The organism is Streptomyces sp. BYX5S (assembly GCF_054724165.1).
This window is the reverse complement of the sequence record NZ_CM138829.1, coordinates 5,143,883-5,254,611: the sequence shown is the minus strand read 5'-3', so window position 1 is coordinate 5,254,611 and position 110,729 is coordinate 5,143,883. Positions and strand designations below refer to the sequence as shown.

Below are 110,729 nucleotides of genomic sequence, written 5' to 3'. Positions count from 1 at the left end.
AGGCTCGAGCGCAGGGCACCACGTCTCAAGCCCCAGCTCTACACCTCCCAGGCAACGCAGGGGCGTTACCGCGCTCTTGACCTCGCCCGCCCCGGAATCGTGATCCTCCACCGGGCGAGTGCGAAAGGGCTCGGTTTCGACACGGTCGTCGTCCCCGACACTCACACGGACGCCGCACTCGACCCCACATCCGCTGCCCTCCGGATGACGTACTACGTCCTCGCCACCCGTGCCAGGAAGGAGCTCCACCTTGGCTACGAAGGCGACCGCGAGCCGCCGCTGCTCGCCGCGGTTGACGTAGGGGTGCTGGTCCGCGCCTGACCGGCCGGTCCGTCCAGCCTGCGGCTGAACCCGACCGGAGCCCCCGGATACGGGGCCGATCGCTAACAACGGCTAACACAAAGAGGTGGATCGGCGCTGAGGACTATGTCCGGGGCGGAAGTTGAACGTTCGGACCTGCGTGGGGACATCGCCGTGGAACGTGTCGGATGACCTGTGGGACCGCCTGGAGCCCTTGCTTCCGCAGCGTGAGCGCAGGTTCCGGTATCCCGGGCGCAGGCCGTTGCCGGACCAGGATCGGCACCGGGCGGCCGCTGTTGGATGCCGTGCCGTACTCCTTGCGGAAGCAGCATCACACGAGCATGTCCGGGGTCAGGCTCCCTGTATGAGCAGTGTGGTGGAATGCGGCTGGCAACGGCGGCGAACGTCCGGGTGCGGCGCCATGGGGCTGGACAGCTCCCGCAGGGGCGTTGTGCGCCGCGCGACGTTCGCCAAGATCTCGGGACGGAATCCTGCGCATTGCTGGGGGTTAAGGGGGCGCAGGTTCAAATCCTGTCGTCCCGACAAGTTCGAAGGATCGAACGTCGCAGGTGAAGGGCCGTTCTCGAACGGCCCTTTTCTGTTGCTCTCACGCTCTCGGTGGGAGCGACGGGAGTGGGGGGCGTGCTCCCACTGTCCTTTTGCCTGTTCACTCCCACTTGGACCAATGCGCACATATTCGATTCCACGCGCTCACGTTCACATCCGTGCCCGCTTTGTTACCCACTGGCTCCCGTCAATATGGGCGGCTTTCCGGATATGTGCTTGTGCTCGCTCTTCGCGCTGGTGGGGGCCACTCCCGGTGGGGGCGGTGCCCTCTCGGCTGCCGGGTGGGTTATGGAGGCGTGCGAAATGTTGATCCCAGTTCCGACTTCAGGTGGATGGTGTGCGGCTTTTCGGCGGCGGCCGTTGGGGGATGCGTCGAGATGAACGCGGGTGGGGCGTCGTCGGCACCTGGTATCCAGCTGGTTCTGGGCGGAGTGATGCGCACAACGGATCCATCTGGACGCAACGCGCAAACCTGCATTACTCATCCAATAGACTATTGGATGTGTTGATAGCTACGCAGTTGCGATGGTTCGCGAGGGGTCGGGGGCCCGGTGGCCAGTCGGGAGCAGGACGCAGTGCGTCTGCTGTTGCTGATCGACGGGGTATGCGAGCCGCTGAGCATAGCGGACAGGTCCGTACCGCCGCTTGAGCATGCGGTCGGCGTGGTGCGGACGCGGGTGAAGCTGCAGAAGCTGGATTCTTGGTTACGCAGTCCGGAGTATCTGGCGAATGTGCGCCTGGACGCGTACGAATCCGAACGCGAAGAGGTAGTGCTAAGAGCTCGTAACGCGATCATGCTCCGGCCTTCTTGAGGCGGCGCCAGCAGATCAGGCCGCAGGCCAACGAGATGAAGGCGTCGTGGAGATCGAGGCGTCGTTCCCAACGGACGGCGAGGCGTTTGAACTGATGGAGCAGGGCGAAGGTCTGCTCGACGACGTAGCGGAGCTTGCCCAGACCCTTGATATTCGGGGCGCCCTTGCGGGAGATGACGGGCATGATCCGGCGTTTGCGCAGTTCACGGCGGACGGCTTTCGAGTCGTACGCCTTGTCGCCGAGCAGAGCCTCGGGGCGTCGGCGGGGACGGCCGGGCCGTCCCGCGACCGGTGGGATGCCGTCGATCAGGTTGAGGGTCTGGGTGATGTCGTTGACGTTCGCCGCGGTGGTGAGGGCATGGAGTGGGGTGCCCTTCCCGTCGCAGATCAGGTGGTGCTTGCTGCCCGTTTTCCGGCGGTCGACCGGCGACGGACCGGTCGCGGCTCCCCCCTTTTTGCGCGGACGTGGGAGCCGTCCACGCACGCGCGAGTCCAGTCGAGTTCGCCGGCCGCGTTCAGCTTCGCGAGCAGGATCTTGTGCAGCTGCTCGAAGACCCCCGCCTGCTGCCAGCGGTCCAGGCGCCGCCAGCAGGTCTGCCCGGAGCCGAACCCCAGCTCCAGAGGCAGGAGTTGCCAGGCGATGTCCTGGTGCAGGACGTACAGGATGCCCTGCAGGCACAGCCGGTCCGGCACCGGTTTCGGGCCCGGCGACCGCTTCGGCCAGGGCGGCAGCAGCGGCGCGATCAGCGCCCACAAGTCGTCGTCCACGATCCACGGCCGAGTCGTCACACCCACCCGAACGGTCGGATCGTCACATCAGTCACGCCCGACCAGGGCACTACAGCAAGATCCTGTTATGAGCTCTAAGAGGTCGTTTCATCCTTTTGTTTCATCGCGATATGTGGCTTTGATGGTCTGATGTCGGGTCGCCCCAGGAGATGGTGCTCTCGCCGGTGAGGCGGCGGGCCATCAGATCGGTCATGGCGAGGTGAATCATGGCTTCGGAGCGGGTGGGCAGGGTTTCGTAGTCGTGGGCCAGGCGGCGGTGCAGCATCAGCCAGCCGTAGGTGCGCTCGACCGCCCAGCGTTTCGGGATCGGAGTGAACCCCCTGGCCTCGGGCGCGCGTTGAACGATTTCGAGGTCAATGCCGAGAGTGGCGGCATGCTCGACGAAGTGCTTGCGGTAGCCGCCGTCGACCCACACCTTGCGCAGACCGGGGTGGTCGGTGGCGGCCTGTTCGAGCAGGGTGCGGCCGGCGGCGGAATCCTGCACGCCGGCCGCGGTGACCAGCACGGCCAGGAGCAGTCCGAGGGTGTCGGTGATGATGCTGCGCTTGCGCCCGGCGATCTTCTTGCCCGCGTCGATGCCCTGGCTCGTGGCGGGCACCGAGGTGGAGGTCTTCACGCTCTGCGCGTCGACGATGCAGGCCGAAGGATGCCGGTCTTTGCCCTCCTGGGCTCGCACCAACTCCCGCAGCAGCCCGTTCAGCCGGGCGAAGATGCCGTCCTTCTGCCAGTGAGCGAAGTAGCCGTAGACCGACTGCCAGGGCGGGAAGTCGTGCGGGAGATAGGTCCACTGGCAGCCGGTGCGATCCACATAGAGGATCGCGTTCATGATCTCGTGCAGGTCATGGCGGGGCGGGCGCCCGAAGTCCAGGGCCCGGCCGCGGCGCTCGAAGCGCAGGCGGCCAGCACCGGCTCGATCAACTCCCAGCGGGCATCGGACAGATCACTCGGATACGCACGACGGTCGGCCATGACGTCGGCGTACCGCCGTATCGGGGTGTGCGCCCAGGCATGCAGCCGACCCGGTGGAAGCGCGGAACAGACCGGGGCGTCCCGGAATGAGACAGGCGCAAGATGTCTCCCGTCCCGGACGTCACATCACCTGTCCCGACCCTCACAAACGGCCCTTCTACCCCACCAGCACCAAGCCAGCGCCCTGCACAAAGTAGTCGGTATCGCAACACTCAAGATGAAAACGACCTCTTAGAGGCCGTTTTCACCTGTGAAGCCTTTTTCATCCCAACATGGACCTGTGGCAGGGCGTGACTTGACCGGCAACAGGTGCGGGTGCGCCCCCCCCCGAGCCACCCGGGAGGTCCGACTTGCCGGTCTCATCCCGCGAAGTTTGTCTCATCCCAAAGCGTGAGCCGAAGTCCTCTCTGTGAAGTGGAGGCGCACCTGGAATCGACACGCGTGAGGCCTGGGACAAGCAAAGAGACACGCGAGGTGGAGCAAATCAGGTGAAAACGGCCTCTTATGCGCCGCCGTGAGATCGTGCTTCGCGCCGGGCAGCGCGAGCGAGGCCCACAAGAGGCGTCCGAACGCATTGGTCAGGACCGCACGTTCATCCCGTGATGGCGTTTCTTGCCGGAGTAGTAGGGCCGGTCGGCGGCGGTCCGGTCGATCGGCAGCAGCGTGCCATCCAGGATGACGTATGCCTTCTTCCGGGCCCTGGCCATGGCCTCGTCCAACGTCGGCGCCAGCGCGGCCAGAACGTCGACGGCCTCGCGGATGTGGCGGTACGCGGTTGCGACGCCGATACCAAATCCGGCCGCGAGCTGAGCATATGTGCCGCCGCACCGCAGATGGGCCAGGGCGAGCAGGGCCTGGCGGCCGGGAGACAGCCGCCTCCACCGACTGCCGATCTCCCGGCGTCGAGCTGTCAGATGCCGGCTCAGATGACGCAGGTGGGTGGTGGACAGATCCACCGCGGACGGGTAGACAAGCACGCGGAGCTCCTGGCGCGACGGTTGATCTTGGTCGACAACTCATCTGCCAGGGGCTCCGCCATGTTGCAGGCACGTCCAACTGGCTCTCCTCGCCATCAAGTTGGAACTGGCTCAATGGGAGGAGATCAAGATGTTGAGCTCAAGAAGTGCCCAGGGGGTTTGGGCGCCGAGCCTCAGCGGTGGCCGACAGGTCGTGGCTATCGCAGCTCTGCTGTGCTGATGCGGCTCTTGAGGTGGCTGGTCAGGGTGTGGAGCTTTGTCCAGGCGTCGGCGCTGGTGCCGTCTCCCAGCGGGTAGTGGAGAGACGGTGATGCGGCGGTGCCCAGTTGTACCGGCCTGATCGCGAGCGGCGGGCGGCGAGCGTGGGTGAGGCCGATGGAGCGGACTTCGGAGGCGCCGAGGGTGAAGGTCATCGGGAGCGGTGGGGCAGTCAGGAGTGGGGGCAGGGTGAGGTCCGCGCTGGCCGCGCGGAGGGTGGTGAACATCGTGGCCAGGTGGTGGGCGTCGACGAGTTCGGCGGTCAGGGACTCGATGGCGTCCAGGGGAGCCGGCTCGCCGGCGCGGTAGCCGACCGTGAGGGTGATGTCCTCGGTGATGCCTGCTGCGGTGCGGGTGGTGCGGTGGGTGGCGACTGCTGGGCGGCCAGGGGCGCCGATCGCGAGGGCGTGGGTGGGTTCGGGAGCGCGGCCGCGGGCCAGGTCGGTCAACTGGCGCGTCGACCACGGGAGGTTGATGGGTTCGGCGGTGCCCCACCCCGTCGGCGGTGTGCCCATGAGGTGGCGCCAGGCGGCCTCCAGTGCGGTGCCGAGTGTCAGGTCCGCGTCCGGTGCGTGGAGGGTGCGGAAGGACACCGTGAACTGGTGATCTTGCGTGGTGAGGTCGGCGCCAGTCGTGAAGGCGGAGGCGGTCCTGCCGACGCCGGACGGTGTGAATGTGCCTTCCCGCCAGAGCAGTTCGGCGCCGGACAGGCCGTCGTAGTAGCCGTCTTCCGGGTGTTGGACGACCCAGCGGTTGGGGGCTCCGCCAAGCGCTGTTCGTAGCGGGAGCGTGAGGCGGCTGTGGGGCGGCGTCACGATGTGCAGGGCGCGGTCGGCCGCGGTCGTAATGCGCAGGACGTCGGCGAGCCAGGTGGTCAGACCCAGGACGGGCCGGTCCGCGATGACGACCGCTGTGGAGTCGGTCAGGACGTCGACGATGGGCAGTGCGCCCGCCGCAGCGGGCGTGGGGGTGATGCCGTCGGGTGCCGTATCGGCTGTCTCTACGACGGTCGTGGTGTTCGTGCCCCGTGGCCAGGTGGTGCCGCCCAGGAGCATCGTCAGGCGGGCGGCCACCGTTGTGGCGAGGGACTCGGCCTCCGTGGCGGCGGTGGACGCGCGCAACTCCGTCCACCAGAAAGGCGGTTCGGGGGCGCCGACGTCGGACCCGAGCAGTCGCTCTGCCTCGCCGGCCGTGTGGACGAGAACCGGCGCCTCGACGGAGACCAGCGGCCGGCCCGATGCCGTGCACAGGTGGATGACCGCGTCGTCGTCGGTGGTCGTCAGGGTGAGATCGGGTCCGCCGGCGTGCAGGGCCGCGAGGAGGGCCGCGGGGTCGGGCATCTTCGGGGTGAGGGCGACGATGTCCTGGGTCACGCCGGTGTCTCCTCGGCTTCGGGCGCGAGAGCGGTCTGGATGAGCTGGTGACGGCGTCCTCGGCGGGCCAGTGTGCCGCGGCCGGGTGGCTGGGGCGAGGCGTGGAGGCCGGGCAGGAGTTGGCCTTCGCTGCGGTCACCTGTCATGACCAGGGCGGTGGCGCCGGTTTCACGCAGGGCCATCAGGAACGGGTCGTACAGGGCGCGGGAGGAGCCCGCGACGCGGCGCGTGACGACGAAGTGCAGGCCGATGTCCTGGGCCGAGGAGATGTACGGCAGGAACGGGTCCAGCGGGTGCTGCCCGGCTGCGGTGAGGATGTCGTAGTCGTCGACGAGGATCACGATGCGTGGGCCGGTGAAAGGCGGCTCGGTCTCCGTCGTGTCCGGGTCGGCCGCTTCAGGGAGGCGCTTTTCCAGTTCGGCGGCGATGCCGGTGGCGAGCGCGTTCGCCAGTTTGGCGTTGTGGGCGTAGCCGCCGCGGTACGGCTCGGGGATGACACCTCGCAGACCGCGGCGCGGGTCGAAGACGCCGAAGACCAGGTCCGTCTCGCCGTAGCGGTCGACCAGGGAGCGGGAGATCAAGGACAGGAGGTTGGTCTTGCCGCACTCGTTGTCGCCGAGGACCAACAGGTGCTGATCGGCGCCGAACAGGTCCAGGACGGCGGGGGAGAGGGTGTCCTGGTCGAGGCCGATCGGTACCGCGTACGGTTCCGCGGTGGTGGACGGCAGGCGTTGTGCGGGCAGACGCGTCGGCAACACTCTTACGGGCGCCGCGAGTTCGCCGTGCCAGGTGGCGCGGATGGTGCGGGCGGCCTCCTCCAGTGCGGGGCCGATGTCCGTGACGGTGGCGCCGGCGTCGATGCGTGGCAGGGCCACGTGCGCGAAGAGTCTGCCGTCGGTGAGGGCGCGGCCCGGGGTGTCCGCCGACAGTGTCTCGGAGAGTTTGCGGTCGATGGAGGAGTCGGCGGGGTCGTTGAGGCGCAGTTCGACGCGGCTGCCGAACATGGACTGGGCGGCGATGCGGACGTCGTTCCACCGGAGCATGCCGGCGACGATGTGGATGCCGTAGCCGCTGCCGCGCTTGAGCAGTTCCTCGACGGTCTCGTCGAGGTGCGCGAACTCGTCGCGCAGCGCGCCGTAGCCGTCGATGAGCAACACGATGTCCGTGGAACCGAGTTCGGGCAGGCGGCCCTGGGCGCGCAGGAGGCGCAGTTGGTCGACGGAGTCGATGCCGTGCTCGCGGAAGACGGTCTCGCGCAACTCGAGCATGGCGCGGACCTCGGCGACCGTGCGAGCGGCGCGTTCGTGGTCGGCGCGGCCCGCGATGCCGCCGACGTGCGGCAGGTCCGCCAGCGCGCCGAGTCCGCCACCGGCCAGGTCCAGACCGTAGAGGGCGACGTCGGCGGGCGTGTGGGCGAGGGCGAGCGACAGGGCGAGGGTGCGCAGCAGGGTCGTCTTGCCGGACTGTGGGCCGCCGATGACCGCGGTGTGTCCGCCGGCCGTGTTGAGGTCGTGGATCCACGGGCCCTGCCACTGGCGGGCCGGATCGTCGAGGACGCCGAGGGGAACGCACAATGCGCTGCCAACGGTAGCGAGTTGAAGGCCTTCGGACGTCGCGCGGACGGGGCCCGCGGCTGTGTCGAGGGCGGCTGCCCCCGGGAGCGGGGGCAGCCAGATGCGGCGTACCGCCGGTGCGGCCTCGGTGAGTTGGGCGACGGCGGTGGACAGGACCGTCGGCCCCGTCTCGCGTTCCCGAAACGGCGCCGACTCGTCCTCCCTCGGCGAACTCGCCGGCACCTGTGGGGTGTTGAAGGCTGGGTACGGCCGCACGCGGGGTGCGTCGTCGGCCACGGTCTCGCGCGACGCAGGGCCGCGGTAAGCGCCGGATACGTAGCCCGCCTTGAAGCGAATGTACGTCGATGTGTCGACCTTGAGGTAGCCGAAGCCGGGCAGGGGCGGCAGGTGGAAGGCGTCCGTGGTCTCCAGGACGGTACGGGACTCGTCGGCGGAGAAGGTGCGCAGGCCGAGGCGGTAGGACAGGTACGTTTCCAGGCCCTTGAGATTGCCGCCCTCGATGCGCTGACTGGACAGCAGCAGGTGGACGCCGATCGAGCGCCCGATGCGGCCGATGGACAGGAACAGGTCGATGAAGTCGGGCTTAGCGGTGAGGAGTTCGCCGAATTCGTCGATGACGACGAAGAGGTGGGGGAGCGGTTCCAGGTCGGGACGCTCGTTCGCGCGCAGGGCGCGGTAGTGGCCGATGTCGGCGACGTTGCCCGCGTCCTTCAGCACCTGCTGGCGGCGCTTGATCTCACCGGCGAGGGAGGTGTGGACGCGTTCGACGAGCCCTGCCTGGTTCTCCAGGTTGGTGATGACGCCGGCGACGTGCGGCAGCCCGGTGAACGGGGCGAAGGTGGCGCCGCCCTTGTAGTCGACCAGGACCATCGCCAGGTCGTCGGGCGCGTGCGTCGTGACGAGCGCGAGAACGAGGGTGCGCAGGAGCTCGCTCTTGCCGGATCCGGTGGCGCCGACGCACAACCCGTGCGGGCCCATGCCGAGTTCGGAGGACTCCTTGAGGTCGAGCAGGACCGGCTGGTGGTGGTCGTCGAGGCCGATCGGAACACGCAGGAAGTCGCGCTCGCCACGCGGAGCCCACCGCCGGGGCAGATCGAGGGCGGCCATGTCGTCGACGCCCAGCAGATGGGGGAAGTCGACCGGGCCGGCAACCGGGGCGCCCTCGGTCGCGGATTCGGCCGACAGGCGCAGCGGGGCCAGGACCCGCGCGAGTGCCTCGGTGGCGGCCGGGCCCGCCTCGTCGGCGAGCCCCGAGGTGCGTACGGGCTGCTGGGGGCGCAGGTCCTCGACGACGATCCGGTCCTCGTCGACGGTGACGCGCACCGAGACATGGTCGGGCTCGTGGCGCTGGTCGGCCAGCAGGTGGACCACGGTGACACCCATGGCGTGGAGCGGGACAGCGGCGTCGGGGCGCGGCAGCTCGGTGGCGTTCTCGCCGTAGGTGTCATGGACGACCAGGAGCCGGTCGGTGAGGTCGAGGGCTCGTTTGTCGGCGAGGCCCCGGCGTACCTCGGCGGCGTAGGTGGCACGCTGCTTGAGGTCCACCCCGATCACCTGGGCCAGTTGGGTCAGGTCGGGTGCGATGCGGCGCGCCGGGGTCGCCCCGTCCTGGACCTGGGGGTCGAGGGCGTGCGGGAGCCACTTGGCCCACTCCCACTCCTCGATGCGTTCCCCGGGCACGGCGAGCGCGAGTGCCGCGTCGTCCGGCGCATGGGTGGCCGCCACCTGCATGAGCAGGGCGCGGGCGACCCGCAGGACACCTGCGCGGTCGCCGATGACACTGACATTGCCCGCCCGGTCCAGCGGCACCGTCAGCGGATGGTCCGGTGTGGTGGCGTAGCGGGTCTGGAGGGCACGGGCCTCGTTCAGCATGAACGGATCGGGCGGGGCCATCGCGGTGCCGGACGTGTTCTGCCCGACTGCCAGATCCTGCACGGGGACGTCGCCGACGCCGATACGGGCCTGGAGGAAGTCGGCGTCGCAACGGCGGCGTTCCCACAGCCGGGCCGGATCGCGCACGATGTCGTGGAGGGCGGCCGGGGCGGGGTGCACGAAACGGGCCGCGAGGCGGCGCTCGCGCTCGGCGTCGGCCAACTCGGCCCGGAGCCCCTCCAGATACTCCAAGTAACGCTCGCGCTGGGTCCGCCGCTGACGCTGTGCCTTGCCCCGCTGCGACAGGAACAGGGCGACCGCGCCGAGCAGCGCGATGACCAGGACGACGGCGCCGAGCCCCGCGAACTGGCTGGAGCGGATCACGGTCATCATCACGACCGAGCCCATGACACCCGCCATGGGCAGCAGCGCGGTCGCGGCGCTGCCGGTCTTGCCCTCGGGCAGGTTCGGCGGCGGTTCGATGGTGCGGGTCTCCACGGGCGGCAGCGGCCGGTGCGAGCGGGCCGGACGGTGGACGAGGTGCTGGGTCACCGGGTGCGCACCGCCGTCCGGTTCAGGTGGTGGGTCATCGGACGCGCACCGCCCGCTGCATCGCCTCGGCGGACAGTTCGGTGGCCGCACGCCGGGTGGCCTCGCCGAGCCGGTCGGTGCGGAGCGGGCCGCCGCCCGCCAAGTGGCGGTCGTAGGGCAGGTGCACGACGGTGGCGCCCGTCTCGCGCAGATGGGCCACGGCGGCCTTCAACTCCAGGCTCGGATCGGTGCTGTTGGTGGTGAGTACCACGACGGTGGAGGCGAGCGCGTCCTGCGGCAGCCGGGCCAGCCAGTCCAGCACGATCCGGCTGCCGTTCACCCCCTCCGCGGTCTGCGGCGCGACCACCACGCGGGCGTGCGCGGTGGCCATCGCGGTGCGGGCGATCTCGCCGGGCAGCGACTCGCAGTCGACGACGGTCACGGCGAAGTAGCGGCGCAGTGAGAGCGTCACTTTGCGATACGTCGGAATGTCCAGCGGTGCGATACCGAGACGGCCCTGGCTGGCGGGCAGCAGCCAGCCGCCGTCGCCGGTGGGCGCCAAGTAGCCTGTGACATCAGTGAGTTGCATCGACGGCGTGAGGATCTGGGCCAGGTCGGTGGCCGACCAGCGCACCGTCTCCGCTCCCAGCCGCACCGGCAGCGTGCCCAGCGCGGAGTCCGCGTCGAGGGCCAGGATCGGGTCGTGCCGGTAGTGGCTGAGCGTGCGGGTGAGGAGCGCCGAGGTGGTGGTCTTGCCCGCGCCGCCACGGATCGACGTCACCGCGATGACCCGGCCCGTGGTCACCGGCTGCTGCACCAGCCCGGCCAGCCGGGTCTCCTCGGCGACGTCACGCGCCGCGGACGACGCCAGTTTGCGCAGACCGCGTCCGGTGCGGCGGGCGAGTGAGTCGCCGTGCTGCGGTGTACCCATCGCGAAGGCGAGACGGGGGTCGAGGGTGGGCACGGACTCGGGGGACGCGACGGGTTGGCTGGGCGGGCCGGGCGGGGGCGCGGTGGGGGAGGGACTAGCGGGGTGAGCCTGGGCGGGTGCGGGTGCGGGTGCGGGTGCGGGTGCGGGTGCGGGTGCGGGTGCGGGTGCCGGAGGGGCCGGCGGTGCCTGTTGAGGCGGGCCGACCGGAGCCGGCGGCGGCGCCGCTTGCGGCATCGGCTGTGGCATTGGCTGCGGCATCGGCTGTGCACCGGCCGGTGATGCCTCCGTCCGGGACGGGTTACGCGCCTGCCCCGGGTGGGGGCGCTGCTCGTCCGGGCGCCGCACGGGCAACGGCGAGCGGCCATCATCAGGTGTGGGCTGCTCGGCGGACGCGTTGAGCTCTCGCAGTACGTCGTTCTGCCACCGGCCGGATGCCGTCATCACCGCCCCCTTACGCGAACGTGCCGAGCAGCCGCCCGTACACCCCGAACACTCCGAGAACCAACGGGAACAGAGCGATCACCCCGACCGACTCCAGCACGTCCCCGACCTTGCGCAGCCGTACCCGCACGTGCTCGGCCGGCTCCATGGCGAGCACGCCGAGCGGCACCAGCGCCAGCACCACCAGCACCGCGAGCGGCCCTGCGGCGTCCTGCTGGTCCAGCCACAGCCACGCCAACCGCGCCACTACGACACTCGACGCCAGCAGCAGCGCGACGACCTCCGTCACCAGGGGGTACGCCCTGGCCCGCAGCGCGAGAACGAGGGCGACGGTCACCGCGAGCAGCACCGTCCACACCGTCACCGTCCGGATGACCAGCATCCCGGCGAGCGCTCCGGATGCCGCCATCACCACCGTAGCCAGGGCCAGCCCCCGGTGCGTGGCGGCCAGGGCGGTCCCCACCTGGAGCCTGCTCACCGAGGTGCCCGCCGAACGACGGTCGTCGAGACCGGAAAGCCCTGACGCCATCAATGCAAGTCGTGGCAGTACTCCCGAGGCCACCACGGAAACCACGGCGAGCAGCGCCGCCGCACGAGCCGAACCGACGGCCTGGTCGCCACCGGACTGCACGGCGAGTGCCAGCTCCCAGCACACCCCAGCCGCGGCCAGAGCGCCGGCACCGACCAGAGCGCCCCGTCCGAACGGCGAGAACCCGCCGAGCAAGAGCAACGCCACAGTGACCACCGCAAACACGGCGCCCCACCGACCCGCTGCGGACCACCCGTTGGCGTCCGCGAACGACCACGCCGCCACGATCCCGACCGCAGCACTCGCGCCGATCAGCGCCGTGGCGAGTCCCTGCCGTCCGGACCGCCCGAGCAGCACACCGGCCACCGCGGCGACGACCGCGGCGATGGCCAGCGCGCTTCCGACGGTTCGCGCCTCGTACCCGTCGCGGGCGATGAACGACGCGGCCACGGCCCAGACAACACAGGCCCCGGCACAGACGATCCGCCGCGCTCGCGCGCCCCACCGCCAGGCCCGCACATCCAGATCGCCGGCCGCTTCGTCGCTCACGTCGTGCACGACGGGGGCGGACGGCGCGTGCTCGATGCGTACCAGCCGCAGCACGGCGCCATCGGGCACGCCCGCGGACTCCAGCGTGGCGTCCTGTTCCAGGGCGCTGCCGTCGGCCGTCACCAGGTGGCGGGCCCGCGGCCGTTCACCGACCCGGTCGTCCAGCAACCGCATCACCTCAGGCAGAAGCAGCCCGATCGGCTCCTGCGAGGGCAGCACCAGATCAATACGGCGCCGCTCACCGACCAACGTGATACGGCTCAACGCCGTACGGCTCACAGCCCCCTGGGAAATCACGCGTTCGAACCTATCACCGGGCGGAATCCCCGCTCTGGGGTGATCCGGAGCCGGAAACAGAAGGGGCTGACGGCGTCGACGCGGGCGCCGACGTCCCGTATCCGGTCTTCCCGATCACTCGATGCGAAATGAACGACCAGCCCACGCACCCGGCACACAGAACAGCGGCGATCACGACTCCCGCGAACGCCTTCCCCAACCGCTCATCGACGGTGCGTCGTTGCCGCTGCGCACCGAACAGCACGGCATCGCGGAGCCGTCTGCGACGTACGGCTACCGACTCGAGGAGCTGACTGTCGTAATCCTGGGCTGGCATGACTCAAATCTGCTTCGTTACTGGGCGGGTGAGGTCGGACGGGCGTTCGGCAAGCCTCAGACCTCGAACTCGCCGACCCATTCGCGGTCGAGGAGATGCCTCGGAAGGTAGTCGGACTCCACATTGATCGGAAAGCCCGCGTCGTGTGCCAGGCATGTGACGGCCAGGAGAGCGAGGGCTACTGATCCACCGAGGTCGTTCGCCCGCTTTTCGTCCATTGTCCAATAGCTCTTGTGGAGCTGGAGGGCCTCGAGCAGGGCCGCGTTGAAGGCGTCGTGGTCCTTGCGCAGGAACTGGTAGAAGAGGTTGATGGGGGGATACAGGATGTTCTGAAGCAAGTCCCTGGGCGCGATTGTTGCGACTTCCGGGTATGAGTTGTCGATGGTGGTGGAGAGCTTGTCCACCAGCCCCGGTCGCTCCAGCCAATATGTCTGCAGCGTGTCGACCCAGTTGTAGATGTATTCGTCGCCCGCCGCGCTCGAGGCCCGTAGGGTCGCCAGCGGGATCTGGCAGAGCTCGGTCATACGCGCCTGATCCCGGCAAATGATCGCGAACCACAGGGCGGTGAGCCAGTTTCCCGCGTTCGCATAGAACTGTGATCCGGTCGCGGGGAGCGTGCGCACCTGGCCGATGATCCGGCACTCCACGCTACCGGAATTCTTCGTCGTCGTGGCGAAGGCGGCATGGCTGACCTGCATGGCTGCCACGGTGGCTTCCCATGTGGGGAGCTCTGATGCCTTCGGGTCGATGGTGAGGCGGGCCTGTACCTGCATCAGCGCTTCGTTGAAGGCGAGTCCGAAGACGGTGGGCGACGTCCCCAAGCTCTCGACGCTGTCGCCCAGTTCCTCGGCCAGGTCCTGGACGTCGGCCTCGTCCAGAGCGTTCGGCCTGACGTGCCGGGCCACTGTCTCGGTCACCGATGCCTCCCCTTAGCGGATGTCGAACGTCCATTTTTGGTAGCCAGCGTACTCGCCTGCTGAAGTGACCCTGCCCTTGACCAGGATGTAATCGACGTTCCCTTGCTTCAGGGCCCTGCTCAATTCTTTGTGCAGGTGCTTCTCGTCCAAGTTCCCATTGACTCCCCGCTGCTTCATTTCTCGGAGAATGTCGAGGAAGTACTCCCGGGATCCTTGCCTGGCGTCGAGTCCGCTGGGCAGGGACCTCTTGCCCAGGTCTGTGCCGACCGTGCTCTTGGACTCGATCACTACGAACTTCTTGGTGCCGTGCTCGCTCGTCCAGCTCCACACCTGGTCGAACTGGTCGTTGCCGTTCTTCGGGCCCGCCAGTTCCTCGATCCGCGCGCCGGGGTAGTGCTCCGGAATGACATGGTGTCGTGCGACCGCTTCGCCGAACGCCTCGCTGTCCTCACTCATGGCCCGATGGAATGGCGCGTGCTCGGCTTTGATTTCCTCGTACGCCTTGAGGTTGTCCGGGGTCGGGTCTGTCTTATAGGTATGCTTTGCGTCCTTCAGGGGTTCATGCCACGCGTTGTCCGCTGTCACTGAGTCGTGCCGCTGCAGCGCCTTCTTGCCTATGGCGTCAAGGTCTTCCTGCGTGCGGACCGTCTCGGGCCCTTGCTCCACCTTGGAACCGTGGACGTACTTCTCCGGTATGGGTGAAGCCTTGTCACTGGCCGCGATCCACATCCCGGGATGATGCGGGTCCTTGGCCAGCTGTGGCGGAGCGAAGCCACTCTCGTCGGCGATGGCCAGGCGCAGACGATGACCGTGCTTCTGGTAGTACGTCTCCCGATAGCCCGGCTCGTGATTGGCGCGGTAGACCTGTACGTCCTTGATCTGGTGTGGATTGAGGCCGTCGTACCAGGCCTTGCCCGTGGGATGTGGGGCATCATCGTGCACATGCGGAGGCAACTCTCCGCCCGAGCCGCGTCCGGACATACCGGTGGGCGGGGTGTCTGTTCCGTGCCCGGTGCCGATGTCCGAGTGGTCAGCTGAGGAACCCGGAGACGAGGTGTGCGCTGTCCCCGCACCGCCGTCGCCAGCGGCGTGGGGAGCAGCACGTGGCACCGAATTGGTGACCTCGTGCGCGCCGACGAGTTCGGGATTACGTGCTCGCCCGTCCTCGGCGTCCAGCCGTGCCCGATCCGCCGCCGACACCTCACCAGGTGCCTGATCGGCATGCTGCACCAACTGGCCGTCGGCGTTCAGCAAGTGGCCTTGGTCGGTGAGGTAGACGACCTTGCCGGTGGTGTTGTCGACGTACGGGATCGCCGTTTCGGGAATGCTGGGCGAACGGACTGCGTCGGCCTCCCGGAACAGGTCGACCGAAGCCCCAGCGCGGAGATTCCTCAGGGCGGTGAAGGTGTCGCCCACCTTCACGAAGGCGAACTTGCCCGCCTTCCCGACGTACGTCATCGGGTCGACGATCCGCGCGGCCTTGCCGGTGATGGAGAGCGCGCGGGCGACCGCTCCCGCTTTGCCCGCGCCGGAGGCGGCGCTGCCGGCGCCGCCGGTGAAGATGGCGGTGAGGCCGTTGAAGGTGACCGCTCCGGCCGCGCGGGAGGGGTTGGTCTTCCAGGTGTCCCAGGCGACCAGGGCCTTGCCGGTCTCCTTCATGGTGGTGCGCGATTCGCGCAGCCAGGTGGGGAGCTTGTCGTCGGGGGCCGTCCAGTAGGCGGCGGCGACCCCGGCGCCGCCGAACATGGCGGTGGAGGTGATGGCCAGGCCGGTGCCGAGTTGGGCGAGGTGCTTCCAGGCCTGTCCGGCGGCGGCCCAGCCGTCGGTGCCGACCAGGGTGCCCAGGCCCGTGATGGTGCCCCACACGCCGTCGACGACGAAGCCGTCCCACACGTAGCTCTTGATCTGGTGTCCGAGCCAGGCCAGGCCCTCGTATTCGCGCTCGGCCGACGAGCCCCACGGGGTCTCCTCGGCGTGATCGAGGTCGCCGGCCCTGAAGCCGTACATGTTCTTGCCGTGCGAGCCGTCGTCGGTGGTGAGCGGGGTGCCGCCGATCAACGCCATGATCTTGTTGTAGGCGGCGCGCTCGGCGGACTGGAACGCGGCGACCGTGTGGTTGACGTCGTGCCACAGGTCGTTGTTGTGGTCGACCTTGTCCTGGTCCTTGCGCCAGTCGTCGTCCCCCGAAACCGAGTTCACGAACGCGGTCGCGTCCGCCTTGAGCGTGTCCAGCTTCTTTACCAGGGGCTGGACCTCGGTGCTGTAGGCGGACAGCGCGGAGGAGACCTTCTGAAGGTCGTCGGCGAACGCGTCCGTCTTCGTCTTCACCGGCAGCGTGGTGGCGAACAACTGGTCCGCCTCCGGTGCCTGGTAGAACGCGGACAGGCCCTGGAACTCGGCGTGCACGTCCGCGCCCGCCGAACGGAACTCGCCCGCGTGCGTGTTCAGGTTCGTGACGTCGGTGTCCAGAGTGGCCAGGTCACCGATGAAGTGCGGGATCCCGGACGGGTCGATCAGCTGGTCGCTCAACGCTACTGCCCCTCCGTACGGCGCCCGGTCTCACCCGCGCCGGGCCCCTGGGACCGGCCCACCCCCGGCATGTCGATCCTCGGTTCCCTGGACGCGGCCTGCTGGGCGTTCGCCGCCTGCTCACGCGCTCCCTGTATGTAGGCGCCGGTCGCCTCGGCCGCACCGTTCAGTGACTTCTCGGTGCGCTTGGCGACGTAGACCAGATCCCGGTTCCAGTGCTGCGCGAACTGCGCAAGGGCTGCGCCCACCACACCAGCCGTACTGGTGTAGGGGCCGAACTGACTGGTCAGCGTGCCCGCGGCGGAGGACGCGGACTCCAGGTCCTTCTGCATCGCGCCACCGGCCCTGGACATGTCCTGCGCCGAGGCGCCCGCCTTGGACAGCACACCGGACACCCCGGCCGGGTCGATGTCCCAACCCGTCACGACACCATCCCCCTCATCCCCGTTGACGGCGCGCGCCGGAGCCCGCGCCGATCCTCACATCACGTAATTCGGCGTGCGTCAGCCGATGTTGTGCACGGCCGCGCGTGCCCTGGCGAGGGTGGACTGGGCCGTGGCGTCGTTCTTCTCCAGCGTCGTGCGGACCAGTTGGATGATGTCGCGCACCTCGTTCGCGGCACGGTTCCAGCGGACTTCCTTGCCGTGGTACTCGTCCGAGACCCCGTCCGCCTGGTAGTCGGCCATCGCCGTCTTCACCGCACGGTCGCGGTCGCCGAGCACGGCCTCCAGCCGGCCGATGATGCCGTGCAGGCTGCCCTGCACCTCGGCGGAGGCGCCGGTGTCGTACGAACGTCGGTCCTGCGTCGCCATGATGGTCGAACCCCCGTGTTGTCTCAGCCGCTGAAGCGGGCCGCGTCGAAGTTCGCGGCGCCCATGTTCTGCTGCGCGTTGTCGGACTGCTCCTGGTCGCCGGTCCCGAACGCGGTGTCCATGCCGGACTGGCCGCCCAGGATCGAGGAGAGCGAACCGTTCAACGCGGCCGTGATGTCGTCCGCGTTCGCCTTGAACGCGTCGAACATCGCCTTGCCCTCACCGTTGAACCTGCCTTCCAACGGCTGTGCCGCGGCGATGAGTTGCTGGATCAGTGCGCCGAGATCGTCACTTGAGCCGCTCGTGCTCTTGGCCAGCGTCGACAGCGTCGTCGACCCCATGTCGAACTTCATGTTCCCCGCTCCCCGTCGACCAGCGTCAGTTGCTGCGCCGTCCGTTGGACGACACCCCGTGACACTCACAGGCGTCACGGGAGCAACAAAATCAATTCGTACATGCTCACGCAGAGGGAGCCGCGACCGCAACGTCTCCACGCCGGAGTGGCCGGATTCACGGTGAACCAGGGCGCATCGCCCGCGGTTCTCGAATGCAGACAAGGACGGGGCCCTGCCGGGCCAGGGACACGAGAAGGTCTCGCCTGGAGGCGGCGGAGCACTGCCCGGTGGAGGCGACGGTGAGCCGTGGTTTCCTCCGGAGGAATCACGGAAGCGATCAGAATCGGCCGTTTGGCCAATTATGGATTGGTGGATTCCGCTTTCCCTCGGGCTCCTGGCTGTGCGAAACCGGTGTTCAGCCTGTTAAACATGCGCCCCTTCTCGCTGTTTTCGGCCAACCCTTTAATGCCTTCTGTGGATTCCCGAGACGTGTCGTTACGATCATTTTGGAGCGCGACGGGGGCGGCCTGGCGCGCCGTATTTTGAGGGAGGGAAAATGCGCGAGTCCAACGACGAGCAGAAGATCCTCGAAGAGATTGAGGACCTCGACTCTCTGGAGGTTCTGGAGGCGGAGGACCTCGACGACAGCGTCGCGTTCCACGCGTTCCGCTTCAGGAGCTAGCGGCAACGCCGGTCAGGCGTGATGCCGGTGGGCGGGCCGGGCGACCGGCCCGCCCACCGGTGCGGTGAGATGGTGCGTACAGCGCGCGGCGCGTTCTGCTAGAAAGGTTTCACGGCCCCGGTGGGAATCTATTTTCGGTTGTTCCGGCATCGTCGTTTCGCCGGACTCTGTTCAGGTCAGATTGTTTCGCTTATTGGCGACGCGTTTTTTCCCATCATTGTCGTGGTGGCCGCCGCGAAGGCGGGAACTCCCGCGGAGACCATCGGCGCGGTGTTCGCCGCGCGCTTTGTCGCACTGGGGGGTGTCGTCCTCTTCAGTGGCGCTCTCCTGGACCGGTTCGATCCGGTGCGGGCCGCAGTCGTCGCGGACTCGACGCGGGTCGTCGCCCTGGCCGTACTCGCCCTCGTGTGGGGCGGGCAGCTGGACGCCGTCGTCGTGACCGTCGCCGTGCTCGTCGGTCTGTGCGAGGCGGTGAGCGAACCCGCCCTGCTGGTCATCGCGCCCCGCGTCCTCGACGGGAAGGGCCCGACGGCCGCGGACGGTCCCGCCGAAGGCCCCGCGCCCGACGAGGACGCCGAAGTCACCGCCGCCTACGGACTCCTGGAAGGTCTGCGCAACGCCTCGGGGATGATCGGCCCGGCCCTGGCCGCCGCCGTGGTCGCCGGGCTCGGCTCGTCCGCCGGCGCCGTCCTCGCCGCGGTCGCCTTCGGGCTGTCCGCCGTCGCCACGCGCTGGGCGGGCGCGCACCTCGTCGCGGGTTCCCGGGCCGGCGCCCCGGCGGAGAAACCGGACCCCACCTGCGAGGAGCCGGAGACATCCCGACCCGACAGCGACGGCCCTGGCGAGCCCGAGCCGTCCCTCCTGCGCTCCGCCCTGCAAGGGCTGGCCGTACTGTGGCGCATCCCTTGGCTGCGCAATGTGCAGCTCCTTGCCGTCGTCCACGTGGTGTTCGCCGTCGGCCCCTGGATGGTCGCGCTGCCCGTCTTCCTGGTCGAGCGCGGACACAGCGCGACCCTCTACGGATTCGTCCTGGGTGCCTTCGCCGTCGGCAGCGCCGTCGGAGCGCTGGTCGGCGGCAGGATCGGCGGCCCCCGCCGAGGCCTGTACGCACTCGCCCTGCTCGCCCTGTACGGCCTGACCGTGCTGGCGCCCGTGGCGAGCGGCTCGATCGTGGTGCTGACCGCCGCCTTCGTCGCGGGCGGCATCGGGCAGCAGGCGTTCGACGTGGTCAAGATGACGGGACTGCGCAGGGACGTTCCGGAGGAACTGCACGGCCGCGCCTTCTCGGCGGACTTCTTCTTCTCCTTCGCCTCCCTGCCGCTCGGCCAGCTCCTCGGCGCTGCCCTGCTCCGCTTCACCGACCCTCGCACGATCATGCTGTGGGGCGGCGCCCTCGTCCTGGTCTCGACCGCCGCGGTGATGCTGCGCCCGGACGTCCGCCGCTTCTCCTCCGCGCCTGCGGCCGCATCCGTCCCCGCCGCGCCGACACTCCGCGTGGAACGGTGATCGGATGCCCGTGGACGTCGATCTCTTCGAGGAACACGGCGAGGTGGCGGCGCTCTGGCCCGACCGCCCCTACCACGGCCGTACGGTCGTGTGCTTCGACCGCCATCTCGACCTCAAACCCCTGGCGCCCGGCGGCGAGGAGGCGCTGCGTGCCACCGCCGACAGGGGCGCCTCCCCGGCCGAACTGGTGCGCAGGCTCCCGGTCCGCGGGGTGCCCGGTGCTTTCGGTCTGGACGATTTCTGGTCCGCCGCAGCAGTCGTCGCCGGCCTCACCGACCTGATCTGGGTGCCCAGTTGGCGGTCGTACCAGGGCTGGCATGCGCACGCGGTGGACGCCGTGTCCCTCATCGCGACCGGCGGCGTACCGACCGAGCCCAGGACGCAGGCGTGCTGCCTGACCGTCACCCTGTGCGGCGTCCGGCTGGCCGTCGTACCGCCTGATCTCCTCGCCCGGCACCTGGACCGGCATGTGCACACGGACGTCGTGACGGACATCGACCTGGACTGGCTGGTCGACGAACACGGCAGGTTCGAGCACACCGCGGAAGATCTGGCCGCACTCGTCGGCGCCTGCGGCGGCGAACTGGCCGCGATGACCTGGTCGACCCGGTCCGGGTTCCTGCCTCCCGAGTACCGGACCGTGGGAGCGGACGTCGCCGCCCGGCTCGGACTGCGCGCACGGGAATCGTCCTTCCTGCCCGCCACACCCTGGCCGGAGGACCTGATGCTGCGCGTCCACCGGGGCGCCGCGGCCCCCGGACCCGGCCCGGCGGACGACGACGGAGGGCCGGAGCAGGGCATCGCTGTCGCCCTGCACGGCCTGGCCTTGGCCGGCCCCAGTCCCGACCGGGCACAGGAGTGCTTCGAGCGGGCGGCCGCGTACGGCTACCGCTCCAGCTGGCTCGCCTACAAGATCGGCGCCGCCCATTACGCCAGGGCCGACCATCGCACGGCACGCGAGTACCTGCGGGAGGCCGTCCGTCTCGACCCGCAGGACACCCTCGGCGCACATGCCCGCATCATGGGCGCCCGAGCCACCCTGCGCCTGGAGGGGCCGGCCGCCGCCCTGTCCGAATTCCGTTCTCTCGGCGCCGAATTGCCGCTGCGCAGAGGGGTCTGGAAGACGGTACGGGTCCTCGCCCGCACCGAGGGCGACGCGGACGCGGCACGGACCGCCGAGGGACGACTGCGGCTGCTGGACCGGCTGACCGGGCCCGGCGCCGCCGAACCGGACGCGGAGGGCGCGTGACCGACGTACTGCTCGTCATGCCGCCCGTCAGCGAAGCCGTGCAGTTCCCCTACCTGGCCCTGCCCCAGCTGACCGCGGCCTGGACCGCCCGCGGCCACACGGTGCGCGCCCTCGACCTCAACCTGGAGTACCGCGACGAGGTGCTGGGCCGCCGCAGGCCTGCCCGGGAGCGGCCGGACGACGCCCCCGCGCGGACCGCCGGGGACATCTACCGCGGCGTCAGCGAGCGCTACCGATCGGATCACGGTGCCCTGCTGCTGAGCACCGCCCGGGACCGCTCCGCGGGTTTCGCCCAGGAGACCGCCATCCAGGCGACCGGTCGCTATGTGGCCCAGCAAGCCGCCCGGGACGGCTGGATCATCTCCGGGACGCCCCGGCTGGGACAGCTCGACAAACTGGTCGAGGCCGCCCGCGACACCTGGTCGGCACGCTGGTGCACCGGCCGGCTGGAGGCGGTGCTCGACGAGGAGCGGCCACGCGTACTGGCCTTCTCCGTCCCCTTCTTCAGCCAGGTCGTTCCCACCCTCGTCCTGACCAGCCTGCTCAAAGAGCGCCGACGCAACCTGAGGATCGCGCTCGGCGGGCCGACCGTACAGATGTGGGCGGCCCTCCTGCGGCGCCGGACCGAGGCGGCCCGCTCCGTGGACCACTGGTGTCTCGGCCACGGCGAGGACTTCCTCACGGACATCCTGCCGCCGGAGCCCGCACGCACGGCGGCCTCGGTCCGGGAACGGGAACCCCGGCCCGAACCGGCAACGGAAGGCCTGCGCGACGCCTTCGTGCTCAACGACCAGCCGATGCCGGACTTCGGCCAGTTCGACTTCGCCGACTACAGCAACCAGGCCCACCAGTTCCCCTACCGCCTCACCGTCGGCTGCTACTGGGGCAGATGCACGTTCTGCTCGTACGGCAACCGCTACCGCGACGCCCAGGCCTTCCAGCAGATCCACCCCGACACCGCGGCCGGCCACCTGATCTCGCTCTCCGAACGGCTCGGCATCACGGATGTCGCGGTGGCCGACGAGAACACCGGGCTGCGGCATCTGCTGCGGGTCATGGAGGCGGTACGCCGACGGGGCGCCGAGCTGACGTTCCGGGTCCGGGCGCGGCTGGAGCCGGAGCTCGCCGACCCCGGCTTCTGCCGTCGGCTGCGGGACTCGGGCTGTGTGCAGCTCTCGACGGGATTCGAGACCGCCCGTCAGGAGATCCTCGACTCCCTGGGCAAGGGACAGGACGCGGCCCACGCGGAACGAGCCGTGCTCAACCTCACCCGCGCGGGCATCGTCACCAACCTGTCCTTCATGGACGGCTACGACCATCCGCACGCCGTCGACGGCCACCACGACACCGTCGGCGTGATCCAGCGTCACCCGGCGGAACTGGGCCTGGACACCCTGCAGTTGATGGTCGCCGAACCCGGCAGTTACCTGTGGGCGGGCCGGGAGCGCCCCGACGACGAGCCCCTCGTCACCAACGACGGTCTGGCGTTCGCCGCGGGACGGGTCGGGGGAGCGGTGCTCGACGACACCGCGACCGAGGCCGCCCGACAGCGGTTGCTGCGGATGACCGTCGAGGCGGTACCGGACGCCGAGCGGGCCGGCCGCCCGGACCTGCCGCACCGTACCGGCGGGCCGCCCTCCGACGGCCCGACCGCCGACCGGCGGCTCGCCGCGGAGCCGGCGCCGCCCGCCCGCCCGCGCTTCGCGGTCGCCCTGGAGCAGGTGGGCAGCCGCTGGTACCTCGCCGACGTGGCCTGGCCGCGGATGGCGACCGTGCCCCCCGGCCTGGCCCCCGACCGGGACGGCCGGTTCACGGCCGACGACCCGGCCTCCCACCGCTGGCTGCACCGGATGCTCGACAAACGCCTGCTGGTGGCGGAGCCGCCGGTACCCGACGCCCTCGAAGGGGGGAGTGCGTGATGGAGAAACTCGGACTCGGGCTGGGGATGGACCTGGTCTGGGGGGAGCGGATCGGCTTCGACAAGACCGGCCCCGGCCGTCCGACCGACCACGTGGCCGCGTTCCTCGAACGCAACGCCCACGCCTACGACTACATGTTCGTCGCCTTCCAGCCCATCGACTACGGCCCGCTCGCCGCCGAGCGCTACATCCCGGCGTACGACCGGCTCTTCGAGCTGTTCGGCGCACGGCGCCCGCGCGCCTTCCACCACACCCTGCTCAACACCGGCAGCCCGGAGGAGTACGAGCGGGCCGCGATCGCGGACTTCACCAACGCGCTCATCGAGCGCTACGGATTCCGCTGGGTCATCGAGGACCTCGGCATCTGGTCCCTGGCCGGCCGCAGCCTGCCCTACCCCATGCCGCCGGTGCTCACCACGGAAGGACTGCGGCGGTGCGTGGAAGGCGTCGCCGACTGGGTGCGGCGGCTTCGCGCCCCGCTGTCCGTGGAGTTCCCCGGCTTCACCGAAGGAGGCAGCTTCCTCGTCGGCGAGCTGGACGCGTTCGCCTTCTACGACACCGTGATCCGCGAGACCGGTGCCCTGGCGACCATCGACATCGGCCACATCCTCGCCTACCAGTGGCTGAGAGGACACACCGGGGAGCGGATGTTCGACGGGCTGGAGGCGCTGCCCCTGGACCGCTGCCACGAGATCCATCTGTCGGGGTGTCAGATCGTCGACGGGCGCTTTCGCGACCTGCACCACGGCGTTCTGCTCGACGAGCAGCTCACCCTGCTCGAACACCTGCTGCCGCTGATGCCGAACCTGTCCGGAGTCACCTACGAGGACCCCAAGTTCACCGCCGAGGGGGAGCTGGTGCCCAAGTCGCGGCCCAACGCGGAACGGCTGTTCGCCCTCGTCCGCTCCTGGAAGGAGGACGACGCCCGTGCCGCATGAAGCCCTCAGGCACGACCGCATCCTGCGGGTACTGGACCGCCTGCTCTACGACAAGGACTTCCGCACCGCGTTCGCCGAGGAAGGACCCGCCGGTGCACGCGTCGCGCTCGACGAGGACCTCCTCGACGCGTTCGGCCGGGTGGACGTGCACGAACTGGCGCTCGTGGGACGCAACATCCGCTCCGAGGTGGTCTCCGGCGGCACCGGTACGGGACCCGGACTCAAGGGGTCCTTCCCCCGGACGCTGGACGCGCTGCGGCAGGGGCGCGGTGTCCCGGTCAACGAGGTGGCCGAGGCGTTCATCGCCTCACCGGCCTTCCAGGAGTTCCGGGACGTCCCCTTCTCGCCCCGGGGCAGGGGCACGACCCTGCCCGAGTGCTTCCACCGCTTCATGGCCGCACGGCCCGTCGCCCTCGACCCGTCCGGTGAACTGGAGCCGCTGGTCCACCACGAGGCCGCCGCCGCCGTCACCCGCGCGGTCGCCACCGGCGCCCACGCCACCTTCGATGTGGGGCTGCGGGACACGGCGTTCCACGGGGGCGTGCTGTGCGGGTTCCGGGAGTACGCCGAGGCGCCGGCCGAATGGCAGCTGAAACCGACGATGTTCCTGGCCGGAGCCGGGCGCTGCGTGATCGGCCCCGCCCGCCGTCCGCTGTTCGACGCGCTGACCATCCTCCTCGACGGCCGACCGGACGCGCTCACACCGTCCGTCCGGGCCTCGCTGGAGGACCGCCTGAGCTCATGGGGGCTGCGATGAACGAGCCGGCGCACATCGACGCCGTGACAAGCGCCGGACGGCCCGACGAGACCGACCGGTTCGACCCGGAGCGCTTCTACCGCGACCACTGGCGCCGCCGCCCCCTCGTACTGCGCGGCTGCGCCAAGGACTTCCTCGCCCCGGCCCTGGAGTGGTCCGACGTCACGGCGCTGGAGGCCCGGCTGGACGGCGACACCTCGGGAGCCGGTGTGAACCGGCGCCCCGACGGTACGGTGCTCTTCGTCAACCAGGCCCAGCACACCATGCCCGAACTCGCTGAAGCCTGCGCACGGTTGGCGGACCTCATGGGCTGGGACGAATGCACGGCCGACCTGTCCGTCACCCGCGGCAGCGGCGCGGGGATCGGCTGCCACTTCGACCACAGCGACAACTTCGTCGTCCAGCAGCAGGGCTCGAAGAGCTGGCTGGTCGGCCGTCCGGAACACACCGGCCGCGAGCGGCAGCGCAAACGCATGCTGGAGACCAAGGGGTTCGTCCCCTCCGGACGGTTCCCCGAGCCCCCGTGGCAGGTGGTGCTGCACCCCGGCGACGTCCTCTACCTCCCGCTGTTCGCCCCGCACGAGGGCGTCGAGGGTTCCGACGGCTCGGCTCAGGGCTCGATCAGCGTCTCCTTCTCGTACAACGCGCGCAGTGCGCTGGGCAGCCACCTCAAACCGCTGCTGCGCGCACTGGCCGCGGAAGACGCCTGGTGGGAACCGCTGCCCCTGGCCGGGGCCGACGTGGACCGACTCGAAGAGGCACTGCTGCGGGCACTGCGCGACGTGACCCGCGCCGCGAAAGGGGAGACATGAGACTGAAGGAACTCGCCGCGGACAGGTCCGCCCAAGGACTGCCCGACCTCTCGCTGATCGTCCTCGCCGGGGACGCCGAAGCCGTCGCCGCCAACGAGCAGCTGCACCGGGTCGTCGCCCGGCAGTACCTCGTACGGCTGCTGCGCGGAGTGAAGCGACTGCGCGAGGACCGGCCCGGCGCGGCCGAGCCCGCCCGGGTGCTGGAACTGGTGGACGGCTGGGACGTCGACGAGGCCCTGAGCTGGGCCGTCCGCCCCGATGTCACGGGCTGGACCTGGCGCAGCACCATGTCCGACGCGGACCCCGCGCAGCTTCTCGACCAACTCGGCAGGTGCCTGGCGGTGGAGCAGCCGGAGGCCTCCGTCCACCTCGGCCCCCGGCGCACCGCGGCTCCGGTGATCACCACCGGCGTCGGCCCCCGCTCCGCCCAGCTGTTCGCCTGGGCCTGCGAGGGCGACGAGGATCCGCTCGACCTCACCGCCGAGCGACTCCGGGCCTTCGCCGCGAGGGTGCAAGCCGGAGCGGACGCCCTGGCCGCCGTGTGGCCCGAGGGCCGGGACATGGCCGCCATCGACATCCAGGTGTTCGCGGCACTCGGCAACCACCGCGGGCTGCGGCCGCTGAACTTCAGCATTCACGGCCTGCGCGGTCTGGTGCTGACCAGTGAGCGGCCCGCCTACATGCTCGCCCAGACACTGGTCCACGAGGCCACCCACCAGCGCTTCAGCGGGATCCTCGACTGCGTGGCGGTGGTGCGCAATCCGCAGGCCACGCATCATTCGCCGTTCGTCGACGCGGAACGCCCGCTCGGGCACATCCTCCACGGCATCCTGTCCTTCATCAACGACGTCCATGCGGCCGACCGCCATCTGCGGACCGAGTCCGACCCGGTCGAGCGGGGGCGCCTGGAGCGCTACTGCGCCCTGAAGACCGATCAGTTGCGCGTCGCCGAGAAGAACCTCCTCGAAGTGGCGGAGCCGACCGAGCACGGGGCCCGGATCATCGCGGGGTGCCGGGAAGCGATCAGCCGGCTGACCCATGCCTGACGGCACCACCGGTCTGCCCGCCGCCCCGCACGATGCCGGGGGACAGGCCCTGTACGAGGCACTGGAGACGGCCCGCACCCGGCTCGGCCCGCAGGCACGCATCGTCCGCGACGAACCGGACGGGCTGTGCCGGGTGCGCATCACGCTCGGTCCCGCGCAGCACGGCCGAACACCGCAGTGGGGTGTCGCCGCGTACGACCGTGCCTATGTGGCCGGCGAAGTGGCCGCCGGCGTACGGCATTTGCTCGACGACCGCGCGCTGGTGGCTCGACGCCGCCCGCTGCCCGGACCGGTGTCCGGCCCGACGCTGCTCACGCCGTCGGCGGCCGGAGTGCTGGTGCACGAATGCTTCGGGCACACCAGTGAGGCCGACAACTACCTCGTCCACCGCGAGGCGCTCGGCCTGGGCCTCGGCGACATGTGGACCCGGGCGCCGCTGACCGTGTGGGACCGCCCGACGGCTCGTCCCTACGCGGGCAGCTACGTCCGTGACGACGAGGGAACCCCGCCCCGTACCGTCCCGCTGGTGCGGGAGGGCCGCTGGGCCGGGCTGCTCACCGACCGCGCCACCCGTGCGCTGAGTGCGGGACGCAGCACCGGGCACGGTCGGGGTGCGCCCGGAGCGGTGGCGCCCCGGTGCAGCGTGCTCGAGGTGGCCCCGGGCACGCGGTCCGAGACCGAACTGCTCGACGGGATCGACGACGGCTGGATCCTGGGGACCGCGATAGGCGGCTTCTCCGTGCGCGAACACCTGATCATCGAGGCGCTGTGGGCCCGCCGGGTACGGGGCGGCCGCCGGACGGCGGACGTCGTCGGGCCGGTGGCCGTCTGCGCACCCAAGGTGGCGCTGGCCCGGCAGATCACGGCGGTGGGGCGCGAGACACGGGTGCACAGCTCGCCGTACGCCTGCGTCAAGGACAGCCAGGAGGTCGGCTCCACCTTGATCAGCCCTTCCCTGCTGCTGGGCCGCTGCGTGCTCCGGCCACTCGGGCAGGTGGAGCGACTCCTCGCCCGGTCGTCGGCGCCGGTGCGCTGACACACATCCCGTGCGTCACCGGGCGCTTGAGTGCGGCCGATTCCGGCGCCTGGGCCTCTCACCGGGTGGGGGAGGCCCGCCTTCTCGTAGGTCTGCCGGAACGGCCGATATCGGACCCTGACAGCCGATGGCGCGTCCTCGTACGATCCCCCTGCTGTGTGCCGCAATAGGGCGACATGGGGGGCTTGCGTGCTCGACGCGAGGCAGCATCAGGGCAAGTTCGGCGAAGACTACGTCCGTGTGCTGGCCTCCGCGGCGGGGCTGATCGTCCTGCAAGGTGATCTCGACGCGGACGGGGTAGACCTCGGATTCCGTGCCACCGGCCGCTACGGACGGACGCTGTCACCCACGGTCGAGGCTCAGATCAAGACGTGGTCGAAGCCATCCGTGTCGAACGGCCACCTGCACTACCGCGGGCTCAACGAGCGGCAGTTCAACAAGCTCGCCGGTCCCGACTTCACCGTGCCCCGGTTTCTGTTCGTCATCTGCGTCCCCGCCGACAACCAGGCGTACGCGGCCATGAGTACCGACGGTGTGCTGCTCCGTCACCTCGGCTACTTCGTCTCGCTGCGCGCCGAGGAGCCGATCAAGGACCCCGACCGGGAGCGACATCGCCCGGTCAGAGTTCCGACTGCGAACGTGCTCACCGCCGCCTCACTGCGCCGGCTCACCGAGACACAGTCCGACTGGTAGGGGAACCGATGACGCTTCCGCTGAAGGTCGACGACATCGCCAGCTATCTGGCGGACACGGGTTGGGAGCGGGAGCCACAGGGCTGGCGAGGAGCGAGTGTCTGGCAACACCCGGGCGAATACGAGGTGTTGGTACCCGCTCGCGACGGCATGGGCGACAGCGACCGCCGAGTACGGGAGATCCTGCGCTGTCTGTGCGCGGTGGAGGACCGGCCCGCGGGCGACATCGCGCTGGAGATCGCGCGACCGCAGCTGGACAAGCAGTCCTTCCGCACGTTTCCCACCGACCACGACCCCGGCTACACCTCGCTGCTCCAGGGCACGCAGACGGTTCGGGGTGTCCTCAACGCTCTGACGGCCGCGGCGCGCACCGTCGTGCAGGGCCCGCACTTCGCCTTCGCCGGACGGCAACCGGGCGCGGTGGCAGACCTCCTGCGCGCAGCCGAACTCGGCCCCTCTCGCGCCGGGAGCTACATCGTCGAGATCCGGGTGGCGGCGGATGCGACGGCCCGAACGGCGAGCGGCGAGCAGGTCACCGGCCGGTCCGTGCTGGTCCAGATGCTCGAGGCGGTGAGCGCGGCCCGGACAGCCGTGAGGGCGGACGCGCCCGCGGCCTTCGACGAGACCGTCACCGCCGGCGTCTCCGCGGATCTGTGCAAGGCGCTCAGTGAGCTCTCCGGTGTCGACCGCAACGAGCCCTTCGAGATCGGCTTCCGGTGGGCGCGTTCGCAGCCACTCGATGGGGCACCACGCGTCGTCGCGTTCCCGGAGGCCTCGGGCCCGCTCCTGCACGCGGCGTCCCTGCGGCTCCGCGACCTCGATGCCACCGGTGCCGCGACGGTCATCGGGGCCGCGACGGTCACCGGTGTGGTCGAGGGGCTGCACGACGACTCCTCCGGCAACGACCGGTGGCGGATCAAGGTCCGCGGTGAGTTGAGCACCGAGCACGCCGAGCCGGTCCGGCGGGCCGTCTGGGTGCGGCTCCCGGACCAGGCCTTGTACGACCGGGCGATCACCGCGCATCGGGAACGGCAAGTAATCACCGTCACGGGCGAGTTGTCCAGCACGGCCGGCCGGGTGGAGCTGGTGCCCGGGCGGAGGTTCGACATCTGACCGGAGTTCGGCTCATCGAGGAGGGTCACTGTGCCGACGGAGTTGACTGTACGGGAGCATGCGTCGCTGTTCGCCCTGATGGTGGTCGCACGGCCGGTCACCAACCGTGAACTGCGCGAACTCGCTGGCCTTGAGATCACCGCGGTGGTACGACGGCGAGTGAACCAGGATGCCGAGCGGATCGTGACCAAGAAGTTCGGCGCCGTCAACACGCACCGGCTCTCGCCCGCGGGCCGGACCTGGTGCGAGTCCGCCCTGGTGGCCGGACGCCCGGACGGAGCGAAGTTCCCGGCCGGGGTGCTCTACGCGGTGCTGGACAACGTCGGACAGTACCTGGCCCGCTCCGGCACCAAGTTCGGCGACTTCTTCCAGCCCGACGCCGAGGCCTGGATCCGCGCCGTCTACACGGAACTCACCGTCCGCCGGAAACCGGGCAGTTGGGTCAGACTGTCGGCGCTGCGCCCATGGCTCGAGGACCTGCCGCGAGGGGCCGTCGACGCCGAACTCGACCGGATGATCGAGCAACCCGACGTAGAGCTGAAGGGCGAGCTCAACCGCCGCACGCTCAGTGACGAGGACCGCAGTGCCGCCGTCGACATCGGCGGCGAACCCCGCCACCTGCTGCGGATCGGGCCGGCGTGAACGGGGAACTCGCCGCCCTGGAGAAGCTGTACATCAACACCGCGCTGACCCAGGAAGAGATCTGGACACCGGTGACCTCCTACCATGTCGACGGACTTCACCCCGAGGTGTTCCGGCGGCTGGGGAGGGCGATGAGCGCCGTCGAGCGCGCCCACTCGCCGGTGGCGACCGTGGTGCGTGGCGAAACCGGCTCGGGCAAGACGCACCTGCTCGGCTGGACCCGCCACGAGATCCAGGAGCGCGGCGGCTCCTTCTTCTACATCAAACTCGTCACCGGCCGGAACTTCTGGGAGAGCGCCGCCGACAGCCTCGTCGACAGTCTCTACCGGGAGGACGAGGGTGGCCAGGAGCAACTGATCCGCCTGCTCGACAAGCTTGCGCGCCAGGCCCGCCTCGATCAGGACACCCACGACGCCGTCATCGGGCGGAACGAGTTGACGCGCGCCCATCTCGACGCGTTCGTCCGGGGGATCCGGACCATCGACCGGCAGGTGGGCAACGAGGCCGCGGACACGGCCCGCGCGCTGGCGCTCATCGCGTCCACCGGTGATTCCGTGGAGATCGGCAGGGCCTACTTCGCGCTCAACGACGACGACGAGGACAAGCGTGCCGCCTGGGGGATGTCGCCGGGTGGGCGACCGGCTCAACGCGTCCTGCGCGATCTGACGCGGCTGTTCGCCCTGGCCGGGCCGCTGGTGTTCGCCTTCGACCAGCTCGACACCCTGGTGTCCGCGGCGGAGACGTCGTCGCTGACGTCGCCCGCTTCCGGCGAGGGCCGGGCCGCGAAGCGGTTGAGCGGTGAGATCGCCGACGGCCTGATGGAACTGCGGGAGGAAGCCCGCCGGACCCTGATGGTCGTGGCGTGCCACGAGGACACCTGGGAGCAGATCTCCCGGGTGGCGGTCCGGTCCGCCCTGGACCGATTCGAGGTGCTGCCCACGCTCGGCGCGATTCCCGACGAGGCCACCGCCGCAGCCATCGTCAGCAGCCGTTTTCGGCCCTACTACGCGTCGGTGGGGTTCACCCCGCGGTATCCCACCTGGCCGGTCACCTCGGCGGCGCTGGCCGAAGCCCCACACCGCTACACGGCGCGGCGGCTGCTCATCCGGATCCAGAAGCACATCGAGGCGTGCCTCCAGGCCGGCACGGCGGCCGAACTGACCTCCCTGGCAGGGGAGGAGACGACGGCAGCCGCACCACCCGCACCGGCGAGGGCCGTCAACCTGAGCACCCTCACGGAGTCCTTCGACAAGCTCCGTGCCGAGGCGGACGACCTCGGGCCGATCGACCCCACCACCGAGGACGGGTTGATGCCCGCCCTGCTGGGCGCGGGGCTGCGAAGTCTGCTCAGGGAACTGGGCGCCGACGAGACGCGGTTCTCCATCGAGACCGACTTCGGCCGCAGGGCGGCCCTGCACGCCCGGTTGCGCTATGTCGTGGACGAGGCCAGCGAGAACGAATTCCACTGGTCCTTCCGGGCGATCGCCGCGAACAACGCCGTCGCCGCCCAGAGCCGGATCCGCAACGCGGCCGTGGAGGCGGGCCTGACGGCCGATCTGGCGAGCCGCCGGTTGATCCTGCTGCGGAACATGCCGTACCCGAGCGGCCCCAGGACCAAGGACATCAAGGACGACTTCGAGGCGCGGGGCGGGATGTCGCTACCGATCGGCGCCGCCGACCTACGGACCCTGGCCGCCCTCCGGGCCATGCTCGACGACCGTACGTCGGGCCTGGACGCATGGCTGCGACAGGAGCGCCCCGCGTCCCGTATCGAAGTGTTCGCGCCCGTGCTGGGAGACCTACGGCAGCGACTCGGCATCGCGGCCCCGGACGTCGGCTCCACGGCGGCGGTGGACGCGAAGGACACACCCGAGGACGCCGAGCCCGCTCGTGCCGACATCGTCGTCGGAACCACGGTCCGGGGTGGTCGTTCGTTCGCGGTACCCATGGAACAACTGCGGATGCACACCGCGGTGTTGGGCGCGTCGGGGTCGGGCAAGACGGTTCTGATCAAGCGACTCGTGGAGCAGTGCGCTCTGCGCGGTGTCTCGGCGATCGTGCTGGATCCGAACGGCGACCTCGCACGGCTGGGCGACCCCTGGTCGCGCGCGCCGAAGGACTGGACGGACGACCATGAGCGCGATGCCCGGCGCTACTTCGCGGACGTCGAAGTGGTGGTGTGGACACCGGGTCTGAACCGCGGGCGTCCGATCTCCTTCCACCCGCTTCCCGACTTCGCTCCCGTCCTCGATGACGAGGACGACTTCCCGCGTCTGGTCAGATCGACCGTGGCCGTACTCGCGCCCCATGCCGGTGTACGCGGCAGCAGTGCGCGCGCGATCCAGCAGCTGGGGGTCCTCAAACGTGCCCTCGAACGGTATGCGCGTGACGGGGGCAAGAACCTGGCCGGATTCGTCGAGCTGCTCGCCGAGCCCTCGGGCGACATCGTGAACAGCAGGACCAGTCGCTTCGCGGTGCAGATGGCGGACACGCTGGACGCCGCGATGGAGACCGACCCGCTGTTCGGGGAGTCCGGCGCACCCGCCGATCCCGGCATGCTCCTGATCCCGTCGCCGGGAAAGGCCGCCCGTATCTCGGTGATCAGCTTCGTCGGCCTGTCCGGGGACGGACCGGCCCAGTTCGTCAGCCGCCTCCAGGCGACCTTGTTCTCGTGGTTCAGGGCGCACCCGGTCGGTGACCGGCCGCTGGGCGGACTCCTTGTGATGGACGAGGCGCAGAACTTCGTGCCCTCCGGTGCGTCGAATCCGAGTACGGAGAGCACGGTCGAACTCATCCGCCAGATACGCAAGTACGGACTCGGGATGGTCCTTGCCTCGCAGGCCCCCAGGGGGATCCACAACCAGGCGCTGGGCAACACCGTGAATCAGTTCATCGGCCGACTCACAGGAAACGCCCACATCGAGGCGGCCACGGCCATGGCTCAGGCGCGGAACGCGGTCCTCGACAACGTCGGTGGTCTCGACGTCGGCATGTTCAACGCCGCAAGCGAGGGCACCGGATTCAGCAAGATCCAAGTGCCGATCTGCCTCAGCCACCACGACGTGCCGCTCACGGAGAACGAGATCGTCGAGCGAGCGCGCCGGGGTGGTGCGGGTACCTGAGCGGTCTCGTCTCCCACATGCCGAAGTGTGTGTTCTGGCCCAGGCTGGATACGCGGGGCCGTGAACCGGACCACGCTTCGGACGTCGGACGAGGGAGCAGAGCGGCCATGGCAACCGGTGCCTTCCACTCGGCAGTGTCACTGACCGTGAACGGCAAGGGCTGCGATCTCACGGTCGACCATCGCGCCACGCTGCTGGACGTTCTGCGGGAGCGGTTGGATCTGACCGGCGCGAAGAAGGGGTGCGATCACGGTCAGTGCGGCGCCTGCACCGTGCTCGTCGACGGGCGTCGCGCCAACAGTTGCCTGCTGCTGGCCGTGGCCCAAGAGGGGTGCGACATCACCACGGTCGAGGGTCTGTGCGCCGAAGCCGAAGCCGAAGCCGAAGCCGAGGACGGTGGTCGGGGCCCGGACGGCGTGGGCCACGACGGTGAAGGACACCTGCACCCGCTTCAGCGCGCCTTCCTCGCCCGGGACGCCTTCCAATGCGGCTACTGCACACCCGGCCAGCTCTGCTCGGCCGTCGGCGCCATCGCCGAGGCCGAGGCGGGCCACCCCTCGTACGTGACGGATCCGGGCGCGGACCCGGGCGAACCCGTCGCGTTGAGCAGGGACGAGATCCGCGAGCGGCTCAGTGGCAATCTGTGCCGCTGCGGGGCCTATCCGCACATCGTCGAGGCCGTCGAGGGCGTGACCCGGTGAAAGCCTTCCAGTACGTACGGGCCCACAGTGTCGACGAGGCGACCGCGGCCCACGCGAGACACCCCGGCTCCCGTTACCTGGGCGGAGGCACCAACCTCGTCGACCTGATGAAACTGGGGGTGGAGACGCCCGGAACACTGGTCGACGTCAGCGGCCTGCCGCTGGACGCGGTCGAGGAGCTCACCGACGGATCCGTGCGCGTCGGAGCGACCGTCCGCAACAGCGACCTCGCCGCCCACCCCTTGGTGCGCACCCGCTATCCGGTGCTGGCGCAGGCACTGCTCGCGGGTGCCTCGGGGCAGCTGCGCAACATCGCCACGACCGGCGGCAACCTCCTTCAGCGCACCCGCTGCCCCTACTTCCAGGACCTGGGCAAACCCTGCAACAAACGCGAGCCCGGTACCGGCTGCGGGGCGCGCGACGGCGTCCACCGCGACCACGCCGTCCTGGGGCACTCGCCGCAGTGCATCGCCACCCACCCCTCGGACATGGCGGTGGCGCTCGCCGCACTCGACGCCCAGGTGGAGCTGCACGGCGCGGCGGGCCCGCGCACGGTGCCCGCGGCCGAGTTCCACCGGCTGCCCGGCGACCGTCCGGACCTGGACACCGAGATCGCGCCCGGGGAACTCGTCACCGGCGTCGTGCTCCCGGCCGCCACCGCCGGGCTGCCCTCCGCCTACCGCAAGGCGCGCGACCGTGCCTCGTACGCCTTCGCGCTCGCCTCGGTGGCCGTCGCCCTGAGGGTGGAGGACGCCGTGGTGCGCGAGGTCTGCATCGCGTTCGGCGGTCTGGCGCACCGCCCCTGGCGGGCCCTGCGCGCCGAGCAGGCGCTGACGGGCGGGGCCGCGGACGACGAGGCGTACCAGCGGGCGGTCGACGCGGAACTCGCGGCCGCCGAACCGTTGCGCGACAACGCGTTCAAGGTGCGCCTCGCCCGCAATCTTGCGTGCGACATGCTGCGCCGCCTGACGCCGCCCGGAGTCTCCTGACACGGCCGCCTCGCCCACCTCGCTCTCCAGGGAGAAGAACCATGCCGGACACCACCAGCGCTCTCGGGTCGCCTGCCGCCCGCAGGGAGGGCCCGGCGAAGGTGACCGGGGCCGCCCGTTACGCGGCCGAACACACCCCCGAGGGGTGTGCCTACGCCTGGCCGGTGCCGGCCGGTGTGGCACGGGGCGAGGTCACCGCCGTCGACGACACGGCGGCGCGGGCCCTGCCCGGTGTCGTCACCGTCCTCACCCACCTCAACGCGCCGCGCCTGGCCGAACCGGACGACGCGACGCTCGGCGTGCTCCAGAACGCCCGGGTCCCGCACCGCGGCTGGTACGTCGCCCTCGTCGTCGCCGACAGCCTGGAGACGGCACGCGAAGGAGCCGCCGCCGTCCGAGTCACCTACGCCGAGGAACCCCACGACGTCACCCTGACCGCCGACCACCCCGACGCCTACGTTCCCGAGGACTCCGACGGCACCTCCGGCGAGCACGTACGCGGCGACGCCGACACCGCGTACGCCCGCGCGGACGCCCAAGTCGACGTCGCCTACCGGGTGCCGCCGCTGCACAACCACCCGATGGAACCGCACGCGGCGACCGCCCACTGGGTGGACGACCGGCTCACCGTGTACGACTCCAGCCAGGGCGCCAGCAAGGTACGCGACGTTCTGGCCGGGCTGTTCGAACTGCCGAAGGACCGGGTGACGGTCGTCTCCGAACACGTCGGCGGCGGCTTCGGCTCCAAGGGCACCCCACGGCCGCACGTGGTGCTCGCCGCCATGGCCTCCCGTGCCACCGGGCGGCCGGTCAAACTGGCCCTGCACCGGCGGGAGTTGGCGGCCGTCGTCGGCCACCGCTCGCCGACCGTGCAACGGGTGCGACTCGCGGCGGAGGCCGACGGCACCCTCACCTCCGTGGTGCACGAGGTGACCTCGCACACCTCCCGCATCAAGGAGTTCGTCGAGACGGCGGCCGCCGTCACCCGCGTCATGTACCCCTCGCCGCACGGCCGCACCACCCACCGGGTGCTCCCGCTCGACGTGCCCAGCCCCTCCTGGATGCGCGCACCGGGGGAGGCGCCGGGCATGTACGCCCTGGAGTCGGCGATGGACGAGCTCGCGGAAACCCTCGGCATCGACCCCGTCGAACTGCGGCTGCGCAACGACACCCAGCGCGAACCCGACAGCTCCCGCCCCTTCAGCAGCCGCCACCTCGCCGAATGCCTGCGCGAGGGGGCCCGCCGCTTCGGCTGGTCCGCACGCGACCCGCGCCCCCGTTCGCGCGCCGAGGGACCCGTCCTGGTCGGCTCCGGCGTGGCCGCGGCGACGTACCCTGTGAACGTGGCGCCGTCGCGCGCGAGCGCCCACGCCGCACCGGACGGCAGCTTCGTCGTCCGGATCAACGCCACCGACATCGGGACCGGCGCGCGCACCGTCCTCGCCCAGGTCGCCGCCGACGCGCTCGGTGCACCGGCGGACCGCGTGCGCACGGAAGTCGGCAACAGCGACCTCCCCACCGCCTCCCTCGCGGGCGGCTCCTCCGGCACGGCCTCCTGGGGCTGGGCCGTCCACGAGGCCTGTACGCGACTGGCGGCGGACCTCGCCGACCGCAAGGGGCAGGTTCCCTCTTCCGGGCTCGATGCCACGGCCGACACGGCGGGCCGCGCCGACGCCGACAGCGCCTACGCGCGACACGCCTTCGGCGCGCACTTCGCCGAGGTCGGTGTCGACACGGTGACCGGCGAGGTCCGCGTGCGGCGCCTGCTCGGTGTCTACGCGGCGGGCCGCATCCTCAACTCCCGTACCGCACGCTCCCAGTTCATCGGCGGGATGACGATGGGTCTGGGGATGGCCCTCACCGAGGGCAGCACCCTGGACCCCGCCTTCGGTGACTTCGTGGAACGCGACCTCGCGGCCTACCACGTACCGGCGCACGCCGACGTGCCCGCGATCGAGGCGCACTGGATCGACGAGGACGACCCCCACCTCAACCCCATGGGCAGCAAGGGCATCGGCGAGATCGGCATCGTCGGAACGGCCGCCGCCATCGGCAACGCCGTGCACCACGCGACCGGCGTCCGGCACCGTGAACTGCCGATCACGCCGGACCGGGTGCTGGCGGGCGGCGGCTGAGGCGTGACGGAGCGGCGCACCCGGGCAGGCGGTTGCGCCTCGCGCTCTCTTCACCGGATAGCCACATTCGGTAGGATCCGGGCACTCCGTCAGCTCCGGTGAGGGGGGGCCTCAGTGCATCCGGAGCGGATCGGAGAGCGTCACCACGTCGCAGTCACCGCCAACCGGGCGGGACAGCGGCCTCGACCGAGTACAGCGCTTGATGCGGCATGCGAGTCGGCTTGATCGGACGTGGGGGGCTTCATGGCGGTGGGACAGCGGCTTCGGCAGTTACGGCGCACGGCGGGTATGACCCTGGAGGAACTGGCCGGGGCGTCCGGGGTCAGCGCTCGGGCCATCAGCGACATGGAGCGGGGGCACAGCCGGGCGCCGCAGCCCCGGACGCTCGCCGCGCTCGCCACCGCGCTGAAAGTGAGTGAGGAGGAGCGTCGGCGGCTGGAGGAGGGCGCGCGGGCGATGCGCCGCAGCACGGCCGCCGCCCGGCCCGGCCCGTGCGAACCCCCACGTGCGGCGCCCGACTTCACGGGCCGGACCGGCGATCTGGAAGCGATCCGCCGCGCCGCGGCCCACGGCGCCCGAGGCGGTCCCGCGCCGGTCGTGCTGGTGCACGGGCAGGCCGGGGTGGGCAAGACCACCGTCGTGCTCCGGGCGGCCGAGGAACTGCGCGGCGACTATTCCGGTGGCTGCCTCTACGTCGACCTGCGCGGCGTCGACGCCTCCCCGCCGTCCGCGGGCGACATCGCCGTCCGACTGCTGCGGGCCCTTCAGGTCCCCGTCCGGGCCATCGCCGCCCCGGACGACGAACGGTGCGCCCAGTTGCGGGCGGCGCTGCGGGAGCGTCGCTGCCTGCTGGTGCTGGACAACGCCGCGGACGAGGCGCAGGTGCGGCCGCTGCTGCCGGGCGAGGGAGCCGGGCTGGTGCTGGTGACGTGCCGTCGGATGCTCAGCGGTCTGGAAGGCGTCCTGCGGCTGGCGCTCTCCCCCTTCGCACCGCACGATTCGGCGGCACTGCTGCGCAAGGTCGCCGGTCGGACGGCGACGCCTTCGGCTGCCCAGGACGTCGAGGAGCTGTGCCGGCTGTGCGGCCACCTCCCGCTGGCGCTACGGATCGCCGGCACGCGCCTGTCCACGCGGTCCGGCTGGTCGGTGCGTCACCTGGTCGACCGGCTGGCCAGCGAGGACCGGCGGCTGGCCGCGCTGCGCAGCGGCGACGTCAGCGTGGGGGCGGCTTTCGCCCTGTCCCACACGCAGCTCTCCGCCGCGGCGCGGCGGGTGTTCCGGCGGCTGGCGCTCCTGCCCGGCCCGGACTTCTCCGCGCCGCTGGTCGTCCTGGTCACCGACGACGATCCCGCCGACACCGTGGACGTACTCGATGACCTGGTCGAGCTGGGACTGCTCCAGCCGCAGGGCGCCGACCGCTACCAACTCCACGACCTCCTGCGGCTGTTCGCCGGGGAAAGGCTGCGGGGCGAGGAGCCGGAGGGCGAGCGGGCAGCCGTCCGGCTCGGCATGGCACGGCGGCTGCTGGGCATCACGGTGGTCGCGGGCCGCTGGTTCGAACCCGGCTACGGCCCTCCGCCCGCGGACTGGAACGGACCCGTGCCGCTCGGTACGGCGGACGAGGCGGCGCACTGGCTGCGGTCCGAGGCCGCGAACTGGCTGGGCGCCCTGCGCATCGCCGCCCTGGCCGGCGACCACCGGCGGGTGGTGGAGACCGCCGAGGCACTGCACTGGTTCTCCGACACCACCATGGCCTGGAGAGGCTGGTACGAGGTGTTCGGGCTCTCCCGCACCGCCGCCGCGGAGCTGGGCGACCGCCGCTTGGAGACCGTGCACCTCAACTACCTCTCCTGGGCGGCCACGAACTGCGCACGCCGCTGGGAGGAGGGACTGCGGACAGCCCTGGCGGCACGGGACCTCGCGGCGGCGGAGGGCGATCTGAAGGAGGAGGCGTGGGCGTTGCAGTACGCGGCGGATGCCCTGGGCCGCGGCGGGCGGCACGCCGAAGCGCTGGAGATGGTCCGTGCGGCACTGGGGCCGGCCGATCTCGCCGGTGACCACGACGGATACGTCCAGTTGTTCACGCGCATGGGCGGGATGCAGTCCGAACTCGGCCGCTACGAGGAGGCCCTCGCCGCCTACCGGGAAGGACTGCGAGAGGTGGAGGCACGTCCGGTCGCCGACCGGCCGGGGCTCGCCGTGCGGGCCGGCACCATGGCCCACACCGCCCATGTCCTGGCCCGACTCGGCAGGTGGACGGAGGCACTCGAAGCGGCCGGACGGGCCGAACCGCTCACGGCGGCCCTCGGCATCCCCGGCCTGGCCGGCTACCTCCACCTCGCCAGGGGCCTCGCCCTGCACGGACTGGGCGCCCACGAACAGGCCCGGCTCGAACTGGTCCGGGCGATGGAGCTGGTCGAGGACCACGTGGGGCATCCGGTGTCCGTCGAAGCCCTGGGCGTGCTGGAGGCGTCGGCTGCCGACTGATGTGCCCCGGAGCCGGTTCCCGCGCTGCCCGTGGGCGGTTCTGCGTGCCGTTGTCTCACGTGCCGTTGTTCTGCGTGCCGTTCTGCATGGTTCGGTCGAACGGGCGCTGCTTTCCTCGTCGTACGGCCGCACACGAGCCGCTGTCCGGGAAAGCCCGAGCCCCCTGAAGGAAGAGGTACGTCCTCGCATGCCTTCCTCCGTTCCCCGCAGAACCATCCTGGCCGGAGCCGCCGTCGGCGCCGCCGCGATGACCGTCGCGGCAGGCGGCCCGGCCGCGGCAGGCGGCCACCCGTCGAGGCCGAAGCCCACCATCGTGCTGGTCCACGGCGCCTTCGCCGACGCCGGCGGCTGGTCCCGGGTGATCTCCCACCTGACCCGCGACGGCTTCTCCGTCATCGCCCCGCCCAACCCGCTGCGCGGCGTGCACGCCGACTCCGCCTACCTCGCCGCCTTCCTCGACACCGTCCCCGGCCCGCTGGTCCTGGTCGGCCACTCCTACGGTGGTGTGCTGATCACCAACGCCGCCCACGGCAACGAGCGGGCGCGGGCACTGGTCTACGTGGCCGCCTTCGCCCCCGACGCCGGGGAGACCGTGCCCGGCCTCCAGACGAAGTACCCCGGCACCCGACTCACCGAGGCCGCGCTCGACTTCCGCCCCCATCCGCAGGGCGTCGACGGCTATGTGAAGCGGTCCGTCTTCCGTGAGGTGTTCGCCGGTGACCTGTCCCGCGCCGACGCCGACCTGCTGTGGGCGACACAACGGCCCGGCGACACCGCGACCCTCTCCGAGACATCCGGGGAGCCGGCCTGGAAGACGGTCCCCTCGTACTACCTCGTCGCAGGCGAGGACAACCTCATCCCGCCGGCCGCGCAGCGCTTCATGGCCGCACGCGCCGGCGCGCACACCCTTGAGGTCAGGGCGTCGCACGTCGCGATGATCTCCCAGCCGCGGTCCACCGCCGCCCTCATCGCGAAGGCGGCACGATGACCCACGTCACCACCTCCGACGGCACCCGCATCTTCTACAAGGACTGGGGCGCCGGACGGCCCGTCGTCCTCAGCCACGGCTGGCCGCTCAACTCCGACAGCTGGGAAGCGCAGCAGCTCTTCCTCGCCGAGCACGGCTACCGCGCCATCGCCCACGACCGCCGCGGCCACGGCCGGTCCACGCAGACCTGGCACGGCAACGAGATGGACACCTACGCCGACGACCTCGCCGCCCTCCTGGACCACCTCGAACTCCAAGAGGTGACGCTGGTCGGCTTCTCCACCGGCGGGGGCGAGATCACCCGCTACATCGGCCGGCACGGCACCGCCCGCGTCGCCCAGGCCGTCCTCGTGGCCGCGGTGCCGCCCCTGATGGTGCGCCGGGACGACAACCCGGACGGGGTCCCCGTCGAGGTGTTCGACGGGCTGCGCTCCGGCTCGCTCGCCGACCGCTCCCAGCTCTACCGGGACCTCGCCGAAGGACCGTTCTTCAACCACCCCGCCAAGCCCGTCTCCCAGGGCGTGCGCGACGCCTTCTGGCTCCAGTCGATGGCCGCAGGTCACCGCAACGCGCTGGAGTCCATCGCCGCCTTCTCCGCCACCGATTTCCGCGCGGACCTGGCCCGCTTCGACGTGCCCACGCTGGTGATCCATGGCGACGCCGACCAGGTCGTGCCGTTCGACGTCGGCGGCAAGGCATCGGCCGCCCTGGTCAAGGACGCCGAACTGCTCGTCTACCCGGACGCGCCGCACGGCCTGACCGACACCCACAAGGAGCAGCTCGGCCAAGACCTGCTCGCCTTCCTGGAAAGGTACGGAAAATGAGCACAGTCGTCCTGATCCACGGACTGTGGGTGACACCGCGCAGCTGGGAGCAGTGGATCCCGTACTACGAGGCCAAGGGGCACACGGTGATCGCGCCGGCGTACCCCGGGTTCGAGGTCGAGGTGGAGGCGCTGCGGGCCGACCCCTCGCCCATCGCGGCGCTGACGGTGCCCGAGACCGTCGCCCACCTGGAGAAGGTGATCACCGCACTGCCGGAGAAGCCGATCCTCATCGGCCACTCCTTCGGCGGCACGCTCACCCAGCTCCTGCTCGACCGGGGACACGGCGCGGCCGGAGTGGTGGTCAACTCGGCGCCGCCGGAGGGAATCCGGGTCAACCCGCCCTCACAACTGCGCTCCCTCTTCCCCATCCTCAACAACCCCGCCAAGCGGCACCGAGCGGCGGGCTTCACGCCCGAGCAGTTCCACTACGCCTTCACCAACACCCTCCCCGAGGACGAGGCGAGGGCCGCCTACGACCGGTACGCCATCGCGGCCCCGGGAAGCTGGGTGTGGACCTACGGACTGATCGCCAACCTCACCCCCGGCAAACGGGAGACCTGGGTCGACTTCCACAACCCGGACCGGGCCCCGCTCCTCTTCATCTCCGGCGGGCGCGACCACATCATGCCGCCCTCGGTGAACAAGTCCAACCACCACCACTACAAGGCACCGGGCACCGTCACCGACTACCACGAGTTCCCCGGGCGGTCCCACTGGACGTGCGCGGAACCGGGCTGGGAACAGGTGGCCGACTACGCACTGGACTGGGCACTGCGCCACGCAGCGACGTGAACCGGGCCGGAGCCGGTCTCCGCGCCTTCGTGGCGCAGCGCCCGGTGCCGACCGATCCGTTGGGACAGGGACCGTATCCTGACGGCGTCGACCGAGAGGCACAGCCCGATGCCCGACCACGAGAGCGTGCGCAGGCTGCGGGCCCGTGCCCAGGCCCTGGCCTGCGGAGCGCGCGAGGCTTCGGCGGAGGCGGTCGTCCGACGGGTCTTCGCCATCCAGGCACAGGATCCCACCGCCGCCGACCTGGGCATCCGGGTGCGCGGCCGGGACATCACCGCTGGTGCCGTCCGCGCGGCGTACGAGGACGAGCGGAGCATCGTCCGCAACTGGTACCTGCGCGGCACCCTGCACACGATCCCCAGTCACGATGCCCGCTGGGTAGCGCAGTTGCTGTCCCCACGGATCCTCGCCGCAGCCGGCCGCCGCTACCAGCAGCTGGGCCTGGGCGACGATCTGCGCCGGCGCGCCGACCGTCTCATCCGGCGTGCCCTTGCCTCGCACGGCCCGCTGACCCGGGCCGAGCTGACCGAGCACCTTGCCACGCTCGGTGTCGCGCCGGACGGGCAGGCGCCGTTCCACCTGATCCGCCACGCGGCACTCACCGGCATCCTCTGCCACGGTCCGCGGCGTGCCGGAGAGGCCACGTATGTGCTGCTCGACGACTGGCTGCCCGGCACTGGAGGCGTCCGGTTCGAGGGCGACGACGCGCTCGCCGCGCTGGCCCACCGCTATCTGGCCGCACACGCCCCCGCCTCCGTGGAGGACTTCGCCGTCTGGTCGGGGCTGCCGGTGACCTGGGCCCGCAGGGCCTGGAAGCTGCTGGCGGACTCCGGCGCGATCACCGAGTACGGCGCGTTGACTGTGCTCGCCGGGCAGGTGACAGAACTCCCGGACCCGTCCGACACCCCGGACGTGCGCATGCTGCCCGCCTACGACAACTATCTGACCGGCTACCGCACGCGCGAACTGTCCGTCCCCGCTCGCCACCAGGCCCGCGTGTGGCCGGGAGGCGGCCTCATCCGGCCCACCGTCATCGCCGACGGCTCGGCCGTCGCCACCTGGAACCGTGGCTCGGGCGCGCGCTCCCTCCAGGTCGAGGCGTTCGGGCCCCTCCCGCCTCCGATCGAGCAGGGTATCGACCTGGAGCGGAAGGCCGTCGTCAATTTCGTACGGCCCACCGCGTAACGGGACTTCCTACTGCTCGATCTGCTCCGGATCGATCGGAATCTCGCGTGCCGTGTTCTCGGCGCGCTCCTCGGCGCTCAACTCCCGCGCCACGGTCCCGCAGCAGCGGTTGAACTGGTTCTGCCAGTCCGCCATGAACAAGTCGTAAGTGGACTGGCCGACCAGCTTCAGGTCCGACTCGTCGTTGTGCCAGACGCCGTTGCTCGTCCAGTTCGCGGAGCCGACGAACACGACTCTGGCGTTGGACGAACTCGCGTAACCGCCGCTGACCATCATGTATTTGTTGTGCGTGTAGTGCAGAGCGTTGCCGTTCGCGTCGGTGCCGCGGCTGGTGTCGTGCACGGTGATGTTCGGCCGGTCCTTCAGGTAGTTCTGCACGCTGCTGTCGACCTGGTGGGCGGTGAAGAGTATCCGTATCTTCACGCCGGTTTTCGCCAGGCTCACCAGCTTCTTCGGCAGCTCCAGGTAGTTCCGGTCGCCCGGCTCTCCGTGGGCGGTCCACTGGAACATGGCGATATTGATCGTGGCGGGCGCCTTGACGTTGTTCAGGAAGTCGACCCAGGTGTCGCTTCTGGAGCGTGCCTTGGGCCACTGGTAGGAGGGCGGGGACAGCGTCCTGGCGGCCGTACCGCTGGTGGAGTTGTAGTAGTCGGGCATCAGCGGGCCCGGACCGCCCAGTGCCCCCTTGGACATGGCCGTGAAGTAGCGGACGTAGGAGTTGTACAGGTCGACGTTGCCCTTGACGGTGGCGGCACTGTTCCACGCGGTCCTGACCTGGGCGGAGGTGGGGTTGGCGCTGCTGACGGTCACCGTCCTGTTCGCGTCGCTCCCGCCGCTGAGCATGTAGTACTTCGCGTGCAGGGCGGAACCGGCGTAGTGGGTCAGGCAGCCCCCCGGGCACAGCGCGGCGAAGCTGGAGGCTCGCGGGTCGTTGCCCAACTCGGCGACCATCGACTGCCAGACCGCGTTGTCGCTGTGGGAGTCCATCAGCGCCTTGACGATGACGCCACGTTGGTGTGCGGCGATCAGGGCGCCCGCGAACTCCGGACCCGGGCGCGTGCTGCCTATCGAGTACATGGCGACGCGTATGGTCTGCCCGCAACTGGCGCTGTTGATCGATTCGATGATCGGCCCCATGACGTTCATCTGGGCGTCGGGGTCCTCCGGGTCGTTGAAGCTCGGGCCCGGTCTTGAGGTGAACGTCCGGGACTCGCAACTCAGCGGAGCCTTGGCCTTCTTGACCGCCGCGTGTGCCGTCGTGGGAGACAGCGCGGTGACGGCCAGCGCGGTGATCAACGTGAGCGTGCGCTTCATGGGTGGGCCTTTCGACGGGTTGTTGACGATGGCGGGTCGGGGTGTCGCTGTACTGATCGACCGATGCGTGGTCGCCGAGGTGGGCAGGCCTGGAGGACGACGTCGCCGTACGTGCCTGGCGGGCGGCTCCGCGTGACGGGATCGCCCGTCATGCGGCCGTCAGTCGATCGCCATGCGGGCAGTGAACTGCGCGCTGCCACGCGCCAGTTGGCGGCCTTCGCCGTGAATGTCCGGTAGGCGCCGCCGTGGACGGTGCTCGTGGCGGGGGCTGCGCCTCAACCGCCCTGGGAGGAGCGCGCGGTCGCTGGGGCGACGCGGATGTGCGTCGGAGGCGGGGCGGTCATGCGTATGGGCTTGGCCATGCGTTGAGCTCCTGCAGGGGCAGAGGCGTCCGGCGGACATCCAGCTTCGATCGGGCGTGCGTACGTGGGTTTTTGTCTGGATTTGCTCCAGCCGGGACCCGCCGTTCGGCACACAGGAGACTCGCAAAGACGTCCGAGGGTTGCACGAGAAAGCGGGGAAGTGGTCGTGAAGCCATGCAAGTTGGGTCAGAGGGGGAGCCGGCCAGGAGGAGGTCGGCCTCGGGAGCGCGTTCCAGTGCCTGGACGAGGTCCCCGTTTTGGTCTTCACCCGCCAAGATCCATAAGATCCGCCGATGATCATCAAACAACGGCTGGCGGCGAGCCTGTGCGCGCTGTTCGCCGCCCTCGCCGTCGGCGGCCTGCCACCCACCCAGGCGTACGCCGACGGAGCCGACGAAAGACCGGCGCCTCAGGTCGAACTCGTCCTGGACGCAAGCGGATCGATGCGCGCCCGCGACATCGACGGCGGCTCCAGGATGGCCGCCGCGAAGCAGGCGTTCAACGAAGTGCTCGACGCGACACCCGACGAGGTGGAGCTCGGGATCAGGACGCTCGGGGCCAACTACCCCGGAGACGACCGCAAGACGGGCTGCAAGGACACCGAACGGCTGTACCCGGTCGGCCCGTTGGACCGCACCGAGGCCAAGACGGCCGTGGCCACGCTTCAGCCCACCGGCTGGACGCCGATCGGCCCCGCCCTGCTCAAGTCCGCCGACGACTTCGGCCCCGGCGCCGGCGCCAAGCGCATCGTCCTCATCAGCGACGGCGAGGACACCTGTCAGCCGCTCGACCCGTGCGAGGTGGCCCGCGAGATCGCCGCCAAGGGCATCGGTCTGACCATCGACACGCTCGGGCTCGTCGCCGACGCGAAGACGCGCGAGCAGCTGTCCTGCATCGCGGACGCGACCGGCGGCACCTACACCGCCGTCCACCACAAGAATCAACTCTCGGACAAGGTCGGCCAGTTGGTGGACCGGGCGGCCGATCCGGTGGCCACGCCCGTGGCCGTCGACGGCGCCGCCGAGTGCGCCGACGCGCCGCAGCTCAAGGCCGGCCTCTACGCCGACCGCGAGAAGTTCGGTGAGCACCGCTTCTACCGCGTCGGCGTCGAACCGGGACAGGAGCTGCGCGCCTCGGTGAGCGTCGCGGCCGACCGCGCGGTCAACCAGGACTACGGTGTGCTGCTGCGCGCGTTCACCACGCACGGCCGGGAGATCGTGCGCGGGCAGGAGGCCGGGGACGGGCGCACCGACGTCCTCTCGACAGGCCTGCGCTACCCGAAGCCCGAACGCGACGACGACACGGACGGGACACGGGCGGAGACGGTCTGCCTCCAGGTCTCGCAGTCCTTCTCCGCGCCCGCCTCGGTGAAGACGACCCCCGGACTGCCGGTCGAGCTGACGGTCGACCTGGTGGACGGCCCGGACCAGGCGACCGACGCGGCCGCGTTCGGACTCGGCAACGGCTGGTGGCTGCTGGCCGCCCTGGTCGTGGTCGGCTTCCTCGCAGGTGTGATCTGGGGCTGGCTCTCGCGCTGGCGTGTCGCTGTTTGGAGGACGAACTGATGCCATTCGCAACGCTGTTGGGGCGTACGAGACGACTGGCCGGCGGCCTCCTGGTCGCCAGTGCCGCACTGCTGGCGCTGGCCGGGCCCGTCGCCGCGGACGAGGGCGAGGACACCGCCCAGAAGGCGCCGACGGAGGCGGGTACGTCGTTCCGTACGGCTGCGCAGATGCAGCAGGACCAGAAGGCGACGGCGAGCGCCTCGACGGGCGACTACCTGTACTGGTCGTTCCCGGCCGACGCCGGTCAGCGCCCCACGGTGAAGGCGACCGTGGAGCTGCCCGAGCCGCAGGCCCGGCACGGCGCGCAGGCATGGCGCATCGACGTCTACGACGGGCTGAGGCGCCGCCAGCCCTGCCAGTACGGCATGCAGGAACGTGCCGTTGAGGCCGGGGCGAACCGCGTGGAGCTCGCCTGCACGGTGCGTACGGTGCGCGCGTGGGCGGACGCCTGGAGCAACGACCAGCTGCCCGGCACCTACTACGTCCGCCTCACGACGGCCTCGCTCGCCGACGCCGACCTGGGTCAGCCGGTGACGGCGTCGCTGGAGGCCCACTCGAAGGACATCGGCGGCGCGGCGGCGGTCGACGGCAGCCTGTCCACCCCGCTGGTCCCGGGCACGACCGCCTCCGCCGAGCAGGCCGCACCGGCCGACGGCTGGGCCTCCGCCTGGTGGACGAGCCGCTGGCTGTGGACGGCGGCGGGTGCGGTGCTCGCGGCGCTGGCGGGCATCGGAGGCTACGCGCTGACACGAGGGGGCGGCCGCCCGGCGGGAGTCTGAGGGTGCCCTGCACCGAGTACGTCGTCCGCCGTGGTGGGAGCGGTGCGCTCACGGCTGGCGCGGGGCATCCGTGCGTGAGTGCCGGATGGTCTCGTGGGCCAGGCGGACGAGGGTGGCGTTGTCCGGGGCGGGGGTGCCGTCGGGAAGGTGGAGTACGTCTTCCAGGCCGATTCGGGTGTCCAGGCCGCGGGAGGCCGCGAGACGGAGGACGGGCCAGGCGGCGGTGTCTTCGCCGTGCAGGAGCACCGGCGTGGCGGCTGATCGGAGTTCGGCCAGCAGGTCGTCGGAGGCGTGGATGGCCTCCTGCGGGTCGTTCTCGGTGATCTCGGCCAGGATGCGCAGGACCCGGTGGGATCCGGGCCAGTCCATGAACCGCCGTGCCGCCGGCGTGCCCGAGTAGAGACCGGCTTCGATACCGACCCCCTGGTCCAGCAGAGCGGCGGCCACCTCGGTGGCGCCGTCCTCGTGCCAGTTGACGGACGCGTGGTCGGGGAGCACGGTCCAGGCCCGAACCTGCGCGGCGCGGACCCGAGGGTCCTCCGTGGCCCACGCACCGGTGGTGACCCCGACGGGCACGCCCGGGACCGCGGTCCGGACCGCGTCGACGGCGGCGGCGACGGCAATCGCGTCCAACGTGTCCCGGCCGTCGCCGTCCTTGGGGTGAAGATGGATGTCCTCGGCGCCGGCGGCGACAGCCCCGCGGGCCGCCGTCGCCAATTCGTCGGGGGTCACCGGGAGATGGGAGCACTCGGCGCGGATTCGGGCGCCGTTGAGGCAGGCCTGCAGCATTGCGTCATCCTTGCAGGTCGCGACACGGGAGACCTCCAGGAGCGCATCCGGACGCAGGCCTAGGTCGATCCCCACGGTGGGCAGGACCACGCTCGTGATGACCGTGTCGAAGGCGGTCTCGGGGGAGTTGAGCAGCCAGCACGTCGAGTAAAGGCCCTCTGCCGCAGGACCTGGGAGAGATTCGTGTTCAACCGTCGTTGGCAGACTGTCACCGCTGCCCTTCTCGGACTGCTGTGCGCGGCCTGCACCGCAGCGGAACACGGCCAGAACCCCAGCGGGACCGCGAGCGCCGCAGTGTCGGCGACACCACTGACCCAGCTGCCCGAACTGGCCGTGTCCCAGGACGCGTTCGCCGGCGTGGATGTCGAGCCGTCGCCACCCGAACGCCGTGTTCTGGGCGAGGTGCGGATGGGAGACGGCGCTCACATGCTCCTTTACACCCAGGGCAACCGGCGCGGAATCGTCACCTATGCGGACGCCGATTACCGCACGCCCGAGGCGCAGCTTCTGGCGGCGCCGCCCCGGTCGGCGGACGACGGCACGTCGCTCCTCCCGTACGGCCCTTACCTCCTGGCGTCGGACTCCGGCTCCGGAACGTCCTACGCCCAGCTCTCCCTCGCCTGCGGGCACCGTGCCATGGTCGTCGAGTACACCTCGTCCGACCTGAACCACGCACCCACCCCGCGCGGTGAGTCCACGGCCCGGGTCAGCGGGGACACGCTGTCCGTCGTCGCAGCGGACAAGGCGATCCGGGAAAGGATCCTGTCGAAGACCCCTGTGCCTCTGTAGCGGCAGGGTGGGGTGGTGGTGGGTGGGTGGGGCGATGGGGCGCAGGTTCGGACCCCGTCATCCGGAGTGTTCCGGCAGGGCTGTCGCGGAGGTCACTGTTGGTGTGCGGCCTGATCTGTATCCGGCCTCTGTGCAACGGTTCCGTAGTGATCGGCCGGGAGTCCGAGCGCAGCCCCAGGGCGAGCCTGGGCCTCTCGGAGGCGTGGAGTACTCAGCCGGACGGGGGCAGCGTGAAGCGGAAGGCGCCCTGGTCCGTGCCGAGTTGGAGCCAGAGACTGCCGGGGTGGGTGACGACGCGGAGGGCGAGCTGGGCGCAGTCCGGGCAGCGGCCCGTGAGGCCGGGATCGGGCCCGTAGACGTGCAGTTCGCCGACCGAGGACGGGGTGCGGCACGTCGGGCACGTCCACCGGGCGGTGGTGGGGTCGAGTACGAAGACCTGGGACAGCGGCCCGGCCAGGCAGTTGCCGTCGAGGTGGAGCGGAGAGCGCTGATTCACGGTGCATTCCTCGTGTCGCGGGCGGAGAAGGGCGGAGAAGGACGGACGCACAGCTCGTCACGGGTCAGCCGAACCGCTCGGTCCGGATCGTGTTCGGCGGATGTCCGAGGGACTGGAGGAGGGCTGCGGCGTGTTCGACGAAGCCGGTCGGTCCGCAGAGGTAGCAGCGGGTGTCCGGCGACATCGGCAGCCCGTCGAAGTCGTCCGGTGCGATGCGGCGTGCGGGACGGCCCTCGCCCGGGGGTGCCTGACGTGTGTAGAGGACCCGGATGTCCTCGGACCCGGCCGGGTCGGCGAGTTCCTTCGCGTACCAGAGGTCGTCCGGGGCGCGTACGGAACAGAGCAGCGCGCAGGGAGCGTCGGAGATCCCGGCCGCGCGCCGGGCACGGAGCATGGCCATGAGAGGGACGACGCCGCACCCGCCGGCGACGAGGAGCAGCGGCCCGCGCTCCTGCGGAGTCCATACGAACCATCCGCCCAGCGGCCCCTTGACCTCGACCTCGGCGCCGATGGGCAGGACCTCGTTCAGGTACGGGGAGACCTCTCCGTCGGGCGCGGTCTGGACGCCGAGTTCGACGGTGTCGCCGTCGGCGGGCGCCGCCAGGGAGTAGCTGCGGACGGCCTGGTAGCCGTCGTCCGCGGTCAGGCGCACGTCGACGTGCTGCCCCGGCCGGTGCCCCGGCCAGCCGGGCACATGGAAGCGGAGGGTGCGACCGGTCGCCGTCTGGTCCTCGCGGGCGGTCAGCCGTGCCCGGCGCCAGCCGTTGGTGGCGGGACGGCGGACCGCCGGGGTGGTCACAGGTCGCCCCGGTAGCGCTGCTCACGCCAGGGGTCGCCGTAGTCGTGATAGCCGGCCCTCTCCCAGAAGCCCGGCTCGTTGTCGTTCGTGAAGCGCAGTCCCCTGACCCACTTCGCCGACTTCCAGAAGTACAGGTGCGGGATCAGCAGCCGGGCGGGACCGCCGTGGTCCGGCGACAGCGGGTAGCCGTCGAAGGAGTGGACGAGCCAGGCCCGGCCGCCGGTGATGTCCGCACGGGGCAGGTTGGTGGTGTAGCCGTCGAAGGACTCCGCGACGACGAAGCCGGCGGAGGAGTGCACCGCATCGGTCAGGACGTCCAGGGAGACGCCCTGCCATCGGGTGTCGAACTTGGACCAGCGCGTCACGCAGTGGATGTCGACGACCGGTTGCTCCTGCGGCAGCGCCGTCATCTCCTCCCATGTCCAGCTCCGGCTCGCACCGGTCTCGCTGGTCACGGTGAAGGACCAGCGTTCCGTGGGCACGCGTGGGGTCGGACCTGCGGAGAGCACGGGGAAGGATTCCGTGGGGTACTGGCCCGGGGGCAGGCGATCCACGAGGCTTCGGCTGCTGCGGCCATGGAAGCCGGGCGACAGACTGGCCATGGGGACTGCTCCTCCCGTTGGAAGTCGGGCTTTCGCTCGCTCGTCGTCGAGGACGGACCGGGCGTGGGCGTCGAGGTGGTTGACGTGCTGGGGGAGCGGGGCCGCTCGCGAGCTGCCGGCACTGGGCTGGGCGCGAACGGCCCCGGAGGGAGAGGTGGGTGCCGTCAGAGCATTCGGGACCGTCAGAATCCTCTGGACGGCCGAACCGTCCCGGTGGGCAGGACTCCCGGGACATTCAGGGCTTCAGGACTTGAGGAACTCGATCAGGTCCTGGTTGAAGCGCTCCTTGTCGCCGGGCACCATCGCGATGCCGTGCGAACCACCCTCGTACACCTTCAGTACGGCGCCGGGGACGAGTTCGGCGGTCTTGCGGCCGGTCGCGTCGATGGGGACGACCTGGTCGTCGTCGCCGTGCACGACGAGCAGCGGGATGTCGAACTTCTTGAGGTCCTCGTGGAAGTCGGTGTACCCGAACGCGTCGACGCAGTTCACACCGCCCTCGATGGTCTGTGCCATCGCCATGTACCAGAAGGCGTCCTTGTTGCCCTGGGTGACCTTGTTGTCCGGCCGGTTCGCGGAGAAGAACTCTTCCGCGGTGTCCTTCCAGAACTGCGAGCGCTCGTTGAGGATCCCCTCCTTGATCGAGTCGAAGACCGATCCGGGCACACCTTCGGGGTTGTCCGGTCCCTGGATCATCAGGGGCGGGATCGCGGACAGCAGCACGGCGGACTTGATGCGCGAGGTGCCGTGCCTGCCGATGTACCGGGCGAGTTCGCCCCCGCCCATGGAGTGCGCGACGAGGGTGACGTCGTGCAGGTCCAGCGAGGTGAGCAGGTCGTTGAGGTCGTCGGCGAACGTGTCGAAGTCGTAGCCGTCGAAGACGGGGGTCGAGCGTCCGTGACCGCGGCGGTCGTGCGCGATGCCCCGGAACCCGGCATCCGCGACGGCCTTCAGCTGGTCCTGCCACGCGTCGCCGTTCAGTGGCCAGCCATGGATGAAGACGACCGGCCGGCCGCTTCCCCAGTCCTTGTAGAAGATCTCCACTCCGTCGCGAGTCTCGCAGAGAGGCATCGACGTCTCCGTTCAGTGGCGAATGGCCGGGCGCGGGACAGCGCACCGGCGGGAAACAGGGCACAGCCCAGTTCAAGAGGACGGGACAGCACGGCGCCGGCGAGTGGAACGCCTGGCGTGGCATGTGCCGTCGCACACGTGAGCCAATCCCCTTCTGCGGCGGGTCGCTACTTGACGCGTTCGAACACTGCTCCGTTCGAGCGGTAAATGGTTCGAGAGGTTTACGGGGTGGCGGCTCTCGCGGGCATTCCCGGTGGCGCGGCGATCAGTGATCAGTGATCAGCGGCCGCCGACTTCAGCGGCCTGTGCATCAGAGGCCAGGGGGGCGAGGAGTCAGTCTTCAGAATGCCGACGGACTTGCCGGTGAGCCTGGTGAGTCGGGTGCGCCCCGCACACCTTCCACCTGTCCGGTGCCGCGGACCCGAAGGCGGACATCGCGGCGATGATGCGCCACGCGGGCGACAGGCTCCAGCACGTGCACATCGCGGACTCCTTCAACCACAAGGGCTCGTCCGGGCTGCGCTACATCATGAACCCGCCCGGCACACCCGCCCGTGTCCACCAGCACCTCGACATCGGTCAGGGCGAGGTCGACTGGGACGCCTTCTTCGGCACGCTGCGCGAGCTGAACTTCGACGGCGTCGCCACGGCCTGCGTCTTCGCCTGGGAGGAACGGGCCCGCGAGTCCTCGGCGTTCATGCTCGACCGGATCCGAAAGGAACTCGTCGGATGAGGCTCGGCGTCTACACCGCGATCCTGCACGACCGGCCCCTGCGCGCCGCCCTGGAGACCATCGCGTCCCTGGGCCTGAGCGGAGCCGAGATCAACGCGGGCGGCTTCCTGCCCACGCCCCACCTCCCGGTCGACGACCTGCTGTCGGGGCGGCTCGCCCCGGCCGCGTACCTGAAGACCTTCAGTGCCACCGGGGTGGAGCTGACCGGCCTCAACGTCAATGGCAACGTTCTGGACCCCCACCCGGAGGCAGGCCCGCGCCATGCCGAGGACCTGCGGCGCGCGATCCGGGGGGCCGGGCTGCTCGGAGTCGACCGGGTGGTCGCCATGTCGGGGCTGCCCGCCGCCGAGCCCGGCGGCACGACACCCGCCTGGAACGTCAACCCGTGGCACAGCGCCTATCTGGACTCCCTGGAGTACCAGTGGGACCAGGTAGCCGTGCCGTTCTGGCGGGACATCGAGGCCCTCGCCGCCGAGCACGGCGTCCGGGTCTGCATCGAGATGCACCCGCACAACCTCGTGTTCAACCCGGCCACCCTCAAGCGCCTGGTCGAGCGGACCGGCGCCCGGCACATCGGCGCCGAAATGGACCCGAGCCACCTCTTCTGGCAGGGCATCGACCCCGTCGCGGCGATCGAGGACCTGGGCCCGCTCGTCTTCCACGCGGCGGCCAAGGACACGCGGATCAACGAGCGTTGCCGGGTCAACGGGGTCCTCGACGACCGGTTCACGCGGGTGACGCGGGATCCGGTCGCGCTGGGCGGCCCGTGGACGCTCAACAACTGGCCGACGGAGTCGAGTTGGGACTTCGTCGCGGTCGGCCGCGGCCACGACGAGCCGTTCTGGCGCGACTTCCTGGACGCCCTGCGCCGCATCGACCCGGACATGGCGGTGAACATCGAGCACGAGGACCAGGAGCTCGGACGCTTGGAAGGGCTGGAGGTGGCGGCCCGGACGTTGCGGGAGGCGAACGCCTGAGGAGGGGCGGATGGTTCGCGCGTCGGCCCGGCAGGGTCCCGTTCGCGCGGAGGAGCGGCGGAAGGGCGCCGGCGAGTGCCGTTGGCGTCAGACGCGCGGTGGCGCGGCCGGACCGGACGTCCGGCCGCGCCACCACGCGTCTGGCCACCATCCGTTCGATCTGCCTCAGGCGGGCGCACCGACCGCCGGTTCCGAGGCGTCGTCGGCCTCGGCGGCAGTGGTGGTGACAGGTGCATCGGACGGGGACGATGACAGCGGCCCGCGAACGTACTGCGCGGCCACGATCTCGTCGGCTTCCTCCGGAGTGGAGACGGCGGGCGCGGAGCCCTCCAGCGGCTGTCGCGCCGTTTCCTTGACGAACAGCACGGCGATCGCACCGGCCACGGCGGCCACCATGATGTAGAGCGCCGGCATGAGGTTGTTGCCGGTGGCGCTGGTCAGGCCCTCCATGACGAGCGGGGTGGTGCCGCCGAAGAGGGAGCCTGCGACGTTGAAGGAGATCGCGAGCGCCGAGTAGCGCACCTCCGTCGGGAACAGCGCGGGCAGCACGGCGGACATCGTCGCGAGGAACGTCAGCAGGCACAGCCCGAGCAGCAGCAGACCGGCGTAGATCGCCACATGCCCGCCCGTGCGCAGCAGCAGGAACGCCGGAACGGTCAGGACGACGAAGCCCGCCATGCCGGTGAGCAGCACCGGCTTGCGGCCGACGCGGTCAGAGAGAGCGCCCAGCGGGTGCACGAGACACATCAGCACGATCATCACGACGACGATGGCGACCAGTCCGGCGGTGGAGCCGTACTTCAGCTCGTCCGTCAGGTAGGTCGGCATGTACGACAGGAGGCCGTAGTCGGCGATGTCGTAGGCGGCGACGAGGACCATGCACAGCAGCAGCGCGCGCCAGTGGTCACGGAAGAACGGACCGAAGCGGAACTTCGGCCGGTCGGCGCCGCGCTCCTGCTCGCGCTCCAGCTCCTGGTAGGCCGGGGTGTCCTCCAGCTTGAGGCGCATGTACATCCCGATCAGGCCCAGCGGACCGGCGACCAGGAACGGCACCCGCCAGCCCCAGGAGGACATGGCGCCGTCGTCCAGAACGGTCGTGAGGATCGTGACCAGACCGGCCGCGCCCACGTATCCGGCGAGCGTGCCGAACTCCAGGTAACTGCCGAAGAATCCGCGCTTGCGGTCGGGCGCGTACTCGGCGATGAACGTGGCGGCGCCACCGTACTCACCGCCGGTGGAGAAGCCCTGGATGACGCGGAAGACGAGCAGCAGGATCGGCGCCCAGATACCGATGGCGGCGTACGAGGGCACCAGGCCGATGCCGAAGGTGCCGAGCGCCATCATCATCATGGTGAGGGACAGGACCTTCTTGCGGCCGATGCGGTCGCCGAGCGGTCCGAAGACGAAGCCGCCGACCGGCCGCAGCAGGAACGCCGCGGCGAACGCGCCGAAGGAAGCGAGGGTCTGGGCCGTCGGGTTGCCCGAGGGGAAGAAGACCTTGCCCAGGGTGACGGCCATGTAGGAGTAGATGCCGAAGTCGAACCACTCCATGGCGTTCCCGAGCATCGCGGCCTTCACCGCGCGCCGCACCACCGGCTCCTCGGTCACCGTGATGTCACTGCGTCGCAGCTTGGGATTGCGGCGCCGCTCGATCACCCGGAACAGCCCACGGTGCCGACGCACCGCCTCCGGGTTCCAATCCGGATCAGCGCCACTTGCAGCCTGCGTCGTCTCTGCGCTCACAGACGGTTTCCCTTCCACTGGCTTCCCGCCGGTGGACAGCGCGCCCGGCCGGAGCGGCGCCGTGCTGACGGGAAGGTTGAAACCTTCAGAACGCCCGCTTGCCCAGTGATCGATGTTGCATGCATCCAAAAAGATGGCGCCGCTCGGTGACGAAGGTCATGACGAGGTGAGGTGGTTACGCCCCTGCCTGTGCGGCGAACGGTTCCGCGTGCGTCGGCACCGATGCCACCAGAGCGATCCACGAACCGTCGGCGAAGGCGAGTTCGAGGCGTCCCCGCTGGGTGATGCCCCTGGGGTTCGCCCGGACCCCGGCCACCGCCGACCGGGGTGCTTCCCACTGGGGTTCGTACGCGCGCTTGAGCTGCCACGGCTTCGCCCGGTCCGCCAGGGCGAGCACACGGCGGTCGGTGAACGCGACCGCCAGCCGCGGGGAGGGAAGGTGCGCGGCGGTGCAATGCCTGACCAGGAACTGCCCCGCCTGACTTTCCCAGCCGCCGTGCAGCCCCTCTCCGTGCGCGGCGCGCGCCAGGCCGTTGTCGACTGCCTGCTCGGCGCCCTCCAAGGTGCGCTCGACGCGGGAGACGGGTTGGGGAGCGCTCGGTTGCAGGAAGCGTTGCACGGCCCCCGGCAACCGCAACTTGATCCGGCGTTCCAGATCGGATTCCCGCGGGGGCCGACGCAGCTGGCCCGGCATGTCCGGCACCCCTGGCGCGAGCTCGCACTCGCAGACGGCGATCAGGTGCTCGCCGGGTTGCAGGTGCGGCTCGACCTGGCTGCGGCATTCCTTGTTCATCGGGTACGTACCTCGGTCGGGGCGGACGGTCAGCCGAACCGGCTTCGTCGGCTGGAACGTTGGGGTGCAGGTCTACGAGGATCGTCCATGCGCGGCTCCCTCCGCGGACTCGCCCTTCGGTTCCTCCGGAACGTCACGCCACTTGCGCGGACGCCAGAACACGCCGGCGGACAGCCAGACCACCAGGCAGAGGGCGCCGGAGATCACCAGCAGCCCCGCGCTGTCGCCCTGTTCTCCGGAGCGGCCCCACAGGGCGATGCCGAAGCCGAGTTGTACGAGGGAGCCGGCCACGGAGAGCACGGCGAGCACGGTCCGGGTGGTCAGGCGGCGTCCGGGCGTGTTTCCGCCCTTGGCGTCGTGTCTGCGCGCCGCGCCGCGGATGCCGTGCCGGCGTTCGAGGAAGCCCCAGGTGATCCAGCACAGCAGACCGAGGACCGCCAGGATCCAGGTGAGGTTGAGGATGATGTCCATCCACAGCACGTGCGTGTAGTCGACGAACTTGCCGCTCGCCAGCTCCACGCCGTACGTGGACGGTTCCGTCGAAGTCGTCATCCGACACACATGGCCGCACAGTCCGGAACGACTCCTGTCACTTCGGTGGCGGTCGGCGTGCGCTCGGGGGAGCGGACACGGTTTGATGGTGGGGTCGGCCCACAACGGCTGAGGTCGGCATACGTGACTCGAAGGGAAACAGACCATGGCTACGGCTTCCGCACGCCACATCCTCGTCGCCACCGAACCCGAGGCGGAGCAGCTGAAGGAGCAGCTCGCTTCCGGGGCCGATTTCGCCGCGCTCGCCAAGGAGCACTCCAGCTGCCCGTCCCGGGCGCAGGGCGGTGACCTCGGCTCGTTCAGCCCGGGTCAGATGGTGCCCGAGTTCGACCAGGTGGTGTTCTCGGCGCCCGTGAACGAGGTCCAGGGCCCGGTGAAGACCCAGTTCGGCTGGCACCTCCTTGAGGTGACCAGCCGCCAGGACTAGGGCCTGTCGTTTGGATCAGGCCGGGCTCGCGGGGTCTGGCACGCACGCTCGCGGCGTTGTCGTCGGTTGCCGACGCTCCGCGTCGACGCCCTCCTCCGCCTTGCGATCGCACGCACCAGCCCCCGCTCCCTGATCCGGCCTGATCCAAACGACAGGCCCTGGGTCGACCACGCGCGGAACCGGGCCACCGGCGCCCCGCGGTCGTGGCCGAACCGAGGTGGCGGTGGCCCGCTCCGAGGTTTCAGGCCACGAGCAGGCGCAGGCCCAGTTCCGCCGCGTCGAGCGCGACGACGTCCCGGTTGCGCTCGGCCCACTGGCCCGAGGAGAGGTCGTCGCGCAGGTGGTTCACCGCCCGCCGCTCGGCCCGCGGTCCGACAGAGCCGCGATCTCCCGCAAGCCGAAGCCCAGCCGCCGATAGCCGAGCACCTCGCGCAGCCGTTCCACGTCGCCCGCCGAACAGGCCCGGTACTGGGCCGCCGTCCGCGCGGACGGCCGTACGAGGTCGATCTCGTCGTAGTAGTGCAGTGTGCGGACGCTCACGCCGGCAAGTTCGGCCGCGCGCCCCACGCTCAGGTGTTCCTCCACGCCACCGATCATGCGGCATCACGTCACGTGAGGGTCAAGACATGAGGGGCGAGCGCATCGCTCCCCGCTGCCATGCGCGATGTGCTCTCGACACCCGTTCTTACCCATGAGTAAGATCGCGCGTCAGCCGCTTCGCGCCCACCGGGAGGACCCTTGCCCCGCGCCCGTTCCCCGCACCTCCTCGCCGGCCTGTTCGCCGGGGCGGGTGCCGCGCACTTCCTGATGCCGAAGCCGTTCGACGCGATCGTGCCGCGTGCCCTGCCGGGACCGGCGCGCGCCTGGACCTACGTCAGCGGCGCGGTGGAGCTCGCGCTCGCCGCCGGGATCGCGCTGCCGCCGACGCGGGCCCGCGCGGCCTCCGCGGCGGCCGCGTTCCTGGTGGCGGTCGTGCCCGCCAACGCGCAGATGGCTGTCGACTGGCGTGACAAGCCCGCCCCGTTGCGGCGCGCCGCCCAGGCCCGGGTGCCGCTCCAGATCCCCCTGGTGCTGTGGGCGCGTCAGGTGTCCCGCGACGCTGCCGCCTGAGGCGACCGACCGTGCGGCTGCCCACACCATCCGCCCTGTCGGCGCTGGCCCGGAACGCGTTGCGCCGGTGTGCCCTCGACAAGGGCTCGGCGCTCGCCGCCACCTTCGAAGAGCGCTGGGCCGGGACGCCGGACGTGGCCGGGATCCGCACCACCAGGAACAACACGCTGCCGTTCCTCGGATCGTCCACCGGCACCCTGACGCTCGACGAGGGCACGCCGGCCGAGCGCGTGACGCGCCTGGCGGGGGATTTGCGGGCGTACGTCGCCCGGCGCCGCCACGTCACCGGCCGGATCACGGCGAACGACATCACCTTCACGGTCGTCGCGGACGAGGGCCGTACCGGCGAGGTCCTGGCGCTCTGGCGGTCGCTGAGCGCCGACGACCGGGTGACAAGCGCCGACATCCAGGACGCGCCGTGGAAGGAAGCTGCCGTCCGTCGGCGGATCGAGGCCGGAGCGGTCGATGCCGACGCGGCGTTGGCGGTGTTCAGGGACCTCCTCGCGGACGGCGGCAGGCACCGGTCGCTCACCGGAGTGACGGTCTTGAGGGTCACCGGACCGGGGCTGTTCGTGGAGACCGATTTTCACGACGCCTACCCGGCCGAGGCGATCGCCGCGTACGAGGCGGTTCTCGCCCGGTATCCCGTCACCCGCGCAACCCTGCGGCGCGACGCCGTGTCCGGCTCCGCCGCGACCATCGTCGTCACGCACAGCGCCGACGTCGCCCCCGCCGAAGAACTCGCCAGGACCGCGGCGCCGAACCTCGGCACCGCCGTCGAGGTCAGGGCCGGCAGCCATACGTGATCGCAGGCTGGACGAGGGGTGTCGGTGACGGCTCTCGGGTATCCACCCGTGCACGTAAAACAGGCACGAGACACTTCGTTGTCGAACAGTGAACGGGGGACCGGACAAGGGGTAAATCGGGAACCTGGCTGCCGGTTGGCGGGCTTAGGCTTCCAGCCATGGCATCCACCCCCAACCCGACCCACCCCCCGGTCCGGTTCGAGACGGCCGAGCGTGTCTGGCGGCTCGTCGTCGACGAGGCAGATCGTGGGCGTGCCGCGCCGGAGCAGGTGCGGCTGGCGTGTGTGCTCACGCTGGCCCGCGCGACCGGTGGGCGGGCCAGGGTGGGGGAGTTGCAGCAGGTCACCGTCGACGATGTCGACCTGGGGGCGGGCCGGGTCGGGGTGTGGCACACGCGACCGGGCCCGGCGGGCGGTTCCCGCTACCTGCGCACGTACCCGCTGGACGAGGCTTCGCTGACGGTGCTCGGCTGGTGGCTTCAGGCTCGGGAGCGGGTGATGCACGGGCCGATCGAGGGCGACCGGGTGCGGGCGTTGTTCGTGACGGTGCGGGCCGCGCACCGGCCGGACGGCACGCTGTACCACGTCGGGATGCCGATTCACCCGCGCGGCATGCAGCAGTCGTGGGACCGGCTGGTCGGCCGGCTGAATGCCCGTCATGCCGGGCAGGAGGGCTTCCCGTTGCCGCGCCGGTTCGAGCAGATGCGCCGCGCGTGGCGGTGACCGTGATCGACCTCGGGCCACCGCCGCGCACCTGGCATCCCGCGCGGGCTCAGCTGCCGAACACCGCCTCTACGAGCCTGTCCTGCGCCTTCACGAACGGCTCCGCCAGCGTCATCTCGGCGTCGTCCACGTAGTTGAGCGCGGCGGTCAGGGTCCTGCTGCCGTCGGCCGTGCTGTACATCAGGGCCGCGTGGCCGCCCTGCCCGCCGTTGTGGAAGAGGAGGGTGTCGCCGTCGGGGGCGGTCCGCTGGATGCGCAGGCCGAGCCCGAAACCGCTCACGGGGTGCGGCTCGGTCATCTCGGCGAGGAGCGGGGCGGGCAGCAGCTCGCCGCGGGCCAGCGCGGAGATGAAGAGGTGCAGGTCCCGGGTGGTGGAGATCATGTCGCCGCCCGCGTCGACCCAGGACGGGTTCTGGTGGCTGACGTCGACCGTGTGCCGGTGGCCGGCGTCCTCGTACCGGTAGTAGGCGTGGGCGTACGGCTCCGGGATGTCCTGCGAGGCGCCCGGCACCACCGTGCCCGTCAGGCCGAGCGGTTCCACGATCCGCTCCCGCGTCACCTCGGCGCACGACCGGCCGGTGACGTTCTCGACCAGCAGTCTGGCCAGGACGTAGTTGGTGTTGGCGTAGCTCCAGCTCGCGCCCGGCTCGAACCGCGGCGGCTTCGACAGCGACAGCCGGGCCAGGTCCTGCGGGCGGTAGGTGTGGAAGCGGTTGTCCACCCATTCCTTGCCCGCGATGGTCGAGGGGATCCCGGGGGTGACGGTGCCGTCCGCGTTGAACTCGCCGGTGTGGTTGAACACGCCGCTGGTGTGCTGGAGCAGCATGCGGACCGTGATCCGGCGGTCGAGGTCGAACCCGGGGAGGTGGTCGACGGCCGGTTCGTCGAGGCCGACCTTGCCCTCGGCCACCAGTTGCAGCACCAGGGTCGCGGTGAAGGTCTTGGTGTTGCTGCCGATACGGACGTGCCCGTCGGCCGGAGGCGGTGCGCTGCGGCCCAGCTCCGCCGTACCGGCGGTGGCGGCCCACATGCCCTGTTCGTCGTCCACCCGCAGCTGGATTCCGGTGATGCCGGAGTCCACGATCTCCTGGAGGAGGCCGCGCAGGTGCGGACGGTCCGGCCCGGCGGCGAAGTCGGCTGCGGTGCCCGGGGTCTGGCTCATGGTCGTCTCCTTCTGTTCCTCTGCCCGAGTGGCAGTACGAGGAGCGTGGTGCCTGCCCTAAGGTCAAGGTCAAGTCCCGTTGGACATACGGGTCGAGGGAGACGGGGAGAGTGGGGGCGGATGCGTGCCAAGGGCGGGCTCACCATCGGTCAGGCGGCGGCGTACGCCGGTGTCACCATCAAGACCGTGCGGCACTATCACCGGCTCGGCCTGGTCGCCGAGCCGGAGCGGGACACGTCGGGCTACCGGCGCTATGGTTCGGCCGAACTGCTCCGCCTCGTGCAGGCGCGCACCCTGGCCGGGGCCGGAGTGCCGCTCGCCGAGGTCGGTGAGCTGCTCGACGCGGAACCGCAGCGGTTCGCCGCCGCCCTGGACGACGTCCATCGCCGGCTCACCGACCAGATCGACGACCTGGTCGCGCGCCGCGACACACTGCACCGGATCGCGCAGGGCGACCGTGCCCTGTTGCCCGACCGGGCCTGCGCGGTCCTGGACCGCATGGCCGAACTCGGCTTCAGCGTCGACTACTTGGCCACGCAGCGGGAGGCGCTGGTGCTCACCCGAGCCCTTGTCCCGGAGATGTTCGACGCCTTCCTGACCCGGCTGGAGCACCTCCTCGACGATCCCGGGCACGTCGAGCTGACCCGGCGCGCCTGGGACGCGGCGTCCTGGCCGCCCGACGACCCGCGGCTCGACGAACTGGCGGCGGCGCTCGCGGAGAAGGTGCTGGCCGACCGTGCGCTGCTGGAGGCGGGAACAGGGCTGCGCGGCGGGTCCGACGGCGCGGCGCGTTACGCGCTGGTCAATCGCCACCGGGAGGACGACGCACCTTCCATCGCCCGGCTGAACGCGCTGGTCGAGGCGCGGTTGCGGGCGGCCGGTGTCGACTTCCCGCAGGGGTAGGGGCCGGCGATGTGATCGCCGTCATACCGGGAATGCCGTGCGCCGACGGGCCGTTGGGGGTTTTGTGCGTGCTACGTGCGCGCGCCGTCTTCCCGCCCACGGGGCCCGGCCCCGCCCATGACGTCGACCGACTCCTGCGAGGTACTGCCCCACATGAGCCAGCCAACCAACGTCGAGAGCGTGGACGTGCCCGCTGACGGCGGCAGTTCGACCGTCCCGCCCGCGAGTGCGACATCGGCGCGCGCGGGCGTCCTCATCGCCGTTCTTGTCGCCTCCGCGTTCGTGATGATCCTCAACGAGACGATCCTGAGCGTCGCCCTGCGCGACCTCACCGTCGACCTGGGGGTCTCCACGACGACCGTGCAGTGGCTGACCAGTGGCTTCCTGCTGACGATGGCCGTGGTCATCCCGATCACCGGTTTCCTTCTCGAGCGCTTCTCGGCGCGCCAGATCTTCCTGGCATCGCTGACGGCGTTCAGCACCGGCACCCTGATCAGCGCGCTCGCGCCCGGCTTCGGCGTGCTGCTCACCGGGCGTGTGGTGCAGGCGTTCGGCACCGCCGTGATGATCCCGCTGCTGATGACGACGGTGATGCGTCTGGTCCCCGCGGAGCGCCGCGGCGCGATGATGGGCACCATCACGATCGTCATCGCGGTGGCCCCGGCCATCGGCCCGACGGTGGGCGGCGCGGTGCTGTCCTCGCTGGGCTGGCGCTGGATGTTCTGGATCGTCCTGCCGCTGGCGCTGGCGGCGCTGGTGATCGGCGCGATATGGCTGCGCCTGGACGGCGAGACGCGGAAGGTGCCGCTGGACGTGCTGTCGGTGGTGCTCTCCGCCCTCGGCTTCGGCGGTGTCCTCTACGGTCTCGCCTCCATCGGCGAGTCCGGTGGCGGGGAGCACGCGGTCGCGCCGTGGATGCCGATCGTCGCCGGTCTGGTCTGTCTCGCCGTGTTCGTCCTGCGCCAACTGCGCCTGCAACGCGGGGATCGCGCCCTGCTGGACCTGCGCCCGCTGGCGAACCCCACGTTCTCCGTGGCCCTGCTGCTGTCCGCGCTGCTGTTCATGTGCATGCTGGGCGCGGCCGCGATCCTGCTGCCGCTCTACCTTCAGACGGTCATGGGCACGTCGACCTTCGTCAGCGGCCTCGCCGTCCTCCCCGGCGGCCTGCTCCTCGGCGTGCTTGGCCGCCCCGTGGGCCGGCTCTACGACCGTGTCGGTGCCCGTCCGCTGGTGATTCCGGGGGCGGCCGCGCTGGCCGCCTCGCTGTGGCTGTTCTCGCTGCTCGGCCCGGACTCCGCGCTGGCGGCGGTCATCGGCATCCACCTGCTGCTCATGGGCGGCCTCGGCCTGATGATGACCCCGCTGATGACGGCGTCCCTGAACGTGCTGCCGGACCACCTGCACTCCCACGGCAGTGCCATCCTCGCGACGATGCAGCAGGTCGCGGGCGCCTTCGGTACGGCGGTCTTCGTCACCGTGGCGTCCCGCGCGTCCGACGGCGCGTCCGGTGCGCCCGACGCGAGCGGCCTGAGCGCGGCGTTCGTCCTCGCGGGCGTCATCGGCCTCGTGGCGTTCGCGGCCTCGCTGTTCTTCGGCCGCGGCGCGAACGCCGTGCAGGGCCCCGCGACACTCGCGAAGGCCCTGCCACGCCCGGAGCGCGGGGACTGAGGTCCCGGTCAGCCGCCCGCGGCGTCGTCGACCGCGAAGTCCATGTCGACCTTGTCGCCGTCGACCGACTTCGCGGTGACCGTCATGCCCAACGTCTGCCCGCCGTCGGTGAGTCGACAGCGCACGGTCGCGCCCACCTCGGCCTTGAGGTCGTCCTCGCAGGTGACGTCGTCGGGCTCGCGGCCGACCTTCTTGCCGAGCGCTGTGGAGGCCTGCTTCGCGACCTCGTCCTTGCTCACGCCCTTCGAGCCCACGCTCACGGAACAACCCGCAGCGCACGCCACCGCCAACAACGCTCCTGCCGCTCGTACGACGATGCGTCCCTGGGCCGACTGCCGCATGCCAACTCCTCCTGGATCAACAACCGTTCATGTCACGCTCCCGGACGCGCGAAGTCGTTCTCCTGGTTCCGGCCGGGGGTGACGCCCCCCGACCGGGCTTGACGGAGGTCAGTAGGGCAGGTTCGGTCGGGTGCGCTGCGTCCAGCGGCGTTCCGCGTAGGCGAGGTCGTCGCGCCACAGACGCCCGGCCGCCGTGCGCATCAACGGGCGCAGCAGGAAGGACGCGTGGCGCGCGAAGGTGAAGCCGGGGCGTTCGGAGGTGGCGAGCACCGCCTCGACCACGGCCGTGCGGGGCCGGGGGTGACCGGGCGGGGTGACGGGGGTGGCGTGGGTCTCGACGACGGAGTCGCGCCCCTCCCCGTCCGTGATGTGCATGACGACGGTGCGCGGTTCCGGAGCCGTGAAGACGGCGCGGACGGGAACGACGAGCCGGGTCGTGAGCTTGAAGGAGACGTCGACGACGAACCGGTCCGGTTCGTCGGCGTCGCCCTCGGGGCTCTCGGTGACGGTGAGGTCGACGAACGAGTAGGGGTGGAACCAGGCGCCGTGCCAGGGATCCAGCCGGTTCGCGACGATGTCCTCGGGCTCGCAGCGCCCGAACCCGGTGTAGACGGCCTGCAAGGAGCGTTCCGGATCCGGGCGCGGGGGCAGCACCGGCCGGTCGAGCGGCTGCTCGCCGTCCACGGCGTCGAGGCGGACCCACATCAGGACCCCGTCGTCGTGGACGGGAAGCGTGCGCCAGCCGGGACCGCCCTGGGCGCCGAGGGAGAGTCCGTGCCAGTGGCAGACGATCGTTCCGCAGCGCAGCGGGCTGTCCTTGAGCGGCGCCCCCAGGTGGGGGCAGGCGCCGGGGCCGGCGGCCAGGTTGCCGTCGGCGTCCCGCCAGACGACGAGTTCCCGGCCCGCGACGGTGCGTCCCAGGGGCGCGTCGGCCGGTACGTCGCGGGTGGCTCCGACGACGTACCAGTTGCCCGACGGGCGGGCCTGGGAGCGCTTCAGCGCCGTCTCGATCACGGCGGGGCGCGCCTGCCGCCAGGTCGGTTCCTGACGCTCCCACGGCTGCGGGTTCTTGCGGCGCGTCAGCGGGAATCGGGGCGTACCTGGTTGCTTGCTCATGCTGCCTCTTCGCGGGCCGAGGTGGCCAGGGTCAGGGTGTCGGGCGTCCGACCGGCGCAGGAGTGCCCGGGTCCGGAGGCCGGGGCGGTGGAGCGGTGGCGGATCCGAGCATGCATGATGCGGGCCAGTCCGTCGAGGGCGACGACCGCGCGACGGCGGCGGGGCACGACGGCGCGCCGGTGCAGGACGTTGTAGCCGTCCGCGGCGACGGCGTCGAGGATCCCGGAGTAGAGGACGAAGGCGGTACGGATGCAGGGCCGGGACACCGGGTCCAGCAGGGCGATTCCGGGGACCGCCTGCCGGTACACGCCGCGGGTGAGCGCCTCGAAGGCCCGCAGCGCGTCGGTGACGCGGTGATCGGAACGGCCGGTGGCGCGGCTCCACAGGAGCCGGTCGCGGTCGACGCCGTGCGCGGCGAGCAGTTCGGCGGGAATGTACACGCGCCCGCGGTCGAGGTCCTCGCCCACGTCCCGCAGGAAGTTGGTGAGCTGGAAGGCCACACCGAGGTCGGCCGCGTACGGTTCGGCCTCGGCGCGCGGCACGACCGTCCCGAGGACGGGGAGCATCTGCAGTCCGATCACGGCTGCCGAGCCGTGCATGTAGCCCCTGAGGTCCGCATAGGTCGGATAGTCCGTGACGGTCAGGTCGTCGCGCATCGCCGTCATGAAGTCCTGGAAGTGGCGGGCGTCGATCTCGTAGCGGTGCGCGGTGTCGGCGAGAGCCTGGACGACGGGTTCGCCGCTGTGACCCTCGCGCAGGCCGGTGCGCAGGCTGGTCGCCAGCTCCTCCAGCGCCACGCTCCGTTCAGCGTTCGTGCTCCGGTCGCCGAGGGAGTCCACGATGTCGTCGGCCCAGCGGGCGAAGCCGTACAGGGCGTGGACCGCGGGGCGGTGCCGCGCGGGCAGGAGCCGGGTCGCCAGGAAGTACGTCTTGCCGTGGCGGGCGTTGAGCTCGCGGCAGTGCGTGTAGGCGTGGCGGAGGGCGGGGTCGGTGATGCCGGCTGCGTCGAGTTCGCGGGCGGTCACGAGGCGGCTTCCTTCGGGGTCTTGAGCCCGGTGCGGGCTCGGCGGGTGGCCGGCGGGGTCGGTCCGGTGATGCGGGCGGCGGCGAGCTTGCCGGACAGCAGCACGGTGGGCACGCCCACGCCGGGGGTCGTTCCGCAGCCTGCGAGGACCGCGTTGTCGGTTCCGCGTACGAGGTTGCGCGGGCGGAACGGGCCGGTCTGCGCGAAGGTGTGCGCGGCGGAGAACGGGGTGCCCGCGGCGTGCTCCTGGGCGTGCCAGTCGGCGGGCGTGACGAGGCACTGTTCGTCGATGGCGTCGCCGATGCCGTCCAGGCCGCGCCGCTCCAGTTCGGTGAGGAGCTCGCTGCGGTAACGCGGTGCCAGGTCGCCCCACTGGGACGCGCTGGGGCCGACGTCGGTGTTCGGGCAGGGCGCCAGGATGTAGTGCAGGTGCCGGCCGGGCGGCGCCAGCGTGGGGTCGGTCGCGGTGGGCCGGGTGATGAGCAGCGACGGGTCGCTCATCAGCTGCCCCTTGCGGGTCAGCTCGTCGAACGTCTCGTGCCAGGCCGAGCCGAACGAGATGGTGTGATGCGCCAGTTGCGGCCAGGTCCGGTCGGTCCCCGCGTGCAGGATCACGGCCGACGGGGCGTTCCGTACCGGGGCCGGGCGGCGCGGGGTGCGGCCGAGCAGCCGGTAGGTGACGGGCAGGTCGGGGGTGAGGACGACGGCGTCGCAGGGGATCCGCTCGTCGCTGGTGACGACGGCGGTGACGCGGCTTCCCGAGCGTTCGAGGCTCTTCACGTCGCGGCCGTAGAGCAGTTCGGCGCCGGCGTCCCGGGCGGCGTCCGCCATGGCCTGCGGCAGCGCGTGCATGCCCCCGCGCGGGAAGTACACGCCGGCGATCGTGTCCATGTAGGCGATGACCGCGTAGGCGGCCAGGGCACGGGCCGGGGGCACCCCCGCGTACAGGGCCTGGAAGGAGAAGACGCGGCGCAGGCGCTCGTCCTTGATGAACCGGGCGATGCGGGAGTCCATGCGGCCGAAGCCGCCCAGCGCGGCCAGGCGCGCCAGGTCGGGGGTGAGCAGTTGCAGCGGTGAGTCGAAGTTGGTGTCGATGAAGTGCTTCATCTGCGCCTGGTAGAGGCGGTGCAGCCAGCGGCGCAGCTCGACGTACCCCGCGGCGGCCCGAGGGCCGGCGAAGTCCTCGACGGCCTGCTCCATGGCCTGCGCGTCGGTGTGGACGTCGAGGCTGCTGCCGTCGGCGAACGAGGCCCGGTAGGCGGGGTGCAGAGGGATCAGGTCGACCCGGTCGGCCAGCCGCTCACCGACCGCGGCGAACGCCTCGTCGGCCAGGTCGGGCATCGTCATCACGGTGGGGCCGGTGTCGATCCGGTAGCCGCCGCGCGTGAGCAGTCCCGCGCGTCCGCCGGGCCGATCGTCGCGCTCGACGAGCGTCACGCGCCGTCCCGCGCCCAGCAGATGGAGCGTGGCCGCGAGGCCGGAGAGCCCCGCGCCGACCACGACGACGTGGTCCGTCCTGCCGCGTACGGTCTTCACTGTGCCGCTCCCTGGAGTGCGCCGACGGCCGGGGTGCCGGGCCGGGTCGAAGTGCCGGAAGGCACGGGGACTTCGCCGCCGGCCACCTGTTGGAGGAGCAGATGCAGTCGGGCACGGGCCTCGGGATCGAGTGTGGCCGCGGCGAGGTGACGCATGCTCTGCGCGACCAGACGGCGGATCTTGTCCTCGACGACGCGCCTGGCCCCGGTGTCCTCCAGGACCTGCCGGATGTCGGCGAGGTCGTCCGCGCCCAGATCGTGCCGCCCCAGGCAGCGGTCCATGACCCGCAGGGTGCGCAGGTCACCGTCCCGTTCGGCACGGGCGTGGGCGAGGGCGACCAGATACGTCGGCTTGCCGGCCTGGAGGTCGCCCGCGGCGGGTTTGCCCCGCGGGTCGGGGTCCGTGAACACGTCGTCGAGGTCGTCGCGCAACTGGAAGGCCAGGCCGGCGCCGCGCCCCGCCGAGCACAGCGACCGCAGGGTCGCCTCGTCGGCGTCGCCGAGGACGGCTCCCAGTTGCAGCGGGCGCTCCACGGTGTACAGGGCGGTCTTCAGGCACGCGGCGCGAATGGCGTGGCTGAGGGACCGCGTGGAGGTGTGCTCGCCCTGGATGTCGAGGTACTGCCCGGCCACCATCTCCAGGCGCATCTGCCCCCACGTCTCGCGGATCCGCCGCATCTGGTGCGCCGGGATGTCGAGGACGGCGGCCTCGTCGTCGGCCCAGGCCAGCGCCAGGTCACCGGCGAGGATCGCCGCCGACTCGCCGAAACGGGCGTCCTCCGCGCGGACGGAAGAGGCGTACTGCGCCGCGAAGTTCACGTGCACCGCGGGGCGGCCGCGCCGGGTGGGCGCCTGATCCATGATGTCGTCGTGGATCAGGGCGCACGTCTGTATCAGCTCCAGCGCCGCGCTCAGTTGAAGCGCCGCCTCGATCTGCCGCTCGTCCGGCAGCCCGCAGGCGCGCAGCCCCCACCACAGGAACTGCGGGCGGACGCGCCGCCCGCCGCCCAGGGTGAAGTGCGCGACGCGCTCGGCCACGTCGGCGCCGAACGTGGCGTCGACGGCGGTGGCCTGCGCGACGCGCCGCGCGAGGAGCGGGGCCAGGCGGCGCTGCACGGTCAGCGGCACGTCGTCGTCGATCTGGCGCACACGCATCGAGCGCGGCAGGGGACCGCCGCCCGTGGCGGCGAGGTCGCCTTCGCGGTGCGCTCCGTGAGGTGGGGCGACCGTAGCGGTGGCGGCCGGTGCCTCGTGGGAGGGCATGTCGGCTCCTTAGGGATGCGTGTGACGGGAGATGCTGTTCAGGGCATTCCTTGCCCTGCGCGTGTTCGGATGCGCCTGACCGTGGCAAATGGAGCAACATCGCGTTCGGACGGCTGTGGGTGGTGGGCAGAAGCGTGAAGGCCGGACCGCGCATCCGCACGGGGGGAGCGGCTGGAAGAGTGATCCGTATGCGACTGTGCAAACACTGGAGGTGAACGTGCGCTCGGACGTGGTGATCATCGGCGCCGGGGCTGCTGGGCTGTCGTTGGCGGAGCGCCTGTGCACCACGCCGGGGGCGTCGGACGCGCTGTCCGTCCGGCTCATCGACGCGCCCGCCGGCCCGCTGCGGCCCCCCGCGCGCACGTGGTGCTTCTGGGAGCAGGGGCCGGGGCGCTACGACGACGCGGTGACCGCCGCCTGGAACCGGATGCGGGTGAGCGGCACCGACGGCCGCACGGCGGGCGGCAACACGGGCTCGCTGCGGTACAAGATGATCCGCTCGCCCGACTTCGAGGCGCTCGTGGAGCGCCGTCTCGCGGCGCAGCCGGGGATGGTGCGCTCGGAAGGGGTGGTGGAGAGCGTCGAGGCGAGCCGTGCCGGGCCCGCCGTGCTGGTCCGCACGGCCGACGGCGGCCAGGAACGCATAGCGGCGCGCTGGGTGTTCGACTCCCGGCCGCTGGGCAGTCTGCCCCGGGCCCGTACGACGCTGTTGCAGCATTTCCGCGGCTGGTTCGTCCGCACGGACCGGCCGGTCTTCGACCCGGAGTCCGTCGAGCTGATGGACTTCCGCACGCCGCAGCCCGAGCGCGGTCTGGCCTTCACCTACGTGCTTCCGACGAGTGACCGCACGGCTCTGGTGGAGTACACGCAGTTCTCCCCGGCCACGCTGCCGGGCGACGACTACGACCGCGCCCTCACCGCCTACGTCCACGACGTCCTGGGGGTGCGCGACTTCCACGTCGAGGCCCGCGAAGAGGGCGTGATCCCCATGACGGACGGCCGCTTCACCCGCCGCAGCGCACAGGGCGTCTTCAGGATCGGCGCGGCCGGCGGCGCCACCCGCCCCGCCACGGGCTACACCTTCGCCGCCATCCAGCGCCAGACAGCGGCGATCGCGGACGCCCTGCTGGCGGGCCGCGATCCCGAGCCACCGGCCCCGCACTCGGAACGCTCCATGCTGATGGACGCGGTCCTGCTGAACGGACTGGCCCGGGGCCATGTCGACGGCGCGGCCTTCTTCATGCGGCTGTTCTCGCGGGTGCCGACCCAGCGGCTGCTGCGCTTCCTCGACGGCGCCACCACGCTGGCCGAGGACCTCTCGATCGGCCTGAACAGCCCGGTGGGGCCGCTGCTGCGCAGCGCCGTGGAACTCCCCGCCCGACCACGGCGGCCCGCCCCCGCCACCCGTCCCGACCGGTCCTCGTAAGGGACCCGGTCCCCGTCCTCGTAGAGGAGCTCCATGCCCACCTTGCGCGATGCCGAACTGGCATCGGCCTTCGACCACGCCGCCGGCAGCTACGACGCCCTGGTGCGGGCCAACCCCGGCTACCACGCGCACCTGCGGCGCTCGGCGCGCCGTCTGGGTCTCGACTCCCGCGGGCGCGGCCTGCGCGTGCTCGATCTGGGCTGCGGCACGGGCGCGTCGACGGCGGCGCTGCTGTCCGTGCTGCCGGAGGCCTCGATCACCGCCGTGGACGCGTCGGCGGGGATGCTGGAGAGGGCGGCGGCCAAGTCCTGGCCCACCGGGGTCACCTTCACGCACGCGCCTGCCGAGGAACTGGACCCGGGCGCGCTCGGCGGCCCCTTCGACGCGGTGTTCGCCGCCTATCTCTTCCGCAACACCGCCGACCCGGACCGCGTGCTGTCCTCGGTGTCGGCGGCGCTCAAACCGGGCGGCCGGCTGGCCGTGCACGAGTACACCCTCAGCGGCAAGCACCGTCACCGCGCCCTGTGGTCGGCGGTCTGCGCGGGCCTCGTACCCGTCACCACGGCGCTCGGCGACGGCGCTCTGTACCGCCATCTGTGGCGCAGCGTCGTCGAGTTCGACACGGCCGAGCAGTTCGCCGACCGGCTGACCCGCACGGGGTTCACCCGGGTCCGGGTGCTGCCGCTGCCCGGCTGGCAGACCGGCATCACCCACACCGTCGTCGGCCAGGCGCCGGGGGAGAGGACACACCGATGAAGCCTCGGCACACCCTGCCGCCGGGAGGCCTGGACCGCCGGGCCGTACACCTCCCGGCCGCGCCCGGAGCGGCCAGGGCCACCGGCACGCCGCCCACCACGGCCGTCGTGGGAGGCGGGATCGCGGGCCTCGCGGCGGCCGTCGCGCTCGCCGAACGCGGCGTGCGGGTCACGCTCTTCGAACGCGAGGCGGCACTCGGCGGGCGGCTGGCCGGGTGGCACACGGATCTGGCCGACGGTTCGTCCGCCACCATGAGCCGCGGCTTCCACGCCTTCTTCCGTCAGTACTACAACCTGCGGTCGCTGCTGCGCAGGACCGATCCGCACCTGCAACGGCTGACTCCGCTGCCGGACTATCCGCTGTGGCACGCCGACGGTATGCGCGACAGCTTCCGTAATGTCCCGCGGACCCCGCCGTGGAGCGCGCTGGGGTTCGTCGCGCGCAGCCCCACCTTCACCCTCAAGGACCTCCCCGGGATGAACGCGCGAGCGGCCCTGCCGCTGATGGACGTGCGGGTACCGGAGGTCTACGACCAGTTGGACGGCGTCAGCGCCCACGACTTCCTTCAGTCCATCGGCTTCCCCGAGGCCGCCCACCATCTGGCGTTCGAGGTGTTCTCGCGCAGCTTCTTCGCGGATCCCCGGCTGCTGTCGGCGGCCGAGATGGTGCTGATGTTCCACATCTACTTCCTGGGGTCCGCCGAAGGCCTCCTGTTCGACGTCCCCAACGACCCCTTCCCGACCGCCCTGTGGGATCCGCTCAGCGCCTACCTGGAGAAACAGGGCGCCGAGATCCGCCTGTCGGAGCCGGTCGACCGGATCGAGCCGTCGTCCGACGGCGGGTTCACCGTCGCCGCCGGAGCCGAGACCCGGCACTACGACGCCTGCGTGCTCGCGCTCGACACCGGCGGGCTGCGACAGGTGGTGCGCAGCAGCCCCGGGATGGGCGACGCGCCCTGGCGCGACCGGATCGCCGGGCTGCGGACCGCCCCCGCCTTCCTCGTCTCCCGGCTCTGGCTGGACCGGCCGGTGGGGCACGACCGGGCCGGATTCCTCGGGACCAGCGGCTACGAAGGCCTGGACAACGTCAGCGTGCTCGACCGCTGGGAGCAGGAGGCCCACCGGTGGTCCCGTCGCACGGGCGGGTCCGTGGTGGAACTGCACGCCTACGCCGTCGCCGACGACGCGGACCGGGCGAGCGAACAGCAGCGGCTCATCGACCAGTTGCACCGGGTGTATCCCGAGACCCGCTCGGCCCGCATCGTCGACGTCCGCCACGAGTGGCGCGACGACTGCCCGCTGTTCCCGGTGTCCGGTTACCAGGACCGCCCCGCGGTCACCACACCCCACTCGCGCCTCATGGTCGCGGGTGACCTGGTGCGTACGGGGCTGCCGGTGGCGCTGATGGAGCGGGCCGCGACCAGCGGCATGCTCGCGGCCAACGCCCTGTTGCGGCAGTGGCGGCTGCGCGGACATCCGCTGTGGACCGTCCCGCAACGGGGACGTAGCCCGCTTCTGCGGCAACTGGCGGGGCGGGCGGGCACGTTGCCGCGCTGAGGAACGGCGCCGCCGGGCACGGCGCAGGCGCCCCGGCCCCCTCCGCGCGCGAGCCTGTGGCAAGATCGCGGAATGTTGCGACTTACCGACTTCATCATCGACTGCCCGGACACGATGAAGCTGGCGGCCTTCTACGCGGAGGTGACGGGGCGTCCGGTCAAGGAGGGCAGCGACGAGCACTGGGCCGGTATCCGGTTCGGTGACATCGAACTGGCCTTCATTCAGGTGGAGGACTACCGCGCCCCGCGGTGGCCGGACAGCGAGCACCCCAAGCAGTTCCACCTCGACTTCGAAGTCGACGACATCGAGGCTGAAGAGCGCCGGGTCGTGGCTCTCGGCGCGACCCTCCAGCGCGACTGCGTGGGCCCCGACGGCTACGGATTCCGCGTCTACACCGACCCCATCGGCCACCCCTTCTGCCTCTGCCGCAACAAGGGCGTCACCTGGACCGACCACGGCCCCGTGTGGCCCGAGCGCGGCTAGGGCCTGCGACCGCCGGGCAGCATCAGTGCAGGGTGGGCCGGTAGACCAGTTCCTGGATGCGGCGGTCGAGCGTTCGCTGCTCGATCAGGTCCAGGTCGAAGTCGGCCGCGCCCGCGAAGACCGGGTCCAGGCCGGTGCGGCCGGTGATGACGGGGAAGAGCGTGACCTGCACGCGGTCCACGAGGCCGGCGGCCAGCAGGGCGCGGTTCATCGACAGGCTGCCGTGCGAGCGCAGCGGAACGTCCGACTCCTCCTTGAGGCGGGCGATCACGTCGACGGCGTCGCCGCGCTCGACCGTCGCGTCCGGCCAGTCGAGCGGGTCCTTGAGCGTCGTCGACACCACCGTGGCCGGCAGGTTCCGCATCCGCGTCACCCAGGGGTCCCGTACCTCGGACTCCTCCGTGCTCGACGCCACCATCTCCGCGAAAATGCGGTAGGTGTTGGCCCCGAAGACCATCCGCTGCTCCGCGTCGTACAGAGCGAGGCGGTGGTCGAGCAGTTCGGGCCCCTGTTTGCCCCAGTAGCCGGTCCAGTCGCCGCCGGCGGCACCGTACCCGTCGAGGCTGGAGAAGACGTCGAAGGTGTAAGTGGCGGTCATCTCGGGTTCCTTGAGTCGATGGCGGTGGGAAGGTGAGTGGGGCCCTGCGGGCCTCTACGGTGCGTACTGGGGGCGCCCGGTCGGGCGGTAGACCTGGATGGTCACGCCCTTCGGGGTGGTGCGCGAGTGCACCAGGTCGAGCGCCGCGTCCGGGCCGGTGCCGGGGAACAGGCGCGTGCCCTGTCCGACGATCACCGGATAGACGAGCAGGATGATCTCGTCGACCAGATGGTTGTCGAACAGCTCGCGCACCAGGCGCCCGCTGCCGTGCACTTGGAGCTCACCCGTCGGCCTCTCGGCCTTGAGCGTGCGGACGGCGGTCGCCATGTCACCCGACAGCACGGTCGTGCTGGCCCACCGCGGTTCCGTGAGGGTGGCCGAAACGACGTACTTGGGCTGCTTGTTCAACGCCGACGAGATCGGATTGTCGCCCGCGTCCGCGCCCCAGGAGCCGGTGCCCCAGGAGTCGGCGAAGATCTCGTAGGTCCGCCGGCCGAACAGGAACGCGTCGGCGCGCTGGTAGACCTGGCAGAGGTACGCCTCGGCCTCGGCGTCGAACAGGGGCAGCGCCCAGCCGCCGCGCTCGAAGCCGCCGGACCGGTCCTCTTCGTGTCCGCCGAGTCCCTGCATCACGCCGTCGACGGAGACGTTCGTGACGGTCGTCAGTTTCATGGTCGCGGTTCCCTCCTCGCGCGCGCAGAAGCGCGTTGGCGGCCGACCCCGGCGTGCCGGGGGCTTCCACGAAACAGACTTCCGCGGAGGAGAGAACTCATCGCTCCAGCCGCACCGTCGACGTCGACGGCGAGGCGCATCGCGTGCGCGGCGGGCCCAGTGACCGTGCCGCGCACGCGGTACCGCTCTTACAGACCCCAGATGCGGGCGACGAAGAACCCGGCCACCAGCAGCGCACCGACCGCGACGAGGGCCACCCACACGGCGGGGTGTTCCCAGATGCCGCCGTCGGCCCGTTCGCGGTGCGCCTCGGCGATGGAGCCCTCCGCCGGAGGAGTCTCATTCGGGGGAACGAGGGGATGAGTCATGCCTCCACGGTCTCTCGCTCCGCGGCGGTTCGCACGCCGAGCCAGGCCTGCCGCTCGGTCGCACCTTTGAGCGGCAGGTCTCGCTCGGCCCTCCGGAGGCCGACGGCCGCATCCGCCGAGCCACCAGAGGGCGAAGGGACAACAGATGCCGAGAACGGTGTTCCCGACGCATGACACGTACGTGAGGTGCCCGCATGGCCATCGTCCCTCCGCGCGCCCTGGAGCCTCTGCGCCGACGGGCCGGTGCGATGCTGTTCGCGCGCGTCGCCGGCGCCGAGGGCCCCCGTAACCGCGCACTGATCCACGGCACTCCCGGGCCGCGGTGGTTCCCGCCGGACAGCCCCGTGCGGCGGGTGCACGCCGACAGTGCCATGTTCGTCGGCGGACTGTCCGCCCTGCTGCTCCAGACCCTCCACCCGTCGGCGATGGCCGCGGTCGCCGCGCACTCCGGCTACCGCGGGGACCCCTGGGGCCGCCTGCACCGCACCAGCACGTTTCTCGCGACGACGACGTACGGAACCGCTGACCTGGCGCAAGCGGCCTGTGACCGGGTGAACGCCGTGCACGGCCGCATCCGGGGTGTCACCGATGAGGGCGTCGCCTACCGGGCGTCCGATCCGCATCTGGTGGAGTGGGTCCACATCGCCGAGGTCGACTCGTTCCTGCGGGCCCACCAGCGCTTCGCCGCCGACCGGCTCACGGCGAGCGAGTGCGATCGGTACGTCGCGCAGATGGCCCGCATCGCCCACGCCCTCGGGGTGGCCACGCCGCCGGAGTCCGTGTCCGAGCTGCGGGACCGCCTCGCGGCCTACCGTCCCGAGCTGCGGGCCACCGAGCAGGCGCTCGACACCGTCCGGTACCTGATGTTCAGCCCGCCGCTCCCCGCCCCCGCGCTGCCGTTCTACGCCGCGCTGGCGTCCAACGCGGTCGCCCTGCTGCCCCCGTGGGCGTCGGCCCAACTGCGCCTGCCGCGCTGGGACTTCGCCGAGCGGTGGGCGGTCCGGCCGTCCGGCCGGTTCGTCACGGGGGCGATTCGGTGGGCGATGCACGATCCGGCGGAGTCGGTGGCGCGTGGCCGTGTCGCTCCGGCACGCCCCTGACGCTTCTCACGGCCGGACGAGGCGGTGCAGGGCGTGGCGCGCCAGGGGTGCGTAGGCGAGGACGACGAGTGCGGGGCCCTCGATCGTCAGCCGCGTCGAGACACCTGACACGCCGGAGCGGTCGACGGTGTGGCCCAACTGCATGCGCACCGGTCCGGCCCGCACGCGCCAGGCCCACGCGCGGGCCTCGACGTCGACGTCCGTGACGACGAACCGGACGGCGGGCCCCACCACGGGTTTCACCCGCCCCCTCATCCCCGCCCGGAGCACGCCTTCCGTCTCCACCGAGCGGATCTGCGCGGCCCACGTCGACCACAGGGCGGGCTCGGCGTACCGCCGCCACACCGTGTCCACGTCGGCGGCGCCCTGGACCCGCAGCCTCAGTCGCATGTGTCCACGGTGCCCGCGCGGGAAGGTGTTCGCCAGCGGCGGGGAGACGGCTCCACGGCGGGCTGCGCGCCGGGCCGCCCGCGGGCGGCCCGGCACACAGCTGTCAGCACAGGGCGCCGTGCGGCAGGCCCGCACCGTCCTGGCGGGTGACGTGGAAGTCGCAGCCGTCGAGCCCCGCCGCATCGATGGAGGCGCGCACCGCGGGGAGCTGCCCGGCGGGCAGCTCCGTGGTGCGGGAGAGCACGAAACCGGCCGTGCGGTCGCTGTTCGTCACCACGGCCCAGCGGTACTCGGGGTCGATGCCGGTCACGATGTAGTTGGCGTCGTCGCTGTGGCGGAAGGAGTCGCCGGACTTGCGGAAACTGACGTTCAGGTTGGCTCCGGAGGCGTCGAGCGCCTTGGCCTCTCCCGTGATGCCACTCGTGGTGCCCAGCCACGTGGTGCAACTGTTGCGGACGCCGACGGTGTCCGCCGCCGTGGCGGTGTAGACGGCCTTCACGTTCTTGGCGCACTGGATCTCGAAGAGCCTCGGCACCGCGGCGAGCTGGTACCAGGTCCCCTGGTAGCGGTTGATGTCGAGCCGGTCGACCGACGGCGGGGGCTGCGGAGCGGCGTGGGCGGTCGGGGCGACGAGGCCGAGGCCCAGCAGCGCGGCGGGCACGACCGTGAGACAGCGGGAGAGCGACACGAATGTCCTTTCGTGGAAACGACAAGTGACGGGGTATGACTGTGGTGACCGGCGGCACACCATGTGACAGCTCTTCCGCGCCCGATGCCGATTCGGATTCGGTGAGGCCGCACCTTTGGCCCTTCAGTGTGTCCAGTCGTCGGGTCCGCCGCCGCGCCACTCGATCAGCCCGGTCCGGACGACATCCACCTCGTCGAACGACTGGAGCCCGGCGTTCTGAAGGAAGGCCGCGACGTCCCTCACGTTGAACGCCCGGCCGAGGATCGTGCCGTCGACGCGTACGCGCCGGCCGCCGTCCTCGTCGGGCGGGTAGATCACTACGGGCTGCGGAGAGGCCATGCCGCCATCGTGGAGCGGGCGCGGCCTCCCCGCAGCCCGGGTGTCGGCTACTCGGGGGCGAGCAGGTCCCCGCGATCGGAAAAAGACTCGCGGACGGATGTCGATCCAGCCGCCCCCTGTTCGACGTCATGATGGCGGCGCCTTGCCGCACGAGGACGCGACACGACACGACACGACACGACACGACGAGGGAACCCCATGGATCAGCTGTTGCGAGTCATGAACTTCACCGTCTCGAAGGACGGAATCGGGGCGGGTGAGGACCAGAGCCTGGAGCGCCCGTTCGGCCACGCCGTCGATCCGGCGAAGCTGTTCGCCTGGGCCGGTGCCACGGCGAGCTGGCCCATGCGCACGGACGGCGGAGGCAGCCGGGGCATCGACGACTACTTCACGCGGGACTTCGCCCGCGACATCGGTGCCGAGATCATGGGCCGCAACAAGTTCGGACCGCAGCGCGGACCGTGGCAGGACCACGAGTGGCGCGGTTGGTGGGGTGAGGAGCCCCCGTTCCACACCCCGGTGTTCGTCATGACCCACCACACACGCCCGTCGTTCACGCTCTCCGACACCACGTTCCACTTCGTCGACGGCGATCCGGCCACGGTCCTCGGCCAGGCGCGGGAAGCGGCGCAGGGCAAGGACGTCCGACTCGGCGGCGGGGTCACCACGGTCCGGCAGTTCCTCGACGCCGACCTCGTCGACACCCTGCACGTGGCGGTCGCGCCGGTCGAGCTCGGGTCGGGACTGCGCCTCTGGGAATCCCCCGACGAGCTGCTCGACCGCTTCCACCTGGAGGTGGTGCCCAGCCCGAGCGGCATGACGCACCATCTGTTCTGGCGGAAGTGACGGTACCGACTGGCCGGCCGCCGCTCCGGGGGCTCCGATCCCGTAGCGGCGGCCGGCCGGAGGCGTCACGCCGCCTGGGGTTCCTCGTCGGAGTGGGCGGCCGCGGCGGTTTCCAGGACGCGGTCGGCGGCGAGGAGGGCGTCGGGGATGCACTGGGTGCCCGTGGTGACGCACAACGTGTAGGTGACGTCGTCGAGTTGCCGCTGAAGCTCCTGGGTGGGGCGTTCGGAGAAGCGCAACTGCACGTCGGCATACCGGCTCAGAAGTGTCCGGATGACCTTCGGGTCGGGATTCAGCACGAGGCTCCGCCTGTTCTGTTGTCCTATGGGTCGTCGGAGGTCCAGTGCCCCGGAAGGTGCCGGGCATGCCCTCCGTTTCCGGTCGATCGTGGCGCATTCCTTGCGGAGGCGATGCTGAAGAAATGGGGTGACATGTCGGGGTGAAAGGGGGGTATGGGGGGAGACACAGCAAAACCGTACGAGACAGGAGATGTGACGTTGACCTCCCAGGCCGCCCCGAAGTACACCGTGCCCGGTATCACCACCAAGGATGCCGGGACCATGATCACGCTGCTCCAGCAGCGGCTGCACGCGCTGAACGACCTCCACCTGACGCTGAAGCACGTGCACTGGAACGTCGTGGGTCCGCACTTCATCGCCGTGCACGAGATGCTCGACCCGCAGGTCGACCGTGTCCGGGACATGGCCGATGACGTCGCCGAGCGCATGGCCACCCTGGGCGGGGTCGCCCAGGGCACGCCGGGCGCGCTCGTCGCGGAGCGTTCGTGGAAGGACTACAGCGTGGGCCGGGCCGATGCCATCGCCCACCTGGGTGCCCTCGACCTCGTCTACACCGGAGTGATCGGGGACCTGCGGGCCGCCGTCAAGGAGGTCGGGGACATCGACGCGGCCACCGAGGACCTGCTGATCGAGCAGCTGCGGGACCTGGAGCAGTTCCAGTGGTTCGTGCGCGCCCACCTGGAGACCGCGGGCGGCACCCTGGCCACGGCCGACGCCGCCACCGAAGTGGAGGCGTCGCGCGCCGGCGCGCAGTGACCGATGCCCGCCGCACCGGGCCCGCCCCTTCGGGGCGGGCCCAGAGCCTGTGAACAAACCCCCGTCTGCGCTGCGGCGCCCGGCACGCACGCTCGCGGCGTTGCCGAACCGCCCGAGTAGCTCCGCTACTAGGACGCTCCGGCGCCTTGCGATCGCACGCACCGGACGCCGCAGCGCCCGCCCTTCGGGCGGACGACGGGGGTTTGTTCACAGGCTCTCAGCGCGGCAGCAGGGGGCCCAGCGGGCCCAGGTCGATGTTCAGGTCCTCCGGGGCCAGGTCGTAGCGCTCACGCAGCTCGGCCATCCGGTCCTCGAGCAGCATCAAGGTCAGGCCGATCCGCTCCTCCTGGTCCTCCGACAGGTCTCCCGTGTCGAAGCGGCGGATGGCCTGACGCTCCATCAACTGCCGCAGCAGTTCGATGATGGTGAGCACCAGCTTCATCAGGTCGCGCTCCACGGTGTCGTGATCCATCTGGATCCGTCCGCGCGGCTTCCCGGTCCCGGCCGGCTCGCCCCGCTCGGCCGGTGCGGGGGTCGGGGCTTCGTCGTCGGAGTTCACAGCAGGTCTTCCCAGGGTGAGGGGACGTTCTCGTTCACCGAGCTGATGAGGGCGTTCAGGTCGATCCGCACGAGGTCGACGTCAGCGATGCGCAGCGTGACGTCCCCCGCGAGCACGACGCCGCCCGCCAGCAGCCGGTCCAAGAGGTCGACGAGGGCGATCTCCCGCCGTTCGATGACGGTCATCGTGAGTCACCCGCCTCCGGTCGCGCCCCGTCCCGCGTGCCGTCCCGTGCGTCGTCGGGCGGGTCCTCGGACGGTGCGGAGAACGAGTACGCGGCCCAGGGGCCGGTCAGTTCCACGCGCAGGCCGGGCTGCCCGTCCTTGTGACCGTCCACCAGCTCCACGAAGGCCTCGGACTCCGAACGGCGCACCAAATAGGCCGCGTTGAAAACGTTGCGGTCCGGCGACTTCGACAGTTGCGGGTTCTGCGGCGGATGCACACGTGTGTCGTCGGCGGCCTCCGCCAGCTCGTCGTGCAGGCCTTGCGCGAACCCTTCCGCCCGGCGCCACAGCTCGTCGCGGCCCGTCCGCTCGGCCCGCCGGCGCCGGAGGTAGTCGCGCCCGGACCCCGCGGCGGCCGAACCCGGCGAGAGCCGGTCCCGCCGTGCCCCGTCCGCCGCGCCGGAGGCCGCCGTGGGGTGCGCGTCGTCCTGCCCCACGGCGGACGCCACGTACACCTTCACGCCCCATTCCACGCGGTCGTGGAGCCGGGCGAGCGAGGACCGGAAGCGTTCGGCCTCCGTCTCCAGCATGGCCCGCACGCCGCTGTCGTCGTGGAACACCGTGGCCAGGCGCAGCGGCAGGGGACTGGTGACCGAGGTCAGCGCCGCGATCACCGTCTGGTGCGCGCGGGCCGTCTCGGAGAGCCAGTCGAGGTTCTCCAGATTCCGGCGCAGCGCCTTCTCGGAGAACTCGTCGGCCGGTACGTGGCCGACGACGGCCGTCAGACCTGCGTGCTGCAACTGGTGCGGGGCGGCCCCCGCGACGCCGGTCAGGTCCGCTGCCAGCGGGGCGTCGAGGGGGCCGCACACGGCGTAGACGTAGCGCAGCTCAGTCATGTCGAGTCCCCTTCCTGCGTGGCTCCTTCTGCGGGGCCGAGTCGAGTTCCTCGTGCGTGCCGGCGTCCTCCAGGGCGGCCAGCCGCTGCCTCAACTCGGCGTTCTCCCGCGCGAGTTCCTGGTGCCGTGCCCCCGAGGAGAGGGCCGGGTCGTGCTCCCACCAGTCGATGCCCATCTCCTTGGCCTTGTCGATCGAGGCGACGATGAGGCGCAGCTTGATGGTGAGCAGCTCGATGTCGAGCAGGTTGATCTTGATGTCACCCGCGATCACGATGCCCTTGTCGAGGACACGCTCAAGGATGTCGGCGAGGTTGGCGCCGGAACTCCCCCCGCCGAGCGGGGAGTCGGGGAGGCTGCTCGCGGGGCCCATCAGCGGCTCCGCGCTCCGGCGCGTTCCCGGTCGCGCTCAGGTTCGGCCTCGTACTCGGGCTCGTACTCGGTTTCGTACTCGGTTTCGTACTCGGGCTCGTGCTCGTCGGCAGGGGCCCGGTCGTCCTCGTACTCCAGGTCCTCCTCCTCGTCCGTGTACTCGCCGTCGTCGCCCTCCTCGGCGTCGTCGTCCTCGCCGTACTCGCCGTACTCGTCCTCGGCCTCGTCGTCCGGGGTCTCGTCGCCCTCGTAGGCGCGGTCGTCCTCGTCGGTGTACTCGTCCTCGTCGTACCCGGCGTCCTCGTCGCGCTCCTCCTCGGCCACCGCGTCCTCGTGGCTCCGTACGACCTCGCCGTCGCGGATCTCGCCGCGCCAGCCGTCCGTCGCCTCGCCCTTCATGGAGATGAAGCGCGCGAAGTGCTTGAGGTCGAGACGGGCCCGGCGGCCCTGCGCCCGCCAGATGTTGCCGGTCTTCTCGAAGAGCCCCTTGGGGTAGTACTCGATGATCAGCAGGACGCGGGTGAGGTTCTCGCCCAGTTCGTGGAAGGTGATGACACCCTTCGTGGTGCCCTTGGCCCCTTCCGAACTCCAGCTGATGCGCTGGTCGGGTATCTGCTCGGTGGTGTGCGCCTTCCAGCTGCGGCTCGACCAGAAGATCTTCATCTGCCAGTCGGAGGTCACGTCGTCCGCACGGCCGGCGCTCTTCACGCCCCGGGCGAAGGTCGAGAACTCCTGGTACTGCGTCCACTGGTCGTAGGCGGTGCGGACGTTCACCCCGACGTCGATGCTTTCGAGGATGACCGTCGGCTTCTGGCCGCTGCCCGACTTGGACTTGCCCTTGCCGCCCTTGCCGAACAGTCCCTTGACCCCGCCGACCAGGTTGTCCTTGAGGTGCCCCGCGCCGAGCTCGACCGCCGAGCGCAGCGGGCTCTTGCCCTCGGCGAGCTTGCGGCCGCCGGCCAGGGCGAGCTTGGCGAAGCCGGGGCTGTTGCCCTCCGCGATGTCGTTCAGCTTGACCGTGGTCTGCCCCAGCTTGCGGCCGGCCCCGGTCAGCACACGGGTCAGCTGCGCCGCGACGTAGTCCTGCGCCTCGGCCTTGAGGCGGTCCGCGGCCTCGCTCTTCGCCAGGTCCTTCAGGGGATTGGTTCCGCTCGCCTCAGCCATGGCCGCGCTCTCCCCTCGCGTCGCCGCGCGGGGCCCGCCGGGCGGCCCCGGTGGCCTTCTTCGCGGGGGTGGAGGCCTTCTTGGCCGCGCCCTGGGCCCGCTGGCCGCTCTTGCGCGGCGCGGCCCCGCGCGCGCCCGAGCCACCCGAGCCGCCCGAACCGGTGGACTTCTTGGCGGGGGCCCGCTTGCGCGGAGCCGGCCGCTCGGCATCCTGCGAACTGCCCTTGTCCTGGGCCCCGTTGTCGTCGGAGGAGCCACCGCTGTGCTCGTCGGCGCCCCCGTCGTCGTCCCGGTCCCGCGTCGCGCGCCCGGTCACCTTGCCGCTCACTCCGCCCGTGGCCTTGTCCGCCACGTCCTCGACGGGGGCGACGCCGTCGATGCGGTCGCGGATGCCGGCCGTGCTGTTCTGCAGCCGGCCGGCCAGGCCCTCGATCTGCCGCTCCAGGATCGCCCCGGTGGCGGCCTTGCCGACGCCGCGGAAGTCCTCGCGGAGCTGTCCGCCGAGCTCCTTGAACTGCGGGTTGTTGTCCAGTTGCGTGCGGACCAGGTCCAGGACGGCCTTCGGGCTGAGTTGCAGCTTCTTCCCGGCGACCATGGTGCCGACGGCGAAGGCGAGCTTCAGCTTCTTCGTGCGTCCGAGGAGATATCCGGCACCCACTGCGAGGCCGAGTGTTGCTCGGTTCATGGTGTGTCGTCCGTTCCCGCGCGCCGTCTCACGTCACGCGCCTGTTGATCTGATGCGGCTGGCTTCCAGCCGGTCGAGAAGTTCGTCCTCCGTGCGGTCGAACGTCTCCTCGTCGATCTCGCCCGCCTCCAACTGGGCCTCCAGCTGCCGCAGTTGGGCTTGGATCGCCGAGGGGTCGTAGTACTGGCGCTCCGCGTCGGCGACCACCTGGTCCAGGACCCACAGGGAGCCCCGTACGGGAGCGAGCGGCAGGAGGAGGACCTCGCTCAGCAGTCCCATGAGGGCCTCACCCCGCGGTGGTGGCCGCCGGGGTCTGCTCCACGAAGCTGTAGGGCGGCAGCGGCCCGTTCACCCGGAACACGAGGTGGGGGTGTTCCGTGCGCAGTTCCTCGATCGCCTCCAGCAGGCGCTCGGAGGAGGCACGGTCCACCAGGAAGGAGAGGTTGGTGATCCAGCCGGTGCTGTCGGGCGCGGGGCTGATCGCGTCCGCGTGCGGCTCCAGCCGCGACCGCACCACCTCGCCGTCCTCGGCCTCGCGCTGCTGCACGGCCTTGGCGACCATCTCGCCCAGCCGCATCTTGTCCTCGTGGCTGCCGCCGCCGGCGGCGCGGTTGCGCTCGACCAGCGCGCGCAGATCGGGCTGGTCCGTCATGACGGCGCGCAGGACCGCCTCTTCGTCGTGCTGCGCCTTGACGTTGTACTCGACGCGGTCGCGCAGGGCCGTCAGGCGTTCCTGGTAGTGGTCCGCGTGCTCCTCGAGCGCCGCCGCGACCGCGTCGTCGTCCGTGGCGACGCTGCCGAAGCGCATGGGCAGCACGGTGCCCCCGCCGCCGGCCTCGGACAGGACGTTCTGGTGGGCCAGCAGGTCCCGGCGCTTGGGCCGCAGGTTCTCCGGGGAGTCGCTGACCAGGGCGGCGAGCCCGCCGCCGGTGACGGTGCGGACGGTCAGCGCCGGGCTGCCGATGCCCTCCATGCCTTCGGGCAGGCTGGGGTGGTCGGCGGCCGTGATGCCGTAGACGTACGTGCTCATTCCTGCTCCTCCTTACGGCTCGACGTACGGCGCTGACGCGGCCGGGACTGGCTCCTGCCTTCCTCCCGGGCCTGGCTGAAGGCGTCGGATATGGTCTCCGCCGCTCCGGACAGGGCGCCCTTGGTCTTGCCGCGCGCGCCGGACTCCATGCTGTCGCCGACGATGTCCGTCAGACCGGACGGCTTCTTGCTGCCGGTCTCCAGGTCGAGTCGGTTGCAGGCCTCGGCGAAGCGCAGGTACGTGTCCACGCTGGCGACCACGACGCGAACGTCGATCTTCAGGATCTCGATGCCGACGAGGGACACGCGGACGAAGGCGTCGATGACGAGGCCGCGGTCCAGGACGAGTTCGAGGACGTCGTAGAGACCGCTCGAACCTCCGCCTCCGCCGCTCTGTGTGGTGGCAACGGTCATGACTGTTCCTCCCGTTCCTCTGTGTGAGGGGGTGTGTTGTGTGTGACATGTGCCGGGTGGGGTGTGCGCCGCGCGTGCGGCGCCCCCCCGGATCAGCCGGAGTTGCGGCTGTCGGAGCGGCCGCGTTCGTAGCGTCCGAGGCGTCGGTAGCCCGTGAGCACCCCTTCGCTGTCGAGCGTGACCTCGTAGCTGGCGAGCAGGCTCATCGTGTCGGGGACCCGGGAGAGTTCCAGGATCTCGACCTCCAGCAGCCACCCGTCCTCGGTGGCGTTGAACGTGGACACCGCCTCGACGGGCTTGCCCGTGAGCTCGGCGAGCTGTTCGCGTGCCTCACGGATCGCCTCGGCGGGACGCAGCCTTTTCGGGCGTCGCGGCGGAGGGGATTCGCTTTGACGGCTGGAACTCCGGGGTTTCTTGGCGCTTGATTCTTTTCGTGCGTCGGGCTCGGCGTCGGCCGAACCGGAAGAGTTGGACATGGAAACCTCTCGTCCCCCGTGCCCGTTCATGGGTGGCCGGTAAAGGGGCGCCATTCAAGGGGCGCCGACACATTGTTCGGACGTCGGCAGATGTGTGACGTCCGACGACCCATCAGAAACGGCCGCCGGTCGCCCGGGTGATCGGGCCGTGGCCGCGTCGGGCGCTGGCACGGCCGAGACCGTAGGTGCCGGCCAACGCGGCGAGCAGGCCGACGGTGGTGCCCGCCGCGATCGCCTTGCGGTGCTTCACGAAGCCCCAGGCGGCCGTCGCCGCTTGGGCGGACTTCGCCGGAACCGTGGTCAAGAACTCGCCGCCGGCCTTCGCACGCGAGGCGAGCGTGACCACCTGGCCCGCTCCCTGCGCGGCGGCGTCGGTGCTCTTGGACGCGGCGGTCTTCGCGGCCTTCGCGGAGTCCGCGGTCGCCTTCGACGCGGCGGCCTTCGCCTTCGTGCTCTGTACGGGCTGTTCGCTCTTGGCAGCTTCAGTCATGCACCCCGATTTGCCGTCACCGCGCTCCTGAAACAGATCCGTGAAAATTCGGCGGCGAAGCAGGGGAGAAAAAATCCGGGACCGGCCCCGCGGGTGTTGATCAGGTAATGGCAGGGGCGCTTCGCGACGCGGCGGGTTTCCGGGTCCCGGTGAAGTAAACGTGACGGGAGGCGACGCGGGAGGGCGCCGTCAGTGCGCCGGTTCGTCGGGCGTCGAGGTGCTGTCGTCGTCGAGGAGCGCGTGGACGCGCCGCACCCCTTCCTCGCGGTCGGCGGCCAGGTCCAGGACCTCGCCGACACCGGTGACCTCGAACAGCCTGTGGACGGGGCTCTGGTAGGGGCCCGCCAGGACGAAGGGCCTCGACACCGCCTGGTGATCGGCGTGGGCGCGCAGGATCAGGTTCAGCAGCGTGCTGTCGGCGAAGGACAGCCCGGCCAGGTCGAGGAGCGTGCCGGTGGTACTCGGGTCGGTGCGCGCGTTCTCCAGCGCGAGCATGACCTCGGGCTCGTCCGAGAAGTCCAGGTCGTAGCGCAGGGGGACGATGACCACCTGCTGGTGACGGACGAGCTCGATGCTCTGTCTTTCGGAAGTCATCCGCTGAGCCTCCCACACGCTCTTCACCGTTCCACCCCCCGGATCCCCTCGCCGGTCCGGTACGGCCGCCGGGCGACGTGTGGGGCCTGCCGGGCCGGGCACACGAAAGCGGACCGAAGCGATGAAAGCGGGGACCGCACATGGACGACGACACGGCCGACGGCGCGATGACCGTGGTGGAAGCGGGGGAAACGGCGACCGAGCCGGAGTGCGAGAACATCAGCTGCGCGGACGCCCGGATCATGGTCCGCTCGGTACTGATGGAGGTGTGCTGCGGGCTGCCGCTGGCCCGCGCGCGGCGGCTGCACGACGACGCGCTGCTCGTGGTCAGCGAACTGGTCTCGAACGCGCTGCTTCATGCGGGCGCGGTGACCGGCTTCTCCGCCCGGCTGACCGGGCACGAGCTGCACCTGAAGGTCAGCGATGCCGGAGCCGGCATGCCGCGGGACCGCAAGCCGGTGCCCGGCCGGCAGGGCGGATACGGCTGGCAGATCATCCAGCGCCTGTGCACGCGGGTGCGGGTCGACGGGGGGCCGGGCGGGAAGACGGTGACGGCGGTCCTGGCCCTGGTGTGAACGCCGCGCGCGGGACGGGGTTTTCCGTAGGTATACGCGGGCGACTCGGGGGTATCCGCAGGCGTAAGCGGTGTGTCCGAAAGAGCACACGACGAGAGACAGAGGCTTGCGGCGATGAGCACCATGGCAGTTGACGAGCAGACGCACAGGACGGCCGGCGGGGCCGACGTGGGGCTGATCGAGCGTGTCTGTGCCGATCCTTCCGCTGTGCGGCCGAAGGATGCCCGTGAGGTCGGCCGGCACTTCTTCGACCGCCTCTCCCGACTGGAGGAGGGCACGCCCGAGTACAGCTACGTGCGCGGCGTGCTCATCGAGGTGAATCTCTCGCTGGTGCGGTACGCGGCCACCAGGTTCAGGCACCGCGGCCCGGAGGAGATGGAGGACATCGTCCAGGTCGGCACGATCGGCCTCATCAAGGCGATCGACCGGTTCGAGCTGTCCCGCGAGGTCGAGTTCACGACGTTCGCCGTGCCCTACATCGTCGGTGAGATCAAGCGGTTCTTCCGTGACACGTCCTGGGCCGTGCACGTGCCGCGCCGTCTCCAGGAGGCGCGCATCGAGCTGGCCAAGGCCACGGAGGAGTTGAGCACCCGGCTCGGCCGCACCCCCTCGACGGCGGAGCTGGCGGAGCTGATGCAGCTCGACGCGGGGGAGGTGGCCGAGGCGCAGAAGGCGTCCAACGGCTACAACAGCGTCTCCCTGGACGCGGCGGTGAACGGCACCGGCGACGACTCCGACCCCCTGCTCGCCGACTTCATCGGCATGGAGGAGGACCGCTTCGAACTCGTGGAGGACTTCCACTCCCTCGCCCCGCTGATCGCCGATCTGAACGAGCGGGACCGGCGCCTGATCCACCTCCGCTTCGTCGAGGAGCGCACCCAGCAGGACATCGCGGACGAACTCGGCTACTCGCAGATGCATGTGTCGCGCCTGATCTCCAAGGTGGTGGCCCGGCTCCGTGCGGGACTGATGGCCGCGGAGTGACCGCGTCCGGGCCGGCCCCGACCCCGCCCGCCCGGCGGCCGGCCCCGTCCACTACCCTGGAAGGCCCCCAACTTGCCCAGGCCGTTCCGGGTGCTCTGCCCGTGACGGCCCGAAGCGACAGACAGCCACGTCACTCTCGGCCAGAGAGGGTGTATGAATGCCCCGAAACCTACCTCCCCGTAATCCCGAGCAGGTGGCCCACGCGGCGAACCGCGTGGGCGAACTGCTCGAGGTCCTGTGGGGGCGGGCGCAGGAGAAGGCTCCTGCGGGGCCGATACCGCCCTCGCAGCTGCGCGCCCTGAAGGTGGTCGAGGGTCAGCGGAGCGTCAACCAGCGCACGTTGGGGGAGGCGCTGGGAACCGGACCGTCCTCCGTCAGCCGGCTGTGCGACCGCCTGGTCGCCGCCGGCCTGCTGGAGCGGGTCCCCAGCACGACGAGCCGGCGCGAGGTCGAACTGACCCTGAGCGCACAGGGCGCCAAGGTGCTCGACGAACTGCGCCTGGCGCGCACCCGCGAGGTCCAGGCGGTGCTGCAAACGATGGCGCCCGCCCAACTCGGCTTGCTGGCCGAGGGGTTGGAGAACCTCCGGGAGGCCGCGACGGCCCGCGTCGGTCTGCGCACGGCCGCGAACGAGGACACCTCCGAGACCGCCTGACCCCCTGCGGCACGCCCGAGCCCGTGGTCGTACGCGGCCGCAGCGGCGGCCGGCGCACCCCCGCTTCCGGCGAAGCCGGGGATACACTGAATCATTGCCCCATGACAACAGTTGTTGTGGGGCTACGATTTGTTCGGCTTGAACTCCCGACCGCTGCTGAGCTGTGCTCGCACCACCAACGAAGGCTGCCGTGACCAACTTCCTGGCTGTGGAGCGCGCGCTGCGCACCGCCGCACCGTACGACCTGCTTCCGGCGGCGCGGGCCGCGCTGGTCGAGCACTATGGAGCGCTGCACGTCGATCTGCTGCTCGTCGACTACGGCTTCAAGGTGCTCCAATCCGTCACCGACGGTCCGGGCGACGGTCGGCAGCTGTCGGTGCACGGCAGTCCTCAGGGGCGGGCGTTCGAGAGCCGCGAGCCCGCACAGGTCGTCCGGTACGAGGACACCGTCGAGCTGCATGTGCCGGTGAGCGCGCGCGGTGACCGGATGGGCATCCTGTCCGTGCGGCTGCCGGAGGAGAAGGTCCTGCCGCACGTCGTCGACGAGCTCACGGCCATCGCCGACGTCGTCGGGCACGAGATCCTCGTCGCGGAGCGGGACACGGACGTCTACCTCCAGGCCCGCCGGGCCAGCCGGCTCACGCTGGCGGCCGAGGTGCAGTGGCACCTCCTGCCCGGACGGGCGTGCAGCCGCAAGGAGTACGCGATCGGGGCCCAACTGGAGCCCGCGTACGCCATCTACGGGGACAACTTCGACTGGGCCGAGACCGAGAAGACGCTCACCCTCAGCATCACCAACGGGATGGGCGAAGGAATCCAGGCGTCCTTGCTGACCAGCCTGGCCGTCAACGCGCTGCGCAACGCGCGGCGAGCGGGCATCGGCATCGCGGACCAGGCGGCCCTGGCAGATCAGGCCCTGTTCGCCCAGTACCGCGGTGAGCACCACGTCGCGACGCTGCTCCTCTCCTTCGACCTGGACACCGGCCGCGTCGAGGTCGTCGACGGCGGCTCCCCGCAGCTGTGGCGCCACCGGGGCAGGACGGTGGAGCACATCTCCTTCGACGAACAGCTGCCGCTGGGCATGTTCGAGGAGACCGACTACGTCACCCAGGAGTTCCAGGTGGAGCGGGGGGACCGGCTGATCTTCGTCAGCGACGGCGTGTTCGCCGCGGCGTCGGACAAGGGGGAGACCTTCGGCGAGAAGATGCTGGCGCGCGCCATCCAGGCGGCCCGGCTGCTGCCGGCGGCCGCCGTGCCCCGCGCGATCCTGCACGAGCTCTCCCAGTACCTGGACGCGGGCGCGGGCCCCGAAGTCGCCGACGACGCGCTGGTGTTGTGCCTGGACTGGTTCGGCCGCGACACCGGCTCCTGACCTCCGGCGGCCTGGCGACGCCCGGCGCACATGCGTGGTGGGCGGCCCCTTCGAGAGGGCCGCCCACCAGGCGTTCGAGCGCACTGAACGCGGCGCCCCGAGGGGCGGCGGTCCAGTGGTTCAGTGACTCAGTGCTTGCCGATGTCCTTCGTCTTCTCCTTGGCCTGGCGGGCGTCGCCCTTCATCTGCTGGGCGCGGCCCTCCGCCGTGAGGCGTTCGTTGCCCACGGCCCGGCCGAGGGCCTCCTTCGCGGCGCCAGTGGCCTGCTCGGTCTTTGCCTTGGCCTTCTCGCCGGCGGTCATCTCCGCTCACACTCCTTGGCATCGACATCATGTGCTGCCCTCCGCTTGGCCGCTCAGGAGCGAGGTAAACATCCGCGCCTCAGGGACGCTCCGGCTCGTCGAGGCCGGACGCCCGCGACGCCGCGGCGAAGCCGTGCAGCCCGGCCAGCAGGTGCCGGCGCGTGTGCTCCGGCATGCGGTCGAGCACCTCGGTGAGCAGGCGCTCGCGCCGGGCCGAAACCGCGTCGAGCGCGTCGTGCCCGCGCCGGGTGAGCGTCAGGCCGACCGCGCGGCGGTTGACGGGGGAGGGCTCGCGGCGGAGCAGGCCCGCTGCTTCGAGCCGGTCGCACAGTCTGCTGGCCGCCGACGGCACGGTGCCGAGTGCCTCGGCCAGGGTGCCGAGACTGAGGCCGGGCGTGGTCCGGGCCGTGTGCAGGGCATGGAGTTGCAGGGCGGAGAGCTTGGGTGTGCCGGCTCCCGCGGTACGCGTCCACAAAGCCACGAGCAGGTCGACTGCCGCCGTGGTCTCCGGCGGCAGCGAGGGCCTGGGGTCTTCCAGCGGGCCGATGAAGTCACCGCGACCGTCTCGGTCGTCCATGAGATGAAGCTAACCTCTCGCGAGCTGAGGCAGTCGGTACGCCGTACCCCCGTGACCCTCGTATTCCCGTCGCGCGCGAAATATCCATCCGGGCCGTGATGATCTCGGGTGCGGTTGTGAAGGTTTGACGGAACGAATCAATAATGGGCGGGATGTTGCTCGTCGCGGATCGTTGCGCATGGGAACGCCGCATGCTTCTCGCGGATCGGCGCGTCCCGAAAGCGCACGTCACACCGCCGTACTCGGTTTGTCCCGCCCGTCTTGGGTACCCGGTGTCAGCTCGTGACGGCCGGTCGACTCTCGTCGAGCGGCGGTCGCGGGAACTTCGGGGTGGACGTGGTTGCCGCGAACCCTTCGACCGTGCGACTGTTGCCCCATGGCAACTGTTACGATGATCTTGGATCAGCCTGGGACGGTCAATCGACGTTGATGGCTGCTTCAGGACCCCAGCGAAGGGTGGTGGGGACCCCGCACCGCGCGGGTCCCGCATGATGAAGTCCCCAACGAAGTCCCGTACGGATCCGGTGAGTTCCCGAAGCGCCGACCCCGCGGCCGGTCGCGACACGGCGTACCCGGTGGTCACGGTCGACGGAGCGGGCCGCGTACTGTCCCGCAACGACGAGGCCGTCGCCCTCCTGGGCGAGGTGCGCACCGGCGCGCTGCTCGCGGACGTGGCACCCGCCTGGCTGGCCGCTGCGCACGCGGACGTCGCCGGAGCCGCCGCGGACGGCGGCGCGGGCCAAGTCGCGGCGGTGCGGGGCCGCATCGGCGAGTCGACGGTGGACGCCCTTCCCAGCCGCGCCGGCGGCGGCGCGGTGTCGTGGTGGCTGGTCGACGACGTCGAACTGCGGAACGTACGCGAGGAGTTGACCCACGAGAGGGACCGCGCACGGGTCCTGCGGGAGATATCCAGCGAACTGCTGGCATCGCTGAACGTGGACCGATGCATGGAGGTGACCGCCCGCATGGCCGCGCAGCATCTCGCGGACGCGGCGGTCATCGTCGGCGTCCGGTCCGGCCGCATGCACCCCGTCACCCGGTGCTTCACCGGCGGGCCGGTGGAGCAGGAAATGGTCGCGCTGGACCCGGAGAGCATGCCGGGGCTCGCGGAGGCGCTGGCGGGCTTTCCTCCCGTGCCCTCCCGATGGATAGACCCCAGTCTCGTCCCGGACTGGGCGATCCCGGCGCAGTTCCCGGCCGGGCGCGCGCAGATCGGCTCCATCGTGGTGGTGCCGCTGCCCGGACACGGGGTCCCGGCCGGTGCCATCGTGCTGCTGCGGCAGAGCGAGGAAGCGGCGTTCACCGCGACCGAGGAGGCCTTCGCCCGGCTCTTCGCCGCCCGCGCGGGCGTGGCCCTGTCCTCGGCGCGGATCTACGCCGAGCAGGCCCACATCACCGACGTACTGATGCGGGAGCTGCTGCCCCCGGCCCTGGAGAGGGTGCACGGCATCGACTTCTCCGGCCGCTACCGGGCGGCGTCGGCCGCCGACCGGATCGGCGGCGACTTCTACGACGTCCACCCCGCAGACAGCGAGGACGCGGAGACCTTCGTGGTCCTGGGCGACGTGTGCGGCAAGGGACTCGAGGCGGCCGTCCTGACCGGGAAGATCCGCAACACGATCGAGGCGCTGCTGCCGTTCGCCGCCGATCACCTGAGGGTCCTCACGCTGCTGAACAACGCGCTGCTGTCGTCCCACCACACCCGGTTCGCGACACTCGCCCTGGCCTCGGCGCGGCGCGAGGGCAGCCGTGTGCGCCTGCGCGTCTCCAGCGCCGGACACCCCACCCCGCTGATCCTGCGCACCGACGGACAGGTGGAGGAGGCCGACACCAAGGGTGTGCTGATCGGGGCCCTGCCCACCGACCGGCTCAAGCTCACCACCGCGGCCGTGGACCTCGCCCCGGGAGAGACCTGCCTGCTCTACACCGACGGCATCACCGAAGCCCGCGGCGGACCGCTCGGCGACGCCATGTTCGGCGAAGAACGCCTGCGCAACACGCTGGCCGAGTGCGCGGGCCTGCCGGCCGAAGCGGTCACGGAACGGCTCCAGATGGTCGCCGCGCAATGGGTCGGCGACGGACCGCACGACGACACGGCCGTACTGGCCATCACCGCGCCGCGCACCCACCACCTCGCGGCCGTCGACGGACACACCCGAGGCAGGTTCACTCCATGACCACACCAGACGTCACCCGGGGCGGGGCGTCGGCCAGCCCCGACGAACTGCGCGAGCAGCTGTGGCGGGCGGCGATCGACTGCGACGAGGTCCACGCCGTGGCCCTCGTCCGCAACGCCGTGGGCGACGGCACGCCCGTGCAGGTGCTCGCCGCGGCGGAACGGACGCTGCTGGAGATGATCGCGCCGGTGCAGAAACGTGTCGGCGTCCAGTGGGCCGCCAACGCCATCACGGTCGCGCAGGAGCACGCGGCGACCGCCATCAACGAACACTGCGTCTCCGCCGTCGTCGACCGCGCCGCCGAGGCACTCGCCGACGTGACCCCGCTGGGCCGCGTGACGGTCGCCTGCGTGGACGGCGAATGGCATGCCCTGCCGGCCCGCCTGCTCGCCGCGGTGCTCCGGCTGCGCGGCTGGCACGTGGACTACCTGGGCGCGCAGGTCCCCACCGAGCACCTCATCGCCCACCTCCACCGGCGCCCGGCCGACGCCGTGCTGCTGTCCTCGTCCATCCCGGCGCACCTGCCCACCGCCCACACGGCGATCAGCGCCTGCCAGGCCGCCGGAGTCCCCGTCATGGCCGGCGGTGCCGCGTTCGGCCCGCAAGGCCGGTACGCGCTGCGCATGCAGGCCGCCTGGGCCCCGGACGCGCCCGGCGCCCACACCCTGCTGATGAAGGGACTCGACCGGCCCACCGCGGACGCGGCCCGGCTGCCGGACCTGGACCTGCCGCACCTCACCGACCAGGAGTACACCCTGATCAGGCAGACGACGCGGCAACTGGTCAAGCAGACCCTCACCGACGTCGCGGACGGCTTCCCTCCCATGCGCTCCTACACCGAGTACCAACTCGAGCGCACCGCCGAGGACATCCAGCACATCGTCACCTACCTCGCCACGGCCGTGTACGTCGACGACGCCGACCTGTTCACGAGCTTCATCACGTGGACCGCCGACATCCTCCGGGCCCGCGGCGTGCCGCCGAAGAGCCTGCTGCCCGCCCTCGACTCGCTGCGGCGCCAGCTGACCGACTTCCCGCGCGCCACCGCCGTCCTCACCGCCGCGCACACCGCGCTCGCCGCCCCCGGGCAGCCCGCATGATCGCCGTCCAGCTCGGCACCGCCGGCCCGCACGACGGTGTGCTCGGCCTCCGGGTGACCGGAGCGCTCGACTTCGACACCTGCGACATCTTCATCCGGCAGGCCACCCGGATCCTGGACGCCCATCCCGCCCTGCGGGCCCTGGAGTTGGACTGCTCCCACCTGAGCGGCATCGACTCCATGGGCCTGTCCACCCTCCTGGCCCTGCGCCGCCGACTCGACAAGGACCACGTGACCCTGAACCTGACCCGACGCTCGGCACGACTCGAGCAACTCCTGACCATCACCGGGACCCTCGACTACCTCCACGGCGAGACGGCACCGGCGGCCGGCGCGCCACCGGGCCCCGGCAGATGACCGAGCACGACAGCACACCATGAAATTCGAAGGGGCGGACGCATGATCAATGTGACAGCACGCGAACAGACCCAGAGCGCGATCGCGGAGGCCGGGGCCGACCAGGAGAGTCTGGTGGCGCGCGCGTACGCGGACCCGACCTCGATAGCGCCGAAGGACGCCCGCAGCGTCGTCCGGCACTTCTTCACCCGCCTCGCCGAACTCGAAGAGGGCACGCCCGAATACAGCTACGTACGCAATGTCCTCATCGAGGTGAACCTCTCCCTGGTGCAGTACGCGGCGTCGCGGTTCAAGCACCGCGGACCGCAGGAGATGGAGGACATCGCGCAGGTCGGCACCATCGGCCTGATCAAGGCGATCGACCGCTTCGAGATCAGCCGCGAGGTCGAGTTCACCTCCTTCGCCATCCCGTACATCACCGGCGAGATCAAGCGGTTCTTCCGTGACACCTCCTGGGCCGTGCACGTGCCCCGCCGCCTTCAGCAGGCGCGGCTCGAACTGTCCCGTGCCACGGAGGAGTTGCGCACCCGCCTGGGCCGGCTGCCCACCACGGCGGAGCTCGCCGAGCTGATGCAGCTGGACCCGTCCGAGGTGGCCGAGGCGCAGAAGGCCGCCAACGGCTACAACAGCGTCTCCCTGGAGGCGGCGACCACCAGCAGGGACGGCGAGGGAGAAGGCCTGCTCGGCGACTTCCTCGGTTTCGACGAGGAACGCTTCGAACTCGTCGAGAACTTCCATTCCCTGGCCCCCCTGGTCGCCGACCTCGACGAGCGGGACCGCCGCCTCATCCACCTCCGCTTCGTCGAGGAACACACCCAGCGCGAGATCGCCGAGGAGCTCGGCTGCTCGCAGATGCACGTGTCGCGGCTGATCTCGCGGGTGGTGACGAAGCTGCGGAACGGCCTGATGGCCGGTCAGTAACGCCTGTGATCCATGTAGTTGTGGACCCGGGAGCGTCACGCGGCCGCACGCACCGTGCGGCCGAAGCGGCGGCGCTCCCGGGTCTCCAGGCGGCGTGCGGCGGCGGTGAGCGCGACGTTGACCAGCATGAAGACGAGGGAAGCGACCACGTAGGCCTGGAGCACCGAGGCGCTGAAGTACTGGCCGACGATGGTGGCGCTGCGCAGCATCTCGATGTACCCGCCGAGCACGAACGCCAGGGCGGTGCCCTTGAGGAGGATCACCAGCTGGCTCACGAGGGCCGGGCTCATCGCCCGCAGCGCCTGGGGCAGCACCACGTACCAGGTGGTGCCCGCCCGGCTGAAGCCGAGGGCCAGGGCCGCCTCCGACTGGCCCCTCGGCAGTGCCCGGATGCCGGCCCGGACGATGTCCGCGATCGCCGCTCCGTTGAACAGGGTCAGACCGGCGACCAGGAACCAGAAGTCGGACAGGCGCAGGCCCCAGGACGGCAGGACGAGCGAGAGGAAGTACAGCAGCAGGAGCAGCGGGACGCTCCGGAACAGTTCGACCGCCGTGCGTACCGGCCACCTCACCGCGCGGCGACGCGCCAGCAGGCCCAGGCCCAGCACGATGCCCATGACCATCGACAGCAGCATGCCCGCGAGGGCCGCGCGGAGGTTGTTCAGCAGGCCCTCGCCGAGGAACAGCCACAGCCGATGGTCGGCGAAGGGCCGCCACGCCTGAGCGGACAGCTCTCCCGCCGCCGCGCAGCGGTGCACGGCGTACGCGAGCAGCGCGGCCAGCGCGACACAACTCAGCGCTTCCAGAACGCGGTTGCGGGCCAGGGTGCGCGGGCCGGAGACGTCGGCGAGGGGGTTCGCCGGGGTCGCTGTGCGGGGCCGCGAGCGACGGCCGCCGCTCGCGGGGACCGCTGCCTGAGGGGCCTGGCGGGCGGCGCCGGGGAGCGTCTGCCGCTCCGATAGGTTGTCGGTGCTCATCGCTGGAACGCCACCCTCTTCTCCAGGTTGTTGACGCCCGCGCCCAGGGCCACACCCAGCAGGACGTAGGCGATGACGGCGCCGCCGAAGACGACGAACGTCTCGGCCTCCTCGACCGCCACCTTGTTGGTCATGAACGTGAATTCGGCGACGCCGATGACGGCGGCGACCGAGGTGTTCTTCATCATCGTGATCAGCACCGACCCCAGCGGCTGCACGACGGCGGAGAAAGCCTGGGGGAGGACGACGAAGCGCAGCAGGCGCAAGGGGCCGAAGCCGAGCGCGCGGGCCGCCTCCACCTCGCCGCGGGGGATGGTGTTGATGCCCGCGTGCACGGTCTCGGCGACGAAGGCGGCGGTGTAGACGATCAGCACGATCACTGCCGAGGTGAACAGGGGATAGCTGATGCCCAGCACCGGCAGCCCGAAGACGAAGAGCACCATCTGCATCGGCAGCGGCACGTTGCGGAACACCGTCGTGTAGGCGAGGGCCGCCGCGCGGGCGGGGCGCAGGGAACTGAGCGCCAGCGCGGCCAGCACCGTTCCCACGGCGAGGGAACCGAGCGCGGCGAGGACGATGAGCAGCAGGGTCGTGCCGAACGCCTCGGCGAACTCGGGGGCGTGGTCTACGAGTACGGTCATCTGGGGCTCACAGGGTCGTTTCCGGCGGGGACGGTGCGACGTGGGTGACCTTGCCGACGGTGTCGCGGTAGGCCTGTCGCCAGCGGCCGTCCTCGGCGATCCGGTCGAGGAACGCGTCGAGGTGGCGGTGGAGCGCGCGGTCGCCCTTGGGCAGGCCGACGGCGACCTCCTCCGGCTCCAGATGGCCGGGGACGACGGCGAGTCCGTCCGGGTTCTGCTTCTCCAGGCCGATCAGGATGGACTCGCTGGTGACCATGGCGTCGACGCGGCGGTCCTTGAGCGCCTGGGCGCAGTAGCTGTACGCGCTGAACTCGCGCAGCTCGGCGCGGGGCGCGAGGTGGGGCAGGACCTCGGCGGAGGTGGAGCCCTGCGCGACGCACACCGGACGGCCGTTGAGGTCCGCCGCCCCGCGGATGGACCGCTCGCCCTTGCGGGTCATGATGGAGATGCCGGTGTCGAAGTAGGGCCCGGCGAACGCGACCTGCTTCTTGCGCTTGGCGTTCACCACGTAGCTGGCGAGCACCAGATCGACCTTGCCCTGCTGGAGGAACGCCTCCCGGTTCGCGGTGACGGTCTCGACGTAGGTGATGTTCTCCTTGCTGCCCGTCAGGTCCTCGGCGATGAGGCGGGCGATCTCGATGTCGAAGCCCTCGGGTTCGCCGGTGAGCGGGTTGAGCAGGCCGAAGGCGGGTTGGTCGTACTTGACGCCGACGATGAGCCGGCCGCGTTCGCGAATCTTGTCCATCGTGCTGCCGGCCGGGAAGGCGCCGGTCCGTGCCGCGGTCCTCGGCCCGGGATCGTCGCTGGTGGAGCATCCCGTGCCGAGGGAGGCTGCCAGGACGAGACCGAGGACCGCGGCCGCCGTGCGGGTGCTACTGCGCATGGTGCGGCTCCTGGGGCGTGCGGTCAGTGGACGGAGGACAGGAAGGCGCGCGCCCGTTCGCTCCTGGGCGCGGTGAAGAACTCCTCGGGTTCCGCGGTCTCGACGACCCGTCCGGCGTCCATGAAGACGATCCGGTCGGCGCAGTCGCGGGCGAAGCTCATCTCGTGGGTGACGACGAGCATGGTGGTGCCCGCCTCCGCCAACTCCCGCATGGTGGCCAGGACTTCGCGGGTCATCTCCGGGTCGAGGGCGGAGGTGGGCTCGTCGAAGAGGAGCACCTTGGGCTCCATGGCGAGGGCCCGTGCGATCGCGGCGCGCTGGCTCTGGCCGCCGGAGAGCTGGGCGGGGTAGGAGTGGACGCGGTCGGCGAGACCCACCCGGCCGAGGAGGCGCCTTGCCCGCTCCTCGGCCTCCGCCCTGCCGAGCCCGAGGATGCGCCGGGGCGCGAGGGCGACGTTGGCCAGGACGGACTTGTGCGCGAAGAGGTTGAAGGACTGGAAGACCATGCCCACCTCGGCGCGGAAGCGGTACAGCTCGCGGCCCTCCAGCGGCTGCGGGCGGCCGTCCACCCGTATCTCGCCCTCGTCGACGGCCTCCATCCGGTTGATGCACCGGCACAGCGTGGACTTCCCGGAGCCGGAGGGCCCGAGGACGACGACGACCTCGCCCCGGTCGACGGTCAGGTCCACATCGGTCAGCGCCTGGAAGTCGCCGAACCGCTTTCCCGCCGAACGTACTTCGACGAGGCTGCGCGTGGGCGCCGGGTCCTTCGGGGCTGGGGATGGTGCGGGTGGTGCGGTGCTCATCGTCCGTCCTCCTTGACAGTGATGGGGCACGGGGCGTGGGAGAGACCTCAGCCGCGGTCGGCGACGGCGGCGCGGCCGGCACGGCGGCCGAAGACGGAACCCGCCGTCAGGCCGGAGCCGCCCGGGTAGTTGAAGTAGAAGAGCCCGCCGACCAGTTCACCGGCAGCGTAGAGACCGGGCACCGCGTGGCCGGAGGTGTCGAGGACCCGGGCCTGCGCGTCGATCCGCACGCCGCCGAAGGTGAAGGTGATGCCGCAGGTGACGGGGTAGGCGTGGTACGGGGCGGTGTCGATCGGCTGCGCCCAGTTGGACTTGGGCGGGGTGACGCCGACGGTCCGCTTGCCGTCCTTGACCGTCGGGTCGAAGGGCTCGTCGGTGACGCCCGCGTTGTACTCCTTCAGCGTGGCGAGGAACTGGGCCTGGTCGACGCCGATCAGCTCCGCGAGCTCCTCCAGGGTGTCGGCGGTGTGGTGGGTGACGCCCTCGGACAGGTACTCCTCCGGGCGCAGCAGCGGCGCCGACTTGGCGTCGAAGACCTGCACGGCGGTGCTGCCGGGCTGCTTGAGGATCTCCGCGCCGTACTTGGCGTAGGTGTAGTTGCGGAAGTCCGCGCCCTCGTCGACGAAGCGCCGCCCCTCGGTGTTGACGACGACCCCGAACGGGTAGCCGCCGCGCGTCAGTTGGTTGGTCAGCTCCAGATCGCCGGTGGCGGGGGCGCCCGCGTCCCAGGCGACCGAGTGGCAGCCGCTCCAGTTGCCGTAGGGCTGCGCACCCGCGTCCAGCGCCATGCGGATGCCGTCACCCGTGTTGTACGGCGTGCCGCGGACCAGCGCCAGGTCCCACCCGGCGCCGAGGTAACCGGCCCGCATCTGCGGATTGGCCTCGAAGCCGCCGCTGGTCAGCACGGTGGCGCGGGCCCGCAGTTCCTCGGGCCCGTCCGCCCCGGCGACGGTCACCCCCGTGACCTCGCCCGCCTCCCCGGTCAGCAGCCCGGACACGCGGGCGTCGAAGCGGACGGTGACGCCACCCGCCTCGGCGGCGGCCAGGTGCTGGGCGATCATGCCCTTGCCGCCGCCCACGACGCCGACCGCGAGACCGCCCCAGAACCGGAACCGTCCGTCGACCTCGTACGCCTGGCGGTGGTACATCAACTCGAAGCGCAGGCCCGTGCGGTGCAGCCACTCGATGGTCTGCCGGGACTCGGCGGCGAGGATGCCGGACAGCTCCGGGTCCGTGCGCCCCCGGGACACGCGCTGGAGGTCGGCCGTGAAGTCCTCGGCGGTGTACGGGGCGAGGTCGGTGCGGTCCTGGCGGTCCTCCGTCATCCCCTCGACCAGCGGGCCGAGGTCGTCCAGGCCGCCGTGGACGGTGCGCATGGCACCGGCGGTGAAGTACGAGTTGCCACCCATCCAGGCGCGGGGGGCCTTCTCCAACAGGAGTACGCGACCACCGTCCTGCGCCGCCGCGTGCGCGGCGCTGAAGCCGGCGTTGCCGCCGCCGACGACGATGACGTCCCACTGCTCGCTCATTGGTACCTCGTTCCGTGCTGGGCCGGTGTGCTGCGCGGGCGCTTCTCGGGGTGCTCCCACGGGGCGTGGAGAACGCCGTGGCGCTCGTTGCATGCCTTTGTATGCAACGAGCGCCAGTTGTATGCCCAATGATGTGGGGTGCGCAAGGGGGCTGCACCGAATTCGAGGGGGAAGGCCGGCCCGCGGCCGGGGTGGTGCCCTGGAAAAGTGACGGCGGCCCGGCGCGCCGCCGGACCGCCGAGGAGGGTCAGTGGCGGCCGTGGCCTTCGGCTTCCTCCGCCGCCGTGTACATGGCCAGCCGGATGTCGCGGGCCGCCGCCATGTGCTCGGCCGCGATCCGGGCCGCGTCGTCCGCGCGGCGCTCACGTACGGCCGCGAGCAGGTCCTCGGTCTCCCGCAGGACGGCTTCCCACCGGCCCGGGTGACTCAGCGTCGTCTGCGGGTAGCGGCGCAGATGGTCGCCGAGCCGGTCCAGCAGATCGATGAGGGTGGGGCTGTGGCTGGCGTCGCGCAGCCGCTCGTGGAACACGCGGTTGGTGCGGGCCTGTTCGGCGTGGTCGTGCGGGGCCACGCCGCGCATGTCCTCGTACGCCCGCTCCAGTCGGCCGAGGTCGAGCGGAGTGTGCCGCAGGGCCGCGCCGCGGCCCGCGGACTCCTCGAGGATGATCCGCACCTCGTAGATGTCGAGGATCTCCTCGGGTCGGTGCAGCCGGACGTGCATCTGCCGGCCGATCCGCTCCACCAGACCGTCCTGCTCCAGGCGGCGCAGCGCCTCGCGGATGGGTGTGCGCGACACCCCGTAGCGTTCGGCCAGCGCCGCCTCGCCGAGATGCTCGCCGGGCGGAATGTCTCCCGCCACGATGTCGGCACGCAGACGGTCGTACGCCGAACCAGCCACCGGTGCTCCTAGCCCTCTCCCTGACACGTGTCCGAGCCCACCGGGCGGGGGCCGCGCGGTGACTCAGCAGTCATTGTGCCCTCACGCCGGGGTCCCGTCCGCCCAGGGGCCGGGGCGGCGGCGACGGGGGAGGGCTCCCGTGCGAGGAGGGGCGCCGGAAACGCCTAGCATGTGCGCATGTTGGTCTACGCTCCGGCGGTCCTCTTCTTCCTGATGTTCTGCTTCGGAGTGGTGCGCGAGCGTCGCCGATTCAGCAACGCCGTGCTCCTCGGGCTGTCGGCGGTGTTCGCGCTGGCCCCGTGGGTGCTCGAACTCGTCCGTGAGGGGCGGGAGTTGAACAGGACGGTCGTCGTCCTGCTCGTCGCCCTCGCGATGCTCTGCGTCGCCGTCCTGGCCGGGTTCCTGATCGCCAACGGCGTGACCATGCTGCGCAAGGAGGGCAGAAGTCCCGCGAACCTGATGTCCCTGCTGGCGGGGGCCGCCCTCGCGGGACTGCTCGTGCTGCTGGTCGTGGCGCTGATCCGGCAGACCCGCACCCTGCTGGTGGTGGCGGGCACGGCGATGGCCCTGGCGGGCTACATCGCCTTCCTCTTCCTCTGTTTCATCGTCTACGCGTTCCTCTACGGACGCCTCCACCTGCGGCGGCGGACCGATTACGTGGTGGTGCTCGGCTCGGGCCTGGTGAACGGTTCCACGGTGCCTCCGCTGCTGGCGAGCCGCCTCGACCGGGCCCACCGGCTGCACACCGCGCTGTCGAAGCGGGGCAGGCGGCCGGTGCTGCTCACCTCGGGCGGCCAGGGCCCGGACGAGGAGCTGCCGGAGTCCCACGCCATGGCCGACTACCTCGTGGAGCGCGGGTTCCCGGCGGAGCTGATCGAGCGCGAGGACCGCTCGACGAGCACCGACGAGAACCTCAGGTTCAGCAAGGCGCTGATGGAGAAGGCCAGGCCGGACTACCGCTGCGTGATGGTGACGAACAACTACCACGTGTTCCGTGCCGCGGTGACCGCCCGCAGGGTCGGGGTGCGCGGGCACGTCGTGGGCGCCCCGACCGCCGCGTACTTCTGGCCCAGCGCGATGATCCGCGAATTCGTGGCGCTGTTCCTCGCGTACTGGCGCACCAACGTGGGCATCTGCCTGGCGCTTCTCCTGGGTGGCGTGCTCGTCTGGTGGTACTGAACGCCCTTCGCGTGTGCCGGGCCCCGGGCGGTCAGCGCGGGGAAGGCGCGGGCTCCGGCTCGTCGGCCCTGGAACCGCCGCGCATCCAGACGGTGTGCTGCGGCACGTGGATGTCGATGCCCGCCCTGTCCAGCGCCTCCATCGTCCGGCGGCGCAACTCCCGTGTCACGGACCACTGTTGGAGCGGCACGGTCTTGACCGCGAGGCGCACCACCGCGCCCGTCGCGGCGTCCAGCGACTGGACACCCCACACGGCGGGGTCCTCCAGCAGGATGTCCTTGAACGCCGGGTCCTCGCGCAGGGACTGACCGGACTGCTCCAGCACGCCGTACACGGTGTCCAGGTTGGCGTCCGGGGCGACGGGGATGTCCAGGACGGCGCGCGCCCATTCCTGGCTGTCGTTGCGGACGCGCAGGATCTCCCCGTTGCGGATGTGCCACAGACCGCCGTTGAGGTCACGCACGTGGGTGAGGCGCAGGCCGACGTGCTCCACGGTGCCGACGGCCTCGCCGAGGTCCACCGAGTCACCGACGCCGTACTGGTCCTCCAGCATGATGAGCAGGCCCGACAGATAGTCGGCGACCAGGCTCTGCGCGCCGAACCCGATCGCGAGACCGACGACTCCCGCGCTGGCCAGCAGCGGGCCGAGAGCGATCCCGACCTGGTCCAGGACCATGGCCACGCCGAGCATGAACAGCAGGATGGTCACCGCGCTGCTCAGCACGGACCCGATCGTGCGGGCGCGCTGCTCACGGCGCTGGCGCGCGTACGACCGGTCCCGCTGCAACAGGGCGGGGGCGCGCCCCGACAACCTGAAGGAAGCGCGCTCCGAACCGTTCTCGTCGCCGGCCGGTTCGAGGATGCGCTGCACCACCCTGGTGATGGCCTTCCTCGCCGCGATGCGAAGCAGCAGCAGGACGACCACGATGAGCGCGATGCGCAGCGGCACCCCGATCAGTGCCGTGGTGTGATCGCCTATCCACCCCGACCAGTCGGCGGCGGACTCGAACTCCGCGGCGAGGTGGGGGTGCGGGGACATGTGCTCCATCAGAGCGTCGGCTCCGTTCTTCGAATGCTGTTCTACGGGGAGTTGTTCTTCGAGAGTGGTCACGCGGACCTCCACCGCAGCTACCCGATGCGGAAACGAACACGATGGGGATTTCGTGAGGGCCGCGCGTGCATCGTGTCGACCGCCGGTCACCGCACCGCCGGACATCGGGGCAAGATTTTTCCGCGACCGCGGCAACCCGCCCCGGACTCGCGCGTCGTGTGGGGGTGAAGGGTGCCCTCCGGCATCCTCGCCCCGACCGAGGAGTACGACCGTGAACCACTTCGTTCCCGTGCGCAGTGCCGTCGTGGCCACCGGCCTGCTGGCCGCCCTGGCCGCGATCCCCACCGCCCACGCCACACCGGCGCAGTCGTCGACCAGCGCCTCGGCCGCTCCCACCGGGACGCCGAGCCCGGCCCCCTCGGCGCCCGCCACCAGCGTCCCGCAGCCGGCCGAGAGCACCCCGCCCCCGTCGGCCGAGCCCGCCACCCCCGACGCCAAGGGGGACGCCGCCGCGACCGAGGTGCCGAGCGCCGCCCCCACCGAGCCCGGCACACCCGCGCCCGCCCCCAACGACGACGAGCTCGCCCATACTGGGTCCTCGGACACGACCACCGCCGTCCTGGGCGCCGGAGCCGCCGTACTCGTCGCCGCGGGCGCGGGAACCCTCTTCGCCGTACGCCGCCGCTCGCACCGCTGACCCGGCACGACCCGAGGAACCCTGTGCACACCCCCGCAGTCAACGAACTCGCCCCGCCAACAAGGCCGTTCGCGCTCATGCACGGCCACGCCCGCCCCCGGTGGCGGGATGTGCTGCGGGGGCTGCTGCGACGCGACCGGTCCACCCTCGAAGAGGCCCCCGGCCCGGCCATCGACGCGCCGGGCCGGACCACCACCGCGTACGCGCACACCCACGGCGCCGTCCCGCCCCGGGACCTCGACCGCCCACCCACCGTCGGCGAGCTGTACCACGCGCACCGGCTGCGCATGGTGCGCCTCGCGGTGCTGCTCGTGGACGACCTGGCCACCGCCGAGGACGTGGTGCAGGACGCGTTCACCGCCCTCTACCGCCGCCACGGCGAACACATCACGCAGGTCGACAACGCGCTCGGCTACCTGCGCACCGCGGTCGTCAACACCGCACGCTCGGTGCTGCGCCGCCGCCGAACGGCCCGCGCGTGGACCCCGCCACCGGCCGGTGAGGCCCCGTCCGCGGAGGACTCCGTCGTCCTCGACGAGGCGCACCGGGAAGTCCTCGCCGCGCTGTCCCGCCTCACACCGCGCCGCCGCGAGGTCCTCGTCCTGCGCTACTGGGCCGACCTCAGCGAGGCCGAGATAGCCGCCACCCTCGGCATCAGCAAAGGCGCGGTGAAGTCCAACGCCAGCCGTGCCCTGGACGCGCTCGAAAAGAGCCTGGAGGGCCGGATATGACTCCCCGTACGCCGTCCGACCGCCCGGCCGGCCGATCCGAACGCCCGGTGGAACAGCGCCTGCGCGAGGCGCTCGCCGCGCGCGCCGACGGCGTCACCGTACGGGCGCTGCGCCCGGCCCGGCCGCCCGGCCCGCGGCCGCGCCGACTGCCCCGGCTCCGCGACCTGCGCCGGCGGTACGTCCTCCCGGTCGCCGGACTCGCCGCGGCCGGGGCCCTCGCCGTCGGCTACGTCACGTGGAGCCCGGACCCGGCCCCGGACCGCACCCCCGTACCGCCCGCCGCACCCTCGTCCACGACCACCCCCGACCACCGGCCGACGCCCAGCCCGTCGACGTCGTCCAACTCGCCCGTCCCGAACCCGGCGACGCCGTCCACCTCGGTCCCGTCCCCCTCCTCCCCGCCCACGTCGACCCCGTACGCGCAGTCGCCGACGGACCCGGAACCCACCCGGTGAAGGGGGTACCTGATCAAGGGCGCACCTGGTGAGGGGCTTCCTTGATCAGCTGCTCCCGGCGGCTACCGTGCGTCGCAGGAGTACGGCCCGTGCTGGAGGAGGAAGAAGTGAAGGCGCTGCGTTACCACCGCTTCGGCGGCCCCGTCGCCGTCGAGACGGTTCCCGACCCGCAGGTCCCGCGGGACGGCGCGGTGATCCGCGTCGCGGCGTCCGGCCTGTGCCGCAGCGACCGGCACGCCTGGTCCGGCCACGACGACACGGTGAGCGTGCCGCAGATCCCCGGACACGAGTTCGTCGGCCGCGTCGAGGCCGTCGGCGCGAGCGTCCGGAACTGGTCCGTCGGCGACCGGGTGACCGCCCCCTTCGTCAACGGGTGCGGGACCTGCGAGTGGTGCGAAGGCGGGAACGCGCAGGTCTGTCCCGACCAGACCCAACCCGGCTTCACCCACTGGGGTTCGCACGCCGAACTGGTCGCCGTGCGGGCCGCCGACACGAACCTGGTGGCGGTCCCCGAGGCCGTCCCCGACGCCGCGGCCGCTGGCCTCGGCTGCCGGTTCGCCACCGCCTACCGCGCCGTGTCCGCGCGCGGGCGGGTGCGGCCCGGCGAGTGGATCGCCGTCTTCGGAGCCGGGGGAGTCGGACTCAGCGCCGTCATGATCGCCGTCGCGCTCGGCGCGCGGCCGATCGCGATCGACCGCTCCGCCGCGGCGCTGGCGCTCGCGGCCAAGGCCGGAGCCGAACACGTACTGACCGCCTCGGACGACACGGTCGCGGAGATCGTCGCACTCACCGGCGGCGGAGCCCACGTCGCCGTCGACGCGGTCGGCGCGTCGGAGGTGATCGACACGAGCATCCGGTCGCTGCGCCGCCGCGGACGCCATGTGCAGATCGGGCTCCTCGCCGGACCGCCCCCGGCGATTCCGCTGGATCGCGTACTGGCCTGGGAGCTCGATGTCCTGGGCAGCCACGGCATGGCCGCGAGCGACTACCCGGAACTGCTCGACCTGGTCGAACGCGGGGTGCTGCGCCCGGCCGATCTCGTGACGCACCGGGTCGGGATGGCCGAGGCCGCCCACCTGCTGTTCGCCGAGGACACCGCCCGCCGCTCGGGCATCACGGTGCTGTGCCCGCAGGGCGACGACGACGCCCCGCCGCCGTCACGCCACGCCTGACCCGATGGCGCGGTCCGTCCCGCCCCGACGCCGCGCGGCCTCAGTCGACCGGGTGGCCGGGAGCGATGCCCTCGGCGTCGGAGAGCCGGAACGGCTGCCGTCCGGCCGCACCGCCCTCGCCCGCCGCCTCCGGAGTGAGTACGAACCCCACGTGATCGCCGTCGTCGAGCCGGTTCACCACCCGGCCCACCAGCCAGGCCCGCACCGCCCCGAGCACCACGGTCCCGCGCGGCCCACGCCCCCACTCGACCTCCGCGAACTTGTCCACGCGGTCCCCGCTCTCGCCGCCGAACAGCCGGGCCAGCGCGTACTGGTCGCGCCCCAGCAGGTGCACGGCGAGGTGGTCGGCGTTCTCCGCGACCGCGTACGTCCGATTGACCTTCGACAGCCACACGACGTAGCGCACGGGGCGGATCGAACACTGCGAGGAGAACCCGACCAGACACCCCGCCCGCTCGCCACCGGCCTCGGCGGTGACGACGCACATCTCCGGGTCCAGCTGATCCACGAACGCGTCCGCGAAGGCCATGACGACAACATCTCCCTCGGATCGGCGAGCGCCGGTGCGGCGGGCCGACGGGTGCTCGGTCCCGTTGAGTCGGTTTCCAGGTGACCATGGGGTGGGTGTGGTGGGGTGGCGGCGCGCGGGTGAGGGGGCGGGTACCCAGGGGGTGTGGTCCATGCGGTGCTCAGTCGACGTCCCCCGTCCGCGCCAGGCACCGCGCCAGTTCGGAGCGGGAGCGCAGGCCGAGTTTGCGGTAGACGCGGGTGAGGTGGGCCTCGACCGTCTTGCGGGAGATGAACAGGGCCGTCGCCGCTTCGACGTTGCTCAGTCCGGATCCGATCGCGCGGGCCACCTGGAGTTCCTGCGCGGTCAACAGGTCGACCGGGGGCGGCCGTTCGGAGGGGCTCGCCGAGGGGTGGCCCGCCGCCGCGAGTTCGGCCGCCGCGCGGGCCGCCCACGTCGCGGCGCCCAACGCGGTGAACCCTCGGTGCGCCGCCTGCAACGGTTCGCGGGCCGCGGCCGGTCGGCGCAGTCGGCGCAGTGCCTGGCCGCACACCAGGCGGGTGCGGGCCAGCTCGTAGGGCATGGACCGCCGTGTGTGCGCCCGCTCCGCGCAGGCCAGCCAGCGCATCACGTCGTCGGCGTCACCCGCCAGGAATGCCCGGCACCGGGCGTGCGCCGCGGTCGGCCAGGCCAGACCCGTGGCGCGGGCCCGCTCGTCCAGCCAGTGGGTGAGCTGCACGGCCCGGTCGCGGCTGCCCGTGCGGTGGTGCGCCTCGGCCAGGTCGGCGACGAAAGGCATGAGGTTGGGGTTGGCCAGGCCCATGCGGTCCGCCGCGGCGAACGCCCGCTCCAGGTGTCCACGGCACGGATCGGGGTCCCCGGCGGTGAGCGCCGCCGAACCGAGCGCGGACTGCGCGAAGACCTCCAGCCCCGGAACGCCCTCGCCGCAGTGCCGCTCGAACGAGGCGATGTGTTCCTCACAGGCGGCCCGTTCGCCGCGCAGCCCCTCCAGACGGGCCAGCGACGTCAGCGCGTAGCCGGTCATCGCGGTGTGTCCGAACTCCTGCCCCCAGCGCAGCGCCTCCGTCGCGTCCGCGCGGGCCGCGGCCCAGCGGCCCCACGACTCCGTCTCGGTCCGCTCGACCAGCGCGAACGGCAGCAGGGCCGGCAGACCGTCGCGCCGGGCCCGGTCGATCACGGCGTCCAGCACCGCGCGAGACGCTTCCTCGTCGTCGACCCAGGACAGCGCCTGCCCGATCAGGACCGCCAACTGCCCGTCCTGGACCGGCCAGTCGCCCCGCATCGCCGCGTGTGCGGCGCGCAGCAGCGGACGCGCTCGTCGCACCTGGCCGGACAACGCCAGTGTGTTCGCCCGGAGAACCCGGCCCAGCCGCAGCTCCGGCCCCGTCCCCAGGGCGCTCGCCAGTGCCGCGCACCGGTCGGCGGTCTCGGCGGCCCGGCGGATACGGCCGCTCATCGCCGCCGGCATGACGGCCGCGCCGTACAGTGCGCACGCCCACGTCGGCGCCGCCGTCCCGGCCGCGGCGCCCGCCTCCATCAGCAGCCGGTGTGCGCCGCCCGGATCGCCGAGCCAGCTGCGCGCCTGGCCGCGCAGCAGCTCGACGGCGGCGGTCAGGGCCGGATCGGTGCTGTGCCGCAGCGCCTCCTCGCACCACTGGGCGGCGTCGGTCGTGCCGCCGCTGTGGAAGGCGTCCTCCGCGGCGTTCAAGTACCGTACGGCCCTGTCCCGCGCGGCGGGTGACAGCTCGGCAGCCCGGTGCCAGGCCCGCGCCGACGCCGCGAGTGCACCGTGGCGCCGCGCCCGTTCCGCGCTCTCGGCGAGCGCTCCGGCCACCGACTCGTCCGGGCCCGACACCGCACTCGCCCGGTACCACGTGCGCAGTTCCCCCGACGACAGGTCCGCGAGCACCCGGTACGCACGCAGCCTCAGCGGCGCCGGGCCGTGCGCGAGGACCAGCGGCCGCAACACCGGATGCCGCAGCTCGTATCCCTGGGGCCCCGCCCGCACCAGGCCCGCCTCCTCGGCGGCCGTCAACGCGCCCAGCGACAGCCCGGCCGCGTCCAGGGCCCGCTCCAGCAGGCCGTACTCGGGAACGTTGCACACCGCGACGTACAGCAGGGCCTCGCGCGACTCCGGGGCGAGCGCCCGCATCCGGCCCCACCACGCCCGCTCGACCAGGGGGCCCGGGGTCTCCCAGTCCGGGCGGGTGGGATCCCCGGCGTCCGTCCGAAGGCGGGCCTGCGCGTCCGCGTACTCCACGAGGACCAGAGGGTTTCCCATGCTCAGCGGGATCAGCCGGGCGGCGGCGGGCGTCGCCGGGTCGAGGCCGTGGCGACGGAGCAGCTCCCGGCACGCGGCACCGCTCAGCGGGGCCAGCTCCAGCTGCGGTACGCCCTCCCACGGCGCCACGTCGCCGTCCTCCGCCCGCACGGCCATCACCAGCGCCACCCGCTCGGTGGCAAGACGTCGTGCGACGAAGTGCAGCACCCGTCGGGACGAGGGATCCGCCCAGTGCAGATCGTCCACCAGCACCACCAGCGGCTCCTTCTCGCCCGCCGCCGCGAACACACCGAGCGCCCCCGCGCACACGGCGTACGGATTGGGTGCCGCGACGTCCGCGAGCGCGAGGCACCCTTCGAGGGCCCGGCACTGGGCGGGCGGCACCTCCTTGAAGAATGCGCGCAGGGGCAGCAGCAGGTCGGCGAGGACCGTGTACGGAAGCACCGCCTCCGACTCGACGCCACGGGCCCGCAGCACCCGCGTACCGCAGCCGGTGGCGGCCCGTGCGGCGGCGTCGTCGAGCAGCGTGCTCTTGCCGATGCCCGGCTCGCCCCGCAGCAACAGTGCCGCGCCCCGGTCGGGCAGCGAGTCCAACAGGCCGTGCAGCAGCATCCGTTCGCGCTCCCGGCCGACGGGCTCCCCGTGGTCCGGATCGGCCGCCCCGGGCACGGTTCCTGTCTCGTTCATCACGCCCCCCGTGGTCCGTGCGGTGACGCCCCCGCACTCAACCCCGCCCCCATCAGAGTGCTCCTTCCGGGCTGATCCCCGAGGGAACTTGACTGCCCCGAGGGAGTTCCCCGATGCGAGACAGCGGGTCGACGCGCTCAGGTGCCTTCATGGAGGCAAGCGCCGACTACGCGGGAGGAGGCCGACCGTGCGGGGACCGGACCGGCTCGACGCCGTCGTCATCGAGGTGCTGGTCTCTCCGGCCCAGGCGCGCGCGGCAGGGCTCTGGGACGGCGAGCCGGCCGCGCACCCGCCCGGCCGGCTCTGGTTCTGCGAACGGATCGACGCGTCCGGGAACCGGCTGCCGCTGCTGGACGGCGGGGTGGTCCTGCGGCTGCGCGAGACACCGCACCGGAAGGCCGAGGCCGTCGCGGAACTCCGTCCGTGCAGGCGCTCCCGGATCGCCGGACACCGGCCCGGCCGCGTCGAGGAGGAGTGGCGGGGTGAGCGGCGCGTCCTCACGGCCACGGTGACCGCGTACCGGGAGGAGGGCTTTGTCGCAAGGACGCTGGCGCGCGGAACGTCGCCGCGAGGGCTGCTCAGCGCGGAGCAGTGGGCCTTCCTCGACGCGTGCGCGGATCGCCCGGGGGACCTGCACGCGCTCCGCGCCCTCGGCCCCGTCGCGGTGCGTCACTGGCCCAGGGTCGGGTGGGCCGGAATGCAGCTGGACGTGCAGCGGTGGCGGTCCGGTGAGGCCACGGGAGGGGGGTTCGACTTCGTGCGGCTGTCGCGTCGTGTCGACCGGCCGGGCGCCGAACTCGCCCAACTCGCCCTGGAGAGCGCGCTGCGCCTGCGCGGCGTGGACGCGTGGGAGGCCCGAGCGGCGCCGGATCTGCGGCAGTTGCTCAGCGGCCTGGCGTCGGCGCGCCGGTGAGCGGTCGGGGGCGTTCCCCGATGCGGGCGCGCGGGCCGGGCGCTGTGCTGGATGCCGGGGAATGCCATCGCGTGAAGGGGGATCACAGATGGACGTCCCGACGAGTGGATGGCGGGGACGGACACCCGTCCGTGAGTGCCGCCTCCCACGGTCGCGGCCGGTCGCGGCGGCGGACTCCCGGGACCTGCTCCCGGCGCCCGCCGACGCGCCTCCCGACCGGGCGAAGACCGTCCACCAGGAGATCCGCGCCGCTCTGGTGGGATCGGAGCGCGCGGCCGGGGCGCCACGGTGACCGGCACCGACGCCCGGCTGCGTCTCCTCGGCTGTTTCCGACTCTCCTGCGGGGGCCGCGATGTCGACGTCACCGCGGGCGGGCAGCGCGTACTGGCCTTCCTCGGGCTGCGCGGCCGGGCGAGCCGCACCGTCCT

The 110,729-nt window shown here is 71.3% G+C and carries 110 protein-coding genes and 5 pseudogenes (2 of these 115 running past the window's edge); 56 read left to right on the top strand and 59 right to left on the bottom strand.

From position 1 onward, the window contains the following. Window positions 1-321, top strand: the end of a protein-coding gene (locus ACYBSK_RS24015) for a DEAD/DEAH box helicase (RefSeq protein WP_460243281.1). 765 nt of this gene lie to the left of the window's left edge; only the last 321 of its 1,086 coding nucleotides appear in the window; its start codon lies off the left edge, out of view; its stop codon occupies window positions 319-321. Between the two features lie 139 nt (window positions 322-460). Continuing rightward, a pseudogene (locus tag ACYBSK_RS24010) lies at window positions 461-577 on the top strand (IS5/IS1182 family transposase); the annotation flags it as partial. A 1,082-nt stretch (window positions 578-1,659) separates the two neighbouring features. Here ACYBSK_RS24010 and ACYBSK_RS24005 read toward each other — a convergent pair. The 13 genes and pseudogenes from ACYBSK_RS24005 to ACYBSK_RS23945 all read right to left on the bottom strand — a co-directional run bounded on the left by ACYBSK_RS24005 (window position 1,660) and on the right by ACYBSK_RS23945 (window position 17,696). Then, window positions 1,660-2,450 (bottom strand): IS5 family transposase gene (locus ACYBSK_RS24005; protein ID WP_460246943.1). Its coding sequence is split into 2 segments (ribosomal slippage): window positions 1,660-2,135 and window positions 2,135-2,450, totalling 792 coding nucleotides; the frame shifts between segments, so codons are not numbered across the junction. 118 nt (window positions 2,451-2,568) lie between these two features. Beyond that, window positions 2,569-3,437: pseudogene (locus ACYBSK_RS24000) on the bottom strand (IS5 family transposase). A gap of 501 nt (window positions 3,438-3,938) precedes the next feature. Next, a pseudogene (locus tag ACYBSK_RS23995) lies at window positions 3,939-4,414 on the bottom strand (transposase family protein); the annotation flags it as partial. 197 nt (window positions 4,415-4,611) lie between these two features. Further along, window positions 4,612-6,045, bottom strand: a complete 1,434-nt coding sequence (locus ACYBSK_RS23990; RefSeq protein ID WP_460243280.1) for a DUF6177 family protein — start codon at window positions 6,043-6,045, stop codon at window positions 4,612-4,614. After that, a complete protein-coding gene (gene eccCa, locus ACYBSK_RS23985) occupies window positions 6,042-10,043 on the bottom strand; it encodes a type VII secretion protein EccCa (RefSeq protein ID WP_460243279.1) in 4,002 nt (1,333 codons plus the stop codon). The genes ACYBSK_RS23990 and eccCa overlap by 4 nt, the downstream gene beginning before the upstream one ends. Before the next feature lie 34 nt (window positions 10,044-10,077). Next, window positions 10,078-10,986, bottom strand: a complete 909-nt coding sequence (locus tag ACYBSK_RS23980; RefSeq protein ID WP_460243278.1) for a MinD/ParA family ATP-binding protein — start codon at window positions 10,984-10,986, stop codon at window positions 10,078-10,080. Between the two features lie 418 nt (window positions 10,987-11,404). Further along, the gene (gene eccD, locus ACYBSK_RS23975; protein WP_460243277.1) at window positions 11,405-12,769 is read right to left on the bottom strand and encodes a type VII secretion integral membrane protein EccD; all 1,365 of its coding nucleotides are present in this window, start codon (window positions 12,767-12,769) and stop codon (window positions 11,405-11,407) included. A gap of 13 nt (window positions 12,770-12,782) precedes the next feature. Next, entirely contained in the window at window positions 12,783-13,085 is a 303-nt protein-coding gene (locus ACYBSK_RS23970; RefSeq protein WP_457479288.1) for a hypothetical protein, read from the bottom strand. A 56-nt stretch (window positions 13,086-13,141) separates the two neighbouring features. After that, window positions 13,142-14,002: an immunity 49 family protein gene (locus tag ACYBSK_RS23965; RefSeq protein ID WP_460243276.1), complete on the bottom strand. Its 861-nt coding sequence runs from the start codon at window positions 14,000-14,002 to the stop codon at window positions 13,142-13,144. Window positions 14,003-14,014: 12 nt separating this feature from the next. Next, window positions 14,015-16,531, bottom strand: a complete 2,517-nt coding sequence (locus ACYBSK_RS23960) for a hypothetical protein (protein WP_460243275.1) — start codon at window positions 16,529-16,531, stop codon at window positions 14,015-14,017. A gap of 2 nt (window positions 16,532-16,533) precedes the next feature. Further along, a complete protein-coding gene (locus ACYBSK_RS23955) occupies window positions 16,534-16,956 on the bottom strand; it encodes a DUF6507 family protein (protein WP_457479285.1) in 423 nt (140 codons plus the stop codon). Window positions 16,957-17,034: 78 nt separating this feature from the next. After that, the gene (locus tag ACYBSK_RS23950; RefSeq protein ID WP_457479284.1) at window positions 17,035-17,343 is read right to left on the bottom strand and encodes a pore-forming ESAT-6 family protein; all 309 of its coding nucleotides are present in this window, start codon (window positions 17,341-17,343) and stop codon (window positions 17,035-17,037) included. A gap of 23 nt (window positions 17,344-17,366) precedes the next feature. After that, a complete protein-coding gene (locus tag ACYBSK_RS23945) occupies window positions 17,367-17,696 on the bottom strand; it encodes a hypothetical protein (RefSeq protein WP_457479283.1) in 330 nt (109 codons plus the stop codon). A gap of 538 nt (window positions 17,697-18,234) precedes the next feature. On the opposite strand from ACYBSK_RS23945, the gene ACYBSK_RS23940 reads away from it, so the two are divergent. The 21 genes from ACYBSK_RS23940 (at window position 18,235) to ACYBSK_RS23840 (ending at window position 43,295) form a co-directional block, all read left to right on the top strand. Further along, entirely contained in the window at window positions 18,235-18,360 is a 126-nt protein-coding gene (locus ACYBSK_RS23940; RefSeq protein WP_267884975.1) for a hypothetical protein, read from the top strand. 225 nt (window positions 18,361-18,585) lie between these two features. Beyond that, window positions 18,586-19,866, top strand: a complete 1,281-nt coding sequence (locus ACYBSK_RS23935) for an MFS transporter (RefSeq protein WP_460243274.1) — start codon at window positions 18,586-18,588, stop codon at window positions 19,864-19,866. A 4-nt stretch (window positions 19,867-19,870) separates the two neighbouring features. Beyond that, entirely contained in the window at window positions 19,871-21,115 is a 1,245-nt protein-coding gene (locus ACYBSK_RS23930) for a tetratricopeptide repeat protein (protein WP_460243273.1), read from the top strand. After that, window positions 21,112-23,034: a B12-binding domain-containing radical SAM protein gene (locus tag ACYBSK_RS23925; protein ID WP_460243272.1), complete on the top strand. Its 1,923-nt coding sequence runs from the start codon at window positions 21,112-21,114 to the stop codon at window positions 23,032-23,034. Before ACYBSK_RS23930 ends, ACYBSK_RS23925 begins: the two co-directional genes overlap by 4 nt. After that, complete coding sequence (locus ACYBSK_RS23920; protein WP_460243271.1) at window positions 23,034-23,972, top strand: multinuclear nonheme iron-dependent oxidase; 939 nt, start codon at window positions 23,034-23,036, stop codon at window positions 23,970-23,972. Before ACYBSK_RS23925 ends, ACYBSK_RS23920 begins: the two co-directional genes overlap by 1 nt. Beyond that, window positions 23,962-24,729: a hypothetical protein gene (locus ACYBSK_RS23915; RefSeq protein WP_460243270.1), complete on the top strand. Its 768-nt coding sequence runs from the start codon at window positions 23,962-23,964 to the stop codon at window positions 24,727-24,729. Before ACYBSK_RS23920 ends, ACYBSK_RS23915 begins: the two co-directional genes overlap by 11 nt. Next, on the top strand, window positions 24,726-25,541 hold the full coding sequence (locus ACYBSK_RS23910; protein WP_460243269.1) for a JmjC domain-containing protein: 816 nt from the start codon (window positions 24,726-24,728) through the stop codon (window positions 25,539-25,541). Before ACYBSK_RS23915 ends, ACYBSK_RS23910 begins: the two co-directional genes overlap by 4 nt. Next, the gene (locus ACYBSK_RS23905; protein WP_460243268.1) at window positions 25,538-26,587 is read left to right on the top strand and encodes an aKG-HExxH-type peptide beta-hydroxylase; all 1,050 of its coding nucleotides are present in this window, start codon (window positions 25,538-25,540) and stop codon (window positions 26,585-26,587) included. Before ACYBSK_RS23910 ends, ACYBSK_RS23905 begins: the two co-directional genes overlap by 4 nt. Next, window positions 26,580-27,623: a metallopeptidase TldD-related protein gene (locus ACYBSK_RS23900; RefSeq protein WP_460243267.1), complete on the top strand. Its 1,044-nt coding sequence runs from the start codon at window positions 26,580-26,582 to the stop codon at window positions 27,621-27,623. Before ACYBSK_RS23905 ends, ACYBSK_RS23900 begins: the two co-directional genes overlap by 8 nt. A 189-nt stretch (window positions 27,624-27,812) precedes the next feature. Continuing rightward, window positions 27,813-28,316 (top strand): DUF4365 domain-containing protein, encoded by a 504-nt coding sequence (locus ACYBSK_RS23895; RefSeq protein WP_460243266.1) that lies wholly within the window; start codon window positions 27,813-27,815, stop codon window positions 28,314-28,316. An 8-nt stretch (window positions 28,317-28,324) separates the two neighbouring features. Continuing rightward, window positions 28,325-29,428, top strand: coding sequence for a hypothetical protein (locus ACYBSK_RS23890; RefSeq protein ID WP_460243265.1), 1,104 nt, complete (start codon window positions 28,325-28,327; stop codon window positions 29,426-29,428). A gap of 30 nt (window positions 29,429-29,458) precedes the next feature. Further along, on the top strand, window positions 29,459-30,070 hold the full coding sequence (locus tag ACYBSK_RS23885; protein ID WP_460243264.1) for a hypothetical protein: 612 nt from the start codon (window positions 29,459-29,461) through the stop codon (window positions 30,068-30,070). Then, window positions 30,067-33,192 carry a helicase HerA domain-containing protein gene (locus ACYBSK_RS23880; protein ID WP_460243263.1) on the top strand — a complete coding sequence of 1,042 codons (3,126 nt, stop codon included), beginning with the start codon at window positions 30,067-30,069 and terminating at the stop codon, window positions 33,190-33,192. Before ACYBSK_RS23885 ends, ACYBSK_RS23880 begins: the two co-directional genes overlap by 4 nt. A 107-nt stretch (window positions 33,193-33,299) precedes the next feature. Next, window positions 33,300-33,893, top strand: coding sequence for a 2Fe-2S iron-sulfur cluster-binding protein (locus tag ACYBSK_RS23875; protein WP_460243262.1), 594 nt, complete (start codon window positions 33,300-33,302; stop codon window positions 33,891-33,893). Next, a complete protein-coding gene (locus ACYBSK_RS23870; protein ID WP_460243261.1) occupies window positions 33,890-34,882 on the top strand; it encodes an FAD binding domain-containing protein in 993 nt (330 codons plus the stop codon). Before ACYBSK_RS23875 ends, ACYBSK_RS23870 begins: the two co-directional genes overlap by 4 nt. 41 nt (window positions 34,883-34,923) lie before the next feature. Beyond that, window positions 34,924-37,017 (top strand): xanthine dehydrogenase family protein molybdopterin-binding subunit, encoded by a 2,094-nt coding sequence (locus ACYBSK_RS23865; RefSeq protein WP_460243260.1) that lies wholly within the window; start codon window positions 34,924-34,926, stop codon window positions 37,015-37,017. Between the two features lie 288 nt (window positions 37,018-37,305). Further along, on the top strand, window positions 37,306-39,504 hold the full coding sequence (locus tag ACYBSK_RS23860) for an ATP-binding protein (RefSeq protein WP_460243259.1): 2,199 nt from the start codon (window positions 37,306-37,308) through the stop codon (window positions 39,502-39,504). 187 nt (window positions 39,505-39,691) lie between these two features. Further along, window positions 39,692-40,492, top strand: a complete 801-nt coding sequence (locus ACYBSK_RS23855; protein ID WP_460243258.1) for an alpha/beta fold hydrolase — start codon at window positions 39,692-39,694, stop codon at window positions 40,490-40,492. Next, window positions 40,489-41,316: an alpha/beta fold hydrolase gene (locus tag ACYBSK_RS23850; RefSeq protein ID WP_460243257.1), complete on the top strand. Its 828-nt coding sequence runs from the start codon at window positions 40,489-40,491 to the stop codon at window positions 41,314-41,316. The genes ACYBSK_RS23855 and ACYBSK_RS23850 overlap by 4 nt, the downstream gene beginning before the upstream one ends. Next, a complete protein-coding gene (locus ACYBSK_RS23845) occupies window positions 41,313-42,110 on the top strand; it encodes an alpha/beta hydrolase (protein ID WP_460243256.1) in 798 nt (265 codons plus the stop codon). Before ACYBSK_RS23850 ends, ACYBSK_RS23845 begins: the two co-directional genes overlap by 4 nt. A 108-nt stretch (window positions 42,111-42,218) precedes the next feature. After that, entirely contained in the window at window positions 42,219-43,295 is a 1,077-nt protein-coding gene (locus ACYBSK_RS23840; RefSeq protein ID WP_460243255.1) for a winged helix DNA-binding domain-containing protein, read from the top strand. A gap of 9 nt (window positions 43,296-43,304) precedes the next feature. Here ACYBSK_RS23840 and ACYBSK_RS23835 read toward each other — a convergent pair whose 3' ends face one another. Continuing rightward, window positions 43,305-44,609 (bottom strand): phospholipase D-like domain-containing protein, encoded by a 1,305-nt coding sequence (locus ACYBSK_RS23835; RefSeq protein ID WP_460243254.1) that lies wholly within the window; start codon window positions 44,607-44,609, stop codon window positions 43,305-43,307. Window positions 44,610-45,264: 655 nt separating this feature from the next. Here ACYBSK_RS23835 and ACYBSK_RS23830 point away from each other — a divergent pair. Together ACYBSK_RS23830 and ACYBSK_RS23825 are read left to right on the top strand one after the other, a co-directional pair. Next, on the top strand, window positions 45,265-46,536 hold the full coding sequence (locus ACYBSK_RS23830; RefSeq protein ID WP_460243253.1) for a VWA domain-containing protein: 1,272 nt from the start codon (window positions 45,265-45,267) through the stop codon (window positions 46,534-46,536). Further along, on the top strand, window positions 46,536-47,315 hold the full coding sequence (locus tag ACYBSK_RS23825) for a hypothetical protein (RefSeq protein WP_460243252.1): 780 nt from the start codon (window positions 46,536-46,538) through the stop codon (window positions 47,313-47,315). The genes ACYBSK_RS23830 and ACYBSK_RS23825 overlap by 1 nt, the downstream gene beginning before the upstream one ends. Window positions 47,316-47,363: 48 nt before the next feature. Here the strand turns inward: ACYBSK_RS23825 and ACYBSK_RS23820 are convergent, their stop codons facing one another. Next, complete coding sequence (locus ACYBSK_RS23820) at window positions 47,364-48,104, bottom strand: 3-keto-5-aminohexanoate cleavage protein (protein WP_460243251.1); 741 nt, start codon at window positions 48,102-48,104, stop codon at window positions 47,364-47,366. Window positions 48,105-48,287: 183 nt separating this feature from the next. On the opposite strand from ACYBSK_RS23820, the gene ACYBSK_RS23815 reads away from it, so the two are divergent. Continuing rightward, entirely contained in the window at window positions 48,288-48,893 is a 606-nt protein-coding gene (locus tag ACYBSK_RS23815) for a hypothetical protein (protein WP_460243250.1), read from the top strand. A 211-nt stretch (window positions 48,894-49,104) separates the two neighbouring features. On the opposite strand, the gene ACYBSK_RS23810 is transcribed toward ACYBSK_RS23815, so the two are convergent. The 4 genes from ACYBSK_RS23810 to ACYBSK_RS23795 all read right to left on the bottom strand — a co-directional run bounded on the left by ACYBSK_RS23810 (window position 49,105) and on the right by ACYBSK_RS23795 (window position 51,861). Continuing rightward, entirely contained in the window at window positions 49,105-49,389 is a 285-nt protein-coding gene (locus ACYBSK_RS23810; protein WP_457479260.1) for a DUF6510 family protein, read from the bottom strand. A gap of 64 nt (window positions 49,390-49,453) precedes the next feature. After that, on the bottom strand, window positions 49,454-50,188 hold the full coding sequence (locus ACYBSK_RS23805; protein ID WP_460243249.1) for a ferredoxin reductase: 735 nt from the start codon (window positions 50,186-50,188) through the stop codon (window positions 49,454-49,456). Continuing rightward, window positions 50,185-50,790 (bottom strand): sulfite oxidase-like oxidoreductase, encoded by a 606-nt coding sequence (locus tag ACYBSK_RS23800; RefSeq protein ID WP_457479258.1) that lies wholly within the window; start codon window positions 50,788-50,790, stop codon window positions 50,185-50,187. The genes ACYBSK_RS23805 and ACYBSK_RS23800 overlap by 4 nt, the downstream gene beginning before the upstream one ends. 243 nt (window positions 50,791-51,033) lie before the next feature. Further along, window positions 51,034-51,861 (bottom strand): alpha/beta fold hydrolase, encoded by an 828-nt coding sequence (locus ACYBSK_RS23795; protein ID WP_460243248.1) that lies wholly within the window; start codon window positions 51,859-51,861, stop codon window positions 51,034-51,036. 382 nt (window positions 51,862-52,243) lie between these two features. On the opposite strand from ACYBSK_RS23795, the pseudogene ACYBSK_RS23790 reads away from it, so the two are divergent. Further along, window positions 52,244-52,594 (top strand): annotated as a pseudogene (locus tag ACYBSK_RS23790) (TIM barrel protein); the annotation flags it as partial. Further along, window positions 52,591-53,571 carry a sugar phosphate isomerase/epimerase family protein gene (locus tag ACYBSK_RS23785; RefSeq protein ID WP_460243247.1) on the top strand — a complete coding sequence of 327 codons (981 nt, stop codon included), beginning with the start codon at window positions 52,591-52,593 and terminating at the stop codon, window positions 53,569-53,571. The pseudogene ACYBSK_RS23790 and the gene ACYBSK_RS23785, both read left to right, overlap by 4 nt. Before the next feature lie 165 nt (window positions 53,572-53,736). Here ACYBSK_RS23785 and ACYBSK_RS23780 read toward each other — a convergent pair whose 3' ends face one another. From ACYBSK_RS23780 to ACYBSK_RS23770, 3 genes are all read right to left on the bottom strand, one after another. Beyond that, window positions 53,737-55,314 carry an MFS transporter gene (locus ACYBSK_RS23780; protein WP_457479256.1) on the bottom strand — a complete coding sequence of 526 codons (1,578 nt, stop codon included), beginning with the start codon at window positions 55,312-55,314 and terminating at the stop codon, window positions 53,737-53,739. A gap of 175 nt (window positions 55,315-55,489) precedes the next feature. Next, window positions 55,490-56,107, bottom strand: coding sequence for a hypothetical protein (locus tag ACYBSK_RS23775; RefSeq protein ID WP_460243246.1), 618 nt, complete (start codon window positions 56,105-56,107; stop codon window positions 55,490-55,492). Window positions 56,108-56,179: 72 nt separating this feature from the next. After that, a complete protein-coding gene (locus ACYBSK_RS23770) occupies window positions 56,180-56,659 on the bottom strand; it encodes a hypothetical protein (RefSeq protein WP_460243245.1) in 480 nt (159 codons plus the stop codon). Between the two features lie 145 nt (window positions 56,660-56,804). Here ACYBSK_RS23770 and ACYBSK_RS23765 point away from each other — a divergent pair, with 145 nt between their 5' ends. Continuing rightward, window positions 56,805-57,086 carry a peptidylprolyl isomerase gene (locus tag ACYBSK_RS23765; RefSeq protein ID WP_457479253.1) on the top strand — a complete coding sequence of 94 codons (282 nt, stop codon included), beginning with the start codon at window positions 56,805-56,807 and terminating at the stop codon, window positions 57,084-57,086. Window positions 57,087-57,455: 369 nt separating this feature from the next. On the opposite strand, the pseudogene ACYBSK_RS23760 reads toward ACYBSK_RS23765, so the two are convergent. Beyond that, window positions 57,456-57,653: pseudogene (locus ACYBSK_RS23760) on the bottom strand (MerR family transcriptional regulator); the annotation flags it as partial. Window positions 57,654-57,824: 171 nt separating this feature from the next. Here ACYBSK_RS23760 and ACYBSK_RS23755 point away from each other — a divergent pair. The 3 genes from ACYBSK_RS23755 (at window position 57,825) to ACYBSK_RS23745 (ending at window position 59,724) form a co-directional block, all read left to right on the top strand. Next, window positions 57,825-58,196: a DoxX family protein gene (locus ACYBSK_RS23755; RefSeq protein ID WP_460243244.1), complete on the top strand. Its 372-nt coding sequence runs from the start codon at window positions 57,825-57,827 to the stop codon at window positions 58,194-58,196. 11 nt (window positions 58,197-58,207) lie between these two features. Beyond that, a complete protein-coding gene (locus ACYBSK_RS23750) occupies window positions 58,208-59,002 on the top strand; it encodes a hypothetical protein (protein ID WP_460243243.1) in 795 nt (264 codons plus the stop codon). A gap of 158 nt (window positions 59,003-59,160) precedes the next feature. After that, window positions 59,161-59,724, top strand: a complete 564-nt coding sequence (locus ACYBSK_RS23745) for a tyrosine-type recombinase/integrase (protein WP_460243242.1) — start codon at window positions 59,161-59,163, stop codon at window positions 59,722-59,724. Between the two features lie 49 nt (window positions 59,725-59,773). Here ACYBSK_RS23745 and ACYBSK_RS23740 read toward each other — a convergent pair whose 3' ends face one another. Next, the gene (locus ACYBSK_RS23740; protein ID WP_460243241.1) at window positions 59,774-60,886 is read right to left on the bottom strand and encodes a serine hydrolase domain-containing protein; all 1,113 of its coding nucleotides are present in this window, start codon (window positions 60,884-60,886) and stop codon (window positions 59,774-59,776) included. A gap of 120 nt (window positions 60,887-61,006) precedes the next feature. On the opposite strand from ACYBSK_RS23740, the gene ACYBSK_RS23735 reads away from it, so the two are divergent. Then, window positions 61,007-61,789, top strand: coding sequence for a MerR family transcriptional regulator (locus ACYBSK_RS23735; RefSeq protein ID WP_457479248.1), 783 nt, complete (start codon window positions 61,007-61,009; stop codon window positions 61,787-61,789). A 153-nt stretch (window positions 61,790-61,942) separates the two neighbouring features. After that, complete coding sequence (locus ACYBSK_RS23730; RefSeq protein WP_460243240.1) at window positions 61,943-63,457, top strand: DHA2 family efflux MFS transporter permease subunit; 1,515 nt, start codon at window positions 61,943-61,945, stop codon at window positions 63,455-63,457. A gap of 8 nt (window positions 63,458-63,465) precedes the next feature. On the opposite strand, the gene ACYBSK_RS23725 is transcribed toward ACYBSK_RS23730, so the two are convergent. The 5 genes from ACYBSK_RS23725 to ACYBSK_RS23705 form a co-directional block, all read right to left on the bottom strand. Then, the gene (locus ACYBSK_RS23725) at window positions 63,466-63,798 is read right to left on the bottom strand and encodes a DUF4333 domain-containing protein (RefSeq protein WP_457479246.1); all 333 of its coding nucleotides are present in this window, start codon (window positions 63,796-63,798) and stop codon (window positions 63,466-63,468) included. 108 nt (window positions 63,799-63,906) lie between these two features. Continuing rightward, window positions 63,907-64,914, bottom strand: a complete 1,008-nt coding sequence (locus ACYBSK_RS23720; RefSeq protein ID WP_460243239.1) for a DUF5914 domain-containing protein — start codon at window positions 64,912-64,914, stop codon at window positions 63,907-63,909. Beyond that, window positions 64,911-65,939 (bottom strand): phytoene/squalene synthase family protein, encoded by a 1,029-nt coding sequence (locus tag ACYBSK_RS23715; RefSeq protein ID WP_460243238.1) that lies wholly within the window; start codon window positions 65,937-65,939, stop codon window positions 64,911-64,913. Before ACYBSK_RS23715 ends, ACYBSK_RS23720 begins: the two co-directional genes overlap by 4 nt. After that, entirely contained in the window at window positions 65,936-67,474 is a 1,539-nt protein-coding gene (locus ACYBSK_RS23710) for a phytoene desaturase (RefSeq protein ID WP_460243237.1), read from the bottom strand. Before ACYBSK_RS23710 ends, ACYBSK_RS23715 begins: the two co-directional genes overlap by 4 nt. Further along, window positions 67,471-68,736 (bottom strand): polyprenyl synthetase family protein, encoded by a 1,266-nt coding sequence (locus ACYBSK_RS23705; RefSeq protein ID WP_457479242.1) that lies wholly within the window; start codon window positions 68,734-68,736, stop codon window positions 67,471-67,473. Before ACYBSK_RS23705 ends, ACYBSK_RS23710 begins: the two co-directional genes overlap by 4 nt. A gap of 217 nt (window positions 68,737-68,953) precedes the next feature. On the opposite strand from ACYBSK_RS23705, the gene ACYBSK_RS23700 reads away from it, so the two are divergent. The 4 genes from ACYBSK_RS23700 to ACYBSK_RS23685 all read left to right on the top strand — a co-directional run bounded on the left by ACYBSK_RS23700 (window position 68,954) and on the right by ACYBSK_RS23685 (window position 72,957). Further along, on the top strand, window positions 68,954-70,162 hold the full coding sequence (locus ACYBSK_RS23700; RefSeq protein ID WP_460243236.1) for a lycopene cyclase family protein: 1,209 nt from the start codon (window positions 68,954-68,956) through the stop codon (window positions 70,160-70,162). Window positions 70,163-70,195: 33 nt separating this feature from the next. Then, window positions 70,196-70,918, top strand: coding sequence for a methyltransferase domain-containing protein (locus ACYBSK_RS23695; RefSeq protein WP_460243235.1), 723 nt, complete (start codon window positions 70,196-70,198; stop codon window positions 70,916-70,918). Beyond that, entirely contained in the window at window positions 70,915-72,474 is a 1,560-nt protein-coding gene (locus tag ACYBSK_RS23690) for an FAD-dependent oxidoreductase (protein WP_460243234.1), read from the top strand. Before ACYBSK_RS23695 ends, ACYBSK_RS23690 begins: the two co-directional genes overlap by 4 nt. Window positions 72,475-72,546: 72 nt before the next feature. Further along, the gene (locus ACYBSK_RS23685; RefSeq protein WP_460243232.1) at window positions 72,547-72,957 is read left to right on the top strand and encodes a VOC family protein; all 411 of its coding nucleotides are present in this window, start codon (window positions 72,547-72,549) and stop codon (window positions 72,955-72,957) included. 22 nt (window positions 72,958-72,979) lie between these two features. Here ACYBSK_RS23685 and ACYBSK_RS23680 read toward each other — a convergent pair whose 3' ends face one another. From ACYBSK_RS23680 to ACYBSK_RS23670, 3 genes are all read right to left on the bottom strand, one after another. Beyond that, window positions 72,980-73,555 (bottom strand): dihydrofolate reductase family protein, encoded by a 576-nt coding sequence (locus ACYBSK_RS23680; RefSeq protein ID WP_460243231.1) that lies wholly within the window; start codon window positions 73,553-73,555, stop codon window positions 72,980-72,982. Between the two features lie 54 nt (window positions 73,556-73,609). Further along, on the bottom strand, window positions 73,610-74,227 hold the full coding sequence (locus ACYBSK_RS23675) for a dihydrofolate reductase family protein (protein ID WP_460243230.1): 618 nt from the start codon (window positions 74,225-74,227) through the stop codon (window positions 73,610-73,612). A gap of 188 nt (window positions 74,228-74,415) precedes the next feature. After that, window positions 74,416-74,595, bottom strand: a complete 180-nt coding sequence (locus tag ACYBSK_RS23670; protein WP_457479235.1) for a DUF6480 family protein — start codon at window positions 74,593-74,595, stop codon at window positions 74,416-74,418. Between the two features lie 194 nt (window positions 74,596-74,789). Between ACYBSK_RS23670 and ACYBSK_RS23665 the strand changes: the two genes are divergently transcribed. Then, complete coding sequence (locus tag ACYBSK_RS23665) at window positions 74,790-75,695, top strand: oxygenase MpaB family protein (protein WP_460243229.1); 906 nt, start codon at window positions 74,790-74,792, stop codon at window positions 75,693-75,695. 6 nt (window positions 75,696-75,701) lie between these two features. On the opposite strand, the gene ACYBSK_RS23660 is transcribed toward ACYBSK_RS23665, so the two are convergent. The 3 genes from ACYBSK_RS23660 to ACYBSK_RS23650 all read right to left on the bottom strand — a co-directional run bounded on the left by ACYBSK_RS23660 (window position 75,702) and on the right by ACYBSK_RS23650 (window position 77,112). After that, the gene (locus tag ACYBSK_RS23660; protein ID WP_460243228.1) at window positions 75,702-76,085 is read right to left on the bottom strand and encodes an SRPBCC family protein; all 384 of its coding nucleotides are present in this window, start codon (window positions 76,083-76,085) and stop codon (window positions 75,702-75,704) included. Window positions 76,086-76,188: 103 nt separating this feature from the next. After that, window positions 76,189-76,773 carry a lipocalin family protein gene (locus ACYBSK_RS23655; RefSeq protein WP_457479232.1) on the bottom strand — a complete coding sequence of 195 codons (585 nt, stop codon included), beginning with the start codon at window positions 76,771-76,773 and terminating at the stop codon, window positions 76,189-76,191. A 123-nt stretch (window positions 76,774-76,896) separates the two neighbouring features. Continuing rightward, window positions 76,897-77,112: a hypothetical protein gene (locus ACYBSK_RS23650; RefSeq protein WP_457479231.1), complete on the bottom strand. Its 216-nt coding sequence runs from the start codon at window positions 77,110-77,112 to the stop codon at window positions 76,897-76,899. A gap of 198 nt (window positions 77,113-77,310) precedes the next feature. Here ACYBSK_RS23650 and ACYBSK_RS23645 point away from each other — a divergent pair, with 198 nt between their 5' ends. Beyond that, window positions 77,311-77,958: a dihydrofolate reductase family protein gene (locus tag ACYBSK_RS23645; RefSeq protein ID WP_460243227.1), complete on the top strand. Its 648-nt coding sequence runs from the start codon at window positions 77,311-77,313 to the stop codon at window positions 77,956-77,958. 65 nt (window positions 77,959-78,023) lie between these two features. Here ACYBSK_RS23645 and ACYBSK_RS23640 read toward each other — a convergent pair whose 3' ends face one another. Further along, window positions 78,024-78,257: a DUF5133 domain-containing protein gene (locus ACYBSK_RS23640; protein WP_460243226.1), complete on the bottom strand. Its 234-nt coding sequence runs from the start codon at window positions 78,255-78,257 to the stop codon at window positions 78,024-78,026. 198 nt (window positions 78,258-78,455) lie between these two features. Here ACYBSK_RS23640 and dps point away from each other — a divergent pair, with 198 nt between their 5' ends. After that, entirely contained in the window at window positions 78,456-79,013 is a 558-nt protein-coding gene (gene dps, locus ACYBSK_RS23635) for a DNA starvation/stationary phase protection protein Dps (protein WP_457481832.1), read from the top strand. A 217-nt stretch (window positions 79,014-79,230) separates the two neighbouring features. On the opposite strand, the gene ACYBSK_RS23630 is transcribed toward dps, so the two are convergent. The 12 genes from ACYBSK_RS23630 to ACYBSK_RS23575 all read right to left on the bottom strand — a co-directional run bounded on the left by ACYBSK_RS23630 (window position 79,231) and on the right by ACYBSK_RS23575 (window position 85,853). Then, a complete protein-coding gene (locus ACYBSK_RS23630) occupies window positions 79,231-79,485 on the bottom strand; it encodes a gas vesicle protein K (RefSeq protein ID WP_457481831.1) in 255 nt (84 codons plus the stop codon). 83 nt (window positions 79,486-79,568) lie between these two features. Continuing rightward, a complete protein-coding gene (locus tag ACYBSK_RS23625) occupies window positions 79,569-79,757 on the bottom strand; it encodes a gas vesicle protein (protein WP_457479228.1) in 189 nt (62 codons plus the stop codon). After that, a complete protein-coding gene (locus tag ACYBSK_RS23620) occupies window positions 79,754-80,632 on the bottom strand; it encodes a GvpL/GvpF family gas vesicle protein (RefSeq protein ID WP_460243225.1) in 879 nt (292 codons plus the stop codon). Before ACYBSK_RS23620 ends, ACYBSK_RS23625 begins: the two co-directional genes overlap by 4 nt. Continuing rightward, a complete protein-coding gene (locus ACYBSK_RS23615; RefSeq protein WP_457479226.1) occupies window positions 80,625-81,002 on the bottom strand; it encodes a gas vesicle protein in 378 nt (125 codons plus the stop codon). The genes ACYBSK_RS23620 and ACYBSK_RS23615 overlap by 8 nt, the downstream gene beginning before the upstream one ends. Then, complete coding sequence (locus ACYBSK_RS23610; protein ID WP_460243224.1) at window positions 81,002-82,165, bottom strand: SRPBCC family protein; 1,164 nt, start codon at window positions 82,163-82,165, stop codon at window positions 81,002-81,004. Before ACYBSK_RS23610 ends, ACYBSK_RS23615 begins: the two co-directional genes overlap by 1 nt. Then, a complete protein-coding gene (locus tag ACYBSK_RS23605) occupies window positions 82,158-82,850 on the bottom strand; it encodes a DNA primase (RefSeq protein WP_460243223.1) in 693 nt (230 codons plus the stop codon). Before ACYBSK_RS23605 ends, ACYBSK_RS23610 begins: the two co-directional genes overlap by 8 nt. 33 nt (window positions 82,851-82,883) lie before the next feature. Further along, the gene (locus tag ACYBSK_RS23600; RefSeq protein ID WP_457479223.1) at window positions 82,884-83,129 is read right to left on the bottom strand and encodes a gas vesicle protein GvpG; all 246 of its coding nucleotides are present in this window, start codon (window positions 83,127-83,129) and stop codon (window positions 82,884-82,886) included. Between the two features lie 7 nt (window positions 83,130-83,136). Next, window positions 83,137-83,880 (bottom strand): GvpL/GvpF family gas vesicle protein, encoded by a 744-nt coding sequence (locus ACYBSK_RS23595; RefSeq protein ID WP_460243222.1) that lies wholly within the window; start codon window positions 83,878-83,880, stop codon window positions 83,137-83,139. Next, on the bottom strand, window positions 83,877-84,293 hold the full coding sequence (locus ACYBSK_RS23590) for a gas vesicle structural protein GvpA (RefSeq protein ID WP_457479221.1): 417 nt from the start codon (window positions 84,291-84,293) through the stop codon (window positions 83,877-83,879). The genes ACYBSK_RS23595 and ACYBSK_RS23590 overlap by 4 nt, the downstream gene beginning before the upstream one ends. Window positions 84,294-84,385: 92 nt before the next feature. Continuing rightward, the gene (locus ACYBSK_RS23585; protein ID WP_460243221.1) at window positions 84,386-84,769 is read right to left on the bottom strand and encodes a gas vesicle protein GvpO; all 384 of its coding nucleotides are present in this window, start codon (window positions 84,767-84,769) and stop codon (window positions 84,386-84,388) included. A gap of 112 nt (window positions 84,770-84,881) precedes the next feature. Beyond that, window positions 84,882-85,259, bottom strand: coding sequence for a hypothetical protein (locus tag ACYBSK_RS23580; protein WP_460243220.1), 378 nt, complete (start codon window positions 85,257-85,259; stop codon window positions 84,882-84,884). Between the two features lie 189 nt (window positions 85,260-85,448). Next, complete coding sequence (locus ACYBSK_RS23575) at window positions 85,449-85,853, bottom strand: STAS domain-containing protein (RefSeq protein WP_457479219.1); 405 nt, start codon at window positions 85,851-85,853, stop codon at window positions 85,449-85,451. Window positions 85,854-85,993: 140 nt separating this feature from the next. Here ACYBSK_RS23575 and ACYBSK_RS23570 point away from each other — a divergent pair, with 140 nt between their 5' ends. The 4 genes from ACYBSK_RS23570 to ACYBSK_RS23555 all read left to right on the top strand — a co-directional run bounded on the left by ACYBSK_RS23570 (window position 85,994) and on the right by ACYBSK_RS23555 (window position 89,439). Continuing rightward, complete coding sequence (locus ACYBSK_RS23570; protein WP_460243219.1) at window positions 85,994-86,428, top strand: ATP-binding protein; 435 nt, start codon at window positions 85,994-85,996, stop codon at window positions 86,426-86,428. Window positions 86,429-86,542: 114 nt separating this feature from the next. Next, window positions 86,543-87,412 carry a SigB/SigF/SigG family RNA polymerase sigma factor gene (locus ACYBSK_RS23565; RefSeq protein ID WP_460243218.1) on the top strand — a complete coding sequence of 290 codons (870 nt, stop codon included), beginning with the start codon at window positions 86,543-86,545 and terminating at the stop codon, window positions 87,410-87,412. A 157-nt stretch (window positions 87,413-87,569) separates the two neighbouring features. Continuing rightward, the gene (locus tag ACYBSK_RS23560) at window positions 87,570-88,067 is read left to right on the top strand and encodes a MarR family winged helix-turn-helix transcriptional regulator (protein ID WP_460243217.1); all 498 of its coding nucleotides are present in this window, start codon (window positions 87,570-87,572) and stop codon (window positions 88,065-88,067) included. A gap of 190 nt (window positions 88,068-88,257) precedes the next feature. Next, window positions 88,258-89,439 carry a PP2C family protein-serine/threonine phosphatase gene (locus ACYBSK_RS23555; protein ID WP_460243216.1) on the top strand — a complete coding sequence of 394 codons (1,182 nt, stop codon included), beginning with the start codon at window positions 88,258-88,260 and terminating at the stop codon, window positions 89,437-89,439. Between the two features lie 128 nt (window positions 89,440-89,567). Here the strand turns inward: ACYBSK_RS23555 and ACYBSK_RS23550 are convergent, their stop codons facing one another. After that, window positions 89,568-89,741, bottom strand: coding sequence for a CsbD family protein (locus ACYBSK_RS23550; protein ID WP_457479214.1), 174 nt, complete (start codon window positions 89,739-89,741; stop codon window positions 89,568-89,570). Between the two features lie 79 nt (window positions 89,742-89,820). Next, window positions 89,821-90,318 carry a MarR family transcriptional regulator gene (locus ACYBSK_RS23545; protein WP_460243215.1) on the bottom strand — a complete coding sequence of 166 codons (498 nt, stop codon included), beginning with the start codon at window positions 90,316-90,318 and terminating at the stop codon, window positions 89,821-89,823. A gap of 488 nt (window positions 90,319-90,806) precedes the next feature. On the opposite strand from ACYBSK_RS23545, the gene ACYBSK_RS23540 reads away from it, so the two are divergent. The 4 genes from ACYBSK_RS23540 to ACYBSK_RS23525 are packed head-to-tail and all read left to right on the top strand — an operon-like array spanning window position 90,807 to window position 94,872. After that, on the top strand, window positions 90,807-92,495 hold the full coding sequence (locus tag ACYBSK_RS23540) for a PP2C family protein-serine/threonine phosphatase (RefSeq protein ID WP_460243214.1): 1,689 nt from the start codon (window positions 90,807-90,809) through the stop codon (window positions 92,493-92,495). Next, complete coding sequence (locus ACYBSK_RS23535; RefSeq protein ID WP_460243213.1) at window positions 92,492-93,595, top strand: cobalamin B12-binding domain-containing protein; 1,104 nt, start codon at window positions 92,492-92,494, stop codon at window positions 93,593-93,595. The genes ACYBSK_RS23540 and ACYBSK_RS23535 overlap by 4 nt, the downstream gene beginning before the upstream one ends. After that, a complete protein-coding gene (locus ACYBSK_RS23530; protein ID WP_457479211.1) occupies window positions 93,592-93,951 on the top strand; it encodes an STAS domain-containing protein in 360 nt (119 codons plus the stop codon). The genes ACYBSK_RS23535 and ACYBSK_RS23530 overlap by 4 nt, the downstream gene beginning before the upstream one ends. A gap of 42 nt (window positions 93,952-93,993) precedes the next feature. Then, a complete protein-coding gene (locus ACYBSK_RS23525) occupies window positions 93,994-94,872 on the top strand; it encodes a SigB/SigF/SigG family RNA polymerase sigma factor (protein WP_460243212.1) in 879 nt (292 codons plus the stop codon). 35 nt (window positions 94,873-94,907) lie between these two features. Here the strand turns inward: ACYBSK_RS23525 and ACYBSK_RS23520 are convergent, their stop codons facing one another. From ACYBSK_RS23520 to ACYBSK_RS23495, 6 genes are all read right to left on the bottom strand, one after another. Further along, complete coding sequence (locus ACYBSK_RS23520; RefSeq protein WP_457479209.1) at window positions 94,908-95,849, bottom strand: amino acid ABC transporter permease; 942 nt, start codon at window positions 95,847-95,849, stop codon at window positions 94,908-94,910. Continuing rightward, a complete protein-coding gene (locus tag ACYBSK_RS23515; RefSeq protein ID WP_460243211.1) occupies window positions 95,846-96,490 on the bottom strand; it encodes an amino acid ABC transporter permease in 645 nt (214 codons plus the stop codon). Before ACYBSK_RS23515 ends, ACYBSK_RS23520 begins: the two co-directional genes overlap by 4 nt. Before the next feature lie 7 nt (window positions 96,491-96,497). After that, entirely contained in the window at window positions 96,498-97,373 is an 876-nt protein-coding gene (locus tag ACYBSK_RS23510; RefSeq protein WP_457479207.1) for a glutamate ABC transporter substrate-binding protein, read from the bottom strand. A 23-nt stretch (window positions 97,374-97,396) separates the two neighbouring features. Next, the gene (locus tag ACYBSK_RS23505; protein ID WP_460243210.1) at window positions 97,397-98,179 is read right to left on the bottom strand and encodes an amino acid ABC transporter ATP-binding protein; all 783 of its coding nucleotides are present in this window, start codon (window positions 98,177-98,179) and stop codon (window positions 97,397-97,399) included. Between the two features lie 47 nt (window positions 98,180-98,226). Continuing rightward, window positions 98,227-99,708, bottom strand: coding sequence for an FAD-dependent tricarballylate dehydrogenase TcuA (gene tcuA / locus ACYBSK_RS23500; RefSeq protein ID WP_460243209.1), 1,482 nt, complete (start codon window positions 99,706-99,708; stop codon window positions 98,227-98,229). Window positions 99,709-99,955: 247 nt separating this feature from the next. Further along, on the bottom strand, window positions 99,956-100,606 hold the full coding sequence (locus ACYBSK_RS23495) for a GntR family transcriptional regulator (RefSeq protein ID WP_457479204.1): 651 nt from the start codon (window positions 100,604-100,606) through the stop codon (window positions 99,956-99,958). 177 nt (window positions 100,607-100,783) lie between these two features. Here ACYBSK_RS23495 and ACYBSK_RS23490 point away from each other — a divergent pair, with 177 nt between their 5' ends. After that, on the top strand, window positions 100,784-101,785 hold the full coding sequence (locus tag ACYBSK_RS23490; protein ID WP_457479203.1) for a YdcF family protein: 1,002 nt from the start codon (window positions 100,784-100,786) through the stop codon (window positions 101,783-101,785). 31 nt (window positions 101,786-101,816) lie between these two features. Here the strand turns inward: ACYBSK_RS23490 and ACYBSK_RS23485 are convergent, their stop codons facing one another. Then, window positions 101,817-102,896, bottom strand: coding sequence for a mechanosensitive ion channel family protein (locus ACYBSK_RS23485; protein WP_460243208.1), 1,080 nt, complete (start codon window positions 102,894-102,896; stop codon window positions 101,817-101,819). 211 nt (window positions 102,897-103,107) lie between these two features. Between ACYBSK_RS23485 and ACYBSK_RS23480 the strand changes: the two genes are divergently transcribed. The 4 genes from ACYBSK_RS23480 to ACYBSK_RS23465 all read left to right on the top strand — a co-directional run bounded on the left by ACYBSK_RS23480 (window position 103,108) and on the right by ACYBSK_RS23465 (window position 105,891). Then, window positions 103,108-103,533 (top strand): LAETG motif-containing sortase-dependent surface protein, encoded by a 426-nt coding sequence (locus ACYBSK_RS23480; RefSeq protein WP_457479201.1) that lies wholly within the window; start codon window positions 103,108-103,110, stop codon window positions 103,531-103,533. A gap of 23 nt (window positions 103,534-103,556) precedes the next feature. After that, window positions 103,557-104,264, top strand: coding sequence for an RNA polymerase sigma factor (locus ACYBSK_RS23475; RefSeq protein WP_460243207.1), 708 nt, complete (start codon window positions 103,557-103,559; stop codon window positions 104,262-104,264). Beyond that, the gene (locus ACYBSK_RS23470) at window positions 104,261-104,719 is read left to right on the top strand and encodes a hypothetical protein (RefSeq protein ID WP_460243206.1); all 459 of its coding nucleotides are present in this window, start codon (window positions 104,261-104,263) and stop codon (window positions 104,717-104,719) included. The genes ACYBSK_RS23475 and ACYBSK_RS23470 overlap by 4 nt, the downstream gene beginning before the upstream one ends. Window positions 104,720-104,826: 107 nt before the next feature. Beyond that, window positions 104,827-105,891 carry a zinc-binding dehydrogenase gene (locus ACYBSK_RS23465; RefSeq protein WP_460247082.1) on the top strand — a complete coding sequence of 355 codons (1,065 nt, stop codon included), beginning with the start codon at window positions 104,827-104,829 and terminating at the stop codon, window positions 105,889-105,891. A gap of 40 nt (window positions 105,892-105,931) precedes the next feature. Here ACYBSK_RS23465 and ACYBSK_RS23460 read toward each other — a convergent pair whose 3' ends face one another. Further along, complete coding sequence (locus ACYBSK_RS23460; RefSeq protein ID WP_460243205.1) at window positions 105,932-106,420, bottom strand: flavin reductase family protein; 489 nt, start codon at window positions 106,418-106,420, stop codon at window positions 105,932-105,934. A 160-nt stretch (window positions 106,421-106,580) separates the two neighbouring features. Then, complete coding sequence (locus ACYBSK_RS23455) at window positions 106,581-109,388, bottom strand: helix-turn-helix transcriptional regulator (RefSeq protein ID WP_460243204.1); 2,808 nt, start codon at window positions 109,386-109,388, stop codon at window positions 106,581-106,583. A 187-nt stretch (window positions 109,389-109,575) separates the two neighbouring features. Here ACYBSK_RS23455 and ACYBSK_RS23450 point away from each other — a divergent pair, with 187 nt between their 5' ends. Together ACYBSK_RS23450 and ACYBSK_RS23445 are read left to right on the top strand one after the other, a co-directional pair. Further along, window positions 109,576-110,301, top strand: a complete 726-nt coding sequence (locus ACYBSK_RS23450) for a hypothetical protein (protein WP_460243203.1) — start codon at window positions 109,576-109,578, stop codon at window positions 110,299-110,301. A gap of 288 nt (window positions 110,302-110,589) precedes the next feature. Further along, on the top strand, window positions 110,590-110,729 hold the 5' portion of the coding sequence (locus ACYBSK_RS23445) for an AfsR/SARP family transcriptional regulator (RefSeq protein WP_457479195.1). The gene runs 613 nt beyond the window's last position; 140 of the gene's 753 nt are visible here — the first part of the coding sequence; its start codon is at window positions 110,590-110,592; its stop codon lies off the right edge, out of view.

What these genes read in the sequence shown, in the direction of transcription:
- ACYBSK_RS23970 (WP_457479288.1), bottom strand. Translation starts at nt 13,085, where the DNA reads ATGCCAGCCCAGGATTACGACAGTCAGCTCCTCGAGTCGGTAGCCGTA.
- ACYBSK_RS23950 (WP_457479284.1), bottom strand. Translation starts at nt 17,343, where the DNA reads ATGGCGACGCAGGACCGACGTTCGTACGACACCGGCGCCTCCGCCGAG.
- ACYBSK_RS23945 (WP_457479283.1), bottom strand. Translation starts at nt 17,696, where the DNA reads ATGAAGTTCGACATGGGGTCGACGACGCTGTCGACGCTGGCCAAGAGC.
- ACYBSK_RS23940 (WP_267884975.1), top strand. Translation starts at nt 18,235, where the DNA reads ATGCGCGAGTCCAACGACGAGCAGAAGATCCTCGAAGAGATTGAGGAC.
- ACYBSK_RS23930 (WP_460243273.1), top strand. Translation starts at nt 19,871, where the DNA reads ATGCCCGTGGACGTCGATCTCTTCGAGGAACACGGCGAGGTGGCGGCG.
- ACYBSK_RS23920 (WP_460243271.1), top strand. Translation starts at nt 23,034, where the DNA reads ATGGAGAAACTCGGACTCGGGCTGGGGATGGACCTGGTCTGGGGGGAG.
- ACYBSK_RS23910 (WP_460243269.1), top strand. Translation starts at nt 24,726, where the DNA reads ATGAACGAGCCGGCGCACATCGACGCCGTGACAAGCGCCGGACGGCCC.
- ACYBSK_RS23905 (WP_460243268.1), top strand. Translation starts at nt 25,538, where the DNA reads ATGAGACTGAAGGAACTCGCCGCGGACAGGTCCGCCCAAGGACTGCCC.
- ACYBSK_RS23900 (WP_460243267.1), top strand. Translation starts at nt 26,580, where the DNA reads ATGCCTGACGGCACCACCGGTCTGCCCGCCGCCCCGCACGATGCCGGG.
- ACYBSK_RS23890 (WP_460243265.1), top strand. Translation starts at nt 28,325, where the DNA reads ATGACGCTTCCGCTGAAGGTCGACGACATCGCCAGCTATCTGGCGGAC.
- ACYBSK_RS23875 (WP_460243262.1), top strand. Translation starts at nt 33,300, where the DNA reads ATGGCAACCGGTGCCTTCCACTCGGCAGTGTCACTGACCGTGAACGGC.
- ACYBSK_RS23865 (WP_460243260.1), top strand. Translation starts at nt 34,924, where the DNA reads ATGCCGGACACCACCAGCGCTCTCGGGTCGCCTGCCGCCCGCAGGGAG.
- ACYBSK_RS23860 (WP_460243259.1), top strand. Translation starts at nt 37,306, where the DNA reads ATGACCCTGGAGGAACTGGCCGGGGCGTCCGGGGTCAGCGCTCGGGCC.
- ACYBSK_RS23855 (WP_460243258.1), top strand. Translation starts at nt 39,692, where the DNA reads ATGCCTTCCTCCGTTCCCCGCAGAACCATCCTGGCCGGAGCCGCCGTC.
- ACYBSK_RS23850 (WP_460243257.1), top strand. Translation starts at nt 40,489, where the DNA reads ATGACCCACGTCACCACCTCCGACGGCACCCGCATCTTCTACAAGGAC.
- ACYBSK_RS23845 (WP_460243256.1), top strand. Translation starts at nt 41,313, where the DNA reads ATGAGCACAGTCGTCCTGATCCACGGACTGTGGGTGACACCGCGCAGC.
- ACYBSK_RS23840 (WP_460243255.1), top strand. Translation starts at nt 42,219, where the DNA reads ATGCCCGACCACGAGAGCGTGCGCAGGCTGCGGGCCCGTGCCCAGGCC.
- ACYBSK_RS23835 (WP_460243254.1), bottom strand. Translation starts at nt 44,609, where the DNA reads ATGAAGCGCACGCTCACGTTGATCACCGCGCTGGCCGTCACCGCGCTG.
- ACYBSK_RS23830 (WP_460243253.1), top strand. Translation starts at nt 45,265, where the DNA reads ATGATCATCAAACAACGGCTGGCGGCGAGCCTGTGCGCGCTGTTCGCC.
- ACYBSK_RS23825 (WP_460243252.1), top strand. Translation starts at nt 46,536, where the DNA reads ATGCCATTCGCAACGCTGTTGGGGCGTACGAGACGACTGGCCGGCGGC.
- ACYBSK_RS23820 (WP_460243251.1), bottom strand. Translation starts at nt 48,104, where the DNA reads ATGCTGCAGGCCTGCCTCAACGGCGCCCGAATCCGCGCCGAGTGCTCC.
- ACYBSK_RS23800 (WP_457479258.1), bottom strand. Translation starts at nt 50,790, where the DNA reads ATGGCCAGTCTGTCGCCCGGCTTCCATGGCCGCAGCAGCCGAAGCCTC.
- ACYBSK_RS23795 (WP_460243248.1), bottom strand. Translation starts at nt 51,861, where the DNA reads ATGCCTCTCTGCGAGACTCGCGACGGAGTGGAGATCTTCTACAAGGAC.
- ACYBSK_RS23785 (WP_460243247.1), top strand. Translation starts at nt 52,591, where the DNA reads ATGAGGCTCGGCGTCTACACCGCGATCCTGCACGACCGGCCCCTGCGC.
- ACYBSK_RS23775 (WP_460243246.1), bottom strand. Translation starts at nt 56,107, where the DNA reads ATGAACAAGGAATGCCGCAGCCAGGTCGAGCCGCACCTGCAACCCGGC.
- ACYBSK_RS23770 (WP_460243245.1), bottom strand. Translation starts at nt 56,659, where the DNA reads ATGACGACTTCGACGGAACCGTCCACGTACGGCGTGGAGCTGGCGAGC.
- ACYBSK_RS23765 (WP_457479253.1), top strand. Translation starts at nt 56,805, where the DNA reads ATGGCTACGGCTTCCGCACGCCACATCCTCGTCGCCACCGAACCCGAG.
- ACYBSK_RS23745 (WP_460243242.1), top strand. Translation starts at nt 59,161, where the DNA reads ATGGCATCCACCCCCAACCCGACCCACCCCCCGGTCCGGTTCGAGACG.
- ACYBSK_RS23740 (WP_460243241.1), bottom strand. Translation starts at nt 60,886, where the DNA reads ATGAGCCAGACCCCGGGCACCGCAGCCGACTTCGCCGCCGGGCCGGAC.
- ACYBSK_RS23735 (WP_457479248.1), top strand. Translation starts at nt 61,007, where the DNA reads ATGCGTGCCAAGGGCGGGCTCACCATCGGTCAGGCGGCGGCGTACGCC.
- ACYBSK_RS23730 (WP_460243240.1), top strand. Translation starts at nt 61,943, where the DNA reads ATGAGCCAGCCAACCAACGTCGAGAGCGTGGACGTGCCCGCTGACGGC.
- ACYBSK_RS23725 (WP_457479246.1), bottom strand. Translation starts at nt 63,798, where the DNA reads ATGCGGCAGTCGGCCCAGGGACGCATCGTCGTACGAGCGGCAGGAGCG.
- ACYBSK_RS23720 (WP_460243239.1), bottom strand. Translation starts at nt 64,914, where the DNA reads ATGAGCAAGCAACCAGGTACGCCCCGATTCCCGCTGACGCGCCGCAAG.
- ACYBSK_RS23705 (WP_457479242.1), bottom strand. Translation starts at nt 68,736, where the DNA reads ATGCCCTCCCACGAGGCACCGGCCGCCACCGCTACGGTCGCCCCACCT.
- ACYBSK_RS23695 (WP_460243235.1), top strand. Translation starts at nt 70,196, where the DNA reads ATGCCCACCTTGCGCGATGCCGAACTGGCATCGGCCTTCGACCACGCC.
- ACYBSK_RS23690 (WP_460243234.1), top strand. Translation starts at nt 70,915, where the DNA reads ATGAAGCCTCGGCACACCCTGCCGCCGGGAGGCCTGGACCGCCGGGCC.
- ACYBSK_RS23685 (WP_460243232.1), top strand. Translation starts at nt 72,547, where the DNA reads ATGTTGCGACTTACCGACTTCATCATCGACTGCCCGGACACGATGAAG.
- ACYBSK_RS23680 (WP_460243231.1), bottom strand. Translation starts at nt 73,555, where the DNA reads ATGACCGCCACTTACACCTTCGACGTCTTCTCCAGCCTCGACGGGTAC.
- ACYBSK_RS23675 (WP_460243230.1), bottom strand. Translation starts at nt 74,227, where the DNA reads ATGAAACTGACGACCGTCACGAACGTCTCCGTCGACGGCGTGATGCAG.
- ACYBSK_RS23670 (WP_457479235.1), bottom strand. Translation starts at nt 74,595, where the DNA reads ATGACTCATCCCCTCGTTCCCCCGAATGAGACTCCTCCGGCGGAGGGC.
- ACYBSK_RS23665 (WP_460243229.1), top strand. Translation starts at nt 74,790, where the DNA reads ATGGCCATCGTCCCTCCGCGCGCCCTGGAGCCTCTGCGCCGACGGGCC.
- ACYBSK_RS23660 (WP_460243228.1), bottom strand. Translation starts at nt 76,085, where the DNA reads ATGCGACTGAGGCTGCGGGTCCAGGGCGCCGCCGACGTGGACACGGTG.
- ACYBSK_RS23650 (WP_457479231.1), bottom strand. Translation starts at nt 77,112, where the DNA reads ATGGCCTCTCCGCAGCCCGTAGTGATCTACCCGCCCGACGAGGACGGC.
- ACYBSK_RS23645 (WP_460243227.1), top strand. Translation starts at nt 77,311, where the DNA reads ATGGATCAGCTGTTGCGAGTCATGAACTTCACCGTCTCGAAGGACGGA.
- ACYBSK_RS23630 (WP_457481831.1), bottom strand. Translation starts at nt 79,485, where the DNA reads ATGGATCACGACACCGTGGAGCGCGACCTGATGAAGCTGGTGCTCACC.
- ACYBSK_RS23625 (WP_457479228.1), bottom strand. Translation starts at nt 79,757, where the DNA reads ATGACCGTCATCGAACGGCGGGAGATCGCCCTCGTCGACCTCTTGGAC.
- ACYBSK_RS23620 (WP_460243225.1), bottom strand. Translation starts at nt 80,632, where the DNA reads ATGACTGAGCTGCGCTACGTCTACGCCGTGTGCGGCCCCCTCGACGCC.
- ACYBSK_RS23615 (WP_457479226.1), bottom strand. Translation starts at nt 81,002, where the DNA reads ATGGGCCCCGCGAGCAGCCTCCCCGACTCCCCGCTCGGCGGGGGGAGT.
- ACYBSK_RS23610 (WP_460243224.1), bottom strand. Translation starts at nt 82,165, where the DNA reads ATGGCTGAGGCGAGCGGAACCAATCCCCTGAAGGACCTGGCGAAGAGC.
- ACYBSK_RS23605 (WP_460243223.1), bottom strand. Translation starts at nt 82,850, where the DNA reads ATGAACCGAGCAACACTCGGCCTCGCAGTGGGTGCCGGATATCTCCTC.
- ACYBSK_RS23600 (WP_457479223.1), bottom strand. Translation starts at nt 83,129, where the DNA reads ATGGGACTGCTGAGCGAGGTCCTCCTCCTGCCGCTCGCTCCCGTACGG.
- ACYBSK_RS23595 (WP_460243222.1), bottom strand. Translation starts at nt 83,880, where the DNA reads ATGAGCACGTACGTCTACGGCATCACGGCCGCCGACCACCCCAGCCTG.
- ACYBSK_RS23590 (WP_457479221.1), bottom strand. Translation starts at nt 84,293, where the DNA reads ATGACCGTTGCCACCACACAGAGCGGCGGAGGCGGAGGTTCGAGCGGT.
- ACYBSK_RS23585 (WP_460243221.1), bottom strand. Translation starts at nt 84,769, where the DNA reads ATGTCCAACTCTTCCGGTTCGGCCGACGCCGAGCCCGACGCACGAAAA.
- ACYBSK_RS23580 (WP_460243220.1), bottom strand. Translation starts at nt 85,259, where the DNA reads ATGACTGAAGCTGCCAAGAGCGAACAGCCCGTACAGAGCACGAAGGCG.
- ACYBSK_RS23575 (WP_457479219.1), bottom strand. Translation starts at nt 85,853, where the DNA reads ATGACTTCCGAAAGACAGAGCATCGAGCTCGTCCGTCACCAGCAGGTG.
- ACYBSK_RS23570 (WP_460243219.1), top strand. Translation starts at nt 85,994, where the DNA reads ATGGACGACGACACGGCCGACGGCGCGATGACCGTGGTGGAAGCGGGG.
- ACYBSK_RS23565 (WP_460243218.1), top strand. Translation starts at nt 86,543, where the DNA reads ATGAGCACCATGGCAGTTGACGAGCAGACGCACAGGACGGCCGGCGGG.
- ACYBSK_RS23560 (WP_460243217.1), top strand. Translation starts at nt 87,570, where the DNA reads ATGCCCCGAAACCTACCTCCCCGTAATCCCGAGCAGGTGGCCCACGCG.
- ACYBSK_RS23550 (WP_457479214.1), bottom strand. Translation starts at nt 89,741, where the DNA reads ATGACCGCCGGCGAGAAGGCCAAGGCAAAGACCGAGCAGGCCACTGGC.
- ACYBSK_RS23545 (WP_460243215.1), bottom strand. Translation starts at nt 90,318, where the DNA reads ATGGACGACCGAGACGGTCGCGGTGACTTCATCGGCCCGCTGGAAGAC.
- ACYBSK_RS23540 (WP_460243214.1), top strand. Translation starts at nt 90,807, where the DNA reads ATGATGAAGTCCCCAACGAAGTCCCGTACGGATCCGGTGAGTTCCCGA.
- ACYBSK_RS23535 (WP_460243213.1), top strand. Translation starts at nt 92,492, where the DNA reads ATGACCACACCAGACGTCACCCGGGGCGGGGCGTCGGCCAGCCCCGAC.
- ACYBSK_RS23530 (WP_457479211.1), top strand. Translation starts at nt 93,592, where the DNA reads ATGATCGCCGTCCAGCTCGGCACCGCCGGCCCGCACGACGGTGTGCTC.
- ACYBSK_RS23525 (WP_460243212.1), top strand. Translation starts at nt 93,994, where the DNA reads ATGATCAATGTGACAGCACGCGAACAGACCCAGAGCGCGATCGCGGAG.
- ACYBSK_RS23520 (WP_457479209.1), bottom strand. Translation starts at nt 95,849, where the DNA reads ATGAGCACCGACAACCTATCGGAGCGGCAGACGCTCCCCGGCGCCGCC.
- ACYBSK_RS23515 (WP_460243211.1), bottom strand. Translation starts at nt 96,490, where the DNA reads ATGACCGTACTCGTAGACCACGCCCCCGAGTTCGCCGAGGCGTTCGGC.
- ACYBSK_RS23510 (WP_457479207.1), bottom strand. Translation starts at nt 97,373, where the DNA reads ATGCGCAGTAGCACCCGCACGGCGGCCGCGGTCCTCGGTCTCGTCCTG.
- ACYBSK_RS23505 (WP_460243210.1), bottom strand. Translation starts at nt 98,179, where the DNA reads ATGAGCACCGCACCACCCGCACCATCCCCAGCCCCGAAGGACCCGGCG.
- tcuA (WP_460243209.1), bottom strand. Translation starts at nt 99,708, where the DNA reads ATGAGCGAGCAGTGGGACGTCATCGTCGTCGGCGGCGGCAACGCCGGC.
- ACYBSK_RS23490 (WP_457479203.1), top strand. Translation starts at nt 100,784, where the DNA reads ATGTTGGTCTACGCTCCGGCGGTCCTCTTCTTCCTGATGTTCTGCTTC.
- ACYBSK_RS23470 (WP_460243206.1), top strand. Translation starts at nt 104,261, where the DNA reads ATGACTCCCCGTACGCCGTCCGACCGCCCGGCCGGCCGATCCGAACGC.
- ACYBSK_RS23460 (WP_460243205.1), bottom strand. Translation starts at nt 106,420, where the DNA reads ATGGCCTTCGCGGACGCGTTCGTGGATCAGCTGGACCCGGAGATGTGC.
- ACYBSK_RS23455 (WP_460243204.1), bottom strand. Translation starts at nt 109,388, where the DNA reads ATGAACGAGACAGGAACCGTGCCCGGGGCGGCCGATCCGGACCACGGG.